General features: G+C 56.8%; 102 protein-coding genes, 3 tRNA genes and 2 riboswitches (1 of these 107 running past the window's edge). Of the genes, 46 read left to right on the top strand and 59 right to left on the bottom strand.

Annotation, left to right across the window (positions count from 1 at the left end; translation table 11 throughout):
• Positions 1-160 precede the first annotated feature (160 nt).
• On the bottom strand, positions 161-553 hold the full coding sequence (locus ACR0K5_RS17615) for an IS110 family transposase (RefSeq protein ID WP_480630950.1): 393 nt from the start codon (positions 551-553) through the stop codon (positions 161-163).
• Between the two features lie 214 nt (positions 554-767).
• Between ACR0K5_RS17615 and ACR0K5_RS17610 the strand changes: the two genes are divergently transcribed.
• Entirely contained in the window at positions 768-1,388 is a 621-nt protein-coding gene (locus ACR0K5_RS17610) for a sulfotransferase family protein (protein WP_480630949.1), read from the top strand.
• 446 nt (positions 1,389-1,834) lie between these two features.
• Here the strand turns inward: ACR0K5_RS17610 and ACR0K5_RS17605 are convergent.
• A tRNA-Lys gene (locus ACR0K5_RS17605) sits at positions 1,835-1,910 on the bottom strand.
• Between the two features lie 211 nt (positions 1,911-2,121).
• Here ACR0K5_RS17605 and dapF point away from each other — a divergent pair.
• Together dapF and mtaB are read left to right on the top strand one after the other, a co-directional pair.
• Entirely contained in the window at positions 2,122-2,964 is an 843-nt protein-coding gene (gene dapF, locus ACR0K5_RS17600; RefSeq protein WP_480630948.1) for a diaminopimelate epimerase, read from the top strand.
• Positions 2,961-4,217: a tRNA (N(6)-L-threonylcarbamoyladenosine(37)-C(2))-methylthiotransferase MtaB gene (gene mtaB, locus ACR0K5_RS17595; RefSeq protein WP_480630947.1), complete on the top strand. Its 1,257-nt coding sequence runs from the start codon at positions 2,961-2,963 to the stop codon at positions 4,215-4,217. Before dapF ends, mtaB begins: the two co-directional genes overlap by 4 nt.
• Before the next feature lie 135 nt (positions 4,218-4,352).
• Here mtaB and ACR0K5_RS17590 read toward each other — a convergent pair whose 3' ends face one another.
• Genes ACR0K5_RS17590 through petA form a run of 3 tightly spaced genes read right to left on the bottom strand, consistent with a single transcriptional unit; the run spans position 4,353 to position 7,093 of the window.
• Positions 4,353-5,144: a cytochrome c1 gene (locus ACR0K5_RS17590; protein ID WP_480630946.1), complete on the bottom strand. Its 792-nt coding sequence runs from the start codon at positions 5,142-5,144 to the stop codon at positions 4,353-4,355.
• A gap of 17 nt (positions 5,145-5,161) precedes the next feature.
• Complete coding sequence (gene petB, locus ACR0K5_RS17585) at positions 5,162-6,493, bottom strand: cytochrome b (protein ID WP_480630945.1); 1,332 nt, start codon at positions 6,491-6,493, stop codon at positions 5,162-5,164.
• Positions 6,494-6,508: 15 nt separating this feature from the next.
• Positions 6,509-7,093 (bottom strand): ubiquinol-cytochrome c reductase iron-sulfur subunit, encoded by a 585-nt coding sequence (petA, locus tag ACR0K5_RS17580; protein WP_480630944.1) that lies wholly within the window; start codon positions 7,091-7,093, stop codon positions 6,509-6,511.
• Positions 7,094-7,555: 462 nt separating this feature from the next.
• Between petA and ACR0K5_RS17575 the strand changes: the two genes are divergently transcribed.
• Entirely contained in the window at positions 7,556-8,002 is a 447-nt protein-coding gene (locus tag ACR0K5_RS17575; protein ID WP_480630943.1) for a c-type cytochrome, read from the top strand.
• A gap of 19 nt (positions 8,003-8,021) precedes the next feature.
• Here ACR0K5_RS17575 and ACR0K5_RS17570 read toward each other — a convergent pair whose 3' ends face one another.
• Positions 8,022-8,633 (bottom strand): FMN-binding negative transcriptional regulator, encoded by a 612-nt coding sequence (locus ACR0K5_RS17570; RefSeq protein WP_480630942.1) that lies wholly within the window; start codon positions 8,631-8,633, stop codon positions 8,022-8,024.
• A 54-nt stretch (positions 8,634-8,687) separates the two neighbouring features.
• Positions 8,688-8,838, top strand: a riboswitch (FMN riboswitch).
• A gap of 128 nt (positions 8,839-8,966) precedes the next feature.
• On the opposite strand from ACR0K5_RS17570, the gene ACR0K5_RS17565 reads away from it, so the two are divergent.
• From ACR0K5_RS17565 to cobO, 5 genes are all read left to right on the top strand, one after another.
• Entirely contained in the window at positions 8,967-9,407 is a 441-nt protein-coding gene (locus tag ACR0K5_RS17565; RefSeq protein WP_480630941.1) for a 6,7-dimethyl-8-ribityllumazine synthase, read from the top strand.
• Positions 9,408-9,501: 94 nt separating this feature from the next.
• On the top strand, positions 9,502-10,602 hold the full coding sequence (gene aroC / locus ACR0K5_RS17560; protein ID WP_480630940.1) for a chorismate synthase: 1,101 nt from the start codon (positions 9,502-9,504) through the stop codon (positions 10,600-10,602).
• Positions 10,586-11,248 (top strand): HD domain-containing protein, encoded by a 663-nt coding sequence (locus ACR0K5_RS17555; protein WP_480630939.1) that lies wholly within the window; start codon positions 10,586-10,588, stop codon positions 11,246-11,248. The genes aroC and ACR0K5_RS17555 overlap by 17 nt, the downstream gene beginning before the upstream one ends.
• Positions 11,249-11,293: 45 nt before the next feature.
• Positions 11,294-12,229 carry a DMT family transporter gene (locus ACR0K5_RS17550; protein ID WP_480630938.1) on the top strand — a complete coding sequence of 312 codons (936 nt, stop codon included), beginning with the start codon at positions 11,294-11,296 and terminating at the stop codon, positions 12,227-12,229.
• Between the two features lie 55 nt (positions 12,230-12,284).
• A complete protein-coding gene (gene cobO / locus ACR0K5_RS17545) occupies positions 12,285-12,884 on the top strand; it encodes a cob(I)yrinic acid a,c-diamide adenosyltransferase (protein ID WP_480630937.1) in 600 nt (199 codons plus the stop codon).
• Between the two features lie 36 nt (positions 12,885-12,920).
• Here the strand turns inward: cobO and ACR0K5_RS17540 are convergent, their stop codons facing one another.
• The 4 genes from ACR0K5_RS17540 to ACR0K5_RS17525 all read right to left on the bottom strand — a co-directional run bounded on the left by ACR0K5_RS17540 (position 12,921) and on the right by ACR0K5_RS17525 (position 15,855).
• A complete protein-coding gene (locus ACR0K5_RS17540; protein WP_480630936.1) occupies positions 12,921-13,139 on the bottom strand; it encodes a hypothetical protein in 219 nt (72 codons plus the stop codon).
• Between the two features lie 313 nt (positions 13,140-13,452).
• A complete protein-coding gene (locus tag ACR0K5_RS17535) occupies positions 13,453-13,818 on the bottom strand; it encodes an SPW repeat domain-containing protein (RefSeq protein WP_480630935.1) in 366 nt (121 codons plus the stop codon).
• Positions 13,819-13,929: 111 nt separating this feature from the next.
• Positions 13,930-14,880, bottom strand: a complete 951-nt coding sequence (locus tag ACR0K5_RS17530; protein ID WP_480630934.1) for an AraC family transcriptional regulator — start codon at positions 14,878-14,880, stop codon at positions 13,930-13,932.
• Positions 14,881-14,988: 108 nt separating this feature from the next.
• A complete protein-coding gene (locus tag ACR0K5_RS17525; RefSeq protein ID WP_480630933.1) occupies positions 14,989-15,855 on the bottom strand; it encodes a branched-chain amino acid aminotransferase in 867 nt (288 codons plus the stop codon).
• Between the two features lie 160 nt (positions 15,856-16,015).
• On the opposite strand from ACR0K5_RS17525, the gene ACR0K5_RS17520 reads away from it, so the two are divergent.
• From ACR0K5_RS17520 to dxs, 6 genes are all read left to right on the top strand, one after another.
• The gene (locus tag ACR0K5_RS17520; RefSeq protein ID WP_480630932.1) at positions 16,016-16,528 is read left to right on the top strand and encodes a MarR family winged helix-turn-helix transcriptional regulator; all 513 of its coding nucleotides are present in this window, start codon (positions 16,016-16,018) and stop codon (positions 16,526-16,528) included.
• Positions 16,525-17,226, top strand: coding sequence for a response regulator (locus tag ACR0K5_RS17515; protein WP_480630931.1), 702 nt, complete (start codon positions 16,525-16,527; stop codon positions 17,224-17,226). The genes ACR0K5_RS17520 and ACR0K5_RS17515 overlap by 4 nt, the downstream gene beginning before the upstream one ends.
• 69 nt (positions 17,227-17,295) lie before the next feature.
• Positions 17,296-18,222, top strand: a complete 927-nt coding sequence (locus ACR0K5_RS17510) for a histone deacetylase family protein (RefSeq protein ID WP_480630930.1) — start codon at positions 17,296-17,298, stop codon at positions 18,220-18,222.
• Entirely contained in the window at positions 18,219-18,461 is a 243-nt protein-coding gene (locus tag ACR0K5_RS17505; protein WP_480630929.1) for an exodeoxyribonuclease VII small subunit, read from the top strand. The genes ACR0K5_RS17510 and ACR0K5_RS17505 overlap by 4 nt, the downstream gene beginning before the upstream one ends.
• A complete protein-coding gene (locus ACR0K5_RS17500; RefSeq protein WP_480630928.1) occupies positions 18,462-19,328 on the top strand; it encodes a polyprenyl synthetase family protein in 867 nt (288 codons plus the stop codon).
• 16 nt (positions 19,329-19,344) lie between these two features.
• Complete coding sequence (gene dxs, locus ACR0K5_RS17495) at positions 19,345-21,273, top strand: 1-deoxy-D-xylulose-5-phosphate synthase (RefSeq protein ID WP_480630927.1); 1,929 nt, start codon at positions 19,345-19,347, stop codon at positions 21,271-21,273.
• Positions 21,274-21,326: 53 nt separating this feature from the next.
• Here the strand turns inward: dxs and ACR0K5_RS17490 are convergent, their stop codons facing one another.
• The 4 genes from ACR0K5_RS17490 to ACR0K5_RS17475 form a co-directional block, all read right to left on the bottom strand.
• Complete coding sequence (locus tag ACR0K5_RS17490) at positions 21,327-22,829, bottom strand: FkbM family methyltransferase (RefSeq protein ID WP_480630926.1); 1,503 nt, start codon at positions 22,827-22,829, stop codon at positions 21,327-21,329.
• 260 nt (positions 22,830-23,089) lie between these two features.
• On the bottom strand, positions 23,090-24,355 hold the full coding sequence (gene arsJ / locus ACR0K5_RS17485) for an organoarsenical effux MFS transporter ArsJ (protein ID WP_480630925.1): 1,266 nt from the start codon (positions 24,353-24,355) through the stop codon (positions 23,090-23,092).
• On the bottom strand, positions 24,352-25,350 hold the full coding sequence (locus tag ACR0K5_RS17480; protein WP_480630924.1) for an ArsJ-associated glyceraldehyde-3-phosphate dehydrogenase: 999 nt from the start codon (positions 25,348-25,350) through the stop codon (positions 24,352-24,354). Before ACR0K5_RS17480 ends, arsJ begins: the two co-directional genes overlap by 4 nt.
• Positions 25,347-26,174 (bottom strand): arsenate reductase/protein-tyrosine-phosphatase family protein, encoded by an 828-nt coding sequence (locus ACR0K5_RS17475; protein ID WP_480630923.1) that lies wholly within the window; start codon positions 26,172-26,174, stop codon positions 25,347-25,349. Before ACR0K5_RS17475 ends, ACR0K5_RS17480 begins: the two co-directional genes overlap by 4 nt.
• A gap of 239 nt (positions 26,175-26,413) precedes the next feature.
• Between ACR0K5_RS17475 and ACR0K5_RS17470 the strand changes: the two genes are divergently transcribed.
• Positions 26,414-26,489: transfer RNA gene (locus ACR0K5_RS17470), tRNA-Thr, on the top strand.
• Positions 26,490-26,544: 55 nt separating this feature from the next.
• Here the strand turns inward: ACR0K5_RS17470 and ACR0K5_RS17465 are convergent.
• On the bottom strand, positions 26,545-26,838 hold the full coding sequence (locus ACR0K5_RS17465) for a hypothetical protein (RefSeq protein ID WP_480630922.1): 294 nt from the start codon (positions 26,836-26,838) through the stop codon (positions 26,545-26,547).
• A gap of 811 nt (positions 26,839-27,649) precedes the next feature.
• Here ACR0K5_RS17465 and ACR0K5_RS17460 point away from each other — a divergent pair.
• On the top strand, positions 27,650-31,015 hold the full coding sequence (locus ACR0K5_RS17460; RefSeq protein ID WP_480630921.1) for an ATP-binding protein: 3,366 nt from the start codon (positions 27,650-27,652) through the stop codon (positions 31,013-31,015).
• A 503-nt stretch (positions 31,016-31,518) separates the two neighbouring features.
• Here the strand turns inward: ACR0K5_RS17460 and ACR0K5_RS17455 are convergent.
• Positions 31,519-31,595: transfer RNA gene (locus tag ACR0K5_RS17455), tRNA-Arg, on the bottom strand.
• A 115-nt stretch (positions 31,596-31,710) separates the two neighbouring features.
• Here ACR0K5_RS17455 and ACR0K5_RS17450 point away from each other — a divergent pair.
• Positions 31,711-32,736 carry a LacI family DNA-binding transcriptional regulator gene (locus tag ACR0K5_RS17450; RefSeq protein ID WP_480630920.1) on the top strand — a complete coding sequence of 342 codons (1,026 nt, stop codon included), beginning with the start codon at positions 31,711-31,713 and terminating at the stop codon, positions 32,734-32,736.
• Complete coding sequence (locus ACR0K5_RS17445; protein WP_480630919.1) at positions 32,733-33,953, top strand: winged helix-turn-helix domain-containing protein; 1,221 nt, start codon at positions 32,733-32,735, stop codon at positions 33,951-33,953. The genes ACR0K5_RS17450 and ACR0K5_RS17445 overlap by 4 nt, the downstream gene beginning before the upstream one ends.
• A gap of 3 nt (positions 33,954-33,956) precedes the next feature.
• Here the strand turns inward: ACR0K5_RS17445 and ACR0K5_RS17440 are convergent, their stop codons facing one another.
• Positions 33,957-34,655, bottom strand: coding sequence for a fumarylacetoacetate hydrolase family protein (locus ACR0K5_RS17440; protein ID WP_480630918.1), 699 nt, complete (start codon positions 34,653-34,655; stop codon positions 33,957-33,959).
• A gap of 1 nt (position 34,656) precedes the next feature.
• On the opposite strand from ACR0K5_RS17440, the gene ACR0K5_RS17435 reads away from it, so the two are divergent.
• Positions 34,657-34,893: a hypothetical protein gene (locus ACR0K5_RS17435; RefSeq protein ID WP_480630917.1), complete on the top strand. Its 237-nt coding sequence runs from the start codon at positions 34,657-34,659 to the stop codon at positions 34,891-34,893.
• A gap of 371 nt (positions 34,894-35,264) precedes the next feature.
• On the opposite strand, the gene hpaR is transcribed toward ACR0K5_RS17435, so the two are convergent.
• Positions 35,265-35,699, bottom strand: coding sequence for a homoprotocatechuate degradation operon regulator HpaR (gene hpaR, locus ACR0K5_RS17430; protein WP_480630916.1), 435 nt, complete (start codon positions 35,697-35,699; stop codon positions 35,265-35,267).
• Positions 35,700-35,932: 233 nt separating this feature from the next.
• Between hpaR and ACR0K5_RS17425 the strand changes: the two genes are divergently transcribed.
• Positions 35,933-36,703, top strand: a complete 771-nt coding sequence (locus tag ACR0K5_RS17425) for an HpcH/HpaI aldolase family protein (RefSeq protein ID WP_480630915.1) — start codon at positions 35,933-35,935, stop codon at positions 36,701-36,703.
• Positions 36,704-36,707: 4 nt separating this feature from the next.
• Here the strand turns inward: ACR0K5_RS17425 and ACR0K5_RS17420 are convergent, their stop codons facing one another.
• Positions 36,708-37,850 carry a DUF3095 domain-containing protein gene (locus tag ACR0K5_RS17420; protein WP_480630914.1) on the bottom strand — a complete coding sequence of 381 codons (1,143 nt, stop codon included), beginning with the start codon at positions 37,848-37,850 and terminating at the stop codon, positions 36,708-36,710.
• Positions 37,851-37,992: 142 nt separating this feature from the next.
• Between ACR0K5_RS17420 and ACR0K5_RS17415 the strand changes: the two genes are divergently transcribed.
• The 4 genes from ACR0K5_RS17415 to ACR0K5_RS17400 all read left to right on the top strand — a co-directional run bounded on the left by ACR0K5_RS17415 (position 37,993) and on the right by ACR0K5_RS17400 (position 42,438).
• Positions 37,993-39,165, top strand: coding sequence for an MFS transporter (locus tag ACR0K5_RS17415; protein WP_480630958.1), 1,173 nt, complete (start codon positions 37,993-37,995; stop codon positions 39,163-39,165).
• A gap of 19 nt (positions 39,166-39,184) precedes the next feature.
• On the top strand, positions 39,185-40,240 hold the full coding sequence (locus tag ACR0K5_RS17410) for a glycosyltransferase family 4 protein (RefSeq protein ID WP_480630913.1): 1,056 nt from the start codon (positions 39,185-39,187) through the stop codon (positions 40,238-40,240).
• A gap of 95 nt (positions 40,241-40,335) precedes the next feature.
• Entirely contained in the window at positions 40,336-41,358 is a 1,023-nt protein-coding gene (locus ACR0K5_RS17405; protein ID WP_480630912.1) for an aspartate-semialdehyde dehydrogenase, read from the top strand.
• 162 nt (positions 41,359-41,520) lie between these two features.
• Positions 41,521-42,438, top strand: coding sequence for an endonuclease/exonuclease/phosphatase family protein (locus ACR0K5_RS17400; RefSeq protein ID WP_480630911.1), 918 nt, complete (start codon positions 41,521-41,523; stop codon positions 42,436-42,438).
• A 24-nt stretch (positions 42,439-42,462) separates the two neighbouring features.
• Here the strand turns inward: ACR0K5_RS17400 and ACR0K5_RS17395 are convergent, their stop codons facing one another.
• The gene (locus ACR0K5_RS17395) at positions 42,463-42,999 is read right to left on the bottom strand and encodes an SRPBCC family protein (RefSeq protein ID WP_480630910.1); all 537 of its coding nucleotides are present in this window, start codon (positions 42,997-42,999) and stop codon (positions 42,463-42,465) included.
• Positions 43,000-43,101: 102 nt separating this feature from the next.
• Entirely contained in the window at positions 43,102-43,752 is a 651-nt protein-coding gene (locus ACR0K5_RS17390) for a carbonic anhydrase (protein ID WP_480630909.1), read from the bottom strand.
• A gap of 144 nt (positions 43,753-43,896) precedes the next feature.
• Here ACR0K5_RS17390 and ACR0K5_RS17385 point away from each other — a divergent pair, with 144 nt between their 5' ends.
• From ACR0K5_RS17385 to ACR0K5_RS17375, 3 genes are all read left to right on the top strand, one after another.
• A complete protein-coding gene (locus tag ACR0K5_RS17385) occupies positions 43,897-44,286 on the top strand; it encodes a hypothetical protein (RefSeq protein ID WP_480630908.1) in 390 nt (129 codons plus the stop codon).
• 63 nt (positions 44,287-44,349) lie between these two features.
• A complete protein-coding gene (locus ACR0K5_RS17380) occupies positions 44,350-45,732 on the top strand; it encodes a leucyl aminopeptidase family protein (RefSeq protein ID WP_480630907.1) in 1,383 nt (460 codons plus the stop codon).
• Positions 45,729-46,610 carry a C40 family peptidase gene (locus ACR0K5_RS17375; RefSeq protein ID WP_480630906.1) on the top strand — a complete coding sequence of 294 codons (882 nt, stop codon included), beginning with the start codon at positions 45,729-45,731 and terminating at the stop codon, positions 46,608-46,610. Before ACR0K5_RS17380 ends, ACR0K5_RS17375 begins: the two co-directional genes overlap by 4 nt.
• A 3-nt stretch (positions 46,611-46,613) precedes the next feature.
• On the opposite strand, the gene ACR0K5_RS17370 is transcribed toward ACR0K5_RS17375, so the two are convergent.
• The 10 genes from ACR0K5_RS17370 to ACR0K5_RS17325 form a co-directional block, all read right to left on the bottom strand.
• Positions 46,614-46,964: a DUF2794 domain-containing protein gene (locus ACR0K5_RS17370; protein ID WP_117871396.1), complete on the bottom strand. Its 351-nt coding sequence runs from the start codon at positions 46,962-46,964 to the stop codon at positions 46,614-46,616.
• Between the two features lie 73 nt (positions 46,965-47,037).
• Entirely contained in the window at positions 47,038-48,702 is a 1,665-nt protein-coding gene (locus ACR0K5_RS17365) for an ABC transporter permease (protein WP_480630957.1), read from the bottom strand.
• Positions 48,703-48,823: 121 nt separating this feature from the next.
• Positions 48,824-50,041: a phenylacetate--CoA ligase family protein gene (locus ACR0K5_RS17360; protein ID WP_480630956.1), complete on the bottom strand. Its 1,218-nt coding sequence runs from the start codon at positions 50,039-50,041 to the stop codon at positions 48,824-48,826.
• Between the two features lie 19 nt (positions 50,042-50,060).
• Complete coding sequence (locus tag ACR0K5_RS17355) at positions 50,061-50,894, bottom strand: ABC transporter ATP-binding protein (protein ID WP_480630905.1); 834 nt, start codon at positions 50,892-50,894, stop codon at positions 50,061-50,063.
• A 108-nt stretch (positions 50,895-51,002) separates the two neighbouring features.
• Positions 51,003-52,286 (bottom strand): ABC transporter substrate-binding protein, encoded by a 1,284-nt coding sequence (locus ACR0K5_RS17350; RefSeq protein ID WP_480630904.1) that lies wholly within the window; start codon positions 52,284-52,286, stop codon positions 51,003-51,005.
• A 74-nt stretch (positions 52,287-52,360) separates the two neighbouring features.
• The gene (locus tag ACR0K5_RS17345) at positions 52,361-53,437 is read right to left on the bottom strand and encodes a branched-chain amino acid ABC transporter permease (RefSeq protein WP_480630903.1); all 1,077 of its coding nucleotides are present in this window, start codon (positions 53,435-53,437) and stop codon (positions 52,361-52,363) included.
• A 3-nt stretch (positions 53,438-53,440) separates the two neighbouring features.
• The gene (locus tag ACR0K5_RS17340) at positions 53,441-53,698 is read right to left on the bottom strand and encodes a hypothetical protein (protein WP_480630902.1); all 258 of its coding nucleotides are present in this window, start codon (positions 53,696-53,698) and stop codon (positions 53,441-53,443) included.
• 3 nt (positions 53,699-53,701) lie between these two features.
• On the bottom strand, positions 53,702-54,688 hold the full coding sequence (locus ACR0K5_RS17335) for a branched-chain amino acid ABC transporter permease (RefSeq protein WP_480630901.1): 987 nt from the start codon (positions 54,686-54,688) through the stop codon (positions 53,702-53,704).
• Positions 54,689-54,717: 29 nt separating this feature from the next.
• Positions 54,718-55,536, bottom strand: a complete 819-nt coding sequence (locus tag ACR0K5_RS17330) for an ABC transporter ATP-binding protein (RefSeq protein ID WP_480630900.1) — start codon at positions 55,534-55,536, stop codon at positions 54,718-54,720.
• A 78-nt stretch (positions 55,537-55,614) separates the two neighbouring features.
• Positions 55,615-57,558, bottom strand: coding sequence for an AMP-binding protein (locus ACR0K5_RS17325; protein ID WP_480630955.1), 1,944 nt, complete (start codon positions 57,556-57,558; stop codon positions 55,615-55,617).
• 296 nt (positions 57,559-57,854) lie between these two features.
• Between ACR0K5_RS17325 and ACR0K5_RS17320 the strand changes: the two genes are divergently transcribed.
• Positions 57,855-58,220, top strand: a complete 366-nt coding sequence (locus tag ACR0K5_RS17320; RefSeq protein ID WP_480630899.1) for a cupin domain-containing protein — start codon at positions 57,855-57,857, stop codon at positions 58,218-58,220.
• A gap of 95 nt (positions 58,221-58,315) precedes the next feature.
• Here ACR0K5_RS17320 and mutT read toward each other — a convergent pair whose 3' ends face one another.
• From mutT to ACR0K5_RS17305, 3 genes are read right to left on the bottom strand one after another with little or no spacing between them, the layout of a single operon-like run.
• Positions 58,316-58,714 carry an 8-oxo-dGTP diphosphatase MutT gene (mutT, locus tag ACR0K5_RS17315; protein ID WP_170737274.1) on the bottom strand — a complete coding sequence of 133 codons (399 nt, stop codon included), beginning with the start codon at positions 58,712-58,714 and terminating at the stop codon, positions 58,316-58,318.
• The gene (gene argJ, locus ACR0K5_RS17310) at positions 58,711-59,937 is read right to left on the bottom strand and encodes a bifunctional glutamate N-acetyltransferase/amino-acid acetyltransferase ArgJ (RefSeq protein WP_480630898.1); all 1,227 of its coding nucleotides are present in this window, start codon (positions 59,935-59,937) and stop codon (positions 58,711-58,713) included. The genes mutT and argJ overlap by 4 nt, the downstream gene beginning before the upstream one ends.
• A 6-nt stretch (positions 59,938-59,943) precedes the next feature.
• Positions 59,944-60,792 carry a peptidylprolyl isomerase gene (locus tag ACR0K5_RS17305; protein WP_480630897.1) on the bottom strand — a complete coding sequence of 283 codons (849 nt, stop codon included), beginning with the start codon at positions 60,790-60,792 and terminating at the stop codon, positions 59,944-59,946.
• Positions 60,793-60,968: 176 nt separating this feature from the next.
• On the opposite strand from ACR0K5_RS17305, the gene secA reads away from it, so the two are divergent.
• From secA to ACR0K5_RS17290, 3 genes are all read left to right on the top strand, one after another.
• On the top strand, positions 60,969-63,686 hold the full coding sequence (secA, locus tag ACR0K5_RS17300; protein ID WP_480630896.1) for a preprotein translocase subunit SecA: 2,718 nt from the start codon (positions 60,969-60,971) through the stop codon (positions 63,684-63,686).
• A gap of 100 nt (positions 63,687-63,786) precedes the next feature.
• Positions 63,787-64,704, top strand: a complete 918-nt coding sequence (locus tag ACR0K5_RS17295; protein ID WP_480630895.1) for a hypothetical protein — start codon at positions 63,787-63,789, stop codon at positions 64,702-64,704.
• Between the two features lie 24 nt (positions 64,705-64,728).
• Positions 64,729-66,285 (top strand): phosphate ABC transporter substrate-binding/OmpA family protein, encoded by a 1,557-nt coding sequence (locus ACR0K5_RS17290; protein WP_480630894.1) that lies wholly within the window; start codon positions 64,729-64,731, stop codon positions 66,283-66,285.
• A gap of 3 nt (positions 66,286-66,288) precedes the next feature.
• Here the strand turns inward: ACR0K5_RS17290 and radC are convergent, their stop codons facing one another.
• The 13 genes from radC to dnaK all read right to left on the bottom strand — a co-directional run bounded on the left by radC (position 66,289) and on the right by dnaK (position 77,959).
• Positions 66,289-67,044 (bottom strand): RadC family protein, encoded by a 756-nt coding sequence (radC, locus tag ACR0K5_RS17285; protein WP_480630893.1) that lies wholly within the window; start codon positions 67,042-67,044, stop codon positions 66,289-66,291.
• Positions 67,045-67,079: 35 nt separating this feature from the next.
• Positions 67,080-67,814 carry an ABC transporter permease gene (locus ACR0K5_RS17280; RefSeq protein ID WP_480630892.1) on the bottom strand — a complete coding sequence of 245 codons (735 nt, stop codon included), beginning with the start codon at positions 67,812-67,814 and terminating at the stop codon, positions 67,080-67,082.
• Entirely contained in the window at positions 67,811-68,539 is a 729-nt protein-coding gene (locus tag ACR0K5_RS17275; RefSeq protein ID WP_480630891.1) for an ABC transporter ATP-binding protein, read from the bottom strand. Before ACR0K5_RS17275 ends, ACR0K5_RS17280 begins: the two co-directional genes overlap by 4 nt.
• A complete protein-coding gene (gene tenA / locus ACR0K5_RS17270; protein ID WP_480630890.1) occupies positions 68,536-69,210 on the bottom strand; it encodes a thiaminase II in 675 nt (224 codons plus the stop codon). Before tenA ends, ACR0K5_RS17275 begins: the two co-directional genes overlap by 4 nt.
• Positions 69,207-70,142 carry an ABC transporter substrate-binding protein gene (locus ACR0K5_RS17265; RefSeq protein ID WP_480630889.1) on the bottom strand — a complete coding sequence of 312 codons (936 nt, stop codon included), beginning with the start codon at positions 70,140-70,142 and terminating at the stop codon, positions 69,207-69,209. The genes tenA and ACR0K5_RS17265 overlap by 4 nt, the downstream gene beginning before the upstream one ends.
• 18 nt (positions 70,143-70,160) lie before the next feature.
• Complete coding sequence (locus ACR0K5_RS17260; RefSeq protein WP_480630888.1) at positions 70,161-71,126, bottom strand: ThiF family adenylyltransferase; 966 nt, start codon at positions 71,124-71,126, stop codon at positions 70,161-70,163.
• Entirely contained in the window at positions 71,123-71,719 is a 597-nt protein-coding gene (locus ACR0K5_RS17255; protein WP_480630887.1) for a thiamine phosphate synthase, read from the bottom strand. The genes ACR0K5_RS17260 and ACR0K5_RS17255 overlap by 4 nt, the downstream gene beginning before the upstream one ends.
• Positions 71,716-72,480 carry a thiazole synthase gene (locus ACR0K5_RS17250; RefSeq protein ID WP_480630886.1) on the bottom strand — a complete coding sequence of 255 codons (765 nt, stop codon included), beginning with the start codon at positions 72,478-72,480 and terminating at the stop codon, positions 71,716-71,718. The genes ACR0K5_RS17255 and ACR0K5_RS17250 overlap by 4 nt, the downstream gene beginning before the upstream one ends.
• Positions 72,481-72,482: 2 nt before the next feature.
• Complete coding sequence (gene thiS / locus ACR0K5_RS17245; RefSeq protein WP_480630885.1) at positions 72,483-72,677, bottom strand: sulfur carrier protein ThiS; 195 nt, start codon at positions 72,675-72,677, stop codon at positions 72,483-72,485.
• Positions 72,661-73,638, bottom strand: a complete 978-nt coding sequence (gene thiO, locus ACR0K5_RS17240) for a glycine oxidase ThiO (RefSeq protein WP_480630884.1) — start codon at positions 73,636-73,638, stop codon at positions 72,661-72,663. Before thiO ends, thiS begins: the two co-directional genes overlap by 17 nt.
• Positions 73,635-74,438 carry a bifunctional hydroxymethylpyrimidine kinase/phosphomethylpyrimidine kinase gene (gene thiD / locus ACR0K5_RS17235; RefSeq protein ID WP_480630883.1) on the bottom strand — a complete coding sequence of 268 codons (804 nt, stop codon included), beginning with the start codon at positions 74,436-74,438 and terminating at the stop codon, positions 73,635-73,637. Before thiD ends, thiO begins: the two co-directional genes overlap by 4 nt.
• 44 nt (positions 74,439-74,482) lie before the next feature.
• Positions 74,483-74,588, bottom strand: a riboswitch (TPP riboswitch).
• Positions 74,589-74,828: 240 nt separating this feature from the next.
• Entirely contained in the window at positions 74,829-75,977 is a 1,149-nt protein-coding gene (gene dnaJ / locus ACR0K5_RS17230; RefSeq protein ID WP_480630882.1) for a molecular chaperone DnaJ, read from the bottom strand.
• A gap of 74 nt (positions 75,978-76,051) precedes the next feature.
• Entirely contained in the window at positions 76,052-77,959 is a 1,908-nt protein-coding gene (dnaK, locus tag ACR0K5_RS17225) for a molecular chaperone DnaK (RefSeq protein ID WP_480630881.1), read from the bottom strand.
• Positions 77,960-78,171: 212 nt separating this feature from the next.
• On the opposite strand from dnaK, the gene ACR0K5_RS17220 reads away from it, so the two are divergent.
• Complete coding sequence (locus ACR0K5_RS17220; protein ID WP_480630880.1) at positions 78,172-78,774, top strand: alpha-ketoglutarate-dependent dioxygenase AlkB family protein; 603 nt, start codon at positions 78,172-78,174, stop codon at positions 78,772-78,774.
• On the opposite strand, the gene ACR0K5_RS17215 is transcribed toward ACR0K5_RS17220, so the two are convergent.
• The gene (locus tag ACR0K5_RS17215; protein ID WP_480630879.1) at positions 78,771-79,595 is read right to left on the bottom strand and encodes an ABC transporter permease; all 825 of its coding nucleotides are present in this window, start codon (positions 79,593-79,595) and stop codon (positions 78,771-78,773) included. The genes ACR0K5_RS17220 and ACR0K5_RS17215 overlap by 4 nt on opposite strands.
• Before the next feature lie 122 nt (positions 79,596-79,717).
• Between ACR0K5_RS17215 and cysQ the strand changes: the two genes are divergently transcribed.
• From cysQ to ACR0K5_RS17180, 7 genes are all read left to right on the top strand, one after another.
• The gene (cysQ, locus tag ACR0K5_RS17210) at positions 79,718-80,515 is read left to right on the top strand and encodes a 3'(2'),5'-bisphosphate nucleotidase CysQ (protein ID WP_480630878.1); all 798 of its coding nucleotides are present in this window, start codon (positions 79,718-79,720) and stop codon (positions 80,513-80,515) included.
• Positions 80,515-81,315: a 3-deoxy-manno-octulosonate cytidylyltransferase family protein gene (locus ACR0K5_RS17205; protein ID WP_480630877.1), complete on the top strand. Its 801-nt coding sequence runs from the start codon at positions 80,515-80,517 to the stop codon at positions 81,313-81,315. The genes cysQ and ACR0K5_RS17205 overlap by 1 nt, the downstream gene beginning before the upstream one ends.
• A 70-nt stretch (positions 81,316-81,385) precedes the next feature.
• A complete protein-coding gene (gene galE, locus ACR0K5_RS17200) occupies positions 81,386-82,369 on the top strand; it encodes a UDP-glucose 4-epimerase GalE (protein WP_480630876.1) in 984 nt (327 codons plus the stop codon).
• A gap of 7 nt (positions 82,370-82,376) precedes the next feature.
• Complete coding sequence (locus ACR0K5_RS17195) at positions 82,377-83,420, top strand: glycosyltransferase family 2 protein (RefSeq protein WP_480630875.1); 1,044 nt, start codon at positions 82,377-82,379, stop codon at positions 83,418-83,420.
• 185 nt (positions 83,421-83,605) lie between these two features.
• A complete protein-coding gene (locus ACR0K5_RS17190; protein WP_480630874.1) occupies positions 83,606-84,592 on the top strand; it encodes a glycosyltransferase family 2 protein in 987 nt (328 codons plus the stop codon).
• Positions 84,589-86,289, top strand: a complete 1,701-nt coding sequence (locus tag ACR0K5_RS17185) for a DUF5927 domain-containing protein (protein WP_480630873.1) — start codon at positions 84,589-84,591, stop codon at positions 86,287-86,289. The genes ACR0K5_RS17190 and ACR0K5_RS17185 overlap by 4 nt, the downstream gene beginning before the upstream one ends.
• Before the next feature lie 6 nt (positions 86,290-86,295).
• On the top strand, positions 86,296-87,747 hold the full coding sequence (locus ACR0K5_RS17180; protein ID WP_480630872.1) for a nodulation protein NodH: 1,452 nt from the start codon (positions 86,296-86,298) through the stop codon (positions 87,745-87,747).
• Here ACR0K5_RS17180 and ACR0K5_RS17175 read toward each other — a convergent pair.
• The 8 genes from ACR0K5_RS17175 to hslO form a co-directional block, all read right to left on the bottom strand.
• Positions 87,731-88,249, bottom strand: a complete 519-nt coding sequence (locus ACR0K5_RS17175; RefSeq protein WP_480630871.1) for a L,D-transpeptidase family protein — start codon at positions 88,247-88,249, stop codon at positions 87,731-87,733. The genes ACR0K5_RS17180 and ACR0K5_RS17175 overlap by 17 nt on opposite strands.
• Before the next feature lie 59 nt (positions 88,250-88,308).
• Positions 88,309-89,094, bottom strand: coding sequence for an ion transporter (locus tag ACR0K5_RS17170; RefSeq protein ID WP_480630870.1), 786 nt, complete (start codon positions 89,092-89,094; stop codon positions 88,309-88,311).
• A gap of 21 nt (positions 89,095-89,115) precedes the next feature.
• Positions 89,116-90,345, bottom strand: a complete 1,230-nt coding sequence (locus ACR0K5_RS17165) for a class I SAM-dependent RNA methyltransferase (protein WP_480630869.1) — start codon at positions 90,343-90,345, stop codon at positions 89,116-89,118.
• Between the two features lie 39 nt (positions 90,346-90,384).
• The gene (locus tag ACR0K5_RS17160) at positions 90,385-92,217 is read right to left on the bottom strand and encodes an ABC transporter ATP-binding protein (protein WP_480630868.1); all 1,833 of its coding nucleotides are present in this window, start codon (positions 92,215-92,217) and stop codon (positions 90,385-90,387) included.
• Positions 92,214-94,052, bottom strand: a complete 1,839-nt coding sequence (locus tag ACR0K5_RS17155) for an ABC transporter ATP-binding protein (RefSeq protein ID WP_480630867.1) — start codon at positions 94,050-94,052, stop codon at positions 92,214-92,216. The genes ACR0K5_RS17160 and ACR0K5_RS17155 overlap by 4 nt, the downstream gene beginning before the upstream one ends.
• 191 nt (positions 94,053-94,243) lie before the next feature.
• A complete protein-coding gene (locus ACR0K5_RS17150) occupies positions 94,244-95,398 on the bottom strand; it encodes a CCA tRNA nucleotidyltransferase (protein WP_480630866.1) in 1,155 nt (384 codons plus the stop codon).
• The gene (locus ACR0K5_RS17145) at positions 95,395-95,991 is read right to left on the bottom strand and encodes a CoA pyrophosphatase (RefSeq protein ID WP_480630865.1); all 597 of its coding nucleotides are present in this window, start codon (positions 95,989-95,991) and stop codon (positions 95,395-95,397) included. Before ACR0K5_RS17145 ends, ACR0K5_RS17150 begins: the two co-directional genes overlap by 4 nt.
• A complete protein-coding gene (gene hslO / locus ACR0K5_RS17140) occupies positions 95,984-96,970 on the bottom strand; it encodes an Hsp33 family molecular chaperone HslO (RefSeq protein WP_480630864.1) in 987 nt (328 codons plus the stop codon). The genes ACR0K5_RS17145 and hslO overlap by 8 nt, the downstream gene beginning before the upstream one ends.
• A 76-nt stretch (positions 96,971-97,046) precedes the next feature.
• On the opposite strand from hslO, the gene ACR0K5_RS17135 reads away from it, so the two are divergent.
• Complete coding sequence (locus ACR0K5_RS17135; RefSeq protein ID WP_480630863.1) at positions 97,047-97,493, top strand: NUDIX hydrolase; 447 nt, start codon at positions 97,047-97,049, stop codon at positions 97,491-97,493.
• Here the strand turns inward: ACR0K5_RS17135 and ACR0K5_RS17130 are convergent.
• Positions 97,490-98,764 carry a PP2C family protein-serine/threonine phosphatase gene (locus ACR0K5_RS17130; protein ID WP_480630862.1) on the bottom strand — a complete coding sequence of 425 codons (1,275 nt, stop codon included), beginning with the start codon at positions 98,762-98,764 and terminating at the stop codon, positions 97,490-97,492. The two genes, ACR0K5_RS17135 and ACR0K5_RS17130, sit on opposite strands and share 4 nt — an antisense overlap.
• A gap of 164 nt (positions 98,765-98,928) precedes the next feature.
• Here ACR0K5_RS17130 and ACR0K5_RS17125 point away from each other — a divergent pair, with 164 nt between their 5' ends.
• A complete protein-coding gene (locus tag ACR0K5_RS17125) occupies positions 98,929-99,258 on the top strand; it encodes an Hpt domain-containing protein (RefSeq protein WP_480630861.1) in 330 nt (109 codons plus the stop codon).
• On the opposite strand, the gene ilvA is transcribed toward ACR0K5_RS17125, so the two are convergent.
• A complete protein-coding gene (gene ilvA / locus ACR0K5_RS17120; protein WP_480630860.1) occupies positions 99,255-100,481 on the bottom strand; it encodes a threonine ammonia-lyase IlvA in 1,227 nt (408 codons plus the stop codon). The genes ACR0K5_RS17125 and ilvA overlap by 4 nt on opposite strands.
• 58 nt (positions 100,482-100,539) lie before the next feature.
• Entirely contained in the window at positions 100,540-101,259 is a 720-nt protein-coding gene (locus ACR0K5_RS17115) for a hypothetical protein (protein WP_480630859.1), read from the bottom strand.
• Between the two features lie 140 nt (positions 101,260-101,399).
• On the opposite strand from ACR0K5_RS17115, the gene ACR0K5_RS17110 reads away from it, so the two are divergent.
• The 4 genes from ACR0K5_RS17110 to msrA all read left to right on the top strand — a co-directional run.
• Complete coding sequence (locus tag ACR0K5_RS17110; RefSeq protein WP_480630858.1) at positions 101,400-102,626, top strand: argininosuccinate synthase; 1,227 nt, start codon at positions 101,400-101,402, stop codon at positions 102,624-102,626.
• 32 nt (positions 102,627-102,658) lie between these two features.
• Positions 102,659-103,063 carry a DUF1810 domain-containing protein gene (locus tag ACR0K5_RS17105; RefSeq protein ID WP_480630954.1) on the top strand — a complete coding sequence of 135 codons (405 nt, stop codon included), beginning with the start codon at positions 102,659-102,661 and terminating at the stop codon, positions 103,061-103,063.
• A 79-nt stretch (positions 103,064-103,142) separates the two neighbouring features.
• Positions 103,143-103,424 carry an SCP2 sterol-binding domain-containing protein gene (locus ACR0K5_RS17100; RefSeq protein ID WP_480630857.1) on the top strand — a complete coding sequence of 94 codons (282 nt, stop codon included), beginning with the start codon at positions 103,143-103,145 and terminating at the stop codon, positions 103,422-103,424.
• Between the two features lie 192 nt (positions 103,425-103,616).
• A protein-coding gene (msrA, locus tag ACR0K5_RS17095) for a peptide-methionine (S)-S-oxide reductase MsrA (RefSeq protein ID WP_480630856.1) crosses the window boundary here: on the top strand, positions 103,617-103,959 show its 5' portion. It continues 329 nt past the right edge of the window; the window shows 343 of its 672 coding nt (coding positions 1-343); the start codon lies at positions 103,617-103,619; its stop codon lies beyond the right edge, outside the window.

Raw genomic sequence — 103,959 nt, 5'->3', positions numbered from 1 at the left:
GCGGGAGCATGGCGTGGGCCAGAACCTCGTCCATCTCGATCATCGGCCGGACAACGCCATCGAAGCTACCATGCTTCACTGTCTTGGGTAGACGGATACCGAAGATCTTCAGCAATCCGCGCACCTCGTTGGCCAGATCAATGGTCTTGCTCAGCAACGCCTAGCGCGTGCTCAGAAGAGTCCGAACCCCATGCGCCTCCCGGCTCTTCATGTGAACAGGACTGAACCAGCCCGTCCGCAATATTTGGGCAATGCCGCGGGCATCGTTGCGATCCGTCTTGTTGCGCATCGCGGACAGCGCGGCACTCACCTGGCGCGCCTCCATGCAGACGACATCGAACCCTTCTGCTTTCAGACCGAAGAACAGATGCTGGCTCAAGGTTCCGGACTCGAACCCGATACGTGCGAGCAAAACGGGAAGCGTGTTCAGGTAACCCGCGATCTCCTCGACCTCGCAAGCCAAGTCTCGCTCATGCAGAACCGTGCCTTTGCCGTCGACCACACAAACCGCGCAGGACCGCAGCGACACATCCAAGCCAGCGTAATACTCCATTTGAAATCTCCCTTGTTCACAGTTTCCCTGTGATCCTAGCGGGAGCTCGACCTCAGTTCAGGGTCAGCCCAATTACGCATGCTTTGGGCCCGAAGCAGACATCACATAAAGCTGCCAATCTCCAAACTTGAACATATTGGTGACAGTAGACAAAATGTTGGGTTTATTGTTAGCTCATCGCATTCAGACAGAACTAAATTCTTAGGAGATTCATTTGCCACTTTCAGTTATTGGCGCAGGATTCGGTCGCACAGGCACCGAGTCGCTTAAGAAGGCCCTTGAAATTTTGGGGTTGGGACCTTGCTACCATATGTTCGAAGTGCTGCCCAATGCTGAGCGAGTAGCGGTTTGGCGCTCCGCCGCCGGAGGGGACACACCAGATTGGGATCAGGTCTTCGCCGAATATAATGCAACCGTTGACTGGCCCGGCGCCTATTTTTGGAGAGAATTGAGCGCGCACTTCCCGAAAGCGAAGATCATCCTCTCCGTACGCGATGCCGACGCATGGTACGAAAGCATGGATAATACGATATTACCGATATTGCGGAATAGCGAAGACGCCGACTCAATTGGGATTAAGTTAATCGCCGATGGCGTGTTCGGCGGTAATATCGCCGACCGAGATCATATGATTTCTGTTTACGAAAAGAATATTTTGGATGTTCAAGCAGAGTTCGGGAAAGACAGACTTCTGACTTATGAGCTTGGTAGCGGGTGGGAACCTCTATGCGGATTTCTGGATCGCCCAATCCCCGACCAACCCTATCCACACGGCAATTCAACCGACGAGTTTCAGGGAAATGTCGACGCTGTCACTGACTCTCCTTCGGGCTGAAACTCTTTGCCCTCCCAAACGCTCAGCTATTCCACTAGCCGCCAGTTGAAGTCCGGTATTGAATTTGGCGCGGAAGGCAACACAAGAGCGTAAATTGTGAACATAGAAGTACGGCGGCTTTGCCCGCATAGCCGCTGTCCAAGGCTCTAAAACCCTGCGTCTTTGATTTAAGGTCCGCTTCCTGTGCATTGCCGCCATCGCTGAGGCCTAGTGCTGCACTAGCGGCGAACGGCGGTTCTGGTGGCCGGACCTGCTCAAGTCCCGCTTGAGTTTGTCCGGGAGATTGCACACGCGCGTAAGTGAGCTGCCGCCGCGCTGTACCATTGTGATCCAATAGGCAAACTTCAATCTTTGTCCGAGTGTTTCCGTATTGCTTCCGGAAAGCCGCACGTCACCAAGCGCGTCCCGCGCGAATCCCTGCAAATACTTGTTTTTATTGAAAAAAGTGGTGAGCCGTGCAGGATTCGAACCTGCGACCCACTGATTAAAAGTCAGTTGCTCTACCAACTGAGCTAACGGCCCACTCTTTTGCTGGATCTGTTTGATCCGTGGCGCTCTTTACGGCAATTCCCCAACCAGGTTCAAGCCCCTATTTTGCGCCTCGTTTCGCCGTCACATCAAGTGTTTCCGGCGACCCGATAGGCGGCTTAATTAGGCAGGTGGCGCCAGAGGGTCAACCCCTTTTTTCAGGAATCTTCTCGACAGGGTGGATTCATGTTCTGTCCAACGTTATATGGCCGCCATGCAACAGAGACTCGACACCGGATTGCCCTTCCTCAAGATGCATGGGCTGGGCAATGACTTTGTCATTGTAGACGCACGCGCGCACGATGCCCCGATCACCCCGGCACTGGCCAAAGGAATCGGACATCGACAGCTTGGTGTGGGATTCGATCAGTTGGCTGTCATCGAAAACGGTGAAGCTGACGCGCATCTGGTGTTTTACAACTCCGATGGATCAACCTCAGCCGCCTGCGGCAACGCCACCCGCTGTATTGCGCGGTTGCTTATGGAGGAGACGGGGCGCTCTGCGCTGACACTCACCACTGAACGCGGAACGCTTTATGCGCGGGATGCAGGCGATGGGCTCACCTCGGTCAATATGGGTCATCCTCAGTTGGAGTGGCACGAAGTTCCGTTGGCAGAAGAGGTGGAAACGCTGGAATTGCCAATCGAAGGCATCCCAACAGCAACGGGAATGGGTAACCCGCATTGTACTTTCTTCGTTGAAGACGCCGAGGCGATACCGTTGGCAGAGTTCGGTGCACGCTACGAATATCACCCGCTTTACCCGGAACGGACAAATGTGCAGGTGGCCCAGATCATCGGCCCGGATCACATTCGTATGCGCGTATGGGAGCGTGGCGTCGGTATCACCCTGGCCTCCGGATCATCGTCCTGTGCAACTGCCGTGGCTGCCGCGCGACGCGGGTTAACCGGACGTAAGGTGCAGATCGATCTGGACGGTGGAACGCTCTGGGTTGACTGGCGTGACGATGGCGTCTGGATGACCGGTCCAACGTGCCACGTCTTCTCGGGCACGCTGACGGCTGAATTCCTGAGGTCGCTGGGATGAACCCGCCCAAATTCACTACACTGGGTTGCCGCCTGAACGCCTATGAAACCGAAGCAATGAAAGAGCTGTCGCAACAGGCAGGTCTGACAGACGCAGTGGTGGTGAACACGTGCGCGGTGACTGCCGAGGCGGTGCGCAAGGCCCGGCAGGAAATCCGCAAGCTGCGGCGCGAGAACCCGAATGCTCGCCTGATCGTCACCGGCTGTGCCGCTCAGACCGAACCCGATACCTTTGCCCGGATGGATGAGGTCGACGCGGTAATCGGCAACACTGAAAAGATGCAGCCAGAGACCTGGAATGGCATGGCCGCCGATTTTATTGGTGAGACTGAGGCTGTGCAGGTCGATGACATAATGTCCGTCACCGAAACGGCTGGGCATCTGATCGACGGTTTCGGAACCCGCTCGCGCGCCTACGTGCAGGTCCAGAACGGCTGCGACCACCGCTGCACGTTCTGTATCATTCCTTACGGCCGGGGCAACTCGCGCAGTGTGCCCGCAGGTGTTGTGGTGGATCAGATCAAGAGGCTGGTCGACAAAGGCTATAACGAAGTGGTCTTGACCGGGGTCGATCTGACTTCCTGGGGTGCAGATCTGCCCGCTCAGCCCAAGCTAGGCGATCTGGTGATGCGCATTCTCAAGCTGGTGCCAGATTTGCCACGCCTGCGGATCAGCTCGATCGACTCGATCGAGGTCGACGAGAGCCTGATGCAGGCCATCGCGACTGAGCGGCGCCTGATGCCGCACCTGCATCTGTCGCTGCAACACGGAGATGACCTGATCCTGAAGCGTATGAAACGCCGCCACCTGCGCGATGATGCCATCCGCTTTACCGAAGACGCGCGGAAACTGCGCCCCGATATGACCTTCGGTGCGGATATCATCGCGGGCTTCCCGACCGAGACCGAAGCACATTTCGAAAACTCGCTCAGGCTGGTCTCCGACTGCGACCTGACCTGGCTTCATGTTTTTCCTTACTCGAAACGAGATGGCACACCAGCCGCCCGCATACCGCAGCAAGTGAATGGAACGGTCATCAAGGACCGCGCCGCCCGCCTGCGGGCTGCCGGAGACGCTCAGGTCGCGACGCACCTGTCGAAGCAAGTTGGCAAGATACATCACATCCTGATGGAAAACCCCCATATGGGCCGAACCGAGCAATTCACCGAGGTTTCGTTCAACGCGCCTCAACTCGAAGGCCAGATCGTGAGCGCAGCGATCACTGGGCAAACCATGACCCAACTCACGGCCTGATCCGTTCTTCATCTGGCCAAGAGGATGAATTGGCCAAAGGCCAAGAAAGGGCCGGCCCCTTTTACCCGCCCTCAAAACAGGAAACCCCCGCAACCAGATGGTGCGGGGGTTTCAATTTCTGCATCCCGGAAAGGATCAATCTTCTTTACGAAGTTTGCCTTTATGCGGTGCCCAAAGGCGCTTGTTAACCAGGTAGAGCAGCACCGAAAGAACGGTCAGGAAAATCACGCCAACAAAGCCAGCGTTCTTGCGTTCCATCATCTTCGGCTCGGCCGCCCACATCAGGAAGGCTGAGACGTCCTCAGACATGTGTTCGACAGAGTTCGAATGTCCGTCAGCAAAGTCGACCTGTTCGTCCGACAGCGGCGGTGCCATCGAAATCCACCCCCCGGGGAAGGCTTTGTTTTCGTAGAGGACAGTGCCTGCCTCTTCTTTCTCTTCTCCGGTGTAACCATCCAGCAGAGAGGCGATGTATTCAGCACCGCCCATGCCCTTTACCAGCTGATTAATGCCCAGACCGTAAGGTCCGTGGAAGCCCGCGCGGGCCTTGGCCATCAGGCTCAGGTCCGGTGCGCCGACACCGTTATTGGCCGGGAAGTGGTCGGTCGGAATCGCCGGGCGGAAATCGTCCAGCTCAGGATCGAACACTTCGAAGTTGTCAGCCGCATAGGCAATGACTTCTTCTTCCGAATAGCCCAGCGCTGTCAGGTCACGCAAAGGTACATATTGCAGGCCATGGCAGGCTGCGCAGACCTCGGTATAAATCTGCAGGCCGCGCTGCAGCTGATGCTGATCCCATGTACCGAACGGGCCTTCGAACGAGAAGGCGAAGTCTTCGATATGCTGCTCGCCACCACCTGCTGCAATGGATGCAGCAGGGGTCAGTGCCAGAGCAAACGCGGCGCCGATTGCAAGTTTCTTGAACATGTTTCCGGTCCCTCTTCTTACTCGGCCGGCGTGGCGTCGGCGTCAGCCTTGCCATAATGCGCGTTGAAGTCTTCTTCGATAGTCTCGGGCTGTGCCAGAGGCTTCTCGATCACACCGAGGATCGGCAGGATCACGAAGAAATAGGCGAACCAGTAGGCGGACGCGATCAGCGAGAAGGTTGCATAGGGCTCTTCCGCGGGCATCGCACCCAGCCACATCAGGGCGAAGAAGTCGATGACCAGCAGGTAGAACCACCATTTGAACATCGGACGATACTTGCCCGAACGCACGCTCGACGTATCCAGCCAAGGCGCCAGTGCCATGGCCAGGATCGCACCGAACATCGCCAGAACACCAAAGAATTTGGCGTCGATGATGCCACCGGTGATGAAGCTGGCGAACTGAACGACCCAGACTTCACCAGTGAACGCGCGCAGGATCGCGTAGAACGGCAGGAAGTACCATTCGGGCACGATGTGCGCGGGCGTAACCAGCGGGTTGGCTTCGATGTAGTTGTCCGGGTGGCCCAGATAGTTCGGCATGTAGCCGACAATCGCCCAGAACACGACCAGGATCACGGCCAGCGCGAACAGGTCCTTGATCACGAAATAGGGCCAGAATGGCAGCGTGTCTTTCTTCGCCTCGTCCTTCGAACCACGACGCACTTCAACACCGGTCGGGTTGTTGTTCCCGGTGGTGTGGAAGGCCCAGATGTGCACGACAACCAGTGCCGCGATGATGAACGGCAGCAGATAGTGCAGCGAGAAGAAGCGGTTCAGCGTGGCGTTGTCCACCGCAGGTCCGCCCAGCAGCCAGGTCTGCAGCGCATCGCCCACAAACGGGATTGCGCCGAACAGCCCGGTGATCACGGTCGCGCCCCAGAAGGACATCTGACCCCAGGGCAGAACATAGCCCATGAAGGCGGTACCCATCATCATCAGATAGATCAGCATACCGATGATCCATGTGATTTCACGCGGAGCTTTGTACGAGCCGTAGAACAGACCACGGAACATGTGAATGTAAACCGCTACAAAGAACAGCGACGCGCCGTTCATGTGCAGATAGCGGATAAAGTGACCGCCGTTCACGTTCCGCATAATGTGCTCGATGCTGGCAAAGGCAAGGTCGACATGCGGCGTATAATGCATCACCAGAACGATACCGGTGACGATTTGCAGCGCCAGGCAGAACGCCAGAACGATGCCCCAGATCCACCACCAGTTCAGGTTCTTAGGCGTAGGGATCATGAGTGTGTCGTACAGCAGGCCGACAATCGGCAGACGGCTGTTCAGCCATTTCTCGCCGTTTGTCTTCGGCTCATAGTGATCGTGGGGAATTCCGGACATAAGTTTGGGTCTCCCTTAGCCGAGTTTGATGGTGCTGTTGTCTACCCATTCTGCGGGCGGGACAGGCAGGTTCTCAGGCGCGGGGCCCTTACGGATACGACCGGCAAGGTCATAATGCGAGCCATGGCAGGGGCAGAACCAGCCACCGAAATCACCGGCATCGCCCAGAGGCACACAGCCAAGGTGCGTACATACGCCCATCTGTACGATCCATGCACCCGGCGCTTCGCCTTCCGGAGACGGCATTACGCGGTTTGCGTCGGTCGCGGGTGCATCAGCGCTCAGGTTAAAGTTGCGCGCCAGCGGATCGGGCAGTGCCTCAACACCTTCGGCGTCCTGCTCCTGGGCTTCCTGAATCTCGGCACCGGTGCGGTGACGGACGAAAACGGGTTTGCCCAGCCATTTTACCGTCAGCTGCGTACCCGGCTCAACGCCGCTCACGTCCACACGGATCGAGGACAGCGCCTGAACGTCTGCCGATGGGTTCATTTGGTTGATCAGGGGCCATACAGCTGCACCCGTTGCAACGACACCTGCGCCGCCTGCGACGTAGTACAGGAAATCTCTGCGGGTGCCTTCGTGGTCTTCTGCGTGGGACACGAGGTTATCTCCGATTGTCTGGCGCCCGCGGACGGGCAAATAGCTCGCGCACCGCACGAATGCGGTGTCTTAACCGCGCTTACTATCGGGGAGAATAGTGTTCGTCCAGCGTTCATAAACGCGCAATACGCCGCATGTGCGCTTCCTGCACCTGCCAAAGGGCTTTTTTTGGTGAATCTCACCCGCAACTTTGCCGGTGACTTCGAATCAGATGTTGTTGATTCGAACTTCGGACCCAGCGTTGCGGGCACCGCCCAATCCACTTCAATTCACCGAAGCGGCCTGTCATTTGCGCATAGTTTCTCGACAATCGGCACCGCAGAGCAAGGATTGTCTTCGGTGAAATCATATTCGCCAAATAGATGATTTAAATTGCAAATTGAGCGCGAATACACCGTTGCACTTTTCGCGTGAATGCCGGACAGCGCAAAAAACGCGCGAACTCCTGCAAGGAGACCCCCAATGTCAAAAATCACCCTGGCCACTGCGATGTTCACATTGGCTCTGTCCACGCAAACACTTGCAGCAGGCGATCCTGCGAAAGGTGAGGCGATGTATAATCGCTGTTCTTCGTGTCATGCGATCATCAAGGATGGAGAAGTTCTGGTCAAAGGCGGAATCACCGGCCCGAATCTCTATGGAGTCGTTGGGCGCGTCGCCGGATCCGAAAACGACTATCGTTATGGAAGCGAGCGCCTGCCAGTCGGCATGTTCACGGATGACATGATCCGCGCGGGTGAAGAAGGCCTGGTCTGGACCGAAGACAACATCGCCGCATACTCCAAAGACCCGATCGGCTTCATCAAAGAATATCTGGATGACGAAACCGCCCGCCCGAACATGAGCGTCAAACTCAAGAAGGGCGCGGAAGATATCGCCGCCTATCTGGCAACTTTCAGTCCCGAGTAATCCTGTTCCCCGGTGCTGGCTACGCCTTGTGCATCAGGGCGGCCAGCTGTCGGGTTTCAATGCCTAAACCGTTGGGGACTTGATCAGCAGCCGCACGCCGAACGTCATCGGGTTTGTTCTGCCCCAGTTTCCAGGTGCCTTGAATATCTTCCACATGCATGCGGCACGGTAAGATCATCCGCATCATCTTGTTCAGGGCGCCCTCGGACATTTTATCGACGACCCACGGGGGTTTGGGCAACAATCGCTGCTCGTAGAAAACCGACTGGCGCTGGAGCAGATCCAACAATTCGCCCTGCGGACGCAACTCCAACTGTCCACTCAGATGTACAGCGACGTAATTCCAGGTCGGCACCTGATCTTCGACTCCGTACCAGTCTGGTGAGATATAACCGTCCGGCCCCTGCACCGCGATCTTTGCCTGTTGAGGTTCGCGCAGAGCCCGCACAATCGGGTTCGAACGCACCAGATGCAGCTCAACCGTTGATCCGTCTTCAGACAACAAAATCGGTACATGACTCAATAACGGTGCACCGTCCGCAGATACCGCCAAGACGCCGAACGCCCGATCACGGGCAAATTCAACGTGGCGCGCGCGATCCTCGGCACGAAAAGCGGGATTCGGGTGCATAGCGGTCCTCCTGTCAAATCTCTTGCAGAGGGAACCGGTTCTTGGCAAGGTCCGGCTCGTTCTCAGGGCGGGGTGGAATTCCCCACCGGCGGTATTCGGGCCATGATCCGTAAGCCCGCGAGCGGCCCCAAATCATCTGGGGTGACAAGCAGATCTGGTGAGAGGCCAGAGCCGACGGTTACAGTCCGGATGAAAGAGAACGTGCAGCGCGTCGATGATACGGCGCGTGTGCTCGTGATCGCCTTGGGTGACGTGTCATGCCGGGCTGGCAGCGAAAAGTGGGAACCGGTTTTCGCGACTGCCAGAAGGCCACCAAACTGAAAGGAGATCATGATGACACACACCCGCTATGCATTTGTCAAAGCAAACTGGCATTCCGATATCGTCGACCGCGCGCTCGACGGATTTCTTGAACTGATTCCCGCCGAACAGGTCGATGTCTTCGACGTACCCGGCGCGTTTGAAATGCCGTTGCTGGCCCGCGATCTCGCTCAGACCGGGCGTTATGCCGCCGTTGCCTGTGCCGCCTTTGTCGTGGATGGCGGCATATACCGACATGATTTCGTCGCGCAAGCGGTGGTTGATGGGCTGATGCGCGCCGGGCTTGATACAGGAGTTCCTGTCCTGTCGGTTTCGCTGACCCCGCACCAATATCAGGAAACTGATCATCATAACGCCATCTACCGCACGCATTTTGTCGAGAAAGGTCGCGAAGCGGCGCAGGCTGCCTTGAATATCGACGCCACGCGTACTCAACTGGCTTCGGCCGCGTAAGCTCATGGGATTGGGGCCGGCGCGCCCCAACCGCAAATCCGCTTGAGGCCAAGGGCTTCGCCCGCTAATCACATCGCGCAAAGGAGCTTGCCCCATGTCGATGAACAGTTTTGGCCATCTTTTCCGCGTCACCACCTGGGGCGAAAGCCATGGGCCCGCTTTGGGTGCTACCGTCGACGGCTGCCCGCCGGGCGTCACGATTGATGAGGCGATGATCCAGCACTGGCTGGACAAGCGCAAACCGGGGCAGAACAAGTTCACCACCCAGCGGCGTGAGCCCGATCAGGTGAAAATCCTTTCCGGCGTGTTCGAAGGGCAAACCACCGGCACGCCTGTGCAGTTGATGATCGAGAACACCGATCAGCGCTCGAAAGATTACGGCGATATCATGGACAAGTTCCGCCCGGGTCATGCCGATATCACCTACTGGCAGAAATACGGCATCCGGGATTATCGCGGCGGCGGGCGCAGTTCGGCACGCGAAACGGCGTCTCGCGTTGCGGCAGGCGGGCTGGCGCGCGAAGCAATCAAACAAATCGCGCCAAACGTACAGATCACTGGTTACATGACTCAGATCGGGCCACACAAAATTGATCGCGGCAATTTTGACTGGTCCCAGATTGAACAGAATCCGTTCTGGACGCCCGATGCATCTGCCGCCAAGGACTGGGCCGCCTATCTGGATGATCTGCGCAAGTCCGGCAACTCGGTCGGAGCAGTGGTCGAGGTCGTCGCGCGTGGTGTCCCCGCCGGGATCGGAGCACCAGTTTATGCCAAATTAGACACTGATCTGGCCGCAGCGATGATGTCTATCAACGCTGTTAAGGGCGTCGAGATTGGCGAAGGTATGTCCGCCGCCGAACTGACCGGCGAGGCCAACGCCGATGAAATCTTCATGGGGCAAAACGGTCCGCAATACAGCTCGAACCACGCCGGAGGTATTCTGGGCGGAATCTCAACCGGGCAGGACGTTGTCGTGCGGTTTGCAGTTAAGCCAACATCATCGATCCTCACCACACGCAAAACCATCACCAAATCAGGCGAAGAGACCGAGATCATCACCAAAGGCCGCCACGACCCCTGCGTCGGTATTCGCGCGGTCCCGGTAGGAGAGGCAATGATGGCCTGCGTTATCCTCGACCACCTGTTGCTGCATCGCGGCCAGATCGGAGAGAACCGTGGACGGATCGGCTGATCTGCGCACGCGCCTGCGTGCGGTTGTCGCGCATCGCATGGAAACTGATCCGGCGCATGATCTGGCCCATCTGGATCGCGTTTGGACCAATGCGCAGGCCATCGCGGATGACCAAACCGATATGCCCGTGCTGTTGGCCGCAAGTTATCTGCACGATCTTGTAAACTTGGCAAAGGACGATCCAGATCGGCATCTTGCGTCGCGCAGATCCGCAGCAGAATCAGAGCCTATTCTTGAGGAACTGGGATACAGTGCTGGCCAGATTCGCGCCATCCGGCATGCGATCGAAGCGCATAGCTTTTCAGCTGATATCCCCCCGGAAACAGCCGAGGCGCGCATCCTGCGCGATGCGGATCGACTTGACGCTTTGGGCGCCATCGGCATCGCCCGCAACTTTTCCGTTTCCGGTGCTTTGGGGCGCACCCTTTATGATCCGGCAGATCCTTTTGCCCAGAATCGACCTTTGGACGATCTTCATTTCTCGCTTGACCACTGGAAGGTGAAACTGCTGCGGCTGCCGGGTGACATGCTGACAAAGACCGGCAGACAGATTGCCGAACAACGCACCGCGCGCATGATCCGCTTTCTTGAAGAATTCGCCGAGGAGATCGGCAGTTCCTTGCCTCAAACATGGGTGAATGGTTAATCCCACCCGTTGATCTTTGGCTGACAAAGGCGCAGGTTCGCGCCGATGACAAAACCCTTAACATCGCATCGACCTCTGCTGGCGGTGACGCTGAAACTGGGCGCTCTGTTCCTGTTCACGTCGATGTCCGCGCTGGTCAAAGCTTTATCGGATGAGTTTCCCCCGGGGCAATTAGTGTTCTTCCGGTCTCTTTTTGCGATTCCGGTCATTATTTTATGGCTCATCGCACGTGGAGAGTTATCGAAGGGCTTTGTGGTCAAGAAACCTATGGGCCATTTCTGGCGCGGCGTTCTGGGGACCAGCGCCATGGGTCTTACCTTTACCGGCCTGAGCTTGCTGCCCCTGCCCGAGGTCACTGCAATTGGTTATGCTACCCCGATCTTCACCTTGATTCTGGCCGCCGCCATGCTGGGCGAGCGCATTCACCTCATCCGCATCGGCGCAGTGGTCCTAGGCTTGTTAGGCGTCTTGATTATGATATGGCCGCGCCTTGGAAGCACACAGATGGAGGTGGCCGCCACCATCGGCGCACTGTGCGTATTGGGCGCGACCATCGCCCGCGCTTTTGTTCAGATCCACATCCGGCAATTGGTTAAGGTCGATCACCCCGCCGCCATCGTCTTTTATTTCTCGATGACTGCGACGCTGCTGTCCGCCCTGACGGCGATCTGGGGATGGTCGATGCCGACGTGGAATCAGGCTCTAGTCATGATCATGATGGGCCTGATCGGCGGAGTTGCGCAGATTCTGGTCACTTCCTCTTATCGCTTTGGACAAGCTTCGATGCTGGCGCCTTATGACTACGCCACCATGCTTTTTGCGATTGTGATCGGCTATATCTGGTTCGACGAACTGCCGACGCTTGCGATCCTGATCGGCGCCGCGTTGGTTATCGCAGGCAATGTTGTTGTGATCTGGCGCGAACATCAGTTGGGGCTTGAGCGTGGCAAGGCCCGGTCGGTCACAGACCCCAAAGCGTGACTTTACCTTTTCCAATCTTCCCCTAGTTTGGGCCGGACAATCAAAGAGGTGCCCCATGAGCGACACGCAGGATCACAAGGAAAAGATGCAAAAGGTGCAGGCCAAGCACCGCAAGAAAGTGTCCGAGGCAGTCGACCCTGGCCGCGGTCTGGTTCTGATCAACACCGGCAAGGGCAAAGGTAAATCCTCAGCCGCCTTTGGTGTGGTCATCCGCGCGCTGGGTTGGGGCCAGAAGGTCGCTGTGGTGCAATTCATCAAGGGCAAGTGGAAAACCGGCGAACGCCGTTTCTTTGAGCAACGCGATCTGGTGACCTGGCACACGATGGGCGAAGGTTTCACCTGGGATACGCAGGACCGTGAACGTGACATCGCTGCGGCCAAGGCCGCCTTCGACAAAGCCCGCGCCCTGATGGCAAGTGGAGAATACGATCTGGTCGTGCTGGATGAAATCAATATTGCCTTGCGCTATGAATACCTGTCGGTCGAGCAAGTGATCGACGGCCTGAACGCGCGCTCAGACCAGACCAGCGTATTCCTGACCGGGCGTGACGCACCGCAAGCGCTGCGGGACTACGCCGATCTGGTCACCGAAATGACCGAGGAAAAACACCCCTTCCAAGCTGGTATCAAAGCGCAGCGTGGCGTGGATTTCTAAGTTCGAACGCGACGTGGCCCTAATGGGTCACGTCACCTACCACGCACGGTTCCGCATCGTTTCGAACACGTATCTCAGTGACTTTCTCTGGCTGGCCGCGCTGGCAGGTACGATATCCGCCGGGACTGTATGATCGTCCGGCTTTCGGCGCTTGTATTGCTCGACATACGCGCAGTATTCGTCCTCGCAACAGTTGCATCCGCACGCGGTCAGCGCGTCATGCCGTGCCATGATCTCGTCCAGCGAATCGTTCATCCCAGTTCTCACTTTACACTGAATCGGTCGTTTCCGAGGCGGCGGCAAGTTCTCACGTTGGTCGCTAAACCTGCAAACCGCCTCGAAACCATAGGCTTGATGATGCATCATCTGGCGTTGCGATTTATCTGACTATTTTTATCAGCTTTTTCAAGTAAAATACGCCCGAGAAAATGCAGAGCGTTTGGAATCTTTCGTTCTGCTTTCAGATCGCGCGATTGATAAGCTGATGCGAGCCGCCATTTAGTAAAGCAGGCGGCTCATTTTATCCTGTTACATCAATGTGATAACTCGAGGATTTCGAAAAAGGCGGTCAGGCGACGACTTCCTGTTCAGGCGCGCTGAGCGAGATGACCAGCACAACAGCCGCACCGTTCAGCCAGTAGAACACCGCGTCCAACCCTGAGAAACCCAGAACGCTGGGTGCAAGCAGGAACGTTATGCCGACAATTAAGTCTACGGCCAGATGGAATTTGTAAGGGAGAACCCGCCATATCCCCAAATGGTGATCGGTCAGAACCGTCAGAACAAACGCCGCGATACCGGTGATTACCGAAAGCCACAGAGCCAACGGGTTAGACTGGCCCAATCCCAGCACGAACGGCAACGTCATCAGGGCAATGGCAACCGGGTAGTCGAGGTAAGCATGAACAGAGCGGGTAACGAAACGCAGGGACATAAGATCTTCCTTTTCTCAAGCAGTGATAAAAGGAAGGTAGGAAGCTTCGGCCGAACGTTGCATTCCTGATCGTTTCGAAAACTATGCAGATCGTTCAGAATATCCGGCGCTTCAATGCATGGCGCGATATGCTGCAGGAGACAGACCCACCTGCTTTTTGAATACGCGCGAAAACGCGGCCTCAGAGGCGTATCCGACCTCTGCCGCAGCGTCAGCTACATTCCAACGTGCCTCGGTCAGGCCGTGACAGGCAATCTGCATGCGCCAGTCGGTTAGATATTGCATTGGAGTTGTGCCCATCTTTTCGGCAAAAAGCTGGGCAAAAGCCGTGCGTGACATGCCGGATTCACGCGCGAGGGTCGCGACGCTCCAATCTTGCGCCGGTGCCTGATGGAATGCGCTCAGGGCGCGAGAGATGCGCGTATCGGCAAATCCCGCCAACGCGGCATCATGCGGGCTTTGCCGTTCCAGATAAGCCCGGATTGCCTGGGCAAACAGAACTTCGGACAGTTTCAACGCGATCAGGTCGCCACCAATCCTTGCGCCTGAAACCTCAGAGCCAATCATGCGCAGGGTGGATTCCATCCACGATCCGGCTTCTTCGCCATAGTTCTCAATCAGGATATAGGGCGGCAAGCGGTCGATCAGCATATGTCCGGTGCCGTTTCGTCCGGCTGGCCCGGTGAAAGAGAAATGACCGCAGATCAGCTGCGTATCCCGCTCTTCGTCATTGCCGCCGTAAACCAGCACGCCATCGCCTGTGTAGCCTGCGAGTTCCAGGACCTGTTCCAGTGGCAGCGCATCCAGCGGCTTTACCTCGGCGCAGAGCAACGCGTGCGGCGCCCCGTGGGGTATGAGGATCAGATCACCCTGCCTTAGCCGAAGGGTTTCCCCTGTGGTAGAGACGTATACCTTGAGCTCTCCGCGCTGCACAAAGTGAAACCGCGCCACGTTTTCGAACCCTGGCACCTGAATGCCAAAAGGTGGTGTGAACGATGTGCGGAAGTAAAACGTGCCTCGCAAGGACAGGCGGGTGAGAATATCGCTGAGAAGGTCCAACATGCGCTGAAGATACGCAATCTATGCAAACCGTCCAGACCACCGAACGGTTTGCACAATAATTTGCACGTCCTGCAACAAAAAATCTCCGCCGAAGCGGCGGTTGAATGCTTAAGAGCGGACCAGTTTCTCGTAGTCTTCCGCTATTTCACGGGTCAGGTCACCAACCTCAAAGGTGTAATCGCCAATCTGTCCGACCGGAGTGACCTCGGCTGCGGTGCCTGTCAGCCAGCACTGTTCGAATTCAGCCATTTCCTCGGGCTTGATGCGGCGTTCCTGTACTGTGATGCCCTTGTCTTTCAGCATCTGGATCACTGTCTGGCGGGTGATGCCATTCAGGAAGCAGTCGGCCAACGGCGTATGAACCTCACCGTCTTTCACGAAAAAGACGTTCGCGCCGGTGGCCTCGGCCACATATCCGCGCCAGTCCATGAACAAAGCGTCTGAACACCCTTTGGCTTCGGCTTTGTGCTTGGAGATGGTGCAGATCATGTAAAGACCTGCTGCCTTGGCGTGAACCGGGATGGTTTCCGGGCTCGGGCGTTTCCATTCGGCAATGTCCAGCTTAGCGCCCTGCATCTTGGCGTCGCCGTAATAAGCCCCCCACGGCCAGACGGCGATGGCCATTCGTACCGGGTTCTTGGCCGACGCGACGCCCATATCCTCACCCGAGCCGCGCCAGACCAGAGCCCGCACATAGGCGTCCTGCAATCCGCTGGCCTTCAGGGCTTCCTCCTTGGCCGCTTCGATTTCGTCCACCGAATAAGGTATCGGCATATCCAGCGCGTCCGCCGAGGCGATCAGACGTTCGGAATGTTCGCGGCTTTTGAAGATCTTACCGTTGTATGCGCGCTCGCCTTCGAATACCGATGAAGCATAGTGCATTGCGTGGGTCAGAATGTGCACATTGGCCTCACGCCAGGGTACCAGCTTGCCATCCAACCAAATGGTGCCATCACGATCATCATACCCCGCCATGCGAAACCTCCTGAACCGGGTTGAATTTTCGATTGTTGCGTCATTTAAGTCCGATATGGACATATTATTGCGCAAAAACTGCGATTCGATACCGCTCCACCCTTGGAATGTCAATAACGCTGACATAAACTCACCCGTAGAGTAACGAATGAGGCATGATATGTCCGACATCCGCCCGGCCCCGCGTTATGGGGGCGAGAGCCTGTTGTTTTTGACCGATGAGCAATTGCGACAGGGGATCGAGGCGATGTTCTTCGCCTATCGCGGCTTTACCGCAGACCCTGACCGCATTCTCGCCGAATTGGCCTATGGTCGCGCCCATCACCGGGCGATCCACTTCATCAATCGCGCGCCGGGCACAACGGTCAACAATTTGTTGGCGATCCTCGGGGTAACAAAGCAGTCTCTAAACAGGGTTCTGCGAACCTTGATCGAGGATGGTCTGGTAGAAAGTCGCGTGGGCACTGTGGACAAACGCGAACGCCACCTATTTCTGACAGAAAAGGGGCAGGCGCTGGAAACCACTCTGTCAGATGCACAGCGGGCCAGAATGCGTGCAGCTTACAAGGATGTCGGTCCCGAAGCCGTGGCCGGATTTCGCAAAGTGCTTGAAGCAATGATGGATGCTGATATGCGTCATGCCTATACGAAACTTCGGGATACGACCTCATGAGCGATATGGATGCCCATCTGCTGATTGTTGACGATGACGAGCGCATTCGCGATCTGCTCAAGAAATTCCTGATGCGAAACGGGTTTCTTGTCACAGCGGCTCGGGATGCCGCCCATGCGCGGCGGGTACTGTCTGGGCTGGATTTCGACATGATCGTTATGGACGTCATGATGCCGGGCGAAGATGGCGTCAGTCTGACCAAGGCGTTACGCGAAACGCATACGACACCGATCCTGCTGCTAACCGCAAAGGGTGAGACCGAGCATCGGATCGCGGGTCTTGAAGCCGGGGCGGATGATTATCTGGCGAAGCCATTCGAGCCGAAAGAACTGTTGTTGCGGATCAACGCGATCCTGCGCCGAATGCCGGAAACCCCGGCCGAGGAAACGGCGACTAAGATCCTGAACCTTGGCCCCATCCGGTACGACATTGAACGCGGTGAGATGTGGCAGGGCGAAGACCCGGTTCGTCTGACCGCAACTGAAAGCCAGTTGATGAAGATATTCTCGGCCCAACCGGGAGAGCCGATCAGCCGCGCCAAGCTGGTCGAGGATCTGGGACGCGACAAGGGTCAGGCGCAGGAGCGCGCCGTGGACGTGCAGATCACACGCCTGCGGCGCAAGATCGAACAAGACCCGAAACAACCCAGATATCTGCAAACCGTCCGCGGTGCCGGATATATGCTGGCACCGGATTAAACTTGCCGCTGCGCGGCGGTTTTGAGCCTTCGACGAAGGTATTTGTAGCCAGATGAACAGGGGACCCCGATGACAACTGCCCTTTTGACCCATGCCGATTGTCTGGGCCACGTGACACCTGAGGGCCACCCTGAACGGGTGGCGCGACTGCAGCATATTCTTCACGCGTTGGAGGGGGTGAACCTGAAACGCGTGGCTGCGCCGCTGGCGGCAGATGACGATCTGCTGCGGGTGCATCCGGAAGGTTACATTCGCGACATTCGGTCAACGCGCCCGTCGGACGGGTTTGCGCAGATTGATGGCGACACGTTCATGTCTCCGGGGTCAGTCGATGCAGCCTATCGTGCTGCGGGCGCGGCGGTGCGGGCGGTTGATCTTGTGTTGAGCGGCGAGGCCTCGAATGCGTTCTGTGCCATTCGCCCGCCGGGGCACCATGCCGAAACTGAAACTGCGATGGGCTTTTGCCTGTTCGGTAATGCAGCGCTGGCGGTGAAACATGCGCTGGACCACCACGGTTTGAATCGCGTGGCTGTGGTTGATTTCGACGTCCATCATGGCAATGGCACCCAAGACCTGTTGTGGGATGAAGAACGTGCTTTGGTGATCACCAGCCAACAGATGCCCTTGTGGCCCGGATCGGGTCGCCCGGATGAAACAGGTGTTCATGACACGGTTCTGAACATCCCATTGGCACCAGGCAGCGGCGGGGCCGAGATGCGGGTCGCCTATGAAACAATAGCCTTTCCACGTTTGCGGGCCTTCAGGCCCGAGTTGATTATCATTTCCGCCGGGTTCGATGCCCATCAGGACGATCCATTAGCCAATTTGAACTGGTCCACAGGTGATTTCGCCTGGATCACGGCCGAGCTGTGCAAGATCGCTGATGAAACATGTGAGGGCCGTATCGTCTCGACTCTGGAAGGCGGGTATGATCTGAACGCATTGGCCGAGGCCACACGCGCACATGTGGAAGAACTGATGAAGGCAGCCCGATGACTGATACTCCTGTAGACCAGATGACATTCGAACAGGCGATGAAAGAACTTGAGGCCGTGGTTGGCCAACTGGAACGTGGCGACGTGGCGCTGGATCAGTCAATTGCGCTCTACGAACGCGGCGCGGCGCTGAAAAAGCGGTGCGAAGATGAGTTGAAGCGCGCAGAAGAAAAAGTCGCTGCGATCACTCTGGACGCCAACGGTCAGCCGACCGGTACGACGCCCGTCGAAGGTATGTAAATGTTCCCCGAAAGACTTGCGCAGGATGCTGTCCGCATTCAAAACCAGTTTGATCTGGTTCTGGGCGCGTTTGAAGACGTGGATGTGACCCGGGCAATGGCATATGCCACCCGAGGCGGCAAACGATTGCGTGGGTTTCTGGCTTTGGAAAGTGCCCGACTTCATGATGTTGAAGAAAGCCGTGCAATCTGGCCCGCGACGGCTATTGAGGCACTGCACGCTTATTCATTGGTGCATGACGACCTGCCCTGCATGGATGACGATGACTTGCGTCGCGGGCGCCCCACCGTTCACGTGAAGTGGGATGATGGCACGGCGGTTCTGGCCGGAGATGCCCTCCACACGCTTGCTTTCGAGCTGTGTATACACCCGGAAGTCGGAGGAGGAGATGTTCGTGCAGACCTTGCCCTGACGTTGGCCAGAGCCAGTGGCGCACAAGGCATGGTACTGGGACAGGCACTGGACATTGCCGCAGAAACAGCCGCAAAACCGCTGTCGCTTGACGAAATCACACGTCTTCAGGCGGGCAAGACTGGTGCTCTGATCGAGTGGTCTGTATGCGTCGGAGCCGTTATGGCTCAATCCGACCCGGACCCGTTGCGCCAATATGCCCGGACGCTGGGCCTTGCTTTTCAGATCGCCGATGACATCCTTGATGTCGAGGGTGATGCGGAAAAGGCGGGCAAGCGTTTGCAAAAAGATGCCGAGGCAGGGAAAGCCACGTTCGTTTCTCTGCTGGGTCTGTCGGCTGCCAAAGCCCGTGCGGGTGAGCTGGTGGATCAGGCCTGCACCGCATTGGACGGGTATGGACCGAAGGCTGAAACCTTGAAGGACGCCGCTCGCTTCGTTATTGCCCGGGACAGCTAAGCCAGGAACGCGCCAAATGTCTGACCGCCCCAATACGCCCCTACTGGACCTTGTAAGCCGCCCGGCGGATCTCAAGCAGTTTTCGGACGCGCAACTGCATCAGGTCGCACAGGAATTGCGGGCCGAAACGATCTCGGCGGTTTCCGTTACCGGCGGGCATCTGGGGGCCGGTTTGGGAGTCGTTGAACTGACCACGGCGTTGCACGCTGTGTTTGATACACCCCGAGACAAGATCATCTGGGATGTGGGTCATCAGTGCTATCCGCATAAAGTCCTGACCGAGCGACGTGACCGCATACGTACGTTGCGCATGAAGGATGGCCTCAGTGGTTTCACCAAGCGCAGCGAGAGCCCCTACGATCCATTTGGCGCTGCGCATTCCAGCACCTCGATCAGCGCCGCGCTTGGTTTTGCTGTCGCGCGGGATCTGGGCGGTGTAACGCCCGAAGGTTTGGGGGACGCAATTGCAGTGATCGGTGATGGCTCAATGTCTGCGGGCATGGCTTTTGAGGCGATGAACAATGCAGGCCATCTGAAAAAGCGCCTGATTGTCATTCTGAACGACAACGAAATGAGCATCGCCCCTCCGGTTGGAGCCTTGTCCAGCTATCTGTCGCGTATCTATACCGAAGAACCGTTTCAAGATCTGAAAGCTGCTGCCAAAGGGGCTGTCTCGCTGTTGCCAGAGCCATTCCGTGAAGGGGCCAAGCGCGCCAAGGAAATGCTGAAAGGCATGGCAGTGGGCGGCACACTTTTTGAAGAGCTCGGGTTTTCCTATCTCGGTCCGATAGATGGCCATGATATGGATCAGCTGCTGCCGGTTCTGCGCACCGTCAAGTCACGGGCAACCGGGCCGATCCTGATCCACGTATTGACGAAAAAAGGCAAAGGGTATGCCCCCGCCGAGCAAGCGCGCGACAAGGGTCATGCCACAGCGAAGTTTGATGTGGTAACGGGAAAGCAAAAGAAAGCGCCCTCAAATGCGCCCTCTTATACCTCGGTCTTTGGCAAGGCGTTGGTGGATCAGGCCGCGCGTGACGACAAGATTGTCGCGGTGACTGCGGCAATGCCTGACGGTACAGGTCTGAACCTGTTTGCTGAACGCTACCCCTCGCGTTGCTTTGATGTGGCGATTGCTGAACAGCACGGCGTGACTTTTTCGGCTGCGCTTGCAGCAGGAGGAATGAAGCCGTTCTGCGCGATGTACTCGACCTTCCTGCAACGCGGCTATGATCAGGTGGTCCATGACGTGGCGATCCAGCGTCTGCCCGTACGTTTTGCCATCGACCGCGCAGGTTTGGTAGGGGCCGACGGCGCCACCCATGCAGGGTCGTTCGACATTGCCTATTTGGCCAATCTTCCCGGCATGGTCGTCATGGCCGCGGCAGATGAGGCCGAACTGATGCACATGGTGGCGACCGCAGCCGCACATGACGAAGGCCCCATCGCCTTCCGCTATCCGCGCGGTGAAGGCATCGGAGTGGATTTACCCGAACGTGGCGAAGTTCTTGAGATCGGCAAAGGCCGCTTTATCCAGAAAGGCGTGCGGGTGGCTCTGCTTTCTTTTGGTACCCGTCTGGCCGAGGTCCAGCAGGCGGCGGAATCTCTTACAGCCAAGGGTATAACTCCGACTATCGCCGATGCCCGCTTTGCCAAGCCTCTTGACCGCGACCTGATCCTGGATCTGGCGTCTAACCACGAAGCGGTGATCACTATCGAAGAAGGTGCTGTTGGCGGGTTTGGCAGCCATGTGGCGCAACTTCTGGCGGATGAGGGTGTATTTGATCAGGGGCTGAAGTATCGTTCGATGGTTTTGCCCGATATCTTCATTGATCAAGCCAGCCCTGCGGACATGTATGCTGTGGCCGGTATGAATGCTGAGCATATCCAGGCAAAAGTTCTGGACGTTCTGGGCGTCGCTTCGATCGGAGAAAAACGCGCTTAGCGCCAAAATCGATGAGATAGCGGGCGCCGGTCACGCCAAATGCCGTCGCGCGTTTAGATGACCACAGGGTGAGCAAAAGTTCGTGCGAAGGTATCGAACTCGACGCCATCAAATGAAACAGGGTTATCGGCACCCCGCAACAGCTGGTTGGAAACTCCACCAGGCAATGCCTCGTCAAATGTTGAAGCGCTATAACCTTTTAAGTTGCTTGCGAGTGTTGCAAACAGCGCTTCGTCATTGGCGAAAGGTTGATGTGGTGATCGTTTCATCGCAGCCGAATATGTCCGACGGAAATCGAAACTTTCCTGCACAAGCCTGCGGCTTGCGCGCAGTATTCCAAAACGGCACGACATTTTGTGCTCGAAGGAATGGAATAGTTCATGCTGCATCGAAGCTCGCCTTCTTGGTCCGGCAGTCACCAAGACCGACGTTAGCAAGTCCTGATCACAGGCGCCCAGCTCCGCAAAAAAATCTTTGAGGTTCGGCCAGGTTGGCAGCAGATCGCTATCGGATATCAGAAAGTAGTCGCTGTCCGGTGCAGCCTGCATGGCGCGATAAAGCGCGTAGTCGCCGAACCGCCAGCCTACCTTCCGTGTTTCAAGAAGCCCGTTCTCGCGAATCCAGTTACCGTCGAAGGGCAAAACGTCTATTCCGTTTAAAGCGGGCGGTTGGGACTTGGTGGCGTCATATACCACACATGCGGGCCCGGGCGACGCGTCTCTCCACATCGAAAAAAGTCGGGCTTCGTTTTCTGTCCAGACATGGGTGCGAAAGACAAACATTGTCTTCTTTTCTTTACCCGACATGGCCGGCCCGGATGAGGGTGTTGCGAGAGCAGACCCATTGATGGTCTCTGAACCATGCAAGATCCGTTCCTTGGGTCGTGCCAACAGGTTCAGGTTAACACCGTAGCGCCTTATGGAGTGCAAAATGCCGTACCCGTGCGATTGAAGGAAGCACAGAACATCCTGGTAAGTGTCCTCGCCCGTTTCGATCAAGATGTCGGGACGGCTGTTTGCAAAAGTTTTGGTCAACCCACCAAGAACGTTTAACTCCATACCTTTTACATCGATTTTCAAAAAATCGACTTTATCCGGCAACATGTCATCGCCGGGGCGAACGTGAATACCCGTGCCGCCCTTTTGAGGAATAATTTGGGCCGCTCCTAAATTGTTGGCGGGATAGTCGATAGCGTTGTCAGCATTGTCTTCGTCGGACAATCCGAACTCTGCCCAAGACATATCAGCCACGGTGTCGAGTTCATTCAACGCAATGTTTTTTCTAAGAATTTCCCGAGCTGCCGGATTTGGTTCGAACAAGATCATTCTGGAAGGATTCAGCAGTTTCCCGACGAAAACGGAATGGTTCCCGACGTTGGAGCCGATGTCACAAAAGACTCCTCCGGGCGGAAAGTACTGTTCGATGAGAACCAGTTCCTCCATTTCATACAGCTTTCCGGCTTGGTGCCTGCGCTGGATATGATCACGGGGGTTTGAGATGTGGAATTTCAGCACTGTATCCCGGTACTTCACTTCAGCAATCTGATCACCGCTCATTCAGTGCTTCCTTTCACTCAATCGCTTGCACGAAAGCCGCAAACTGCCATTCAAAAACACCAACAACAAGCTATCGGACGAAAGAAACCACTGCTGGTGCTTCCAAAACCATACCTGACGGATTTTTAATGCCGCATCGCTCGAAAAGTCGATTGGCGATCTGGTGCCTGCAAGCAGGTTTCTCGTCTTCGAAAGAGCTGGTAACGCCCAGCAAATTGGCCGCAACCATGATCAGATTGTGAGATAACGTTCAATGCCGCTCAGGACAGCGCCTCGGAGGTTCGATCTGTGAGCCTACCGGAGATCAGGGCGGCAAGGGCAACCATCACAGTCGCTGTGCCGAGAACCATGGGTAATCCCCCAACCTGATAGGTCAGGCCGGACAAAATGGTGCCAATCAGCCGACCTGTCGCATTTGCCATGTAATAAAAGCCGACATCCATCGTCACGCGCTCAGACTGGGTGAAGGCCAGGATCAGATAAGAATGCAGCGATGAATTGACCGCAAAGATCGCACCGAAAACTAATAGCCCGGCTACAAGTGTTATGGTCAGCCAGATCTCGGGACCGTTTGACAGCGAAACTGCCAGTGTTAGAGCCGTAGGGATACAAAAAAGGATGGCCGCCCAGTTGCGTGCGGCGCGGATAAGATCACCTTCTGTTCGGTCCGAAGCGCGCAATATCTTCGGCGCGCTGGCTTGCACGGCGCCATAGAGGATGACCCACACTGCCATAAACGTCCCGATCATGAAGAACGCGGCCCGATTGCCCTCTTCGGTACCGTCTGAAAGAACTGCATAAAAATAGATTGGGATGCCGACCACAAACCACACATCCCGCGCGCCAAACAGGAAGACACGTGCCGCGGACAACCAGTTCACATTCGCTGATTTCGAGAATACTTCTGAGAAGGTGGTACCTTTGCGCCCCTTCGGCAGGCCCGGTGGCATGAACAGGATGACTGCGAACAGGATCAATGCCAGCACAGCTGCCATGACAAGGATTGCCGACATGAAACCCAGCGTTGCCAACATGGCGGCCCCTAACAGGAATCCCAGTCCTTTGACTGCGTTTTTCGATCCCGTCAGGACCGCAACCCAGCGAAACAAACCGCCGCCTTCGGTCGGAGCCAACAGCTTGACCGACGACTTAGAAGACATCTTGGCCAGATCCTTGGCCACCCCGCTGGCCCCTTGCACCATCATCACGAACGTGACCGAAGCCCCAACGGTCCAGTTCGGATCAAGCTGCGTCATGGCAAGCAACGCAACTACCTGTAACGCCAGCCCTGCATACAGGGTCGAGGTCAATCCAAACCGCACCGCAATCCAGCCAGCGGCCAGATTGGTGACAACCCCTGCGATCTCATAAAGTACAAACAGGTATGCCAGTTGAACCGGCGAAAAGCCCATGGTGTGAAAGTGCAGCAACACCAACATCCTGAGCGCCCCGTCGGCCAGCATGAAGGCCCAATAGGCAGCAGTGACCGCAATATAGGCCGACAGTCCTTCGGGCCGTTGGGTCACAGCGATGCCCCTACCATCAGCGCGACATCCACCAGACGATGGGCATAGCCCATCTCGTTATCGTACCACGCATAGACTTTCACCTGCGTGCCGTTCACCACCATGGTCGAGGGCGCATCGACAATCGAGGAGCGTTCGTCATTGGTGTAATCGGTAGAAACCAAGGGGCGGGTTTCATAGCCCAGAACACCCTTCAGTTCACTTCTGGCGGCTGCTTCGAAAAAAGTATTGACCTCTTCAACCGTGGTTTCGCGTTCAACCTCGAACACGCAATCGGTCAGCGAGGCGTTTAGCAGTGGCACCCGAACCGCGTGGCCGTTCAAACGACCTTTGAGTTCCGGATAGATCAGTGTGATGGCCGTGGCCGAGCCGGTGGTGGTCGGGATCAGGGAGTTCAGGGCCGAGCGCGCACGCCGCAAGTCCTTTGCAGGCCGATCGACAATGGTTTGTGTGTTGGTGACATCGTGGATCGTGGTCATCGACCCGTGGCGAATACCCAGGTTCTCGTGAATTACTTTGACCACCGGCGCTAGGCAGTTTGTCGTGCAGGACGCTGCAGTCACGATCTTATGCGTCGTGGGGTCGTAGGTGCCATCGTTCACACCCACAACGATATTGGCCGTCGGCCCGTCTTTGACCGGAGCAGAGACTACAACTTTTTTCACTCCAGCATCAAAATACGGTGCCAGTTTGGCCTCTGTCTTAAACACGCCGGTACAGTCAATCACCACATCGACGCCGTCCAGCGGCAGAGAGGTCAGGTCGTTGGTGCCAATAAAAGGCAAGCGGGTTCCGTTTACAGTTATACTGTCGGCATCATGGCTGAACTCTGCGTTCCAGCGCCCATGCACCGTGTCAAACTCCAGTAGATGCGCGTGCATCTCGGGATCACCGACAGCATCGTTGATCCAGGCGATTTTTGCGCTTCTCTCCAGCAAAGGCTTCAGGGCCAGCTTTCCCATTCGGCCAAGGCCGTTCAGTGCATAGGTCGTCATTTTGTGTCCTCGAGTGGCGTCCGCCCGATGTCATCAATGGCGGATTGCAGTGCGATCCGGTCTAGGCTTTCGACCGGCAAAGATGTGAAGGCCTGAATCCGCCGCTTCAGCGCCCCATAGGCGTTTTGAAAGGCCAGGCTTTTCTCGGCATCCGTGCCTTCTGCTTTGACCGGATCAACCATGCCCCAGTGACCGCTGATCGGCTGACCCTCCCAGGCCGGGCATTCTTCGTTTGCGGCCTGGTTGCAGACGGTGAAGACAAAATCCAGATCAGGAGCGTCCGGTCCCGAGAACTCGGATAGGTTTTTCGACCGCAGGACCGAGGTATCGTGCCCCTTGTCACTTAGAACCTGCAAGGCAAACGGGTTGAGCGCTGAGCTTGGTCGTATCCCGGCGGAATACACATTGAACCGATCACCGCCGATCTCACGCAGCAGGGATTCCGCAAAGATCGAGCGGGCGGAATTGCCGACACAAATGAACAGCACATTGAACTTTCTGTCCGCCGAGGTGTCTTTGGCCAATGGCATACAAAGATCCGGGCGCCCCCGACAGCAGTCCACAATCAGGAAATCGAGCATTTCCTGCACGTTGTTCATCTCTACCGAATAGAGCAGAGACGTCCCGGATCGTTCCTGTTTTACCAGCCCCGAACGTTGCAGAGCATTCAGGTAGTTCGACATGGTGCTGGACTTGATACCGAGCTCTGTCGCCAACTCGCCCGCAGGAACCCTGTCAGGAAACCGTCGCATTAACATGCGAAACACGGTGATACGTTGCGTGTGCCCCAGGATGGCCAGTTGATCTGTTATCTGTTCTATCATATTTCATGAATTAATAAAATAATAGACCTGTGTCAATTTGACTCCAACGTCGTTACAAAAAATTCACAGATCAAAGTTCCAACTCGACAAGATGGTCGCAGGTTGACGTCTCACAAGTTGACGCTTGTCGTGGCGTGTAGCGATGCAAAAAACGAATACAACCGGGCTTGCGGGCTCCAGATCGACAGTTTAAACGAGCATTCGCGTCCGGTCATAGTCAGTTCCTTATGACCTACGGTGCCGCTGTAGCTCAGCTGGTAGAGCACGTCATTCGTAATGATGGGGTCGGGGGTTCGAGTCCCTTCAGCGGCACCAGTTCTTTTCAAATTTCAAATGCTTTATACAGGTGCCAGGCCTTCTGGGCCTGTGCCTAGATGCCCGCACCAACAATCCTTTCGGCACTCTTGAAAATCGGATCAAAGGCAGCGAAGTATTCAGCTGAAAGCGAAGGTACGACCTCGTTAGCAAAGCGGACTTTATCGCCGACAAATCGGGTAAAACGCTCTGGACGCGACTGATCGACTTCGAAGTGCGTCTCAAGGCCTGGGACGCCATGCAGAAGGAGCTCGATAGTTAAAAGGGAGCGACCAGCATAGTGGTCACCGGTATCGGGATTGATCACTTGTTGCCCGATAAGGGGATTCTGCGGCACAGGAAGCAACAACGCATATCCTCAGATTGTCCTTGATACGCACACCAAGATCGACAAGGAGCGACAGCTTGCAGCTCTGGACCTAGGCTACTACGGGGCGGATATTTGGGAGTTCGTAATTCTGATTTTTGGCGAAGCGGGTTGGTTAAGCAATCAGGATCCTGACGAGTTTTTCGCTATCGTTAGTGTCCTCGAGCGCCGCGTTACACAGTTGCTATCCCCCAGCGATGCAGCACCGATAATTCAGGCATTGGAAGACGTCAAAAACGGATGTGCATCAGAAAAGAATAGTAGGAGCGATTGGGAGTTTGCCGAGCAAGCGGCAAAGCGTGCATCTAACAGGATACAGCACGCGTCTTCTCATCTGAACTTGGCTGACTCGAATATGCTTGAGATAGCCCGAAGACTTGGGGTGATTTATCACCACGTTGACGATCTTCCCTCACTGACCGAGGGTAATAATTTGAAATCAAGGAATATTTCAATACTTCCTGATGATAGTGAACGGGCTGTTCAAGCCGCATTTCGGCGAGCCAGTAAGTTAAAGTCTGGATACCACTGGGCGTCGCACATTTATATCCTTTTAGACGTCGAGACACGCTTTCTAAGGTAACTTTTCACCTTATTCTTATGTTCCCATCTCGGAAAGTCACTATTAAACATAATGGACCTTATCAGTGCGCTTTCGCCGGAAGCGGGAGCTCCCACAGCTTAGTTTATGACCAAAACCGCCCCATTGCGGAGACCGACTTTAGCGTATCCAGTCTGCACTGAAACATGGATATTGCGTCCATAGGGCTGAAAAAATCTACGATCTATAGCCTTGACGATTGCATCCACGGCTGCGATCCAAGGCTGGAAAAAAACAACATCTTGTTGGAATAAAAGAACTTTTGGTGCTCCAGTGGCGCAACCCACTAGCGGTACCCAGCGGATAGAACAGCAGTTTAACCATATGAAACAGATCCTTTCATCAAGCTTTGAAGATGCCCTTGCAGATCTGCATGAAGCCTACGGGGCCATTGAGGTCGCCTCCAACAGGACTTCGGCAAACATCCTCGAACGCTTTTCTCAAAAAGGCGGTTTGGTGAGATCAGTAGCGCTGCTGGGCGACAGCGGTGTAGGCAAGACCTGGTTGGTACGGCATTTTTACGAGCAGATCGCAGCGCAACAGCGCTTCTGGCCGCTTTCGCTCGGATCCGTACAGCCAGATAACATTATTCCGGCGCTGCCAACACGGTTCGAGCATAAGCCTGACTTCCTTTGGTGGGGGCTTCGATTCTCAGGCAATGACGTGCGCAATCCGTCCACTTCTTCGCTGGGGCTGGAAGGGCTCGACGCTATGGTCCAAGCGCTTCGTGAAGGTTTCGAGGACTATCGGTTGACCGCGGCCAAGAAAACCGCGCGCTTACTCGTCAAGGAGGCGATTGCAATGTCTCCGACAACCCCAATCCTCAACTTGATGCAGGAAGTGAAGGGGATCATCGGAGATACATTGGATGATCGCCGCATTGCGCGTTCCGAGAATCCCCTGCAAAAACGGGGTGCACAGGCCCGGCTTGAGCGGTATGCTGAAACGCTTTCCTCGCTGGAAACGATTTGTTCCCCTGCCAATGCAGGCCTGCCCTTTGTTCTGGTTCTCGACGATCTCCACAATGCGGCTACAGACCTCTACGCAGCGGAATTCGTCTCGGTTCTGATCAGTCATGCCCGCCAGATGAACTGGCACTTGCTAATTGTTGCAACCATGTGGCCCGACTTTTGGCATGGCCGCGCAAACTCGGGCACTCATTCCTTCCTGGAGAAAGCCCTCTCCGGTTCGAGCGACGGCTTAAGAGAATGCAAATTGGAGCCTGCGGAAAACGATGAGATAGAGCAAACCCTCATACGCTTCCTACCCAAAATGTCGAAAGGTCAAACACGAGCCATAGCCGAACATGTCGGTGGCAACCGTCTCGCGCTCTTTGAGATTTTGCGCGAACTGACTACGTCCAAGACTATTTTCCAGAGCCGAGATGTCCAGGAGAGCCTCGACGATCTGCAGCTGAAGGAACTTCTGCAGCAAGATCGTGAACGTCGAATGCACTTTTCGCAACGACTAATGCACGCGCCCAACAACGTCCTAGCGGCGGCCTATGCCGCAAGCTGTCTGGGGCCGGAAGTGGACATCGAACTGATGCGTCAGGGGGTAGAGATGGCCACCTGTGTAGCGCTGGATCCCAGCCTGCCCGAAACGCTCGAACATATGGGGCTTGTTAAATTGACGGCTCAGGGCATGAACTTTAACAGCCGCGATGCGCTGGCTGCAGCGCAAAGGCTTGAGTTCCGATTGCCGCAAGCCGCAGAAATCCGAAGCCGGATCCAGGAAGTTGTGGCACGAGAATATGCCGACGCACTTGCCGCGCAAAAAACTAACCCCACCGACTCGGGGCTGCGCACGCGCGCAAGGTCCGCAAGCGCACAGTGCTACAGAACGCTTGGCAACGCCGGCGAGGCCGCGTTGCGTTTCGCTGGCTTGCGGGCCGGCTTTTACCATTTGCGCGGCCTATTGGAGGATTTTAGGTTCCAGGAGGCCGCTAAATGCGCCGAGAGCCTCGCCACGGCGCCGGCTCTCGCCTTCGACACTGGCCAGTGGTTGACATTGGCCGGGCAGATGCGTGTCGCGGCGCGCCCGGAATTGCGCTTCGTATGCCTGGAACATGCCCAAGCTCGGATAGAGTCCGCGAATGACGAGGCCAGGGTGATCCTGGCGAAGGTCGACGGAGGCAGCACACTGACGGAAAGGGCCGCAGCCGCCCAGTCGGCACTGTCGCTGCTCGATGATCTGCCGGATGTCGAACGCGAGGCGGTGGAGGTCAAGGCCACGCGCGCATTTGCCTGGCTCAAAGGCCTCGGCGGTTCCGGCGAGGATCTCAAGGCGCGAGTTTCCGAACTGGACAGCCTCTGCCGCGAGACCGAAGCAGCCTTTCGTAAAACCGGTGACCGGCTAGGAGTGATTAGTAGTATCGAGCGGCGCATGCTTGCGTTGTTACCATTGATCAGCGGGCAGAAAGGAGTTGATGAAAAGTGGTTGCGAGACACCCTGAACACCGCCATTTCCGCGTTCAGAGACGAGTATGGAGAGGATCAGCTATCGAACTCGGCGGTTCTGGCAATGGTCGCATATGACCTGTGTCGCGCTGAGGATGCCCCCACATCCGAACATGCCCTGCCTCACCTGCGCTCAGCAACACAGCGCATCGGCGCACATTATCAGAAACATCTAACTGCGGGGCTACTTCCGTCTTATCTCGTCGCCGTGACCGAGCATCTCGAAACAGTGCAACCCATTCTCAACAGTTTTCTGCTCACCCGGGACGATGACGATCTGTTCGCTCATCTTGAAATCGACGAGTTGCAGAAAGAAGCTGGCAATCTGCGCATGCAGAAGAGTCGCCTTGAGTTCCTGATCGCGCAGGAAAACGGAGACATTTCCGAAATGCTTGCAGCCATGCAGAAGCAGTTCATCCATGCTGTTGATGACGCGTCTGAGTTAGGGCGTGTGCTGGACGAAGAACAGGCTGAACTGGACGACGTTCTACTAACTCTCAGTCGGCGATCCTTTGAGCTTTCCTTTAGCCTCGTCGAACAGGGGCCGGGAGACGAGGGTGTCCTGGCGCAATTCGTCCAGTTTGCCACCGTTTTCGCTGATGCTCTGGCAAGCCGACAGTCGGCATTGCTGCGGAGCAAGGGCCTTTCCGAAAGCCGCCATGTCGAGCTCGTTGAAGAGATCGTTTCAGTCTTCACGCGAGCCATGAACACCGTTCGGCACTGGCCATGGCCACTGGACGGCGCAAAAAAATCCAAGGCCCTTCTGACTTTGATGATCGAACGGGTTACGCATTTTTCGACCGTCCAGACCTTTCATCATGAGGGCGACGCAGAAGACGTAAGACTGGTGCTGCGCAATCGTCGACGCGCAGACGTGAATGCATTCCTGGGCGAACTTGCATCGGCGTCTCTGAGTCCGGAACTAAAGATGGAGTTGAAGCGAAAAATGGACTGGGCTGCAGATTTGAAAGGCGCGCAACTGATGGCAAAACAATTGGGTAGGCCATGGCTTGATGACGAAAGCGGTCTTTGGGGGTTTCAGTACGACGGGAAGACTCTCCCTCTGGAAGTAATGCCACAAAATACATATGGCAGCTGATGGGCTCGAAGGTTTGATATTCGGTTGGTCAGAGTCGCTAACGAAGCCCTCCAACTCCGTCGGAACGGGATTGGCCGTAGGCGGAGTGTCCAGACACCCGTCGATGGGGTGGGGTCATTAGTAGGGTGCTATTTGTGAATTAGTAGGGGATTAGTAGGGAATGTTCGTCAAACCTTCGCCAATGCCGTCCAACACCATCCAAAACTCGGGTCGGAATTAGTCAAACAATCGTAGGACGTTATCCAACTCGAGGCGATTTGAACAGGTCACGTCAAACCCATGGACGTCAAAATTCGTAATGATGGGGTCGGGGGTTCGAGTCCCTTCAGCGGCACCACTCTCACAATAACTCAGAGACGCGGTGCCATTCGAGTTGCGATGTCGGCGTGAGGCAGAGGCTGCTTATCTGAACCAGTTCTTCGACATGTGTCACCTAATGTGTCACCTATCGGGGTACAGGAAGCTTCTATGGCGTGGAAAGCACATACTATTTTAGATTAGTCTGGCGACCCCGGCAGGATTCGAACCTGCAACCTGCCCCTTAGGAGGGGGCTGCTCTATCCAGTTGAGCCACGGGGCCACGCTTGGCCTTCTGTAACCGGGATTTTCCGGGTTGTCATCGCCTTTGCACAATTGTTGTACACACCGACCCGTTCACGCTACCATCGGACAAAACAACAACGCAGGTGCCTCCCGTGAACAGTGAAACCAAACGCCCGCTTACCCTCCGTGATGTGTCCGAGGCTTCCGGGGTCTCCGAGATGACGGTAAGCCGGGTTCTGCGTAACCGGGGGGATGTGTCCGACGCCACTCGCACCCGCGTTCTCGCCGCCGCCAAAGAGCTGGGGTATGTCCCCAACAAGATCGCGGGCGCGCTGGCGTCCAGCCGGGTCAATCTGGTCGCGGTGATCATCCCGTCGCTTTCGAACATGGTCTTCCCCGAGGTGATGACCGGCATAAATCAGGTATTGGAAGATACCGAGTTGCAGCCCGTGGTGGGCGTGACGGATTATCTGCCCGAGAAAGAGGAAAAGGTGTTGTACGAGATGCTCTCGTGGCGGCCCTCGGGCGTGATCATTGCAGGGCTCGAACACACTGACGCTGCCCGTGCCATGCTGGATTCGGCGGGTATTCCAGTGGTCGAGATCATGGATACCGACGGCAAACCGGTGGACGCGATGGTGGGAATCTCGCACCGACGCGCCGGGCGCGAGATGGCCCAGGCGATCCTGAAGGCCGGGTATCAGCATATCGGTTTCATGGGCACCAAGATGCCTTTGGATCACCGCGCCCGGAAGCGTTTCGAAGGTTTCACCGAAGTGCTGGGCAAACACGGGATCGAGATCGAAGATCGCGAATTCTATTCCGGCGGTTCAGCCCTGGCCAAAGGGCGCGAGATGACACAAGCGATGCTGGAACGCTCGCCCGAGCTGGATTTCCTGTACTATTCCAACGACATGATCGGTGCTGGTGGTCTGCTATACCTGCTGGAACAGGGCGTGGATATTCCGGGTCAGATCGGGCTGGCGGGGTTCAACAACGTCGAGCTTTTGCAAGGCTTGCCGCGCCAACTGGCGACGATGGATGCCTGTCGTCTGGATATTGGCCGTCAGGCCGCGCAGATCATCGCTGAACGCCTGAAGGATCCGGACTCTGAGATCGAAACACGGGTCACTCTGACCCCCAAGATCAGCTATGGCGACACCCTGAAGCGGCGATGAGCGTATCCCTGAAACGGCTCGATAACCGGACGGCCCGGGCCATTTTCATGGATCGACATGTTATGGCGGAACAGCCTTCGGGCGCGGCCAAGGGCGGTGAGCTCCTGGACCTGATTCAGCGGTTGGGATTCGTACAACTCGACAGCATCAACACGGTCGCCCGCGCTCATGACATGATCCTGTATTCCCGACGGCCTGCGTATCGCAGCGCCAACCTGAAAAGGCTCTATGAAAGGGAAAATGCGCTGTTTGAACATTGGACACATGATGCGGCCGTGATCCCGATGTCCTTCTATCAGCACTGGCACCTACGCTTTCAGCGCGATGCGGACTTGCTGAAGGCGCGATGGAAGAACTGGCGGCGGGATGGGTTCGAACAGCAATTTGAAACGGTCTTGCAACACATCCGCGACCACGGGCCAGTGTCCTCGTCAGACGTGGGCAAGGATGAAAAGAAAGGCTCGGGCGGTTGGTGGGACTGGCATCCCTCGAAAACCGCTCTGGAGTTTCTGTGGCGTTCGGGGGCATTGACCGTTGTGGGCCGCGATGGGTTCAAGAAACGCTATGACCTGACCGAGCGCGTGATTGAAACTCGCTTGTGTCCCGGCAATATGCCGTGTGATGCAAAAACCACCGTGGATTGGCTGTGTAACGCGGCGATGGATCGGTTGGGCTTTGCAACGTCCGGAGAGCTGGCTGCGTTTTGGGATACGGTCAGCGCTGCGGAGGCCAAAGAATGGTGCGCCGCGGCCCTAGGATCCGGCGACATTGAAGAGATCGAGATCACCTGTACCGATGGGCGTTTGCGCAAAGCTTTTGCCCGCCCGAACTTGATGGATCACCTAACCGACTTGCCACAACCGTCCGGGCGAATCCGTGTACTCAGCCCGTTTGATCCGATGCTCCGCGACCGTAACCGGGCCGAACGGCTGTTTGGCTTTCATTACCGTATCGAAGTCTTTGTGCCCGAAGCCAGGCGCACATATGGGTATTACGTCTTCCCTCTGCTCGAAGGTGATCGATTGATTGGCCGGGTCGATATGAAGGCGCATCGCGATCGCGACATTCTACATGTCAAAGCACTGTGGCCGGAACGTGGGGTACGCTGGTCTGACGCGCGCACGCGTCGCTTGAACGCCGAGTTGGACAGGGTGCGACGACTGGCAGGTGTCGCGCATGTCGAATTTGCGAAAGACTGGCTGAAAGACCCAAAATAGGGTCTAATCTGCGTCAGTCAGAGTAAGTTGGACTGACTTCAATCCATCAATCTCGCCGGACAGACTATCCCCAGCCACGACCGGGCCAACGCCGGCCGGCGTGCCGGTCAAAATCAGATCCCCGGGGCGCAGATGGTAAAAACCGGACAGATGACTGATGACTTCATCGATCTTCCAGATCAGCTCTTCCAGCGTCGCGTCCTGGCGCAGTTCACCGTTCACGCTTAGCCGGATGTGTTTGTCATCGTCCGGAGACCAGTCAGCGGCAGGGGTAAGCGGTGCAAAAACTGCTCCGTTTTCGACATCTTTACCCAGATCCCAGGGCCGCTGCTTGTTTCGCTCGCGGATTTGCAGGTCGCGGCGGGTCATATCTAGCGCACAGCCATAGGCATAAACGGCATCCCATGCCTGCGCACTAGAGGCGCGGAAAACCGGCTTTCCAATCGCCAGCGCCAGCTCCATTTCGTGATGGTAATTCTCAGTCCCTGCCGGGTACGGAACCGTCGCACCGGACAGGATCACGTTTGGCGCGGATTTGGTGAAATAGAACGGCGCTTCGCGATCCACTTCATTCCCCATCTCTGCTGCATGGGCAGCGTAATTTCGACCGACGCAGAAAACGCGTCCAACAGGATAACCAGCCGTCTCACCAACGACAGGGATGATTATGGGGTCGGGAAGAGAAAACAGCCTGTTTGACATAATGGTTCCTGAATTTTTCATCGCAGCCATCTTACGCCTGCCAGAACCGCCAGCAAGTCGGGAATGCACGCTGGATTTCGCCAATATCCAACAGTTGTTTCAGCGCGAACCTGCTCAATTCTTACCTGAATGCCATCTGCCGTTTGAATACAATTTCACATCCGTCTTTATTGAAGCATCAGAATTCAACCAGATCGGAATAACTCTTGGCTCAGGCGCAAGTCGGGCTAAGTCCTGAAGTAGATTGGCTGGTCGCATTCATCTTATGGGGTGCGAAGGCAGCAAAACAACGCGCTTGGCAAAACAATCGACCAAGATGACGCGAAGACACCACTTGCGGGCCAACTTTTCGTTCGGCAATTGCCTAATACTGTTTCGGAGAGCATAGGTGCATGGCCTTTCCCCCAAGGGCCAAAAGACCCTAAACAGAGCCACACTTCTGGCTCACCATATACTCCGATGCGCAGGCTGGACCGTCAGGATTGACGTGACGTAACCGGCCTCAGGCCAGGCCTAACAACAAACCCGAGTCTGGCCACCCCGTCGGAGAGAACCCCTAAAATCTCCGGCGGGGTCCATGTGGAAACTCCCCGTGGATCGCGACCAACGTCAGGTTTCGAGGTCTTTCAGTTCATTCAGAAGATCCAGCAACAGCTCGTGCTTCTCGGGCCCCAGTTGAGAACGAATTCGTTCTGCCTGTGCCATACTGACGGACAGATTGGCGCGAATGATCTGAACGCCGTGTTCGCTGATCTCGACAATCTGGCGACGCCGGTCCGCCGGATGACAGCGGCGGGAGATCAGACCGCGATGTTCCAGTTTCTGCAATATGCGCGTCAGGCTTGGCAACAACAGGCAGGCGCGTTCGGCAATATGCGTCGGTTCCTGCGGACCTTCTTCATTCAACACGCGCAACACGCGCCACTGTTGTTCCGTGACGCCAGCGTCGGCCAGCATTGCTCGTATGGGTCCCATAACCTTTTCCCGCGCTCGCAAAAGCGCAATGGGCAAAGATCGCGACGTCAGTGGGAGGTCGTCGGTCATGATAAAATTATCGCCGAAATCCGTAATTTACGCAAGGGAACCCTCGAATCTGCATTCGAAACAACAAGCTTGCCGAAACGCAGAAAAATGTAAGTGAAATACCAACCCCGCCATCAAGCCCATGATGAGAAGCAGCATTCAGACTGGACAATTTGACGCCACGGAAGAAGATGAGGAAACGGCCTGCTTCGCGATCATCGCGCGCCGAGGGTTTTGCAACATGAGGATACAATATGGCTGCCCCAAAGAACGCGTTCAAACAGGCTCTAATTAAGGGGCAGATGCAGATCGGTTGCTGGATGAGCTTTGCTGAACCCGCCGCGGCCGAGATGATGGGTACTGCAGGATTCGATTGGCTGGTGATCGATGGAGAGCATGCGCCGAACGACATCCGGTCGATCCGGGACCAACTTCTTGCTCTTGCAGCAAGCGACTCTCATGCGGTTGTGAGGGTCCCCGTGGGTGAAACCTGGTTGATCAAGATGGTTCTGGATGCAGGTGCGCAGACCGTTTTGGTTCCGATCGTGGAAAGCGCGGAACAGGCACGAGAACTGGTTCGGGCCTGCCGCTATCCGCCTGACGGCGTCCGCGGTGTGGGTGCGATGGCATCGCGGGCAACGATGTACGGATCGTTTGGAGACTATATTCAAACCGCAGATCAGGAGATCTGCCTGTTGCTGCAGGTTGAAACCCGCGCCGGACTGGCGGCTCTGGACGAAATTTTACTGGTAGAAGGCGTGGATGGCGTGTTCATCGGTCCAGCCGATCTGTCGACAGATATGGGGTATCAGGGCAACAGTGCCGCACCCGAAGTCCGAGCAATTATCGGCGATGCATTGGCCCGAATAAAAGCCGCAGGCAAAGCGCCCGGCATTCTGGCCACAAATGACGAAGCCCGGCAGGCGTTTCTGGATATGGGTGCACAGTTTCTGGCGGTAGGTATTGATGTGATGCTGCTAACACAAGCAGCACGTGATCTCGCCGCACAATGGAAAGCCGGTTAACTGTTCAACTGCCCATGGCCGCTGCGGCCTGCGCGTATCCGCCCGAGGCTCCGTCTACAAAATGCACATGATCGTCCCGTGTGGCCGACGGGACAAAGCACGTCATCATGGCCTCGTCCTGCACATGCAAACCGAACCGAATTTTACCGCGGCCACGCGCCTCTTCCAGCATGTGTTCGATCTGTCGCAAAGTGGCCGGGTCACAATCCAGCGTCATCTTTAGACCGTCATCGAATTTGCGGAAGTCGGCATTGCTGCTGACCATTTTCTTGTAGTGGTCGGGCTCAAACTGCCCCAGCTGTTTGCCGGTTTTGAAAAGTATCGCGATCAGCAGGTTCTGAACCAACAAAATGAGCTTGTGCAAAAGCAAATTCCGACCGTTGCGCGAGACATGCGCGTCAATGTCGAGGCCAGGGGGCGGCCACCTCATGGGCGGACCATTTGCAGGCACCGGATGGCCTGCGCGCTCCAGTCCTTCTGACGCGGACAGAACAGATTGTGCAAGGTCGGCAAAATCACGTTCAGTTGCCGATGCGGTGGGTTCAATGACCAGAGAAACGATCTGGCCATGCCGTGCCGGGCTGTTGGACCATCTGCACGACAAACCTGTCAGGTCCGGCTGCGCACCCGTCTCGGCAGGCGTAACCATATGATGACCTGCTTTCATCTCTGCCTCGGCCCAGGCCAACCCGCCGCCCGAGAACATGGCGTAGTCTACACCGGAAGACGGCGCAAATCTGGCAACACGCAGGTCCCTGCCCGCTTTTCGAACCTCGGCCACCGACACCAGTGCTGCCCGCAAAGGCATGGAAAACTCTTCTTCCGCCCAGCGCCGCAAGGCTGCCAGACTATCCCGTGCTGTTTCAACATCGCTGGGAGGGATGGCAAACGCTGCTCCATCGCCACCAAAAACGTAAGGAAACAGCTTGCCGTCCATCGCGTTTATCATTGCCGATATCACAGCGGCTCCGACGGTGTTGACGGTTTTATACCTGCCCCGCGCGATTTCGCCGGTTGAATCGACTATATCGGCAACGCCTAAAAACCAATCATCCGGCACGTTTGAAAACTGCGCTGGGTCCGCCAGTAAAGTAAATTCCCGCAACAGGGGCAGGTTTTCGTAAAACGCAGAATGGAGGTCTTTCATTTTCCCCCTCTAAATCAATCTTCTGGCACAGATAGCCGGACAGCTGCCCAAGTCCTCATTTTGAAACATAGTACACATGCTTGTGCGTTGCATCATGGCGTGCCAAGCATTCCCTTCGTATGAGCGGAAAAAGGGGCAGGAAATGCAGGCAGGTTTGGTGGTTTTATGCCTGGGCTATGTGCTTAGCCAGTTTTTCCGTGCATTTCTGGCCGTTCTCAGCCTGGATCTTGAACGCGATATCGGCGCAACACCCGAAGATCTGGCCTTTGCCTCAGGCCTTTGGTTTCTGGTGTTTGCGGCAATGCAAATCCCGGTGGGCTGGGCGCTGGACAGGGTCGGCCCGCGGCTGACCGCAGCCGCGCTGCTTCTGGCGGGCGGCGCAGGTGGAGCTGCGATTTTTGCCGTCGCGACGGCGCCATTGCATGTCAGCATCGCCATGGGCCTGATCGGCGTCGGGTGCTCTCCGGTCCTGATGGCATCGTATTACATCTTTGCCCGCGAATACCCTCCGGCGCGGTTCGCTACATTAGCGGCCGTGATGCTGGGGGTCGGCTCGGTGGGCAATCTGGTGGCCTCCTACCCGACCGCGCTTGCGGTGGAGTGGATGGGATGGCGGGCAACGATGATGGGGCTGGCCGCAATATCTGCTGCAATTGCCTTGGGAATTTGGCTGAGCGTGCGTGACCCCGCCAAAGTCGAGACGGAACACAAAGGATCGCTTCTGGACCTTCTCAAAGAGCCTGCACTTTGGCTGATCATGCCCTTGATGCTGGTGGCATATGCACCCTCTGCCGCCCTGCGCGGGCTTTGGGCGGGTCCCTATTTGAACGATGTCTTCGGGCTCAGCACCACTCAGATCGGCACTGCAACATTGATCATGGGGTCTGCGATGATTGCAGGGACCTTTGTCTACGGGCCGCTGGATCGCATCTTTGGCACGCGAAAGTGGGTTGTCTTCACAGGCAACGCGCTGGGTGCAGTGGCACTGACCATGCTTTGCCTGTGGATTGACAATGCCATATGGCTGTCCGTTTTGCTGTTGGCCGTCATTGGTTTCACCGGGGCCAGCTTTCCGGTCATCATGGCCCATGGCCGGGCCTTCGTGCCTTCGCATTTGGTGGGCCGTGGCGTGACGCTGTTAAACCTTTTCGGGATCGGGGGTGTAGGAATCGCCCAGTTTGTTACCGGGCGCATTCACGCCGCCACCATTCAGGCAGGGACATCCGCACCTTACATAGCGATTTTCGGGTTTTTTACCGTAACACTTGCCATTGGTTGCGTGATCTATCTATTCAGCCGGGATAGTGTGGATTGAAGCGATTACGGAGTAAGCTGTGCAGGATATTGAGGTTATAGCGCCAAACCTGAAACACAGCCTGTCCGGCGTCACCACAACCGTCATCCGCCTGTTGCCGATCCAAAAGCGCATGATCAGGATCGTCGCCACTGGCCCTGGCCTGCCAGATGACCTGCCCCACATCCGGCTGATCAAGGTTCCGTTCCTATCCAACCGCCAACGCCGGGTCTGGCACGCGCGCCGCAACACCGAAATGCTGATGGGCCTGTTTCTGAAACACGTGCTGCGGCGCAATTTGAAACTGCTGTTCACTTCGGCCGCACAGCGAGATCATTCCGGGTTCACCAAATGGCTGATCTCGAAAATGGATGCGCTGATCGCCACGACACCCCAAGCGGCGTCCTTTCTCGAACATCCCTCGACTGTCGTCATGCATGGAGTGAACACGGAACTGTTTCATCCGGCTCTGGACAAACCCGCCCTGCGTCAAAAACTGGGCCTGCCCAATGGCACTTTGATCGGGTGTTTCGGGCGTATTCGGCCGCAAAAGGGCGTCGATCTGCTGGTGGATGCAGCGATCAAAGTTCTGCCAACCTATCCGGACGCCAGCATTGTTTTTACCGGACGCGCCACAAAAGAGTTTGAAACGTTCCAACAGGAGCAGGAGGCCAAACTTAAAGCCGCCGGTTTGTCCAAGCGTGTGCATTTCCTTGGCGAACGTCCATGGGAAGAAATCGTGGAAACTTATCGCGCGCTGGATCTGTTTGTAGCCCCGGCTCGTCACGAAGGGTTCGGCCTGACACCACTTGAGGCGATGGCCTCAGGCGTCCCAGCAATCGCCTGCCATGGCGTCGGAGCCTTCAGCGCCCAAATCAAGGACAGGGAAACCGGCCGTTTGATCGAAAAAGACAACGCAACGGCGCTGGCCGAAGCGCTGGAACAGATGCTGAGCGACCCGGACAAGCTGGCCCAATCTGGTCAGGTCGCCAGACAGCACGTTGAACAGAATTTTCGAATCGAAGGTGAGGCCGAGGCCATCGTGCGCGTCTATCGGTCTTTGCTGGACACAGGCGAAACAGCGCATTCCGGCTAGAATCGACGTCAATTCGATCAATTCGCTTGTGATAGCCCTTTTTTCTTCGCCGCAACGCAGCTATGAACGCGCGTCCTTAACTTTGGAGACATGAAATGGGCTATCGCGTCGTTGTCGCCGGCGCCACGGGTAACGTGGGCCGCGAAATGCTGAACATCCTGGCGGAACGCCAGTTCCCGGTCGATGAACTTGCCGCGCTGGCAAGCCGTCGTTCACTGGGTACAGAAGTAAGCTTTGGCGACAAGACACTGACGACCCAGGACATCGACACCTTCGACTTCACCGGCTGGGACATGGCACTGTTTGCCATCGGCTCGGACGCCACCAAGACCTACGCCCCCAAGGCGGCGGCGGCTGGCTGTGTGGTGATCGATAACTCGTCGCTCTATCGCTACGACCCGGACATTCCGCTGATCGTGCCGGAATGTAACCCCGAGGCGATCCACGATTACAAAAACAAGAACATCATTGCCAACCCCAACTGCTCGACAGCGCAAATGGTTGTCGCACTGAAGCCGCTGCATGACCGCGCCAAAATCAAACGCGTCGTCGTGTCGACCTATCAGTCGGTTTCGGGTGCAGGTAAAGAAGGCATGGACGAGCTTTGGGATCAGACCAAGGCCATCTACAACCCCACCACCGAGGTTGAGCCGAAGAAGTTCCAGAAACAGATCGCCTTCAACGTCATTCCGCAGATCGACGTCTTCATGGAAGACGGCTCGACCAAGGAAGAGTGGAAGATGGTTGTCGAGACCAAGAAGATCGTCGATCCGACAATCAAGGTCACAGCAACCTGCGTCCGCGTTCCCGTTTTCGTTGGCCATTCCGAGGCCGTGAACATCGAGTTCGAAGAATTCCTGGACGAAGACGAGGCCCGCGACATCCTGCGTGAAGCACCGGGCATCATGGTGATCGACAAGCGCGAAGCCGGTGGTTACGTCTCGCCCATCGAATGCGCGGGCGACTTCGCCACATTCATCAGCCGTATCCGTCAGGATTCGACCGTGGAAAATGGTCTGAACCTGTGGTGCGTCAGCGACAACCTGCGCAAGGGTGCCGCGCTGAACGCGGTACAGATCGCCGAATTGCTGGGCCGTGAGGTTCTGAAGAAAGGCTGATCGGAACAACCGATTGTGCCATGTCGGTTGACGTGGCACATTTCAATCTCTTCCTGTTGATAAAGACAGGCTGGCTTGTCACCATATTTCGCGCTTTGACAGCGAAACATGTGGCCATGCAAACCACGTGCATTGTCCTGATCAGAGCGGCAGAGGCAGAGCATGCGACATTGGACCAAAGGCAGGATTGTACGAAATCTGGTAATCGGATGCGCTGGTATCCTGATGGGACTGGTCCTAATTGGTTTTACCGGAAAGCTATTTGCCGTGGGGGACTCGATTGCTCTTCTGCGCCCGCAGGCCGGGGTTTTGCTTTTGCCCTGCGCCACGGTTTTACTGTGCCTACGTGCCAGATATCTTGCATTGACCACGCTGGCCTTTGCCGCGGTCGCCATCGGATCAATCGCAGTGAGCGTTGCTGCGCCGTCAGGTGACTGCGACGGCTCCTGCCTGACGCTCTATCAAAAAAACCTGATGAGTGCAGCCTGGCCACGCTATTCCCTAGCCGATGATATCATCGGGTCCAATGCCGAGATCGTGACTTTGCAGGAAGTCTCCAGTCACAATCGCAAATACATGAGCAACCTGTTCGAGCACTATCCGTCAAAAGCAATCTGTGAATTTCGACCAGAACAAAACGTCGCCATACTGACGAATCTGCCAATTGTCGAAGACTCCGAGTTCTGTCTGGAGGGCTATGGGCTTGTCGGCGTGCAGGTCGAAACACCCGGCGGCAGTTTGGTTTGGGTTGTATCACTTCATCTGAAATGGCCGTTTCCCTACGACCAGTACAATCAAAGCCAGGTGATTGCCGACCGGATCAGGAAACTCGAAGGTCCGGTGCTGATTGCCGGCGATTTCAACATGGTGCCTTGGGGCGAAAGCGTCCAGCGGATCGCGGCGGCGGCAGACAATCAGAGTTTTGGAACCGCCCTGAACACTCACAACCTTGGCAGTTGGAAGGTCCCTTTGCCGATAGACAACCTGTTGTTTCCGAAAGGAACAACCGGAACGGTTGAGCTGCGCCCCTTTATGGGATCGGATCATCTTGGAAAGCTGGCCCGATTTCGGTTTGAGTGATCCGAGCGCAAGAAAACAATCCGCCTAACCGTGGCTTTCAACCAACGCCTTGAGATTGGTCAATCCGCGCTCATAATCCTCGCCAACCCATTTATCCATCATCAGCCCCATCCAGCGAGAGATGGGGTTGAGACCCAGATCCGAGTCAAACCCCCAGGTCACTTTGGTCCCGTCCCCGTCGGGCTCAAGGGCAAATGACGCTGAGGCGGCGCCCATCGGGCCGAAATCCAGTGCCGTTCTGACCAGTTGGTTTTCCACACTCTCGACGATTTCCTGTGACCCGGTGCCGACCTGTGGGTGATCCGAAGTCCAGTTCAGAGTGTTCCCAATCCCTGCCTTGGGGCCGGAATAAACCAGTTTGGTATCGGGATCACGATGCAGCCAGGGAGACCACTGTTCAGTCTCCTGCATCGAATTCACGTAAGGAAAGACAGCGCTCGCCGGTGCGTCGACCGTAATACTGCGCGAAACTTCGGCCTTTCCGGGCAGCAGATAGGAAGTGGCGACCAAAATCAGAATACAAACGGCCAATCCTGCGAAGATGCGTTTAATGACTTTCATGGTAAGCTCCAATCCTCAAATGTAATGAGGAAAGCATACGAGAATACGGCCCTGAATCAGAGCCGTAATCTTTGTCGTTTCCGAAATATAAGTGTGTCCTAGTTAGACCGGGACAAACTTCTTTTGATGAGGGTCAAAGCTTTCCAATCCACCTGCGCCGATATCGGTCCACAAGCCGTGCAAGCTCAGCGCTCCCTGTTCAACGGCTGACGAGACAAACGGGAAGGTCATCAGGTTTTCCAGAGAAGCAACAACCGACTGACGTTCGAACTGTCGGGCTTGTTCGACGCTGTCCTCGATATCCGCCACCAGATCGTATTTCGGCTTCAGAATATCCATCCAGCGTCCAACAAAACTCTCCTTGGCATCCAATTGGGGTGCCTGTCCCTTGCACATATCGATACAGCCCTGAACGCCGCCGCATTGCGAATGCCCCAGAACGATCAGATGCGCGACCTTGAGTGCTGTTACGGCGTATTCAATGGCGGCGCTGGTGCCGTGGTGGTCTCCGTCCGGCGCATAGGGCGGCACAAGGTTGGCGATATTTCGGTGAATGAAGAAATCGCCCTGATCAGCACCGAACATGGACGTCACGTGAACCCGACTGTCACAGCAGGATATCACCATGGCGCGAGGCCGTTGTCCTTCATCGGCAAGACGGCGGTACCAGACCTGGTTTTCCGAATATGTTGTGGCTTTCCAGCCGTGATACCGTTTCACCAGATAGGTCGGCAAAGGTTTTGCAAAGTCCATTACAACGTCCCCGTTCTTGTCGCTGACGGATGCTCTAAACCGAATTCAAAGAAAATTCGAGCCATTATCCATTTTCCCCGCAAGGTTTTGCAAAGGAATTTGCTGCCAGGATCAAGACAGCGCCGTGGGGGCGTTTGAACTAAGGTGAATGTGGTGGAAAAGATAATCACGCTTGAACACAAGGAACCTGTCCGTCTGGACCCGGATCAACTGAGCGGACTGTACCGACAACTTGGCGACAAAAGCGCGCTGGACGTTCTTTGCCGCACGGTAGAAGAACTGGCCGTGCGCTTGTCAAACTGCGAACGATACTGGCGTCAGCGCGACTGGGCGGACCTGCGCAAATGCGCCAGATCTCTGGTCGCAATTTCCGAGCAGATCGGGATGACGGCCCTGGCCCGGGTGGCAGGCGACGTGGCCCGGACCGTCGATGCCGGTGACGCAGTTGCGACAGGTGCAACGCTGGGGCGTTTGATCCGGGTCGGAGAACGGTCGCTGACAGCCGTCTGGGACCAGCAGGACCTTTCCGTCTGACAGGGGTTGCGGGCAGATCATGCGCGGCTAATCTGTGCGCAGATACCATCAGCCGAGATACCCATGACCCTGTCTTTCGCCCCATCCTCTGACCGTTCCTTACCGCTTCATGTGGTTGCGCAACCGGATCTGGATGGATGGTTGAAGGATCAGCCGGATGCTGTGCAGTCCTGGGTAACAGCGAACCGGTTCGCTGGTGCGCTGGGGCAGACGCTGCTGGTACCGGCTGAGAGTGGCGCAGTAGACTTTGTGCTGGCCGGTTATGGAACAGTAGACAAGCGCGCGCGAAAACGGTTCCCTCTGGCCGCGGCAGCCATGGCCTTGCCGGAAGGAACCTATCACATCGCGTCAGGCGTTCCCGCTGACCGGATTGAGATGGAGTGTTTTGGCTGGCTGATGACCGGCTACGCCTTTGATCGATACGCGTCTCAATCCAGTGGATCAGCGGCGCTGATTGCTCCAGATGGTATCGACGCCAACCGTATCGAAGCCATGGCCAATGCAGAGGTTCTGACCCGCGATCTGGTGAATACGCCTGCTTCCGACATGGGACCTGACCAATTGCAGCAAGCGGCCGAGACTCTGGCCGGTGAATTCAGCGCCTCGTGCGATGTGATCACCGGCGATGCGCTGCTGGATCAGAACTTCCCTATGATCCACGCGGTGGGACGGGCCGCGGAGCAGTCCCCGCGGCTGATTGAACTGAACTGGGGAAGCAGCGGTCCCAAACTGACGCTGGTCGGCAAAGGTGTATGTTTTGACACGGGCGGGCTGAACCTGAAACCGGGCGCATCCATGGGTCTGATGAAGAAAGACATGGGTGGTGCGGCCAATGTGCTGGGGCTGGCCCGGATGATCATGGCACTGGAGCTTCCGCTGCAACTGCGAGTTTTGATCCCGGCGGTCGAAAATGCGGTGGCCGGGAATGCGTTCCGTCCCGGAGACATTCTGACCTCCCGCAAAGGGCTGACGGTCGAGATCAACAATACGGATGCAGAAGGGCGTCTGGTGTTGGCGGATGCACTGGCATTTGCAGCTGAAGGAAAGCCCGATCTGGTGATCTCGATGGCGACGCTCACCGGTGCCGCCCGTGTGGCCGTGGGCCCTGATCTGGCACCGTTCTACACAGATGATGAACACTGCGCATCTGCCGTGTTCCACGCCGCAGAAGCTTCGGCTGATCCGGTTTGGCGCATGCCGTTCCACACGCCTTATGAAGCAATGATTGAACCCGGCATTGCGGATCTGGACAACGCGCCATCGGGTGGATTTGCAGGATCGATCACCGCCGCTTTGTTTCTGCGCCGGTTCGTGGGCGTGCGTCGGTATATCCATTTCGACATTTACTCTTGGCAGACTGGTAAGGAGCCCGGTCGTACAAAAGGCGGTCTGGGTCAGGGACCACGCGCCATTTTGACGGCATTGCCGGGGATATTGGAGCTATGACGGATCGCAGGTTGCTCCCCTTCAACGGACGGGTAGCGCATTCATCGTTGAAAGGTCAGGTAGAAGCTGACGGTTTCACGGATGGTGAAACATATCGCATCCAATCGGTTGTGCGGGACGTTCTGGACAAACCCAATGGTAGCCGGCGGTGCCAAATGGTGTGTGGAGAAGTATTCATCATCTTGGAACGGACGCAGAACCACCTGTTCGGGTTTCGCGAAAAAGATGGCTATGTTGGCTGGGTGCGACAGGAAATAGCGGTTCGGCCGCTTCAGCCAACGCATCGAGTTTCCGTGCCAAGGGCAGTTTCGTTGAAACACCCCGATGTGACGAAAAACGCGAATGAGCGGATTCTGCCTTTTGGCGCTGGTGTTGAATACTGGCCGCGCCACGATTCTGAACGCGAAAAAGCCATTCGTTCGACCGGTTGGGTTTGCGTGAAAGAAGAAGGCCACATCCCAACACCGCGGTACATTCGCGAAACACAGCTGGTCGAAAAAGACTGGCTGGGTTCTGATCCTGCAGCCATGGCGGAAAAGTTTCTTACCACCCCTTACATCTATGGTGGCGATACCGGGCTTGGAATTGACTGCTCGGGTCTGATTCAAATCGCTTTTCATTCCTGCGGATTGCCCTGCCCTCGCGATAGCGACATGCAAGCAGAGTTCTTCAAGCCAATCTCAAAACCCGAGCTTCGCCGTGGTGATCTGGTGTTTTGGAAAGGTCACGTAGGCATGATGCTGGATCAGGACACGCTTCTGCATTCGAACGCATATCACATGGCCGTTGCCAAAGAGCCTTTGGAAGACGCTATCTCTCGCATCGGCCGCAAAGAGTTCGGGGCTGTAACAGGATATGGACGACATCCTGCGCCTTAGACTCTAGTCCGGGTTCACGGCCCGGATCAGCTTGCGTTCCAACACCCGCAAAACCGCGCGCAGATCATGACCGCGTTTCAGGATGCGGCCATCCATACCTATGACAGAATACATCCCCTGTCTGGATCTCAGACGCGGATGCTTTTCGACGCGGTAGATCGGGTGTTCCGCGGTGCGCCGGAAAATCGAGAACACCGCCATATCGCGCAGGTTGGAAATACCATAATCGCGCCATTCTCCGGCGGCGACCATCCGACCATAAACGGATAGGATTTGAGACATCTCATGCCGGTCGAAAGCTACGGGCATCTGCGCTGCGCTTGCCGAGAACCGGCTGGGAGGCTGCATATTCATACCTCCAGCCTTGCCGGAAATCGTTTTTGAATCAAGCCTGATGCGCTGTTGTCTGACAATTACAACACAAGTGTTACCGCCGGCCAACCTGACGGCAGATCAGGATTACGGGCAGCAGACCCACCGCCAGTATGACCAGCGAAGGCACAGCTGCGCCCTCCAATCTCTCATCCGAGGCCAGTCGATAAGCCTGCACCGCCAATGTGTCGAAATTGAACGGACGCATGATCAGCGTCGCGGGAAGTTCCTTCATCACGTCGACGAACACAATTAGCAGGGCCGTCAACAGAGACGGGGTCAGGATGGGAAGGTGAACACGCCGCAGCGTTCCCAACGGCGTCTGACCCAGTGAGCGGGCCGCGGCATCCATATTGGCGTGTACCGTGCTTTGACCACCCTCATACGCGCTGAGTGCAGCAGCTAGAAACCGTACCATATAGGCCGCGACCAGCAACCAGATCGAACCTGTAACCAGCAGCCCCGTAGACACATCGAAGGTCTGCCGCATCCAGGCGTCCAGCGCGTTGTCAAAGCTGGCGAAGGGCACAATCAAACCGACCGCGATGACGCCACCGGGCACAGCATATCCCAGCCGTGCCATATAGGCAGTCGCAGACGAGGCGCGCCCCGGTCTGAGGCGTTGAAAGAACCCGACACAGATCGCCGCAAAGACAGTGACAACCGCTGCCGTACCAGCAAGGATCAGCGAGTTCTGAATGAAGCCTATATAGCGGCCCGACAGCAGGTTCTGTTCGGATTCCAAACCCATCTCGACCAGGATGATGACTGGCAGCAGAAAGCCAAAAAGAACGGGTATCGCACAGAGCAGGAATGCCCCAAAGGCACGCAGACCCGTCAGATGGGCCGCCGGTTGCGCCACATGCTGTTTCCCGGCCTGATAGTATTTTGCTTTGCCGCGCTGGGTACGCTCGGCCACCGCCATGATCAGGGCAAAGACCAGCAGGCATAGCGCAAGTTGCGCCGCCGCCGCTCGGTCGGCCATAGAGAACCAGCTTGTGTAGATCCCGGTGGCAAAGGTCTGCACACCAAAATACGATACGGTTCCGAAATCAGCGATGGTCTCCATGACAGCAAGCAGAACGCCGCCTGCAATTGCAGGCCGCGCCATCGGGAGTGAAACGCGCCGAAACGCCAGCCATGGATTGTTGCCCAGCGCCCGTGCCGCCAAAAACGCCGTCGAACTTTGCTGCAGGAAAGCAGCCCGCGCCAGCAGGTAGACATATGGATAAAGCACAAGAATCAGCATAACCGCCGCGCCCTCGGTCGAGCGGATTTCGGGGAACCAGTAGTCGCGCGGGCCCCAGCCCGTTACATCACGTAGCGTGCTTTGAACGATGCCTGGGTGGTCCAGAATAAAGGTATAGGCATAGGCCAGAACATAGGCCGGAAAGGCCAGTGGAAGGACCAGTGCGATCTCAAGAACCCGCACGCCGGGAAAACGCGTCATCGTCACCAGCCAGGCAGCCCCGGTACCGATACTAAACGTACCCGCCGCGACCAAAACCACAAGAATCAGGGTCGTCGCAATATAGCTGGGCAGCACCGTCTCCATCAGATGCGAGATCGTATCCGTTCCACCAGTCACGGCCGCCAGAACCACGGCAATCATGGGCAATAAGCACGCCGCAGCCACAACATAGGCGATCCCCGCCAGCAGTCGGGTACCGCGTACACCGCGATTGCGCGATCCGTTTTGTGAAAACTCGATTTCGGCCATCATCCCGGCTTGTGATTGGCAAAGGCGAAGGGTTCGCCTTTAATCGACCAAAAAGCTCGGAAACACCAGTGCATCGGTCAACAAATCTGCGGCACAAACTGCCGCAGACCTGAAAATACCGTTACTCGTAAACGCGCTGATCCTCGATCACCACACCGTCTTTGGGCAGCGATCCAGGCGCCACAACCTCGATCGCGCCTTTAAGCTTCAGCACCTCGGCCACCGACTTGGCATATGCCATGTCATCACCGCATGGGCTTTCGATACGGACTGTCATCGTGTCCATCTCGCCCTGACGGGCAGCAATAACGCGGGCTTTGACAATTTCTTCATGTTTGTCGACCAAGGCGGCAACCTGTTCCGGGCGTACAAACATACCCTTGATCTTGGTGGTCTGATCGGCGCGACCCATCCAGCCTTTGATCCGGGTGTTGGTCCGACCACAGGGCGAGACACCCGGCATGACTGCCGAAAGATCTCCGGTTGCAAAGCGGATCAGCGGGTAATCGGGGTTGAGAGAAGTCACAACCACCTCGCCCACTTCGCCCGGGCCTACCGGAGTACCGGTTCCGGGGGTCACAATCTCGACGATCACATGTTCGTCGATGATCATCCCCTCCATCGCGGCGCTTTCATAGGCGATGTTACCCAGATCCGCCGTCGCATAACATTGCAGACACGAAATGCCACGATCCGCGTATTCCTGACGCAGAGACGGGAACAGCGCACCACCACCAACAGCGGCCTTCGAGAAATTCAGCGAAACACCCATCTCGTCGGCCTTGTCCAGAATGACCTTCAGGTAATCCGGCGTGCCTGCATAGGCGGTACAGCCAACGTCGCGCGCCGCAGTCACCTGCAATTCGGTCTGCCCGGTTCCCGCTGGCAATACGGCAGCACCAACAGCGCGGGCGCCGTTTTCAAAGATCATACCTGCCGGTGTCAGGTGGTAGCCAAAACAGTTCTGAACAATATCACCAGCGCTAACGCCAGCAGCATTCAGGAACCGACCCATACGCCACCAGTCGTGATCGGTGCCGCCCGGCTCATAGATCGGTCCGGGGGACTGGAACACGTGATGGAAGTGGCGCGCAGGCTTCACGGTAAACCCGCCAAAAGGAGGGCGTTCAGACTGTGCACGAGTCAGATCCGACTTGCGCAGCACGGGCAGCATCGGCAGATCATCTGTCGAAACCACCTTATTAGTGTCTGTTTCAGACAGGTGTGCAGCAAATCCGGGGGCAGATTTCGCCCGCGTGACCTGTTCTAAAAGGGCCGCTGCCTGATCGGAAGCGCGTTCGTCTACCGAGCGTGTTTCGAGTGCGTCGAAATAGGTCATCGCCATATCCTCCATCCGCTCACAGCCACCTCTTGCGGCGACGATAGGACCGCACATCGCGAAAGCTTTTGCGGCCTTCGTCAGACATACCAAGGTAGAACTCCTTTACATCCGGGTTCTCGCGCAGTTCGGCGGCCGGGCCATCCATCACCACGCGCCCGGATTCCAGAATGTATCCGTAATGCGCAAACCGCAGGGCAACGTTTGTGTTCTGCTCGGCCAACAGGAAGGACACGCCCTCTTTCTCGTTGAGGTCCTTCACAATGCCGAAAATCTCTTCGACCAACTGCGGCGCGAGCCCCATCGAGGGTTCGTCCAGCAGAATCGTCTCAGGCCGCGACATCAAAGCCCGCCCCATGGCGACCATCTGCTGTTCTCCGCCCGAGGTGTAGCCTGCCTGCGAGCGGCGACGCTCTTTCAAGCGGGGAAAATAATTGTAGACCAGTTCAAGGTCCTGTTGGATGGCGGCATTGCCATCCTTGCGGGTATAGGCGCCGGTCAGCAGGTTTTCCTCGACCGTCAGGTGTTCAAAACAGTGACGGCCTTCCATCACCTGAATCACACCTTTTTCTACCAGCACGGCAGGGTCGCTTTCATGTACGCTCTCGCCACGATACTTGATCGAGCCTTTCGTGACCTCGCCACGTTCCGAATGCAGCAGGTTCGAAACTGCCTTGAGCGTGGTCGTCTTACCCGCACCATTGCCCCCCAGCAGAGCCGTAATACCGCCCTTGGGCACAGTCAGGCTGACGCCTTTCAGCACGAGGATCACATGGTTGTAGATCACCTCGATATTGTTGACCTCAAGCAGGGTTTCCGCCTGCACGTCAGTTGTTTGTGCCGCATCAAGCATCAGCGCGTGTCCTCATGCCTGTCCCCTTCGGGACTGTTCGTGAGGAGCGGCGATCAACCCGCCGCTCCGGGGTTTGGTGTCCCGGTTTAAACCGGGGCAAGCCTGCCGTTATTCGCAGCGCTGTTCGATGTTGTTCTCGGCCGCGTAGGCTGCCGAATCTTCGGCAATCAGTGCGCCAATCACTTCTGCATCGGTTGGCATGAAGTCCTGGATCTTGTTCCAGTTCCCGGTCGAGGCATCCCACTGAACAACACCCACCAGACCCGGGCCGCCGTGGTTTTCACAGCTGACGCTGAACTCGGGGCCAAAGCCTGCCATGCCCAACGCATCCATTTTGGCATTGGTCATTTCCAGGGCTTCCATGCCGTCCCGCATCATCGCCGGGGTGATATCGGTTACGCCATGCATCTCTTGCGCGGTTTTGATGGCTTCCGACGCCAGCATCGCCGCATAGAGACCGCGGTTGTACTGCACCGCACCCAGCTGATCGCCGGCACCTGCAGCTTTGCCCGAGTCCACGACGTATTTCTTCAGGTCGTCATAAACCGGATAGTCATCGCCCAGGCCGGTAAAGGTCAAAGCCTTGTAACCAGTGGCCTTGTCGCCTGCCGGTTCAACGTCAAACTCAGCACCCGACCACCAGACGCCGATGAAGTTTTCCATCGGGAAACGGATGTTGGCGGCTTCCTGTACCGCAACCTGGTTCATCACGCCCCAGCCCCACATGACCACATAGTCCGGCTTTTCACGACGGATCTGCAGCCATTGCGATTTCTGCTCCTGCCCCGGATGGTCCACCGGCAGCAGGGTCAGCTCGTACCCGTGCTTTTCCGCCAGCGTTTCCAGCGTGCGGATCGGCTCCTTGCCATAGGCCGAGTTGTGATAGACCAGTGCGATTTTCTTGCCGCTCAGGTCACCACCGTTTTCGTTCAGCAGATAGTTGATCGCGCCCGAGGCCCCGTTCCAGTAGTTGGCCGGATAGTTGAACACGTTGCTGAACACTTTGCCGTTGGCAGCCGAGGTTCGGCCGTAGCCCATCGTGTGCAGCGGAATACCATCTGCGGTCACTTTGGGGATCAGCTGATAAGTGATACCGGTCGACAGGGGTTGATAGACCAGCGCGCCTTCGCCTTTGGTCGATTCATAGCATTCCACACCCTTTTCGGTGTTATATCCGGTTTCACATTCGACCACCCGGACCGGTTCTCCACCGATGCCGCCATCCCGCTCGTTGAGCAGAGTGAAATAGTCGTTGTAACCGTCCGAAAACGGGATACCGCCTGCTGCATATGGCCCTGTGCGATAGCTGAGATCAGGGATCACAAGATCCGCCATCGCCGGCCCTGCGGCCATAAGGGCGCTCAGCGCCACGGTTGCCAGTTTCTTGTTCATCGGGTGTTTCCTCCCTTGATTGATCCGATGGTGTGTTCGGGTTTTCGCACCCGTCTTTTTGATTGGGCCTGCCCTTAGTGTGGGAACGGCCAGAGTCTCAGTTTCTCTTTCGCAACTCGCCACAGCTGTGCCAGACCATGCGGCTCCAGTATCAGGAACATGATGATCAGTGCGCCCACGATCACCAACTGCAGATGCGCTACGATATCCGTTGGCCAGCCGAGCACATCGACACCGACCACTTTCAGAACCACCGGCAGCAGCACAAGGAAAGCAGCACCTGCAAATGAGCCGAAAATCGAGCCTAACCCTCCGATAATTACCATGAACAGCACAAGGAACGATTTCTGGATGCCGAACACTTCTCCGACCTCAACCGCGCCCAGATAAACCGCAAAGAACAGCGCTCCGGCCACGCCCACAAAGAACGAGCTGACGGCAAAGGCGGTCAGTTTGGCTTTCAAAGGGTTCACCCCGATGATTTCAGCCGCGATATCCATGTCACGGATCGCCATCCATGTGCGCCCTGTCGTGCCACGCGTCAGGTTACGCGCAATGATGGCGCAGAAGGTCAGGAAAATCAGGCAGAACAGGTATGTGGCCCAGGCCGATGCATTTGGGCCGGTGATGATGATTCCGAACACATCCCGTTCCGGCGCGTTGATCTGCCCTGACGCCGAGTAATTGTAGAACCACGGGACCCGGTTGAAGAGCCAGACCAGGAAGAACTGTGCTGCCAGCGTCGCCACCGCCAGGTAAAACCCCTTGATCCGCAAGGATGGCAATCCGAACAGTACACCGACGATGGCTGTGATCCCGCCAGCCAACAACACGTGAATGAACATGCTGACATCCGGGAACGCGGTCATCAGCTTGTAGCAGGCATACGCCCCCACAGCCATGAAGCCCCCGGTGCCAAGGCTGACCTGCCCGCAATAACCCACGAGAATGTTCAGCCCGATAGCCGCAATCGCATAGATCAGGAAAGGCAACAGCAGCGCGTTCGCCCAGTAATCGTTGATGATGAACGGAATGATCCCGAACGCCACCGCCAGAACGGCATAGTACCGGTACCGATCGAACTTGATCGGGAAAGTCTGGCTGTCATCCACGTAAGAGACTTTGAAATCTCCGGCCTCACGATAGAACATATCTTACTTTCCCCATTCTTCCTGCGCCCGGTTCCGGGACGCGGCATCCAGTTGATTGGACCCTTTGGCATATCCGCTCGCCTCAGAGGCGCGCACCAGTTTCAGGTAGGCCAGAATACCCATGACCAACCCGGCAAAGGCCAGGATCGCTGCGATGGTCAGTTGGCCAGCCGTCAGATTTTCGGACGTAAGGGCGATATACCCAAAGGCCCAGAACCCTGCCCACGCAATCACGTTGATGATGGCGATCAGCTTGGTCATGCGCTATACCCTCTCGATGATCTTCTCGCCGAACAGGCCCTGCGGTCGGAACACAAGGAAGATCAGCGCCAGCACGTAGGCGAACCAGTTCTCGGTCGCGCCGCCGACCATCGGGCCGATTGCGAACTCGAACAGTTTCTCGCCCACGCCGATAATCAGACCGCCGACAATGGCACCGGGGATAGACGTGAACCCGCCCAGCATCAGCACCGGCAGCGCCTTGAGCGCGATCAGCGACAGTGAGAACTGGACGCCCGACTTGGTGCCCCACATGATACCGGCGACCAGGGCGACGAAGCCTGCAACCGACCAGACCATAACCCAGATGAAGTTCAGCGAGATGCCAACGGACAGCGCCGCCTGATGGTCATCTGCCACCGCACGCATCGCGCGGCCTTGCTTGGTGTACTGGCTGAATGCCACCAGAGCAGCAACCAACAGCGCCGCAATGATCGTCGCCACGATGTCCAGATTGTCGATGAAGAAGCCGTAATCGAAGATGTTGAACGTCGTCTCGTCAATCCACAGGTTGATACCCTGCGGCAGACCCACATCCAGCGTCTTGATCTCGGAACCCCACATCAGGTCGGCCACACCTTCAAGGAAGTACGCCAGACCAATGGTCGCCATGAACAGAATGATCGGTTCCTGGCCCACCAAATGCCGCATGACAAAGCGCTGCACGGCCCAGGCCAGCAACACCATCACACCCATTGTCAGAATGATCGCCAGCAATGCCGGAACGTTCCAGCCGAAATAGTGGACGTGCGTCCCGAAGGTGGCATTGATCAGATGCGCAAAGGGCACCTGCCCGTTCATGATACCCACCAGCGTCATGGCCGCGAACAGGGCCATAACCCCTTGCGCGTAATTGAAAATCCCCGACGCCTTGTAGATCAGTACAAAACCCAGCGCGACCAGCGCATAGAGCACCCCGGCCATCAGACCGTTGAGGATGACCTCCATCGCAAATACGAGTTGTTCAGGCATGCCAGCCCCTCCCCAATTCTGCCCAGACCTTAGTCATGGCTGACACCCAGATAGGCGTCGATGACTTCCTGATTGTTGCGCACCTCGTCGGGGGTGCCGTCACCGATCTTCTTGCCGTAATCCATCACGACCACCCGGTCGCTCAGATCCATCACTACGCCCATATCGTGTTCGATCAGGGCGATAGTGGTTCCGAACTCGTCATTCACGTCGAGGATAAAGCGACTCATGTCCTCTTTCTCTTCGACGTTCATGCCTGCCATTGGTTCATCCAACAGCAACAGTTTGGGCTCTGCCGCCAACGCCCGCGCCAGTTCGACGCGTTTCTTCAGGCCATATGGCAGGCGCGATACCGGTGTCTTGCGGATATGCTGAATCTCCAGGAAGTCGATGATCTTCTCGACCGCCTCGCGGTTCTCGACCTCTTCCGCTTCGGCCTTCCCTTTCCACAGTGCCTGCTGAAGGATGTTGGTCTTCATGTAACCCAATCGCCCGGTCATGACGTTGTCCAGAACGCTCATGCCTTCGAACAGGGCGATATTCTGGAACGTCCGGGCGATGCCCTGCTGCGCCACCTCAAAGGGCCGCATCGGCGGGCGCTTGGACCCGTGGAACCAGACCTCACCCTCCTGCGGGACATAGAAGCCCGAAATCACGTTCAGCATCGAAGATTTTCCGGCACCGTTCGGCCCAATGATGGCGCGAATCTCGCCCTCACGGATATCAAACGAGATATCCTTGATCGCCACCACACCGCCAAAACGCAGGGTGATGTTCTTCATCTCCATCACCACGCCGCCGATCTTGCGACCGTCATCGGTGACATATCCTTCGGAACTATCCAGCATCGATCACTCCCTGACTTACGCAATAACGGGACGGCGGGCGGGGCGATGACCGCAGGTCGAGCGGCGCTCGCACGCCCCTCATTCTGCGGCAACCTTGTGTTGGGCGACGGGAACAACCGGGGCATCGACGATCTCCAGCGTCGCTGAGATCGAACCTTTACGGCCGTCCTCATAAGTCACTTCAGTTGTAGTCGAAATTGTCTCGGACCCGTCATAAAGTGCCATGATGATGTCGCCGAACTTGTCTTCGACAAAACCGCGCCGCACCTTCCGTGTCCGGGTCATCTCGCCATCATCGGCATCCAGTTCCTTGTGCAGCACCACAAAGCGATGCACCTGACAGCCCGACAGCATCTCGTCAGCGGCAACCGACTTGTTCACCTCTTCCACGTGGTTTCGAATCGTCTCTAACACACGCGGATGTCCCGCCAGTTCCTGATAGGAGGCATAAGCGACGTTGTTGCGTTCTGCCCAGTTCCCCACAGCCGTCAGATCGATATTGATGAAGGCCACACAACGATCCTTGCCATTGCCGAACAGGACAACCTCTAGGATATCAGGATAGAACTTCAGTTTGTTTTCGACATATTTCGGCGCGAACATCGATCCGTCGGCCATCTTACCCACATCCTTGGCGCGGTCGATGATCCTAAGATGACCCGAGCCTTCTTCGATGAAACCGGCATCACCTGTCGCGACCCAGCCTTCGGAGTCCTTGGTGGATGCGGTGGAATCAGGGTTGTTGAAATACTCTACAAATACACCGGGTGAGCGATAGTGAATCTCACCCTTGTCGTCGATCTTCAGTTCAACATCTGGTGCAGGAACACCAACGGTATCGGCACGAACCTCACCATCCGGCTGTACCGTAATGAAGACCGTCGCTTCTGTCTGGCCATAAAGCTGTTTCAGGTTGATACCCAAAGAGCGATAGAAATCAAAGATTTCCGGCCCAATCGCCTCGCCCGCCGTATAGCCCACCCGGAAGCGCCCATATCCCAGCGTGTCTTTGAGCGGCCCGTAAACCAGAAGGTTGCCCAGCGCGTATTTCAACTTGTCACCAAGGCCCACTGGCTTACCGTCCAGCAACTGGCCACCGACTTTTTTGGCATGTGCCATGAAATGGTGGAACATGCGCTGCTTAAGCTTGCCGGCATCTTCCATCCGGATCATTACGTTGGTCAGCTGGGTCTCGAACACGCGCGGCGGAGCAAAGAAATAGGTTGGTCCAATCTCGCGCAGGTCGGTCATCATCGTGTCTGCGCTTTCGGGGCAGTTCACGCAGAAACCACACCAATAGGCTTGACCGATGGAGAAGATGAAATCCCCTACCCAGGCCATCGGCAGGTATGACAGGATGTCTTCATTGCGGGTGAGGTGATCAAACTCGGCTGAGTTCTTGGCGCTTTCGATGACATTTCGGTTCGACAGCACCACGCCCTTGGGCTTGCCCGTGGTGCCCGAGGTGTAAAGCATCACGCAGGTATCGTCATAGGTGATCGCAGCAATGCGCTTGTCCAGTTCCGCATCGAACCGCGCATGGCCGGCGCTGCCCTCGGCCTTGATGTCTTCAAGGGCGTTCATCTGACTGTGGTCGTATTTTCGCATCCCCCGCTTATCGGTGTAGAGGATATGTTGGACCTGATGCAGGTTCTCCTGAATCTCGATGACCTTGTCGACCTGCTCCTGATCACCGCAAACGACATATTTCGCGCCGCAGTGCTCCAGCACATAGGCCATCTCTTCCGCGACCGCATCCTGGTAGAGCGGGACGGGAATCGCACCTGCCATCTGGGCTGCGACCATTGACCAGTAATGCGCCGGACGGTTGCGGCCGATCACGGCGATGTGGTCACCCTTTTCAACGCCAAGTTCCAGAAATCCCAGCGCAATGGCGCGGATTTCCTTGGCTGCTTCAGCCCAGGTCCAGCATTGCCAGATCCCGAATTCCTTTTCCCGATAGGCCGGGGCATCCCCGAACTGGGTCACATTGCGGTTTAACAGCGCCGGAAGAGACTGCATCCCTTCAGCGCCCGACTGCGTCTGAGCCAATCTTTCTCTCCTCCCCATCCGGCCCCTCCTCCGAGCCGGAAACGACAGATCCGGGTCAGACCCGAACGCCGATGCCCCGATAAGGGACACAGGAAAGATCAGCGTCAAGTTTTGCCTGATGTTTTCTCAATTCTTACGAATTGTAACGATGAAAAATCGTCATCTTTCGAGCTTTACGAAAACGAACCTCTTATTCACTGGAGTGACAAAACAATTCCTCGCGTATCATTCTGCTGAAGATCATTCGGTTCTGGAGGATATTCTAAATGAAGTTTTACAAACTCTTTTCCGATCTCGAAGGCGCAAGCCACTGGGAAGACGTGAGCGTTTTTCTGACGGAACGCAGTTTTGCACCGCCTGCCAAGGATATTGAGGTCTCTGAGCCAGAGCCCGTTAAACGGACTATGTTCCTGAGGTTGAAAGCTGGTTGGAATGAACCAATCCATCCAACACCTGTAACGCAAAAGCTCATCTGTTTGAAAGGAACTGTAAGGGTCACCGCAAGCGATGGGGAGAATCGGGAAATTGGTCCGGGTGACGTGTGGCATATGGAGGACAAACATGGAAAAGGTCACCATACACGAGTTATTAGCCAAGACGATTTCGAAGCCGTAATGATACAATACGAGTGATCTAAAGGCTTGTGCCGGAGCACTTCTACCATTGGCTAATGACAGCATCGCTCAAGGTAGTTTGTCCAGAATACCCTCATTTAGACGCCCGCTGCTCATAGCCAATCCCGCAAAATCGGGATCAACGGCACATCTGCGGCTGGCATCGGATAATTCCGCAGATCGTTCGCACGGACCCATTTCAGCGCCTGCCCTTCTTTCGACTGCGGGATGCCCTCCCACTTGCGGCAGGCAAACAGCGGCATCAGCAGGTGAAAATCGTCATAGCTGTGGCTGGCGAAGGTCAAAGGCGCAAGGCACGAGGCCCAGGTGTCGATGCCCAGCTCCTCGTGCAATTCGCGGATCAGCGCGGCCTCAGGCGTTTCGCCGGGTTCGATCTTGCCGCCGGGGAATTCCCAGAGGCCTGCCATAGATTTACCCTTGGGGCGTTGGGCCAGCAGGACGCGGCCCTCGATGTCGATCAAGGCAACAGCAGACACTAACACAGTCTTCACGAGCGATAATCCGCATTGATCTCGATATAGCCGTGGGTCAGGTCACAGGTCCAAACGGTGGATTTCCCCTCACCCAGCCCCAGATCGACTGCGATCACGAGGTCCTGACCTTTCATATAGGCGGCGGCGTCTTCCTCGCGGTAGTTGGGGCTGACCCAGCCTTTCTCGGCCACAAGGATGTCTCCGAAAGAGATGCTCAGCAGATCGCGATCTGCGGCTGCACCCGATTTTCCGATGGCCATGACCACGCGACCCCAGTTCGGGTCTTCACCGGCAATAGCGGTTTTGACCAGGGGTGAGTTGGCAATCGCAAGGCCGTGTACCTTGGCATCGGCGTCCGAAGCAGCTCCGGTCACGCGGATTTCCACGAATTTCGTGGCGCCCTCACCATCGCGCACCACCTGTTGTGCGAGGTCCAGCATCACCGATTCCAACGCTTCGGAAAACGCTGCGTTGCCAGTAGCATCCACACCTGACGCCCCAGTCGCGCACAGCAATAGGCTGTCCGAGGTCGAGGTGTCGCTGTCAACAGTGATGCAGTTGAAGGTGCGGTCGGTCTGCGCCCCCAGCATCGCCTGCAGCGCGGATTGGTCGACCTGCGCGTCGGTGAAGACATAGACCAGCATCGTCGCCATATCCGGTGCGATCATGCCAGAGCCCTTCGCAATCCCTGCAATAGAGACTGTTTTTCCGCCGATCTCGACCTGTGTACTCGCCCCTTTAGGGAACGTATCCGTCGTCATGATCGCGCGTGCGGCATCTTCGACAGCATGGCGGCTGAGGCCTGATTTCAGCGCCTCAAGTTGAGCCACGATGCGATCATGCGGCAGCGGTTCGCCGATGACACCGGTGGACGAGGTGAAGACCCGCTCAACCGGTACGCCGGTTGATTTCGAAACGGCCTGCGTCACTTCAGCGACCGAAGTTTGACCGTAGTGGCCGGTAAAGGCATTGGCGTTACCCGAGTTCACCAGGATCGCTGCCGGACCTTCGCTGAATCCACCGATTTTCTCCTGACAATCCAGCACCGGTGCGGCACGGGTGGCGGAACGGGTGAAGACCCCGGCCACTGATGTGCCCGGATCCAGAACGGCAAGCATGACGTCGGTACGGCCCTGATAGCGCACACCCGCCTCGACGGTGGCAAAGCGCACACCGTCAATCGCGGGCAGGTCAGGGAAAGACGCAGGCGCCAGCGGCGAAACCTTGGTGATCGTGGCCACGTGTCTTTACTCCTGAATCAGGTCCAGTTGACGCATGATCTCGGGGCCTGCGCCGTCCAGCGCGGGGCGTTCGATCTGTGCCTGCTGTGTCAGCTCATCGATCCGCGCCTGAATGGCATCCTGTTGAATCGATTGGGCCAGCTCATCTCGCACGGCGTCCAGCTCGGGGGCCTCGGTTTTGCGCTTGTCGTTCAGTTTGACCAGATGCCAACCAAACTGAGTTTGCACAGGATCCGACACCTGCCCTTTTTCCAGAGCGATCACTGCGCCTTCGAATTCAGGTACCATCTGGCCTTTTCCGAACCATCCCAATGCACCACCATTGGGGCCGGACGGACCGGTCGAATTCTCACGTGCGAGTTCGGCAAAGTCGGCTCCGTCATCAAGCTGAACCTTGAGCGCATTGGCTTCTTCTTCTGTCTCAACCAGAATATGGCTGGCATCGAATTCGTCGTCGCCCGCGAATTCATCGTACTGCGCGTCATAGGCGACCTGAATGGCCTCGTCAGTCACAACATCTTTGGTAAGTGCTGCGACTGTCTGAACCGCTTTAAGCGACCGTTTTTCATTGTCGAGTGTCAGCGCGTTCTGCTTGTTCAGACCTTCCTGTTGCTGCCCCAGCAATTGCTGCTGGATCAACTGTTCCAGCACGAAATCGAACAGAACGTCATCTTCGGCCTGCTGGTATTGCGCCGGCAGAGAGGCGACGGTAGCGATCACGTGACCTAGTGTGATCTCATCCCCGTTTACCCGCGCAACCACGGTTGACGCATCGGGCTGGGTTTCGGCGGCCAGCGGCAGTGCCATCATGGCAGTCAGAGCCAGCGATGGCAGAAAAGTGAGGCCTTTGGGCATTGAATCATCCTATTTCCTTGCCGCGACAGGGCGCAGCGTTGACACTCTGGAACCTGCCGCTTACATCGCTTTGAAGCCTTGGACAGGGCCGCCTTTCACCCCCCGTATCTATGGGTTGCGCGCAAGGTGGGCAAGCCTGTCGCAACCACGATAAGAACAGATCCGCTGGAGTGAACATGCTGGGACTCGGAACGCTCGCCAAAAAGGTGTTCGGAACACCGAACGACCGCAAGATCAAGGCGACCCGCCCCCTGATCGAAAAGATCAACGCATTGGAGCCAGAGTTTGAAAAGCTGTCGGATCAGGGCCTGATCGACAAGACCGAAGACCTGCGCAAACGCGCGTTGGATGGCGAAAGCCTGGATGACCTGCTCCCCGAGGCCTTTGCCAACGTGCGCGAAGGTGCGAAACGCGCACTTGGTCTGCGGGCCTTTGACGTGCAGTTGATGGGCGGGGCCTTCCTGCATCAGGGCAACATTTCGGAAATGAAGACCGGTGAGGGCAAGACGCTGGTCGCCACCTTCCCCGCTTATCTGAATGCGCTGACCGGCAAAGGCGTGCACATTGTCACGGTGAACGAATACCTGGCCAAACGTGACTCGGAATGGATGGGCAAGGTTTTTGCTGCCGTGGGGATGACCACCGGCGTGATCTGGTCAGGCCAGCCCGACGCCGAAAAACTGGCCGCTTATTCCTGCGACATCACTTATGCCACCAACAATGAGCTGGGTTTCGATTATCTGCGCGACAACATGAAGGCAGATTTGGAGCAGGTTTACCAGAAGCACCATAATTTCGCGATTGTGGACGAGGTCGACTCGATCCTGATCGACGAGGCGCGGACGCCACTGATCATCTCGGGGCCTGCACAGGACCGGTCGGACCTGTACACCGCAATCGATGCGCTGATCCCATCGCTGAGCGAAGACCACTACACTCTGGACGAAAAGTCGCGCAATGTGACCTTCACCGATGAAGGTAACGAGTTTCTTGAGGCGCAACTGCTTCAGGCGGGCCTGATTCCCGAAGGCCATTCCCTGTATGATCCGGAAAGCACCACTGTCGTGCACCACGTGAATCAGGGTTTGCGTGCGCACAAGCTGTTCCAGCGCGACAAAGATTACATTGTGCGCGACGGGAATGTCGTTCTGATCGACGAATTCACCGGCCGCATGATGCCGGGCCGCCGCCTGTCCGAAGGTCTGCACCAGGCGATTGAAGCCAAAGAAAACGTTCAGATCCAACCCGAGAACGTCACGCTGGCCAGCGTGACATTCCAGAACTACTTCCGCCTTTACGGCAAACTCGGTGGCATGACCGGCACCGCACTGACCGAAGCCGAAGAGTTTGCTGAGATTTACGGTCTGGGTGTGGTCGAAGTGCCGACCAACAAGCCGATTGCCCGTGTCGATGAGGACGATCAGGTTTATCGCACCGCGATGGAAAAGTACGGTGCGATGATCGGTGAAACCAAAAAAGCGCAGGATAAGGGCCAGCCGGTGCTGCTGGGCACCACGTCGATCGAGAAATCCGAACTGCTGAGCCAGATGCTGACCAAGGAAGGCATCGAGCACAACGTTCTGAACGCCCGCCAGCATGAACAAGAGGCGCAGATCGTCGCTGATGCCGGTCGTCTGGGCGCGGTGACCATCGCCACCAACATGGCCGGTCGCGGTACCGACATTCAGCTGGGCGGCAATGTCGAGATGAAGGTCCTGAAGGCATTGGCTGAAAACCCCGAGGCTGACCCGTCAGAGCTGCGTGCATCCGAAGAAGCGCATCATGCGGACGAAAAAGAAAAAGTACTGGCTGCTGGTGGCTTGTACGTGATGGCGTCGGAACGTCACGAAAGCCGCCGCATCGACAACCAGCTGCGGGGCCGTTCAGGCCGTCAGGGCGACCCGGGCCGTACAGTGTTTTACCTGAGCCTCGAAGACGACCTGATGCGCATCTTTGGTTCGGAACGACTGGACAAGGTTCTGACCACGCTGGGCATGAAAGAAGGCGAGGCGATCGTGCACCCGTGGGTGAACAAGTCACTGGAACGCGCGCAGTCCAAGGTCGAAGGTCGCAACTTTGACATGCGCAAAAACGTTTTGAAATTTGACGACGTGATGAACGATCAGCGTAAGGTGATCTTCAGCCAGCGCCGCGAAATCATGTCGGCCAATGACCTGTCCGAGATCGTCTCGGATATGCGCGAACAGGTGATCGACGACCTGATCGATGAATATATGCCACCGAAATCCTACGCAGATCAGTGGGATACTGACGGTCTGCACGAGGCGATCAAGGACAAGCTGACCATTGATGCGCCAGTACAGGACTGGGCCGCCGAAGAAGGCGTGGATGACGAGCAGGTGCGCGAGCGTCTGGTCAAAGCCGCTGATGAAATGATGGCGCAGAAGGCCGTCGCCTTTGGTCCGGAAAACATGCGCAATATCGAAAAGCAGGTTCTGCTGCAGACCATTGACAGCAAATGGCGCGAGCATCTGCTGACGCTGGAACATCTGCGCTCGGTCGTGGGTTTCCGCGGTTACGCCCAGCGCGACCCGCTGAACGAATACAAGAATGAAAGCTTCCAACTGTTCGAGTCGATGCTGGACAGCCTGCGGGAAACCGTTTCTCAGCAATTGTCGCGCGTGCGTCCGCTGACCGAGGAAGAGCAAAAGGAAATGCTTGCCCAGATGGCCGCACAACAGGCACAGGCGCAACAAGCTGTAGACAAGGCTGCCGATCAGGCCGAAGCAAAAGCCGAAGCTGCGGCATCTGGTGATGCGCTTCCGGGATTCGACGAAAACGATCCGTCAACCTGGGGCAATCCGTCCCGCAACGATCCTTGTCCGTGCGGGTCGGGCAAGAAGTTCAAGCACTGCCATGGACGCCTGACCTAACGTCACCCCGCCAAATCCACAATGTGTTCGTCTCGCGGCCACAAATTGGCCGCGATTCGTGGCGAGAGTGCGATTTGCTCCTTCAACTGGGGAGGGTGTTTTGTTTGTAGTTCGAAACTACGTGACCATGTGCGGAACGGTCGCTTGTGCGTTGGGCATAGGCTATCTGATGCAAAACGGATCAACTGCGCAGCCTGCCAGCGCGCAGGAGGGTGTCGTTGTTGCGTCTGCATCTGAACAGTCCTCGGTTCTGTCGGGACTGGATGGTATCGTACCGACTTCGGCTACGGCCTCTGACACGGTTCCGGTAAATACCGCGCCCGTGTCCCGTTCTATTCCGGCGACCCCCAGACCTTCTGATTGCAGTATCAGCGCGCGTGCTGTTGCAATTCCCGGCGCGATGGCGCGTCTGTCACTCAAAGCGCCGTGCCACAAGAACGAGCGGGTTGAAGTTCATCATAGCGGACTGACGGTAAGCCAGAAAACCAACGACTCTGGTGCTCTGGACATGACAATCCCGGCACTTTCGGAATATGCGATTTTCCTGATTTCATTTGAAAATGAAACTGGCACGGTCGCCACCACTCACGTTACCGATATTGCCGAGTATGATCGCGTCGCCCTGCAATGGCGGGGTGATACCGAACTGCAGATTCACGCGTTGGAGTTTGGTGCAAGCTATGGCAGCAGCGGCCACGTGTGGGATGATACCTCGGCAAATGGCGCAGGAGAGGTCCTGCGACTGGGTCAGGCGGGTCTGGGTGACGCTCAGAATATCGAGGTGTATTCCTTTCCTGCAGGCGCGTCGGATCAGTCCGGCATCATCGACCTGACGGTCGAAGCTGAAGTGACCGAGGCCAATTGCGGGCGCACGCTGAACGTGCAGGCACTGGAACTTCTTTCGGACCGCCGCCTGCGGTCGCGCGACATGTCCCTAACCCTTCCGGATTGTTCACAAGCCGGTGAGTTTCTGGTGTTGAATAATCTGCTCTCAGACCTGACAATTGCGGCAAAGTAATCCGCAGGCAGGCTCGACTCTCTTATGACATTTTTTCGTGCGGCTATGACCGCGCTGTTTTCAGTTGCAGTTGCGACCGGCGTTGTGGCGCAGGATATCACTCTGACCTCGCATGACGGCCAGGTTGAAGTAACGGGCAACCTGCTGGGATATGACGGCGAATTCTACCGCGTTGATACGCAGTTTGGTGAGTTGACCGTGGATGGCTCGGGCGTCACCTGTGACGGGCCCGCCTGCCCCAGTCTGACGGATTTCGTAGCCGAGTTGCGGTTTTCCGGGTCATCTGTGATGGCCGAAACGGTCTTACCCGCCCTGATCATCGGCTTTGCCCGGCAGGAAGGCCTAACCGCGACACCTGCTCGCGTGGATTCGAACTCCTTTGTTTATGAGCTGCATCAGACTGATCGCCAGGCCCCGTTGGCACGGTTCTTCTTTGACGTTGGTACGACGGATCAAGGTTTTTCCGATCTGATCGAGGATCAGACGGATATCGTGATGGCTTTACGCGAGGTGCGCGAAGCTGAACAGGAGGCAGCCGAAGCCACCGGGCTGGGTGATCTGAAACGGACGCGACGATCCAGGGTTATTGCATTGGACGCCATAGTTCCGGTGGTGGCCATGGATAGCGTGATACATCAAATCTCGCTCGCCGATTTGGCGCGCGTTTTGTCCGGTGAAATCGACAACTGGGTTGACTTGGGCGGACCAGATGCGCCGATAGCATTGCATACGCCGGATGCCGGGTCCGGACTTGCGCAGGCAGTCGAGGATCAGATCCTGAAAACCGCTGGTGTGGGTATGGCTGAAAACGCGATCCACCACGCCCGCGCGAGCGATCTGATCGAGGCTGTCGCCAAAGATCCGTTTTCCATCGGAATCGCCAGTAAGGCGTCGGCTGATAACACTCGAGCCTTACCGTTGACCGGTGGGTGCGGGCATCCACTGGCCGCGACCCGTCAATCGATCAAGACCGAAGACTATCCGCTGAACCTGCCAATGTTTCTCTATCTGCCTGAACGCCGCCTACCACGGATCGCACGGCAGTTTCTGGCTTACAGCCTGAGCTCTGAGGCCCAGATGACAATTCGTGACGCAGGTTACGTGGATCAATCGCCCGAAATCTTGCCGGTTGGCGTACAAGGCGACCGACTTGCTAATGCCGTTACCACCGGCGGGTCCGAGGTTGGGTTAGAGGAGCTTCAGCGCATGATCGAAACTCTGCGCCCCTTGTCGCGCCTGTCCCTTTCGGTTCGGTTCGAGCCCGGATCATCCCGCCCCGACGCTCGATCGCGTTCCAACATTCAACAGCTGGCGCACATGCTAGAAGCCGGAACGCTGAAGGCGCGTACACTGGTGTTTGCCGGCTTCAGTGACGGTGACGGCGGGGCTGCCACCAATGCCCGTATCGCCCTACGGCGCGCGCAAACCGTGCGGAACGCGGTATTGGCCGCAGCCGAAACGTCGATTCCTGACAGCATCGAAGTCTCCACCGAAGGGTTCGGCGAAGCAATGCCCATGGCCTGCGATGACAGCGAATGGGGCCGCAAGGTCAACCGACGGGTCGAAATCTGGGTGCGGTAGTCGTCACAGATACCCTTCGGACCGAAAGCTCAACTCGGTCGATTTTCCTATGATCAGGTGATCGTGCAGGGTCAGCCCCAGCGCCGAACAGGCATCCTGAACGCGATTGGTCATGTCGATATCCGACTGCGAAGGCGTCGGATCACCCGACGGATGGTTGTGCACCAGAATAAGGGCCGAGGCATTCAGTTCCAGCGCCCGTTTTGCCACCTCACGCGGGTAAACCGGTACGTGATCGACTGTGCCCTTGGCCTGTTCCTCATCCGCGATCAGCACGTTCTTGCGATCCAGATAGAACACGCGAAACTGCTCAATCTCGCGATGCGCCATTGTGGTGTGACAGTAATCCAGCAGCGCATCCCAGCCCGAGATCACATGCCGCTGCATTACCCGCGCGCGGGCCATCCGGTGGGCGCAGGCCTCGAGGATTTTGAGGTCTGTGATCACGGTATCACCCACACCCTTGATCTGCCGCAGCCGTTCCTCTGGCGCTGTCAACACGCGGTTGAAGTCACCAAAGGCATCCATAAGTGCCCGCGCCAACGGTTTCACATCCTGGCGGGGGATAGAGCGAAACAGCACCAATTCCAGCAGCTCATAATCCGGCATCGCCGCCGACCCGCCCGCCATGAACCGTTCGCGCAGCCGCTTACGATGGTCTTTGATATAGGAGGGTAATCGACCAGAAGGCAGCGGCTGCGCGGGCGCTTCGTCCGTATCAAACAGCATCGGGGCTTCGGCAAAGGCATCCTGTGTCATGAACCCACACTGACGCAGATTCGGTTTCTGATTGGTTAACGCGCCTCACCAGCCATGCGCGCAGTAGCACGGCGGACGGCCATATGGAGTACGATCGAGAAAACGCCCAGCGTCAGCATTGCCGCAAACATCAGATCGGTCTTGGCCCGCCCATTGGCCAGCAGCATCAGATAGCCCAGTCCCTGCGAAGAGCCGACCCATTCGCCAATCACCGCCCCGATCGGAGCATAGACGGCCGCCAACCGCATCCCCGAGGCCAGCGACGGCAAAGCAGCCGGAATTCGGATATGCCACAGCACGGCCCGCTTGCTGGCCTGCATGGTGCGGGCCAAATCGAGGTATCCGGGCGGTGTCCGCATCAGCCCATCAAAAAAGGACGAGGTGATCGGGAAATAGATAATCAGAACTGCCATGGCGACCTTGGACCAGAGCCCATATCCCAGCCACAATGTCAGCAGCGGGGCAAGCGCAAAGACCGGCAGTGCCTGCGTGAACACGAGCATAGGCTGTACCAACACGCGTGCGGCACGGGAGTTGGCCAGTTGTAACGCGGTAACAACACCCAACAGCGTCCCGCATGCAAGACCTATCACCACTTCAATGGCAGTGATCCATGTATGCTCGGCAATCAACCAACGGTTTTGCCACCATGTCTCCGCCACCAATGCAGGCCCCGGCAGAATAAATTTGGGCAAACCGGTCAAAGTCACGATCCCTTGCCAGATCGCCAAAGCGAACAGGGTGGCGGACAAAGCCGAGAGGTATTTCATGCCGCGCCCTCTCGCAGAAGCCGCAACAAGGCACCTTGGGTTTCCAGTGTCTCCAAATCATCCACGCTGCGCGGGGCCAAGGCACGCGGCGGATCGCACGGTGTCAATCCGTGTTCCGTCATGACGACAATGGATTGCCCTAAACGCGCAGCCTCCGCCGGGTCATGGGTCACAAGAAGGACAGTGCGGCCTTGCAAAGCTTCGGCGGCCAGTTCCTGCATATCAGCGCGGGTGCGGGCATCCAGCGCCGAAAAGGGTTCATCCAGCAATACGATAGGGCGATCTTCCATCAGCGTCCGTGCCAATGCGACGCGCTGACGTTGCCCACCGGATAACTCAGTTGGCTTTTTGTTCATATGATCCTGCAACCGCATACGTTTGATCAAACGATCGCGTCGATCCAGATCGACAGTTTCGCCGCGCAAACGTGCGCCCAGCGAGACGTTCTGCGCAACACTCGCCCAAGGCAGCAACAGATCATCCTGAGCCATGTAGGCAACGCGTTCCGTCACTGGCAACCTATCGCTGGCAGAAATCTGGCCAGCGAAGACGGCCCCGGTCTCAAGCCCGGCAATCAGTCGCAGAACCGTCGTCTTCCCCACGCCCGATCCACCCAGAAGACAGGTCCACTGCCCAGCTCCGAGGGTCAGGGTCAACGGCGCAAAAAGGCTCGCGTCGTCGATTGTGGCCGAACCGCTGATGGTCAGATCGGGCGCGGGGGTCATGGCGTCAGGCCCATTTGCCAGAAGTTGACTTCCAACTCAGTCGCCGTCCGGAAGGTTTGACACAGACGATGCCAGCGGGGAGATGCTTCAAAATCCGCCCCAATACGCCGTGTTAGAGCCGAATCCAACAACTCGCCGACCGCTTTACAGGCCCCTTGGTAGTCGTCACCAGCATAGGTGTTGATCCAGTCGCGATAAGTTTCGGAGGTCGCTTCTTCAGCTAATCTGACACCAATCTCGCCATAACCCATGACACAGGGGGTCAACGCCGCCAGCAGGTCAAGCAGATCACCGCTATACCCGGCCTCCAGCACAAAGCGGGTGTACGCAAGGTTCTCGGCCCGTTCGGGTGTGGCGAATAGCTTGTCCTGTGGGATACCGGCGGCTTCGCAGACGCCGATATGCAGCTTCATCTCTTCACTGATCAGCCCATTCACCGTGCGGGAGGCAGCCAGCATCTCCTCATGCGTTTCCGATTTCACCACCGCTAACGCCCAAGCGCGGCTGAAGTGGATCAGGAACACATAGTCCTGCCGTAGATAGTGCAGAAACGCCTCGCGCGGCAGGGTCCCATCCTTCATGCCTTCGACAAAAGCGTGGCGGGTATAGTCCCGCCACGGCCCCTGCGCCGTGTCACGCATCAGCGTGAATGCTTTGCCATAGTCGCTCATTGCGCTGTCACGTCGATGGTGACATCACTGACCGGATTGACACTGTCGATCATGCCGCTGTCGAACAGGAACTGCTCGAACCGTGCATAACGGCCCGCGTCAAAACCCGCGGGGCGCAGGGCAAAGCGGGTCAAAGTGTCGGTCCATGCGCGGGCGTTCAGCTCATCCTGCAGTTCAGGCGAAGTGCCCGAGAAGATTTCCCAGCTTTTTTTCGGGTTGTTGACGATATACTGGGTCGCTTTTTCGGTTGCGGCCAGGAAACGGGCAATCTTGTCGGCATCCGCAGTATCGGGGTTTGCGACGTAGATCAGCTCGTCATAAGACGGCACGCCTTCTTCCTCGATATAAAAACACTTACCCGGATGGCCTTCGATGTCCATCTGGTTCAGCTCAAAGTTGCGATAGGCCCCGATAACCGCGTCCACCTGCCCTGACATGACTGACGGGCCAAGCGAAAAGTTAACGTTGATCAGTTCGACATCGCTCAGCGAAACGTCATATTTTCCGAGAACAGCGCCAAGAACCGCTTCTTCAACACCGGCGACCGAAAACCCGATCTTTTTTCCTTTGAGGTCTGCGGGTGTCTTGATCGGGCCGTCTTTCATGACCAGCAGACAATTCAGCGGGGTGGCGACCAGCGTGCCAACGCGCTTCAGCGGCAGGCCCTCATGGATCTGCAGGTGCAGTTGCGGCTGGTAGGACACCGCCAGATCGGCCTGACCAGCAGCTACCAGACGCGGTGGAGCAGATGGGTCTGCGGGCGGTACGATCTCGACCTCAAGCCCCTGCTCGGCGAAATATCCGTTTTCCTGTGCCACGATGATTGGCCCATGGTCGGGGTTGATGAACCAATCCAGCAGGACGGTCATCTTGTCCTCGGCCCAGGCTGGCGCGGCGGCCAGTAGAGCGATGGCTGTCATTAGCTTTTTCATGTCTCGCGTTTCCTTTTCTTAGGAGGTTGAGGCCGCAACAAGGACAATCTCGCCCGGCCAATCTGGTTGAATCTGTTCGGCCGCGCGCCATGCACGCAGCCCTGTGGCGCAGCAAAGTGCCAGCCTTTTTCCTGTATTAGGCTCTATTTCGCGCAGTTTATCCGGTGATATGCGTATCGCGTTCGGGTGGGCTGGATCAGGTGCTTCTTCTTGGCTGCGCAGCTCGATAACCTGATCCGAATCTTTCAGTTGGCTTGCGGCCAAAAAGCGGAAACAGCTGTTCGGCTCAGGCGCGTCATCAAAGCGAAACCCGGTGCTGCGCAGGGTTCGTGCGTCATATTGCACCAACTGCCCAAGGGGCGAGGGATCAAGTCCAAGGATCAGGTTGAGCGCCATCTGCGCCTGCATGGCCCCGATTGCACCAACCACGGGGCCCAGAACACCCGCAGTGGCACAGCTGGCACCACTATCCGGTGCATCGGGAAATACAGCGCGCAGGGATGGAGCCCCACCGCAAAACCCACCCACATAGCCCAAAAGCCCCAGTACCGAGGCGCTGATCAGAGGTTTGCCCTGCGCCAGACAAGTATCCGACAAGATGTAGCTGGCCGCGTAGCTGTCAGCACAATCCAGAATGATATCGGCTTGCGACACCAGTCTTGGCGCATTTTCGTTGGTTAGAGCCTGATTCAAGCTGGTGACTTCGATCTCACTGTTCAGCGCGCCACAGCGGACGGCCGACGCTTCGGCCTTGGAATGCCCGCAATCGGCCTCGGAAAACAGTGTTTGACGATGCAGGTTCGACAGATCGACGGTATCACTGTCCATTACTGTTATCTGTCCCACCCCGGCCCCCGCCAAAAATGGCAGAACCGGTGCAGCCAGACCGCCCGCGCCCACGACCAGAATACGTGCCGCAGACAGGCGCGCCTGCCCTTGTGTCCCGACTTCGGGAAGAAGCATCTGGCGGACATATCGGCTCATCGCGTGACCTCAATCCACTCGCGTACTCGGGCTTCAGGGTCGGCGTTCAGAGTAATATCCGTTACAACCGAGACGATATCAGCCCCGGCCTCCAGCACGCCCGCTGCACGCTCGACGCTCATGCCGCCAATGCCCACCAGTGGTATGTCGCCAATCCGCGCTTTCCAATCGGTCACGCGAGGCAAACCCTGCTCATGCCATTTCATCTTTTTCAGGATGGTCGGATAGACCGGTCCCAGCGCCACGTAATCGGGATCCAGGGCCAGGACACGCTCAAGTTCATCATCATCATGAGTGGAAACACCCAATTTTAGACCCGCTTTTCGGATGGCTTTCAGATCAGCATCGTCCAGATCCTCTTGCCCCAGATGAATCCAATCACAGCCCAGATCAATGGCGTGTTGCCAGAAATCATTGATCACAAGGGCCGCCCCATGATCGCGGCACAAATCGCGCGAGACGGCAATCTGGTCGCGCACTACATCATCCGGCTGGTCCTTGACGCGCAGCTGCACCAATTTGATCCCCAGAGGCAGCATCCGCCGCAGCCAGGCTGAATGATCAAAGATCGGGTAAAAACGATCCAGCGTCATGACAGAAATGCCTTTCCTACAACAGGGGTAGAGGGTTCGGCCATATCGCGCGCCTCAATCGGGTCCGCCTGATGGGCCAACTGCCCGGCCAGCGTCGCCCGCGCCATTGCCTTGGCCATTAGAATGGGGTCTCCGGCGCGGGCGACAGCGGTGTTCAGCAGCACGGCGTCATAGCCCAACTCCATTGCATGGGCGGCATGGCTGGGCAGTCCAATGCCGGCATCCACTACCAGCGGTATGTTGGGGAACTCGGCTCGCATTGCACGCAGGGCGTACTCGTTGTTCAGACCGCGCCCGGACCCGATAGGCGCCCCCCAAGGCATCAAAACCTCGCACCCCGCTTCCAGCAGGCGTTCGCCGACGATCAGATCGTCAGTGGTGTAAGGGAACACCTGAAACCCGTCCTCGGTCAGGATGCGGGCAGCCTCGACCAGTTGGAACACGTCGGGTTGCAGGCTGTCCGTGTGACCAATGAGTTCCAGCTTGATCCATGGGGTCTCAAACACCTCTCGCGCCATATGGGCGGTGGTTACGGCCTCTTTCACCGTATGACAGCCTGCAGTGTTGGGCAGAATCAGAACACCCAACTCTCGGATCATATTCCAGAAAGTTTGGCCCGCACCGGATTCCCGCCGCAGGGATACAGTGGCAACCCCCGCACCGCTTTCGCGGAACGCCTGTTCCAGAATGGCAGGGCTGGGGTATTGCGCAGTGCCCAGCATCAACGGGTTTGACAATTCGGTGCCGTAAAACGTCTTCATCCTCAGCCCCCCTGCATTGGAGCGACAACCTCGACCCGGTCGCCTTCGGCCAGTTTGTGAGCGATGCGCAGGCTCGAGGGCACGAAATCCTCGTTGACGGCGGTGGCCACGCGACCCGAAAAGCCGCATTCTCCCAACAGCTCTGAAAGGGTTTCGGCGCGCACGTCGCGCGTCTCACCGTTAAGCACGATCTTCATCGACCATCTCCGAATGTGTATTGTCCAGCGCCAGATCCGCCACGCCCCGCGCCAATGCAGGTGCCAGCAGATAGCCATGACGATAGAGTCCGTTGGCAAAGATTGTCCGACCCAAGCGCCGGATACGCGGCAGGTTATCCGGGAAAGCAGGGCGCAGATCGACACCGATTTCCAGAACCTCAGCCTCACCAAAAGCCGGGTTCACGGCATAGGCCGCGCTGAGCAGCTCCAGCATCGAACGGGCAGTGATGCGGCTGCTATCCTCAGATTCAATCATGGTCGCACCCAACATATAGACACCGTCACCACGCGGAACGATGTAAAGCGGCATCCGAGGGTGCAGCAAACGCACCGGTCGCGTCAGTTCGACATCAGGGCAGCGAATGACCAGCATCTCACCCTTCACGCCGCGCAGGTCATGAAGGTATTCACGCGCGTGAAGACCGCGGCAGTCTATGGCATTGTCCAACTGGGCGGGTGCCAGTTTTCGATGGAATTCCACACCCTGACCTTGCAAATGACGATACAGATCGCGCAGCGCCTGACGCGGATCCAAATGAGCTTCGCGTTCGAAATACAAGCCTTTGCCAAACCCAGCCAGATCAGGCTCTAACTCAGCGAGTTTTGTACGATCAACCTCGGCAAACCCCTCAGTTCGACGTGCGAACCGACGCAAATCCGGCAGATCGCGGGCGCTTGCAACAACAAGTGTCCCTCGTCGGTGCACCTCGGTGTATTGAGCCCACCAATCGATCGCATCCTGACCCAATCGCAAAACCGGCTCTTCCGCGTTCTCATATTCACACCATGGGGCCAGCATTCCGCCAGCCCACCAAGAACACCCGTGCGGGCCCGGTGTGCCACCCGGATCAAAAACCTGAACCCCGGCACCCCGCGAAACGAGCTCACTGGCGACCGCCAGGCCCGCAACTCCGGCACCTATGACCGACCACACTGTCATGAGGGCCAAATCCGATGGAAATGATGCACGGGACCATGGCCGGAACCGATATTCAACTCATCCGCCCGCGCGATGGCGCCTTGCAGATAGTCATGCGCCTGCGCGACTGCGTGTCGTAGTGTCAGGCCCTTGGCCAAACCGGCGGTGATCGACGACGACAAGGTGCACCCTGTCCCATGCGTGTTTTTGGTGTCCTGACGCGGGGCTTGAAACTCAGCCACGGTACCCGAAGGATCGATCAGTAAATCGTGGCAGATTTCACCAGATCCGTGGCCACCTTTTATCAAAACAGCGCCCGCGCCCAGCGCGCACAAAGCCTGGCCTTGTTCAGCCATCTCTTCCCGCGATTCTGCGGCTTGCGCTTTCAGCAGGCATGCCGCCTCGGGCAGGTTCGGTGTCAGTACCGTCGCCCTTGGCAACAACACATCCCGCAGCGTCTGGATCGCCTCCTGCGCCAGCAGAGCGTCGCCGGATTTTGCGATCATGACAGGGTCAAGAACCACAGGACCTTCGAACCCCGCCAATCCCCGGGCGACAGTGTGGATGATCTTCGGTGTCGCCAGCATGCCGATTTTGACAGCTTTTACGTCCAGATCACTCAGAACCGCATCAATTTGGGCGGCAATGATGTCCAGCGGAATCCCATGCACTGCTGTAACGGCCGTTGTGTTTTGCGCCGTAACGGCGGTGATAACGCTTGCGCCAAAAACACCCAGAGCCGACATGGCCTTGAGGTCAGCCTGAATCCCCGCACCACCACCGCTATCAGATCCTGCTATGGTAAGTGCAATTGTCACCATATCGTTGCTCCATCTTCTTTGGGCAACGAGGTAAGGAAAACGTCTGTGTTCTTAAGACCGTTCCCTACGCCGGAATTGCCCGGATCAGGTTCGATGGGTTAACGCGGTTGCGCCTCTCAGCCCTTTCACAGGGCACCCCAACGGTTGGAGCGGACAATCTCAGGGTCGACAGTCGGAATCAAGACTCAATTTACCAGATGTATTGCCACTTCGGGCCATCCGATAAGGCCAAAATACACATCTTGGAAAGCCTTCCTGGCCTCAGTATTACGCATCGACAAGCTATTGGCCGGATGAAGATCGGGTTCCCCTCCAACATCTGGCCACAAAAGTCTTCGGGGAGTCGCCCGGTACGGATGACGGGGGCAGAGCCCCCGACAGCGTGCGTTTCTAGCTTTTCATTCCGTCCCAGAAGGACTTAACGGACGAAAAGAAGCTCTTTGATTCCGGGTGGTTATCCTCACCCAGATCATCGAACTCTCGCAGCAGTTCTTTCTGGCGGCTGGTCAGGTTGACGGGGGTTTCCACCGCCAATTCGATAAACATGTCGCCGATACCACCACCACGTAGCGCAGGCATGCCTTTGCCACGCAGGCGCATTTGCCGGCCCGACTGGCTTCCGGCTGGAATCTGAACGCGGCCGCGCCCGCCGTCAATGGTTGGAACCTCGATCGACCCGCCCAGCGCCGCCTTGGCCATGCTGACCGGCACACGGCAGTAAAGGTTCACGCTGTCGCGTTCGAACAGTCTGTGTTCGGATACTTCCACGAAAATATAGAGGTCTCCCGGAGGGCCACCTCGCATTCCGGCCTCACCCTCGCCCGCCAGACGAATTCGCGTTCCGGTTTCAACACCAGCAGGGATGTTCACCGACAAAGCACGGTCTTTTTCGACGCGGCCAGCACCCTGGCAAGACTTGCAAGGGTTCTTGACAATCTGACCCAGCCCCGAACAGGTCGGGCAAGTCCGTTCGACGGTAAAGAAGCCCTGTTGTGCCCGCACTTTCCCCATGCCCGAACAGGTGGGGCAGGATGTGGGTTCAACGCCACCTTCAGCCCCGGTGCCGTCACAAGACGAACAAGCCACAGCAGTTGGCACGTTTATGGTTTTCTGCAGGCCCGAGAACGCCTCTTCCAGCGTCACACGCAGGTTATAGCGCAGGTCCGAACCGCGCGCGGCGCGACGTCCACCGCCACCCCGCTGACCACCCATGAAATCACCGAACAGGTCGTCAAACACATCCGAGAATGCGCTGGAGAAGTCGCCTTGTCCGCCAAAGCCGCCGCCAGGACGACCGCCGCCTCCCATGCCGTTTTCAAATGCGGCATGGCCAAAGCGATCGTAAGCGGCCTTGCGTTCTGCATCTTTCAAAACGTCATAGGCTTCGTTCGCTTCCTTGAACTGCGCCTCGGCATCCGGGTTGTCCTTGTTGCGGTCGGGATGCAATTCCTTGGCTTTCTTGCGAAAGCCTTTCTTGATCTCGTCCGCCGATGCGCCTTTGGACACGCCGAGCACATCGTAGTAGTCGCGTTTTGACATCAGTTTTTCCTTCTGCCTCAACGTAATCGGGCCGGCCCGGCAACCGGACCGGCCCGCATTGGCCCGGTTAGCCGTTAGTTACGCTTGTCGTCGTCCAGATCTTCGAACTCGGCATCGACAATGTCATCGTCACCCGGTGCGGCATCGGCTGCCGCCGGCTCATCGTCACCTTCTTCGGCTTGCGCCTTGTAGATGGCTTCGCCCAGCTTCATGGCGGCTTCGGTGACGTTCTGGATGCCCGACTTGATCTTGTCGGCATTTTCAGTTTCCAGTTCGTCCTTCAGCGCGGCGATTGCCAGTTCAATAGCTTCGATGGTGGTCGGGTCGACCTTGTCGGCATGCTCTTCCATCGACTTCTCAGTCGAATGGATGAGGCTTTCTGCCTGGTTCTTGGCGTCGACCAGCTCGCGGCGTTCCTTGTCGGCTTCCGCGTTCTCTTCGGCGTCCTTGACCATCTTGTCGATGTCCTCGTCGGACAGACCGCCCGATGCCTGGATGGTGATCTTCTGCTCTTTGCCGGTGCCTTTGTCCTTGGCCGAAACCGAGACAATGCCGTTGGCGTCGATATCGAAGGTCACCTCGATCTGAGGCATGCCGCGCGGTGCCGGCGGGATGTCTTCGAGGTTGAACTGACCCAGGATCTTGTTGTCCGCAGCCATTTCACGCTCACCCTGGAACACGCGGATGGTTACGGCGTTCTGGTTGTCCTCGGCGGTCGAGAAGACCTGAGATTTCTTGGTCGGGATCGTGGTGTTGCGGTCGATCAGACGAGTGAACACGCCACCCAGCGTCTCGATCCCCAGCGACAGCGGGGTCACGTCCAGCAGAACAACGTCTTTGACGTCGCCTTGCAGAACACCGGCCTGAATGGCGGCGCCCATTGCAACGACTTCGTCCGGGTTCACACCTTTGTGCGGCTCTTTACCGAAGAATTTGGTGACCTCTTCGATCACTTTCGGCATCCGGGTCATACCACCGACCAGAACAACCTCATCCACATCAGCAGCGGAAAGACCAGCGTCTTTCAGAGCAGCCTGACAAGGCTTCATCGACTTCTTGATCAGGTCGCCAACCAGCGATTCCAGCTTGGCACGGGTCAGCTTCATGACCATGTGCAGGGGTTGACCGTTGGCACCCATCGAGATGAACGGCTGGTTGATTTCGGTCTGCGAGGTCGAGGACAGCTCGATCTTGGCTTTTTCAGCGGCTTCCTTCAGGCGCTGCAGTGCCATCTTGTCGCTGGACAGATCGACACCGTGTTCCTTTTTGAACTCGTCCGCCAGGTAGTTGACGATGCGCATGTCAAAATCTTCACCACCCAGGAAGGTGTCACCGTTGGTCGATTTGACCTCGAACAGGCCATCGTCGATTTCCAGAATTGTCACGTCGAAAGTACCGCCACCAAGGTCATAGACCGCGATGGTTTGGGTTTCTTCCTTGTCCAGACCATAGGCCAGCGCAGCAGCCGTCGGTTCGTTGATGATCCGCAGCACTTCCAGACCGGCGATTTTACCGGCGTCTTTGGTGGCCTGACGCTGAGCATCGTTGAAATATGCCGGAACGGTGATCACGGCCTGCGTGACTTCCTCACCCAGATAGCTCTCGGCGGTTTCTTTCATCTTGCCCAGAGTGAAGGCCGAGATTTGGCTTGGGGAGTACTTTTCTCCGCGGGCTTCGACCCATGCGTCACCATTGCCACCATTAACGATGGCGTAGGGCACCATTTTCTTGTCTTTTTCGACTTCTGCATCATCCACACGACGACCGATCAGGCGCTTGACACCAAAGATCGTGTTGTCGGGGTTGGTGACCGCCTGACGTTTTGCAGGCTGACCGACCAGTCGCTCATCTTCGGTGAAGGCAACGATCGAGGGCGTGGTCCGCGCCCCTTCGGCGTTTTCGATGACCTTCGGCTGCGAGCCATCCATGATGGCCACACACGAGTTGGTGGTTCCGAGGTCAATCCCGATTACTTTTCCCATTTTTGCAATCCCTTTCTCTTCAAGGCGATGTCCCGAGGGCCGGACCCGTTACGGCATCCCGTCCCCGATCTGATGTGCGCGACAGCACTACCATCGCGCGTCCCGGCGTATATAAGGGCGAGACCAGAGGCCTGCAAGCACCGTAAAACGCAGGTTTTCGGGAATCTGAGGTCTTTTTTGGCAAGGAATTGGAAAGGATTGGGGTTTCCGGAATGACGCGAGTGATTTTGCGAGGGTTCGAAATCAGAAAAGGCTATCTTGATCCTGCCGCCCAGGCACAGGTGATCGCAGCCCTGCGACCGATTCTGAAAGCCGCACCCTTGTTTCGACCCGTCACGCCTTCGGGCAAAGAGATGTCGGTGCGGATGACCTCGGCCGGGGATCTGGGTTGGGTGACCGACAAGGCAGGCTACCGCTATCAGGGCGAGCACCCGAAAGGCGGGGTCTGGCCTGAAATCCCACCCGTCATACTTGATATCTGGCGGGATCTGATCAGTACCGAGCGCACGCCGGATTGCTGTTTGATCAACTACTATGCAGAAGGCGCCAAGATGGGCCTGCATCAGGACAAAGACGAGGCAGATTTTTCCTGGCCGGTTCTGTCAGTTTCCCTGGGCGATGACGCCCTGTTCCGGATCGGCAACACCACACGCGGCGGCAAGACAGAATCGATCTGGCTTGGCTCGGGCGATGTGGTGATCATGGGCGGCCCGGCACGGCTGGCCTATCACGGGGTCGACCGGATCAGATACGGATCATCCCGGTTGTTGCCAAAAGGCGGGCGGATCAACCTGACGCTGCGGGTCGCACGTTAGCGGCGCGCGTTCCAGCTTTGCGAAACGTGCTGGCGGGTGAAAAACTCACCCATCAGGCCGATCATCAACAGGGCGATCCCGACCCATAGTGCGTATTCCCAACTTGTGTTTCGCGGAAAATAGTTTCGGAATATGAAGCCGCGACACTGATCGATAATATGAAACAGCGGGTTCCAGGCGAACATCATCAGCAACCCGCCGCCCAGTGTGTTTGCAACGAACATTTTTCCTGAAAACACCATGTTCAGACGACGATAGATGTTGGTGAGCATTCCAACAGTTGTTGGAAACCACGGCTTCAGTGCCATGAACACCAAACCTACAGCACATCCGGTAAACCAGGCCAGCATTAGCATTGCAAAAGCACCGCCAGGATCCTGAACCTCAATCGGGGCGACCGCGACGCTATAGATAAACAGGATCACAAACATGGCCAGCAACTGCTTGTAAAGAACACCGAGCGCCGCAGATAGGATCGTGACCATCACATTCATTGGTGAATGCAGCATCATCGGATTGTTCGCGGACCCGACTCCTGAAATCGCACCTATTGACTGGATATGCAGCATGAACGGGAAAACGCCGGACAGAACATACAGCAGAAACTCACCCCTGATCTTGGGGATACCGCCCCGACCCATCAATGACATGAGCAGGTAGAATGTAGTTCCCATCACGACGAGTTGCAGGACATTGATAAGGATGGCGACCACCGCATTCGGATGTTGCGAGCGCACCTTTCGCACGGTGGCATGGAACACCAGCTCAGCCGTCGTGAATGCGCCGCCCAGCAGCGTTTGATTGCGCTTGAAATAGAACATTCGAAGGGTCTTTTCTGCTTCGCCGCCTCTAAACTGGCATGAATATCTTGCCGTTCCGTAACCGCCGCATCATAAGTCGATCGCGAATTTGGATCAACAAACCACAGGAACGGAGCATTTTTGTGACCTACGACACGCTTATTCCCGTCATCCGACGACTGGCTCTGGAGGCAGGCGACAAGATTATGGAAATCTACGAGGCGGATGATTTCGATGTCAAAGTCAAATCCGACTCCAGCCCTGTGACCGAGGCAGACGAAGCCGCCGATGCACTGATTTCGGCAGGGTTGCGTGAAGCATTCCCCGATATCCTTCTGGTCACCGAAGAACAGGCCGCGTCACATTCGGAAAAAGGCGATACTTTCCTGATTGTTGACCCGCTGGATGGTACCAAGGAATTTATCAACCGCCGCGGTGACTTCACCGTCAACATCGCGCTGGTCGAGAGCGGAGTGCCCACCCGGGGTGTGGTCTATGCCCCGGCAAGAGGCCGCATGTTCTTCACGCAGGCAGACGGTCGCGCTGTCGAGGAAACAGGTGCATTCGACAAGAATGCGACTGGACCGTTGGCAGATATATCAGTCTCTGATCCGGACAATTCCCAGCTTATGGTCGTGGCTTCAAAATCCCACAGGGATCAAGCCACCGAAGATTACATCAACAAGTACCAGGTGAAGGACAGCAAAAGCGCAGGGTCTTCGCTCAAATTCTGTCTGGTCGCCACAGGTGAGGCAGATATCTATCCGCGCGTGGGGCGCACAATGGAATGGGATACGGCGGCTGGCCACGCAGTCTTGGCCGGAGCCGGCGGTCAGGTTGTGCGGTTTGACGATCATTCGCCCCTCCTTTATGGCAAAGAAGGCTATGCCAACCCGTTTTTTATCGCTTACGCCCCGGGTGTTGAGCTGAAGGAGGCTTGATGTCAGTTCTGATCGCCATTCCCGCCCGCTATGCCTCGACCCGCTATCCCGGCAAGCCTTTGGTGCCTCTGACCGGCGCAAAAGGGGACGCCATGACATTGATAGAACGGTCTTGGCGTGCGGCCAAGTCTGTCTCGGGCGTCGATCGGGTTGTCGTCGCAACGGATGATGATCGTATCCGCGAGGTGTCCGAGGGCTTTGGGGCCGAAGTCGTTATGACTTCTGAAAATTGTCAGAACGGTACCGAACGCTGCGCAGAAGCGCATAAAGTTCTGGGCGGTGGCTATGAGATCGTGGTCAACCTGCAGGGTGATGCGCCTCTGACGCCGCATTGGTTTGTCGAAGACCTGATCTCGGGACTGCGCGCAGCCCCGGAAGCTGGCATTGCCACCCCGGTATTACGTTGCGACGGCAATGCATTAAACAGCCTGCTGAACGACCGCAGGCATGACCGTGTGGGCGGTACGACGGCAGTGTTCGGGCGCGATCACAGTGCGATGTATTTCTCAAAAGAGGTCGTGCCCTTTACGTCTGAGACATACTCGGGCGACGATCCGACCCCTGTGTTTCACCATGTTGGCGTCTACGCCTATCGACCCGATCCCCTGGCGGCGTATCCCGGTTGGCCGACCGGGCCGCTGGAGCAGTTGGAAGGCCTGGAACAGCTCAGGTTCATGGAAAACGGGCGCAAGGTTCTGTGCGTCGAGGTGGAAGCCAAGGGCCGTCAGTTCTGGGAACTGAACAACCCGCAGGACGTGCCCAAGATCGAAGAGATGATGGCAGCCATGGGGCTGGAGTAACCTCTTTTCCCCATGACTTCACCGGCCCAAGCGGCATAGCTGGTTCTTAACCCATTCCAATGGAAGCAACATGAAGACAATTCTCGTTACCGGCGGTGCCGGATATATTGGTTCACACGCCTGCAAGGCGCTTGCGCAGGCAGGCTATCTTCCTGTGACCTACGACAATCTGGTCACTGGTTGGCAGGACGCGGTAAAATACGGACCTTTTGAACAGGGCGACCTGTTGGACCGGGAACGTCTGGATGAGGTGTTTGCAAAACACAAGCCCGCTGCGGTGATGCATTTTGCGGCGCTCAGCCAGGTTGGCGATGCTATGCGTCAGCCCGGGCTATACTGGTCGAACAATGTCACAGGTTCACTGACGCTGATTGAAGCTGCGGTTGCGGCCGGGTGTCTGGATTTTGTGTTCTCGTCCACATGTGCCACATATGGCGAGCACGACAATGTGGTTCTCGATGAGTCCACGGCACAGTATCCCTTGAACGCCTACGGCGCATCGAAACGCGCAATCGAGGATATCCTTAAAGATTTCGAGGCGGCTCACGGACTGCGCCATGTCATCTTCCGCTATTTCAACGTTGCAGGTGCTGATCCCGAAGGCGAAGTGGGTGAGTTTCACCGGCCCGAAACCCATCTGATCCCGCTGATGCTGGACGCAATTGATGGAAAGCGGGAAGGATTGACTGTCTTTGGCACGGATTATGACACGCCTGACGGCACATGTATCCGCGACTATGTACATGTTTGTGATCTGGTAGATGCGCATATTCTGGGGCTGGGCTGGCTGGAAGAGGGCAAAGAAAGCCGTGTCTTCAATCTGGGCACCGGGTCCGGGTTCTCAGTGCTTGAGGTGATTGAGCAATCCAAATCCGTCACAAACCGTCCTGTACCGTATTCAGTGGGGCAGCGTCGGGCCGGAGATTGCACAAAGCTGGTATCCGGCTCTGTTCGGGCTGAAAATGAACTGGGATGGAAGCCAAAAAGATCAACGTTAGAGACGATGATCGCCGATGCCTGGCGCTGGCACCAGAACGGCCACTACGAGAAATGAGGCCCCGGTGACGTCCAGCGCAGCTTTGACACTTCCCCAGATCGGATGGGCACAGAAGTACAGGTTACGCTGGAAACGTCGGCGGCTGCTTTGGAGATCGCTGCGCAGCCGACATCAGTTGACCTGCGTGAAGGATCAGACAGCCAGGATCCAGAGCGGCGACGTGTTGGCCTTTACCACCTTACGCAACGAAATCATCCGCCTGCCCTGGTTCTTTCGTCACTATCGCGGTTTGGGTGTTAATCACTTTCTGATCGTCGACAATGGCAGCGACGATGGATCGTCAGAATATCTGCAGGATCAACCGGATGTCTCTGTGTGGAAAACCCATTCCAGCTATCGTGGATCGCGGTTTGGTCTGGATTGGCTGACCTGGTTGCAGATGCGGTATGGCCACCGCCACTGGTGCCTGATGGTCGATGCGGATGAACTGTTGGTTTATACCCATTGCGATACCCGATCCCTGCATGACCTGACAGAATGGCTGGACCGGCGCGGAAAGGTCGGGTTCGGGGCGCTGATGCTGGACCTGTATCCCAAGGGCCCTTTGGGCGATGAGGCTTACGACCCTCAAACCGACCCAACCAATCCACTGGGCTGGTTCGACGCAGGGCCGTTTCGCGTGCAACGTCAAAGCCCTATGGGTAATCTATGGGTACAGGGTGGCGCAAGAGAACGGGTGTTTTTCAAGCAAACACGGCAGAGATCACCAACGCTGAACAAGATACCGCTGATGCGCTGGTCGCGACGCTATGCTTATGTGAACTCATGTCATTCCGCCCTGCCGCGCCATCTGAACGAAGCCTATGACGGGCCGGGCGGCACGACCCCGTCGGGCGTGTTGCTGCACACCAAGTTCCTGCCCGACGTTATTGAAAAATCCAAAACCGAAAAACAGCGCCGCCAGCATTTTCATGATCCGGACCAATTCGGGCCATACTACGATGGAATAATTAACCAACCGGACATGTGGACCTCACAATCGGTGCGCTACACCGGCTGGAGCCAGTTGCAACAGATGGATCTGATGACCAGCGGGGGCTGGGACTGAACATGAAAACAACGACATCAACGGCACGTTTACTATTTACGGGTTTTAAAGTCGTTGCCTCAGAAGATGCAAAGGTGGCATAAACCGATAATGCCTTGTCGCGCCAACGGTCGCGACGGGGTCGGGGAAAGCTCGCGTCATAACAAAGGTTGGGCAGTCGCGTGAGCCTGTTTGAGTCTTACAAAATGAGATTGCGGCGCAAGCGCCGTATTCTGCGTTGCCTCAAACGACGCCGCGAGCTCAAGCCGGTCAGCAATAATACAAAGGCAATCCGCAGCGACGATATCCTGTTGATGAGCGTTGTGCGGAACGAGAAAATCCGCCTGCCCTTCTTTCTTGAGTACTACCGGAAACTCGGCATCAACCACTTTCTGTTTGTCGACAATAACAGCGATGACGGCAGTTTCGAGTTTTTGCAGGAACAGGCCGACGTTTCGGTCTGGCGGACTACAACCAGTTACAAACGCGCAAGCTATGGCCTGGACTGGTCGAATTACTTGCTGCGCAAATATGCGCATGGACACTGGGTCCTGAGCGTCGATCCGGATGAATTCTTCATATACCCGTTCTGCGACACCCGCCCCATCCGCGCCTTGACGGACTGGCTGGATGGCAGTGCCGTGCGCAGCTTTGGCACCATGCTGATCGACATGTACCCTGAGGGGCCAGTGGACGCTGAACCTTATGCCGAAGGTCAGGACCCGTTCAAAATTGCGCGCTGGTTCGATCCCGGCAACTACATGATCACCAAGAATCCCGAGTTCAAGAACCTATGGATACAGGGTGGCCCACGGGCGCGCGTGTTCTTTCGGGACAACCCGTCCAAAGCGCCGGCGCTGAACAAAATTCCGCTGGTGAAATGGGACCGGCGCTATGTCTATGTCAGCTCGACCCATTCGCTTTTGCCGCGTGGGCTCAATCAGGTTTATGACGAATGGGGTGGCGAGAAAGCCAGCGGATCCCTGCTGCACGCCAAGTTGATCAATATTCTTGGCGACAAAGCCCGCGAAGAACTGAAGCGTGGCCAGCATTATCGCGGATCGGGCGAATACAAGGCCTATGCCACTCAGCTTGAGGACAAGCCCGTTTTCTGGTGCGAGTGGTCCGAGGCATATATCAACTGGCGGCAGCTTGAGATCCTGGGCCTCATGTCGAAAGGGAACTGGGCATGAGTGGTCTGGGTGTTGTCATGCTGGTTCATACGTCGCTGGACCGCGCCGAGCAGGTCGCGCGCCACTGGACAGCAGCAGGGTGCCCGGTGGTCATCCATGTAGACCGCAAGGTATCAGACGATGTGTACACCCGATTTGTGGCGTCGTGTTCGAATGATCCAAGGATTGTGTTTTCGGATCGGCATCGGTGCGATTGGGGCGGTTGGGGTATTGTTGCCGCCTCACAATGCGCATCCGAGCTGATGCTGGAGCAGTTCCCAGAGGTCCGGCATGTGTTTCTTGCATCGGGGGCTTGCTTGCCCTTGCGACCGGTTCAGGAACTGATCGATTACTTGTCAGATCGTCCCCGCGTCGATTTCATCGAAAGCGCGACGACGTCCGATGTCAGTTGGACCATCGGTGGGTTGGATCATGAACGGTTCACCCTGCGATTTCCGTTCTCATGGCGCAAACAGCGCAAATTGTTCGACGCATATGTAAAACTTCAGCGCGCCGTTGGATTTCGCAGGCAAATCCCCGACGGCCTGGTTCCGCATATGGGTAGCCAGTGGTGGTGCCTGACCCGCCAAACGTTATCCGCAATCCTTCAGGACCCAAGACGCAAGCTATATGACAAGTACTTCCGTCACGTCTGGATTCCGGATGAAAGCTATTTCCAGACACTGGCGCGTTTGTATTCCACGCATATTGAAAGCCGGTCTCTGACCCTGTCCAAATTCGACTATCAAGGCCGTCCGCACATCTTCTATGACGATCATCTGCAATTGCTGCGCCGATCAGATTGTTTTGTCGCCCGCAAAATCTGGCCCCGCGCGGAACGGTTGTACCAGGCATTCCTGACGGACCAGACCGGAGCAATGAAACCGGCGGAACCTAATCCGGGCAAGATCGATCGCGTATTCTCGAAAGCGGTGGAACGGCGAACTCGCGGGCGCGACGGACTGTACATGCAAAGCCGGTTTCCCCGGCATGGCAGTGAAAACGGCCTGACATCATCGCAATATTCCGTGTTCCAGGGCTTTTCCGAACTGTTCGAGGATTTCGAGCCATGGCTGGCCGCGACCACAGGAACCAGAGTCCACGGGCATCTTTTCGGGCCAGAACGCGCCGAATTTGCGCAGGGGGAAACCATAACGAATGGCGCACTCAGCGATAGTGCGGCGCTGCGGGATTATAACCCAACGGCCTTTCTGTCGAATCTGATCTGGAACACACGGGGCGAGCGTCAGTGTTTTCAGTTCAGCCCCAGGGACACGCAGGAAATCAACTGGTTTCTGGCGCGGGACAAGAACGCTCAGATTTCCGTCATCACCGGCGCGTGGGCAATTCCACTCTTCCGGTCGAACATGAACTTCGCGGAAATCCGGTGTGAGGCGGCACGTCTGCAACAAATTGAAACCAAACAGCTTGAGGTACTGACATCGGTCTGGACCAAGGCGCGGATGCGCAGCTGGACGCTGGCCGATTTTGTTGAATCTCCGATGGATGCATTGCAAACCGTCCTCGAAGAGATTGGCATGCAGCAGGCCAGACACCTGACCGAAGTGCCGACCATGGTCGATCTGTCCGGATTCGGGAAGTTCCTGCAAAACCTCAAGAATCAGGGAATGCACCCTTACCTGATGGGCGATTTCCCGGCAGACGACACATTCGGCCGCCAGACTAAACCCTACCGAAAACCTTATCTGGTGCAGTGATTGCCCATGTCAGTAAATTTTGATTACTTCGTTATTCTGGCTGCCATGCGCACAGGATCGAACCTGCTTGAGGCCAATCTGAATGCGCTGGACGGGATTACCTGCCACGGAGAGGCATTCAACCCGCATTTTACTGGCAGCCTGAAATCTGACCACCTGCTGGGTCTGTCACTGGAAGACCGGGATGCGGATCCCATGCGATTGCTCAAAGCCATCCGATCAGCGCCGGGCGACATCAATGGCTTTCGATATTTCGAAGACCATGACCCACGTATTCTGAAGCCTATGCTGAACGATCCGCGTTGCGCCAAGATCATTCTGACCCGCAATCCACTGGACAGCTATCTGTCACTGAAAATCGCCCGGGCGACACAGCAGTGGCTGCTGAAGAATGTGAAACGCCGCGTCGACGCGCAGGTTACCTTCGAGGCCGAAGAGTTTTCAGATTATCTGACACAGATGCAACGCCATCGGTTTATGCTGCAAAGGCATCTGCAAAAAACCGGCCAAACAGGGTTCTTTATTAACTATGACGACCTGACTGAGCTGGAGGTCATGAACGGGCTGGCCGCGTGGCTGGGGGTAAAGGCACGACTGACCCGCCTGGACGATACACTAAAGCCGCAAAACCCGGCGCCGGCCGTGTCGAAAGTCACCAACCCCGATGAAATGAATCAAGCCCTTTCCGATCAGGATCGGTTCGGGCTGTTTCAGTCGAGTAGTTTTGAACCTCAGCGCGGCGCGGCCGTACCGCTATATGTAGCAGCACCACGGTCTTCATTAATGTATTTGCCCATTCGCTGCGGATTAGAGCCTGTAGTCACGCAATGGCTGGCTGATCTGGACGGATGCCCGGTGGCCAAGCTGATCACGGATCGGAATCGCAAACAGGTCCGTTCCTGGAAGCAGAACCATCCCGGTCATCGGCAATTCACGGTTCTGCGTCACCCGCTGGCCCGGGCACATACGGCGTTTTGTCAGCATATTCTGAGCACCGGGCCGGGCAGCTACAAGATGGTGCGGAACTACCTGCGCAACCGGCTCAAACTGCCGATCCCAGGGCAAGTGCGGGAAAACAACTATTCCCTTGAGCAGCACCGTGAAGCATTTTGGGGGTTTCTGGACTTTTTACGCCTCAACCTCAACGGTCAGACACCGATCCGAGTGGACGGTACGTGGTGCAGCCAATTCAGGACATTGGAAGGAATCGCGTCCTTTACCATGCCGGACCTGATCTTGAGGGAAGAGGACTTGACGACGGCTCTGCCGGATTTGGCGCGCAATATGGGGCATTCAAACCCGCCACAACCTGGTCACTGCGCTCCGGATGAACCGTATTTTCTCGACCAGATCTACGATGCACAACTGGAAGCGCTGGCAGTTGAAACCTACCAGCGCGACTATGAAGCGTTCGGATTCTGTGCCTGGTCGCCGATACAGCCTAAGGGCGCAGAGTGATCAATGTACCCCGGCCGACCATCGAATAGATCTCTTCGATTTCGTCATTCTTGACCGCGATGCATCCTGCTGTCCAATCCGGCGTCTTTTTGGCGCGTCTCAGCTCTGATCTCAGATTCGGTTGCCCGTGGATAAAGATATCTCCACCGGGATCAACACCCGCAGCCTTGGCTTTGGCAACGTCCTGCGAGTTGGGATAGGATATGCCTAAGGACAGATGATACCGGCTTCTGGGGTTGTGACGATCGATCAGATATGAGCCCTCGGGCGTTCGGCCGTCCCCGCGCTGGTTCTTAGTTCCACTGGGTGCAAACCCCAAATCAACATCATATTCCTTGAGGATCTTTTCGTTATGCAACAGGTAAAGTTTGCGCGCGCCCTTGTTGACCACCAAAGAGGTCACTTCAGGTCCGTTATATGTCAGAAATCTTGGGCTGGCTGAGGCACAAGCCGATAGACTCAGCGTTGCCATCGCCCCCAATCCGAATGCTCGACGATCCATGTTTCACTGCCTGCTCTGCTTTTTTGCAATCATTATGTCAAAAAAAATAAAAACTGAAATCACTTTTTGATGTTCGACTGCTCGACCAGCCGACGTTCAATGCTCTCCAGTCGTTCCAGAACCTCGTCGCGATAGGCGTCGGTTTTAACCTCGTCCTCGGCGTGGTGGGCATCCTGCATCGAATTCACGATAAGGCCCACCAACAGGTTCACCACTGCAAAAGTGGTGACCATGATGAAGGGGACAAAAAAGACCCAGGCGTAAGGATAAACCTCCATCACCGGTCGCACGATCCCCATCGACCAGCTTTCCAATGTCATGATCTGGAACAGCGTGTAGGCGGACAGGCCCAGATCGCCGAACCAGCTCGGAAAGCTTGCCGAAAACAACTTGGTCGAGATCACGGCCCCGATATAGAACAGGATGGCCATCAGCAGAAACACACTGGCCATTCCGGGAAGGGCCGAGATGAACCCTTCGACCACGCGGCGCAGGCGTGGAGCGACGGAAATCACGCGCAACACCCGCAGAATACGCAGGGCGCGCAGCACGGATAGGCTTCCGGCGCTGGGAACCAGGGCGATGCCGACGATCAGGAAATCGAATATGTTCCAGCCATTTGTAAAGAACCTGCGCCCCGAGGCGATCAGCTTCATGGCAATTTCGGCAACGAAAATTGCAAGGCACAGTTTGTCCAATGCTACAATCACCGGCCCTGCTATTTCCATCAGGGTCGGCGATGTTTCCATCCCCAGAAGGATGGCATTGAAGATGATGACAGCCGTAATGAACCGGCCGAAAACGGGCGCTTCTATAATGTTCAGCAAACGCTGTTTAGACCTCATGAGTCGCATTCCCCTGTCTGATCAAGATGCGGCGTTCAGGACAAACCGCGCAGCGAGTTCCGTATGTGACGACCATCGAAATTGGTCAACGACCTGTACCCATTCAAGGGTGTAGCCCGCGTTAACCAGCGTTTTTGCATCGCGAGCAAAGGTGACAGGGTTGCAAGAGACATAGGCAATCACCGGTTGTTGAGCCTGCGCAATCTCTTCTATCTGCGCTTCGGCACCGGCGCGGGGCGGGTCCAGCACGACTGCGCCGAAGGGCTTCAGTTCATCCGACATCAGCGGGCGGCGGAACAGGTCGCGGGCCTCGGTGGTCACACGTTTCAGACCCTGAGCCCTGCGCCAGCCCTGATCCAATGCCTGGGCCATAGCCGCCTCGCCTTCAACTGCGTGAACTTCGGCACCTTCCGCCAAGGGCAGAGAGAATGTTCCGCTGCCTGCAAACAGGTCAACAATACGTTTCGCACCTTTTGTGGCTTCGATAACCGCCTGTAACAGAGCCTGTTCTCCGTCCTGTGTTGCCTGCAGGAAGGCTCCGGGAGGCGGTGTGACATTAGCTGTTCCAAACCGCTGAACCGGTGCGTGGCGCATGGCGATGACCTCACCATCCCAGCTGAGCCGGGCCAGACCATGCTTCTCGGTCGCTTGCGCCAACGCAAGTTCCAAAGGGCCGTCCAAAGGTTTGCCACCTTTGACGGCCACATCTAAACCGCCGTCCGACAGTGTGAGCGCGACAGCCAAAACGCCTTTGCGGCTTCCGCCCAGAACAGCTAGCGCCTCGGCAACTGGAATGGCAGCGATCAAAGACGGGTCGAGCAACAGGCACTCGGGTATTTCCGTGATCGCCTCTGATGCACGACCGTGAAACCCAGCCAATGTGCCCTTCTTCGTGCGTCTTACGGCAATCGTAGCGCGCCGACGCGACTGTTCGGGCGAAGTGTGTATTGGACGCAGAGGCGCATCGAGGCCTTGCGCCGTCAGTGCGTTGCGCACAATTTCCAGCTTCCAACTGGCCACAAATGCATCAGATGCGTGCTGTAACTGGCAGCCACCGCACGCTTTGTAGTGACGACACGGAGCTTTGATCCGGTCTTCGGACGGAGTCTCTACCCGGATATCGGTCAGAAGCTGGCCAACAAGAGTGCCACTGATGACCTCGCCGGGCAGGGTGCGCGGGGCGTAGACAGGGCCGTCAGCAATGCCATCGCCCTGATGTCCAAGCCGTGTGATTGTGAATTGCTGCTTCATGAGGGGCCTGATAGCCGGGCTTTAACAGCAACAAAAGCCTTATTCCGCAGCTTCCGCCTGAATGAAGCCACCCGATTGACGGCGCCAGAACCGCGCGTACAGCCCGCCCTGCTCCAACAGCGCCGCGTGCGTGCCGGTTTCCACGATCCGCCCCTGGTCCAGAACAATTATCCGGTCCATCTCGCTGAGTGTGGACAGCCGATGCGCAATGGCCAGCACGGTTTTGCCTTCCATGACCCGATGCAGCGCTGTTTGAATCGACGCTTCAACTTCGGAATCCAGTGCAGATGTCGCCTCATCAAGAACCAGGATCGGCGCGTCCTTCAGAATGGCGCGCGCCAGTGCAATCCGTTGCCTCTGCCCGCCACTGAGCTTTACACCGCGCTCACCCAGATGAGCATCATAGCCTTTGCGACCGTTCGCATCCTCGAGGCTCAGGATAAATTCATGCGCTTCGGCCTTTTTTGCGGCAGCGATCATTTCGTCCTCTGATGCGTCCGGCCTGCCATACAGGATATTCTCAAGCGCGGAACGGTTGAACATTGCGGTCTCCTGCGTGACCATACCGATCTGGCGGCGCAGGCTGTCTTGCGTCACCTGCGACACGTCCTGACCATCAATGAATATAAAGCCACTTTCTTTGTCATAAAGCCTGAGCAGCAACGACACGAGTGTGGATTTTCCGGCCCCCGATGCACCTACGATGCCCAGTTTTTCACACGGTTTGACGGTCAGGGTCAAATCCGTGACCCCACCGATATCCCGGCCATAAGCAAAACCGACACCTTCGAATGAGATCGACCCTTCGGACACCTTGAGATCTTTCGCGCCGCCCACATCCTCGACCCGGTCTCGCTTGGCCAGCGTCTTCATCCCGTTTTCGATCTCACCCACATTGGCATATAGCCCCATCAGCGTGAAACTCACCCAACCGGTCATCTGAGCAATGCGGATCGAGACAGCCCCAGCGGCAACAATGTCCCCGGTGGTCGCCATGCCGACCTGCCACAGCCACAAGGTCGCGCCCAACAACAAAACGGGCAGGACACCGGCCAGTGTCATCAGGATGAACCGGAAACTGGCGGACAATTTACCAAAATCCAGCGATCTTTCGCGCAACTCGACCATCGACTTGCGCGCGGCCTGATCTTCGAACGCGGAATGCGCAAACAGTTTGACCGTCTTGATGTTGGTAATCGTATCGACCACTTGCCCCGACACCATCGCCCTCGCACCAGCTCGCGCGCCAGACCGCACGCGGATGCGAGGCAGAAACCAACGTACAAGCAGGAAATAGACCGCCAACCAGGCGGCAAAGGGTAACATCACCAACGGATGAATAGACCCTAACAAAAGCAAAGATCCCAACAATGACGCCAAGGCAAATACAATTGCGCTGATCGTTTCTGACACGACTGACGCCATGGCGTTCGATGTCTGCATCTGTTTCTGAGCAATCCGGCCGGCAAAATCGTCATCGAAATAAGTCACCGACTGGCCCAGCGTCCAACGGTTCAGCTTGGCCAGCACCAGAGGTGTGATGTTGGGCATCACGATGTAGTTGTTCGACAGAGACGACAGGCCAAACAAGATCGGACGCAGCAGCATGAAGAAAGTGACCGCGCCAAAGATCATCCACATGTTTTCAGCGGTCAGAAAGTTCTCGGGCCCGCTTGAGGTCGCCACGTCAATGACACGGCCAAGAATCCAGGCCGTGACCGCCTCCATCGCGCCAGCGATCGCCGAAAAGAATGCCGCAACAAAAAGCATGGGCCAGGCCCCGGACAGGTTCCAGCGAATGAACGCCCCCAAAGTCTGTGGTGGGGGCGTTTCGATGTTCTTGAAGGGGTAGATGAGGTCAGCAACCCTCATTCAGCAGCCTCCGGGTTCACGAAGCCGCCAGATTGCCGCGCCCAGAACTGCGCGTAAAGCCCGCCCTGCGCCAACAGGTCGGAATGCGCACCTTCTTCGACAATGCGGCCCGCATCCATAACCAGAATCCGGTCCATCTGCGCGATGGTGCTGAGCCTGTGAGCGATGGCTATCACGGTTTTACCTTGCATCATGCCGTAGAGAGTTTCCTGAATTGAGGCTTCAACCTCGGAATCTAGTGCAGATGTCGCCTCGTCCAACAACAGGATCGGCGCGTCCTTCAGGATCACCCGCGCCAGCGTCACCCGCTGTCGCTGACCACCGGACAGCTTCACTCCACGTTCACCCACATGAGCGTCGTACCCAGTTCGACCCTGCGGATCTTGCAGGTCAAGGATGAACTCGTGCGCTTCGGCCTGCTTGGCGGCGGCGATCATCTGCGCCTCGGACGCATCCGGGCGCCCATAGAGGATGTTGTCGCGCACGGACCTGTGAAGCAGCGCGCTGTCTTGTTGGACCATGCCGATATGGCTGCGCAGACTGTCCTGTGTGACCTGCGCAATGTTCTGGTTGTCGATCAGAATTGCACCGCGCTCGACGTCATAAAACCGCAAAAGCAGCTTTACTAGGGTCGATTTACCCGCACCGGAACGTCCGATCAAACCGATCTTTTCACCGGGCCGGATGGTCAGATTGATATGATCCAAACCGCCCGCATCGCGACCGTAGTGATGTGAGAGATCGCGAATCTGAATCTCGCCCTTGCTGAGCTGCAGGGGTTTCGCCGCCGGCGAGTCGAGCAGATCGATGGGTTGAGCGATGGTCTCCATCCCCTCGGCCACGATACCAAGCTGGCGGAAAAAGCTGGTCAGGGCCCACATGATCCATCCCGTCATCGCATTCAGGCGCAGGGTCAGCGCCGTGGCCGCCGCGACAACACCGACCGAAGCGCTGCCTTGCATCCACAAGGCAATCGCCCAGCCTACAACACCCACGATCAGCATGCCGTTCAAAGTGACCAGGACCGCATCCATTATGGTGAAAATCCGCATCTCGATCTGGAAAGTCCTGCGGGTTTCTTCGATCGCCTCACGGGCATAGTCCAGCTCTTGCGGGCCATGGGCGAACATTTTGACCGAATGGATGTTCGTATAGCTGTCCACGACCCGACCCGTGACGGTCGAGCGCGCGTCCGAGGCTGCCTTGGACGCCGGACCGACACGCTGAACCGTCCAACGCACCAGCACCGCATAGAACGCGAACCAGATCAGCAGCGGGATCAACAAACGCGGATCCGCTGCGTACAGCAGGATCGCCGCGCCGATCAGATACGCCAGCGAGAAGGAAATCGCGTCAAAAACCTGAAAGACCACCTCACCCGCTGCAGGAGGGGTTTGCATGATCCGGTTTGCAATCCGTCCGGCAAAGTCGTTTTCGAACCAGCCAACTGATTGACGCAAAACGTGTTTGTGCGCACGCCAACGGATAAGCGTGCCGAAATTGGGCAGGATCGAATTGTTCAGAAGCAGCACATCGATCAGATGCAGAAGCGGACGCAGCAGGAGCACGAAGGCTGCCATCAATAACAGTTCCGTCCCGTGGTTCTGCCAGACTTCCGCCGGGGTACCACCCAGCAGGTCAACAACGCGACCCATGTAGTAGATCAGCCCGATTTCAACGCCCGCGACGATGATGGAAATCAGCGCGGCCCAGACAAATACCCGAAAGAAGGGCCGCGAATAGTCCAACATGAAAGGCCACAGCCGTGTCGGAGGGATGTCCGTTTCACGATACGCGGCAAAAGGGTCAACAAGGTTTTCGAAATAGCGAAACATGGAGAGTGCTCCGATTGAGCAAGTGATTAGACATGCGAAGAAAGATGGCGCCCGAACACCACCCTTTACGGGGCAAGTGTCCCGGCTTTAGCCGAACCAGATCCCGTAATACATTCGCATTCCTCCATCCATGTGACAGGCGCACCTAAGCACAAAGGATCAAAGTTGTCATCCCCTTTTGAGACTTCGTGCTAACGCGCCAGCAACTCTTCGCGCGACAGCGCAAAACCGGAGGCGATCCAAAGCTTTTCAAGCTCGGCCAGCTTCTTGCCCAGCGCCGGGCCGGTGAATGTGGGGATCAGATCCCTGGCTTGTATCGGGAAACGAGCCGCTGCCCCTGCGTGTAGATCACGCCTTAGGTGTTCGGACCAGGGTTGCTCCAGAAAAGCGCAGCGCAAGAGGGTTTCATGCAATCCACCTTCGTCGCCATAGCGGTATCCCAGTTCGGCCACGCTGGTTGCGGCCTGCGCCTCCTCGCGCATACGGGTCAGGCGTTGCAACTGCGAACGGCTCAACCGCAATGTCGCGGCATCGTCGGGCGTGGCCATGGCTGCCAAACGGCGCACCGGATCGGGATCGGCACCCGCCGCTTGTTCCAGCGCGATCAAAGGCGCCAAAGACCGGTCGTCCGCACCCGGTAACAACCGGGTCAAAACGCCCGTGCTGCGCATCGTAGCAACGGCGGGGGCCGGATCAGGCGATGCCAACAGCTTCAGCAGCTCTGCCCCAACCCTTTCACGCGACAACGATTCCAGCCCCTCAAGATTGGCACCGATGGCGGCCAACGCATCGGGGTCAAAACCGGCATCCGGGTCACCGTACCAGGAGTGAAAGCGAAAATAGCGAAGCGAGCGAAGGTAATCTTCACGAATTCGATTTTCAGCTGTTCCGATAAACCGCACCAACCGGGCCTCAAGGTCAGGAAGGCCCCCAAGCGGGTCTAACACAGCGCCATCGGGCTTTGCATAGATCGCGTTCATGGTGAAATCACGCCGTGCCGCGTCTTCTTCAACATGATCGGAAAACGCCACCACGGCGCGACGGCCGTCAGTTTCCACGTCACGGCGGAATGTGGTAATCTCGTGTGGGATACCTGCGCCGACCACAGTGATCGTACCGTGCTCAATGCCGGTTGGAATGGCCTTGAGCCCCGCGGCCCGGGCCACTTCGACAACCTGTTCGGGCCGCGCATCGGTGGCAATGTCGATATCCGAAACTGGCGCGCCAAGCAGCGCATTGCGCACACAACCGCCTACAAAAAGCGCCTGGGCCCCAGATGAGGTCAGGGCCGAACAAACCTTTTGGGTCACAGGTTCACGGACCCAGGGCTCGACAATTTTCATCATTCATTCACCCGTGCTGCAAGCCCGCGCAATATACGGGCCGTCGCGCCCCAGATGTAATAAGGGCCGAACGGAACTGCGTAATACCTGCGTTTCTGACCGCGCCAGCGGCGCGATTCAACCAGATAATTCTCGGGATTCAAAAGATGGGCAAGAGGGGTCGAAAAAACCTCATCGACTTCCCCGGGTTCAGGCACCGGATCGAACGTGTCGCGCAAAATTGCAACCACCGGTGTGACGGTGAAAGAAGTCACGGTTTCATGCGAGGGCAGAAACCCCAGAATCTCTGGCATTTCCGGCGGCAAGCCAATTTCTTCCTGCGCTTCCCTGAGAGCCGTTGCCGTAACGTCGACATCGGTTTCATCCTGTTTGCCGCCGGGAAAGGCGATCTGCCCCGGATGGTGCTTCAGCGCCGAAGACCGTTTGGTCAGGATCACCTGTGGCGTGTCATCGGCCAGTGAAATAGCAACCAGAACACCCGCCGCGCGCAACCGTCGTCCGGGCGGCAGAACGGTACCCGGGTTCAGATCAAAATCGCTGGACCCGTGACCGGGGCGGCACAAGGCCGCCCGGATCTGTTCAACCGGGTCATACACCCTTGGAGTCTTCGGCGTCGAACCCGACAGTTGCGGGGTCCAGTACGTAATGAGCCCCGCAGAACTGACAATCCGCCGTGACCCGACCTTCGGGTGTTGTCATCTTTTCGATATCCTTGGCCGAGTAGATCGACAGGCTCTGCCGCACGCGATCTTCGGAACAGGTACAGCCGAACTGCACAGACTGCGCATCATAAACGCGCGGCTGTTCCTCGTGAAACAGGCGGACCAAAAGGTCGGTCGGTGCAACCGAGGGGCCGATCAACTCAAGATCCTCGACCGTATCCAGCAGGATGTTGACCCGACCCCAGTTCTCTCCTTCTTCGCCGTCAACCAGATCACTGGCCGTCAGAATTTCACCGTTGCCCTCGCCCGATGCGGCAAAGGGCGAGGCTTTGGGCATGTGCTGCAACATGATGCCACCGGCGCGCCAATGCTCGCCCACGCCCGGTTCGGTCGATTTGCCAAAGCTCAACGAGAATCGGGTCGGCAGCTGTTCCGACTGCGCAAAATACGCCTCGGCACAGACACTCAGCGACCCACCGGCCAAGGGAGTGATCCCTTGATACGGTTGGGTGCCTTCGCCCTGATCGATCATGATGGCAAAATACCCTTCGCCCACCTGATCAAACGGAGCGGCGTCGGTCAGCCGGTCGCGGTCAAAGCTGGCATAGGCGCGAATCTGGGCGGACTGGCCCTCTTCCTGCGGCGCGTAATAATCGGTCGCGATCATGCGGACTGCACCTTTTGACTGCACCTGCAGGGACAGCTTCCAACGCAAAGCAACCGTCTGGCCGATCAATGCGGTCAGCAAGGCCATCTCGGCCACCAGCGCTTCGACCTGTTCCGGATAGTCGTGCTGTTTCAGGATTCCGTCCAGAACGCCATCCAGACGGGCCACGCGACCGCGCATGTCGGATGCATCAAGTTGAAAGGGCAGGACGGTGTCGTCCCACGCGATTTTTGTTCCAAGAGACATGGGGTTTCCTTACACGCCACGGGTTGGCATACCGGCACCATATAGGTCGTACAGATTGGGTTTTAAGGGGCCATACATGATCAGGCGGTTCGGTGAAACCCCCGAGGCGGGGCGGAAATACACGCAAAGACCGGGAGTATACGTATTGCTGCCGCGCGGACGCTCTCTTTTGGTGACCTGGTATGACGACGGTATTAACCCCGAACTGCAATTGCCCGGTGGTGGTATTGACCCCGGGGAATCGCCGATCACCGCTCTGCACCGTGAAGTATTTGAGGAAACCGGCTGGTTGATAACCGCGCCCCGTCGGGTGGGGGCGTTTCGACGGTTCACCTATATGCCTGAATACGATCAGTGGGCTGAAAAGGTCTGCATGATCTATCGTGCCCGACCCGTGCGTCGTATGGGCCCGCCGACCGAAGCATTTCACGAAGCACTGTGGATCGAAACTGCCGCTGCCGTCGAACAACTGGGCAATGATGGTGACCGCCATTTTGCCGGAATGCACCTAAACTCGCTCTAAGGTCCGTTATACTCAAAGAAAACGGCGGAAACGTCATCCCCAATACCGTCTTCGGGCGAAATCTCTCGCGTCAAACGCCAGAACATGTCGTCCAGGAACTCCGACCCACCCTTTGCCGAAATGCATTGTTGTGTCATCTGCAGCAAACCGTCTTCTTCCAGCAAGCCACCATCAGCGAGCTGACATTCGGTAAACCCATCTGAATACAACAACAACTTGTCTCCAGGTCGCATACGTGTCTCGATTTGCTGAAACCTCGCATCTTCGATCAATCCGATAGGCAATCCGCCGTCACCCAGAAATTCAGTGCTACCATCCTGACGCAGCAGAAGGGGATGTGGATGCCCGGCCTGCACCATTTTCAGATGCCCGTTGCGAAGATCCACGATGGCATAAACCATCGTAAAGTACTCTTCGATCCCTTCGTCAGCCATTAATCGGGAATTGAGCAGTCTCGCGACATCTTCCGGGGGCAGCAGCGCATAGAATTTGTTGAACCTTGGCTCCATAGCGACGTTTTGGTCAAAATGTTTGCTGGACAGGTAACCCCCCAACCGAGCCGTCATCATCGCTGAAGTGATGCCATGTCCGGACACATCTATACTGTAAAAGCCCAACCGATTGACCCCGGGTGAGAACATGCCAACAAGGTCTCCACCAATGTGACCACAAGGCTTCAGCAACAGGCTGACCCGGGAGTTGCCAAATCCCCGTGTCAGCTCTGGAACCAGTGATTCCTGAATCTTGCGGGCTTGCATGAGGTCTTTGTCGATCGCATCATGCGCCAACCTGAGCTCTTCCAACGCGGATTCAATCAGGCGGTTTTTTTGCGATAACTCACGTTGCATGTCCAGAATACGGGCGCCGGCTGAAATACGCGCGCGCAGCTCATCTGCCTCAAGAGGTTTGATCAGAAAATCGTCTGCGCCAGCATCCAGACCGCGCGCAACTTCCTGCTTTTCGCTTTTGGAGGTCAGGAGGATGAAGTAACTGTACTGATCTGTGTCCAAGGCGCGAAAAGCATAGCAAAATTCAAGACCGCTCATCCCCGGCATGACCCAATCGCTGAGAACAAGATCGGGCGGGTCGTCCCTGCAATGCGCCAGGGCAGCATCACCTGTATCGGCCTCGACCACCTCAAAACCCCATTTCCTGAGTGAGGCGACCAGAATACGCCGCTGCAGACGGCTGTCATCCACCACCAGCACCTTGCGGATCGCGCCGAAGTCCAGATCTGATCTGGCGTCCTCAAGACTCGCCCCTGGCACCATTTACCCTCTGCTCTGATGAGTTCGTTCACACACGGCAACCCTAACGCCAACGGATTTAACATCCGGTGAAGACCAAAGATCGCAATCGAACTTTGCCGTTAACCCGGTTTTTACAGGCGGCGCCTAATCCTGAAGCACGCGCGTTCAACGGCAAGTGAGGTAGCATGATCCACTGGGACAGAGTCAGGCAATTGCGGGACGAAGTTGGCCCGGATGAGTTTGATGAGGTGGTCGACATCTTCCTGGAAGAAGTGCAGGACGTCATCGCCCGCCTGCGTCAGGATACGACCCGTTCCGAGTTCGAGCAGAATCTGCATTTTCTGAAAGGCAGCGCGCTTAGTCTCGGGTTCGACCAGTTTTCGAAACTCTGTCAGGATGGCGAACGGCAGGCTGCCGCTGGTCGGAGCGAAGATGTCGATCTGCCCGCAATCCTCGCTGTATTTGAGAGCTCGAAGCAGAAATTCGAAGCTGAGTTGCCTAATAACCTGAGTTAGATGACAAACTGCGCCAATGTCTCGTCTTCGGTGATATCGGTGTAGGTGAACCCCGCCTCGTCCAGATGCGCAAACAGGCGCATGAAATTTTCGGGCTTGCGGGTTTCGATCCCGATCAGGACCGAGCCGAAATTGCGGGCCGATTTCTTCATGTACTCAAAGCGGGCAATGTCATCCTCGGGACCCAGAATACCCAGAAACTCTTTCAACGCGCCGGGGCGTTGCGGCAGGCGCAGGATGAAATACTTCTTCACCCCGGAATAGCGCTGTGCGCGTTCCTTGACCTCTGGCAGGCGTTCGAAATCGAAATTGCCGCCAGACGTCACACAGACCACAGTCTTGCCACGCACAAAACTCTGGATATCGCCCACCGCTTCGATCGCCAGCGCGCCAGCGGGTTCGAGAACAATGCCTTCGACATTCAGCATCTCGATCATGGTGGTGCAGATGCGATCTTCGGACAGAACCAGTACATCCGACAGGTGGCGTGACTTCAGCAATTCAAATGGTTGCTCACCGATCCGTCCAACCGCTGCGCCGTCGACAAAGGTATCCACATGATCCAGCGAGACTGGATGCCCCGCAGCCAAGGCAGCGCGCAGACAGGCACCACCTGCGGGCTCGACAAACAGACAATGGCTGCGATCCCCGAACCATGTGGCCACGCCAGAGGACATGCCACCGCCGCCAACCGGCAGAACGATATGATCCGGCACACCGCCCAATTGCTCTTCGATCTCGACCGCCAGTGAGGCCTGACCTTCAATCACATCCGTATCGTCGAATGGCGACAGGAAATATCCGCCCTGTTGCGTGCACCAGGCTTGAGCGGCCGCAAGAGTATCATCGAAATAGTCGCCGGTCAGATGGATCTCGATATTGTCGCCGCCGAAAATGCGGGTCTTTTGAATTTTCTGCTGCGGGGTCGTTACCGGCATGAAGATCACACCCTTCACGTCCAGATGCTTGCACATGAAAGCCACGCCCTGCGCGTGATTGCCCGCGCTGGCGCAGACAAACAAATCCTGCCCCTGCTGCTTGCGCATGGCATTGAACGCGCCGCGGATTTTGTAGGACCGCACCGGGCTGAGATCTTCGCGTTTAAGCAGGATATCGGCCCCAAAGCGGTCGGACAGATGGGCATTCCGCTGCAACGGTGTTGCCGGAAACACGGTGCGCATCGCCTGTTCGGCGGCACGGGCGCGGGTCATGAAGTCACTCATGACCCGTTCAGTGCCGCATCAATGCGAGAAGGGCAAGGAATACATATGTGTACGCAGTTTAGGCGAGTTCGCGGTTTTCGACACAAACGCCGTACAGTGTCGTCAAAATGCTCAGGCCGATCATGGCAATCATCCACTGGACAACGGCATTGAGGGCAAAACCCAGCGTGGCTGAGAATACTCCGAAGAACCCCGCAACAAATCCAATGACAAAACCAAACGCCGCCAGAAGCAGGAACGTAAAAAGGATCGCTCCGGCAACCGAGTCCGTTGCACGCCATGAATCGCCAAGTGACATCGGATTGTTTACCGCGCTGGCAGGCAGGACCATGCTGAGACGTTGCACGACCCAGAGGATGAAAATCACGCTTACGGCAATGATTGCCAGACCCACGGTCCCACTGAAGACATAGCCGATAGCCCCTGCGCCACCCGCCATCACAATGAAAATCAGCCCCAACAGAAGGCCCCAACCGAAATAGGCCAATATGCGCGATCCGTTGAATGCGGGTGCTGCGCCATCCGGGTACTCTTCCAACAGGCAATAGCGATGCCATGACACTGCGGCCCACAGGGCTGCTATATAATGCAGAACCGTCAGAAGAATGACCCCACCGAAACTTCCATTCTGACCGGTGACAAAGCCTTCTCCTGCCACAAAAAACAGGACCAGTCCAAGCACAGACACCGCAATGATAGGCGACGACACCCGCAGTGCTGTACCCAGATCATTGAAGACCATGCCAAACGCATGTTTGAAAATACGCCAACCCAACATCCAAAACTGTCCCTTCAACCAATCCTTGTTCTCTTTCCCCCTGTTTCACCCCAATTCCTTACCTGCGTCAATCGTCACAACTTGCCCCCACGTCGAAAACCCGTTAGGGGCCAATCGTCTTACGAATAAGGGGAAGTCAGATGTCCGCGCCCAAGAAAGTTGTTCTGGCCTATTCCGGTGGCCTTGATACCTCGATCATTCTGAAATGGCTGCAGACCGAGTATGGTTGTGAAGTTGTAACCTTCACCGCCGATCTGGGTCAGGGCGAGGAACTGGAGCCCGCACGCCAAAAAGCTGAATTGCTGGGGATCAAGCCCGAGAACATCTATATCGAGGACATCCGTGAAGAATTCGTCCGCGATTTCGTCTTCCCGATGTTCCGCGCCAATGCGCAGTATGAGGGGCTGTATCTGCTGGGCACTTCGATTGCACGGCCGCTGATCTCGAAACGTCTGGTCGAAATTGCCGAAGCAACCGGTGCCGACGCTGTTGCCCACGGCGCGACCGGCAAGGGCAACGACCAGGTTCGGTTCGAACTGGCTGCCTACGCTCTGAACCCAGAGATCAAAGTGATTGCACCCTGGCGCGAATGGGATCTGACCAGCCGCACCAAGCTGCTGGAATTTGCCGAGCAGAACCAGATCCCGATTGCCAAGGACAAACGTGGTGAAGCGCCCTTCTCGGTCGATGCCAACCTGCTGCACACCTCGTCCGAGGGCAAGGTTCTGGAAGACCCTGCGGATATGGCTCCGGACTACGTCTACCAGCGCACGGTCCACCCCGAGGACGCACCGAACGTGCCGGAATTCATCGAGATCGGCTTTGAAAAAGGCGACGCGGTCAGCATCAATGGCGAGGCGATGAGCCCGGCCACCATCCTGACCAAGCTGAACGAATATGGTGGCAAGCACGGCATTGGCCGTCTGGATCTGGTCGAAGGCCGGTTCGTCGGTATGAAATCGCGCGGCATCTATGAAACGCCGGGCGGCACCATCCTGCTGGAAGCGCATCGTGGGATTGAATCCATCACAATGGACCGTGGTGCGATGCACCTGAAAGACCAGTTGATGCCGCAATATGCGGAACTGATCTATAACGGCTTCTGGTACAGCCCCGAGCGGGAAATGCTGCAGGCCGCCATCGACAAGAGCCAGGAACACGTCACCGGCACCGTCCGCGTGAAACTGTACAAAGGTCTGGCCTCGACCGTGGGCCGCTGGTCGGATCACTCGCTGTATTCCGAGGCGCATGTGACCTTCGAGGAAGACGCAGGTGCTTATGATCAGACCGACGCGGCAGGCTTTATCCAGCTGAACGCGCTGCGTCTGAAACTGCTGGCCGCGCGCGATAAGCGTTTGTCCAAGTGATCGACGAAGACGAAAACGACGACGAACTCGATATGTTCATTGAGGCGCAGGACACGGTTTGGGCCGATGTCCTGCGTGAATTGAAACAGGGGCAGAAAACCAGCCACTGGATGTGGTTTGTGTTTCCGCAACTGGCCGAGTTGGGTCAGTCTCATATGGCGCAGCTATACGGGATCGAAGATCTGGACGAGGCAACCCGCTACCTGAACCACACCGAACTGCGCCGCCGCCTGACTGAGGCGGCCTCGCTTATGCTGTTGCACCAAGGGCGTGACGTCAGTGACATTCTGGGCGGGATTGATGCAAGAAAGCTGCGTTCTTCGATGACGCTGTTTTCCTCCGTGGCGAATGCTCCGGCAGAGTTTCAGGCGGTACTTGACGCCTTTTATGGTGGTGAACCCTGCGATCTGACTGTTCAGAGCCTCGGCGCTTCGTGATCCGAAGTTCCAGTTGGGTCAGCCTTGCCTGAACGATACCTCACGCTTTACGCATTCGGAAACTGCGAAAGGAACCCGGATGCTTCAGGACATCGCCGATGGAATTCAAAAGGGCCTGAACGGCAAAACCTTTGACGGCTCATTGAAATTCGATTGTGGTGAGGACGGTGTGATTGTTCTGGCCGACAATCAGGCGTCGACGCTGGATCAGGAAACGGATTGTACGATTCGCATCTCGCAGGAAAACCTGACCAAGCTGCTGACCGGAAAGCTGAACCCGATGACAGGTGTCGCCTTGGGCAAGCTCAAGATCTCGGGCAATATGGGTGTCGCGATGAAACTGGGGCAGTTGTTGGGCTAAGCTAAAGGCGGGTTTGCCGAAGAATAAAGCACCGCCGGGACTATGGAGCCCAACTGCCAAGACGGCTCGGCACGAGATTTTCATCTGGCATCTACCATCGATAAACTCGTCTCACCTGCGCGTGACAACAGATGTCAGGCAATTGAATGTCGATCGAACTCGGGTCACCTTGGTCCCAAAAGGAGACCCGACATGACACGGACTGCTTATCTTGATGCCTTCAAACCAGCCATTCTGTTCGCGCTGATCACTTTGGTTGCGATGCTGCGCGCCCTGCCTGCCCCCGCAGCAGGAGCAGAAACACTGACCGTTGCCGGAGGATGTTTCTGGTGTGTTGAATCCGACTTTGAATCGGTATCGGGCGTTATCGGGGCCGTATCGGGCTATACCGGCGGCAAGTCAGCGAACCCCACTTATGATCAGGTCTCAAAAGGTGGCACCGGTCATTATGAAGCGGTTCAGATCACTTTCGATCCCGCCCGGGTGTCACGTGAAACGCTTCTGAACATGTTCTTCCGGTCGGTTGATCCTACAG

This window comes from Ruegeria sp. AB9 (assembly GCF_056542585.1).
The sequence above is the reverse complement of the archived record's forward strand: the minus strand, read 5'-3'. Positions and strand labels throughout refer to the sequence as shown.

Bases quoted from the DNA above. Each gene is read 5' to 3' on its own strand.
- thiS (WP_480630885.1), bottom strand. From the start codon at position 72,677: ATGAAGATCGTGCTTAACGGTGAGACGCGCGACGTGCGCGCCGAAACC.
- ACR0K5_RS17615 (WP_480630950.1), bottom strand. From the start codon at position 553: ATGGAGTATTACGCTGGCTTGGATGTGTCGCTGCGGTCCTGCGCGGTT.
- ACR0K5_RS17190 (WP_480630874.1), top strand. From the start codon at position 83,606: ATGAGATTGCGGCGCAAGCGCCGTATTCTGCGTTGCCTCAAACGACGC.
- ACR0K5_RS17420 (WP_480630914.1), bottom strand. From the start codon at position 37,850: ATGAAAGACCTCCATTCTGCGTTTTACGAAAACCTGCCCCTGTTGCGG.
- ACR0K5_RS17165 (WP_480630869.1), bottom strand. From the start codon at position 90,345: ATGAAGCAGCAATTCACAATCACACGGCTTGGACATCAGGGCGATGGC.
- ACR0K5_RS17105 (WP_480630954.1), top strand. From the start codon at position 102,659: ATGTTCATTGAGGCGCAGGACACGGTTTGGGCCGATGTCCTGCGTGAA.
- ACR0K5_RS17480 (WP_480630924.1), bottom strand. From the start codon at position 25,350: ATGACGACCTATGCACTGAACGGCCTTGGCCGAATGGGAAAGCTGGCC.
- ACR0K5_RS17125 (WP_480630861.1), top strand. From the start codon at position 98,929: ATGATCCACTGGGACAGAGTCAGGCAATTGCGGGACGAAGTTGGCCCG.
- ACR0K5_RS17130 (WP_480630862.1), bottom strand. From the start codon at position 98,764: ATGGTGCCAGGGGCGAGTCTTGAGGACGCCAGATCAGATCTGGACTTC.
- ACR0K5_RS17260 (WP_480630888.1), bottom strand. From the start codon at position 71,126: ATGAGCCGATATGTCCGCCAGATGCTTCTTCCCGAAGTCGGGACACAA.
- dxs (WP_480630927.1), top strand. From the start codon at position 19,345: ATGTCTGACCGCCCCAATACGCCCCTACTGGACCTTGTAAGCCGCCCG.
- ACR0K5_RS17475 (WP_480630923.1), bottom strand. From the start codon at position 26,174: ATGATAGAACAGATAACAGATCAACTGGCCATCCTGGGGCACACGCAA.
- dapF (WP_480630948.1), top strand. From the start codon at position 2,122: ATGGCCGCCATGCAACAGAGACTCGACACCGGATTGCCCTTCCTCAAG.
- ACR0K5_RS17155 (WP_480630867.1), bottom strand. From the start codon at position 94,052: ATGTTTCGCTATTTCGAAAACCTTGTTGACCCTTTTGCCGCGTATCGT.
- ACR0K5_RS17490 (WP_480630926.1), bottom strand. From the start codon at position 22,829: ATGAGCGGTGATCAGATTGCTGAAGTGAAGTACCGGGATACAGTGCTG.
- ACR0K5_RS17100 (WP_480630857.1), top strand. From the start codon at position 103,143: ATGCTTCAGGACATCGCCGATGGAATTCAAAAGGGCCTGAACGGCAAA.
- ACR0K5_RS17435 (WP_480630917.1), top strand. From the start codon at position 34,657: ATGGTTCCTGAATTTTTCATCGCAGCCATCTTACGCCTGCCAGAACCG.
- ACR0K5_RS17510 (WP_480630930.1), top strand. From the start codon at position 17,296: ATGACAACTGCCCTTTTGACCCATGCCGATTGTCTGGGCCACGTGACA.
- ACR0K5_RS17405 (WP_480630912.1), top strand. From the start codon at position 40,336: ATGGGCTATCGCGTCGTTGTCGCCGGCGCCACGGGTAACGTGGGCCGC.
- ACR0K5_RS17205 (WP_480630877.1), top strand. From the start codon at position 80,515: ATGTCAGTTCTGATCGCCATTCCCGCCCGCTATGCCTCGACCCGCTAT.
- ACR0K5_RS17135 (WP_480630863.1), top strand. From the start codon at position 97,047: ATGATCAGGCGGTTCGGTGAAACCCCCGAGGCGGGGCGGAAATACACG.
- ACR0K5_RS17305 (WP_480630897.1), bottom strand. From the start codon at position 60,792: ATGCCCAAAGGCCTCACTTTTCTGCCATCGCTGGCTCTGACTGCCATG.
- ACR0K5_RS17520 (WP_480630932.1), top strand. From the start codon at position 16,016: ATGTCCGACATCCGCCCGGCCCCGCGTTATGGGGGCGAGAGCCTGTTG.
- hslO (WP_480630864.1), bottom strand. From the start codon at position 96,970: ATGTCTCTTGGAACAAAAATCGCGTGGGACGACACCGTCCTGCCCTTT.
- ACR0K5_RS17175 (WP_480630871.1), bottom strand. From the start codon at position 88,249: ATGGATCGTCGAGCATTCGGATTGGGGGCGATGGCAACGCTGAGTCTA.
- cobO (WP_480630937.1), top strand. From the start codon at position 12,285: ATGAGCGACACGCAGGATCACAAGGAAAAGATGCAAAAGGTGCAGGCC.
- ACR0K5_RS17370 (WP_117871396.1), bottom strand. From the start codon at position 46,964: ATGAATATGCAGCCTCCCAGCCGGTTCTCGGCAAGCGCAGCGCAGATG.
- ACR0K5_RS17540 (WP_480630936.1), bottom strand. From the start codon at position 13,139: ATGAACGATTCGCTGGACGAGATCATGGCACGGCATGACGCGCTGACC.
- ACR0K5_RS17180 (WP_480630872.1), top strand. From the start codon at position 86,296: ATGTCAGTAAATTTTGATTACTTCGTTATTCTGGCTGCCATGCGCACA.
- ACR0K5_RS17445 (WP_480630919.1), top strand. From the start codon at position 32,733: ATGAGCGTATCCCTGAAACGGCTCGATAACCGGACGGCCCGGGCCATT.
- galE (WP_480630876.1), top strand. From the start codon at position 81,386: ATGAAGACAATTCTCGTTACCGGCGGTGCCGGATATATTGGTTCACAC.
- ACR0K5_RS17150 (WP_480630866.1), bottom strand. From the start codon at position 95,398: ATGATGAAAATTGTCGAGCCCTGGGTCCGTGAACCTGTGACCCAAAAG.
- ACR0K5_RS17395 (WP_480630910.1), bottom strand. From the start codon at position 42,999: ATGAAAGTCATTAAACGCATCTTCGCAGGATTGGCCGTTTGTATTCTG.
- ACR0K5_RS17160 (WP_480630868.1), bottom strand. From the start codon at position 92,217: ATGAGGGTTGCTGACCTCATCTACCCCTTCAAGAACATCGAAACGCCC.
- ilvA (WP_480630860.1), bottom strand. From the start codon at position 100,481: ATGAGTGACTTCATGACCCGCGCCCGTGCCGCCGAACAGGCGATGCGC.
- ACR0K5_RS17265 (WP_480630889.1), bottom strand. From the start codon at position 70,142: ATGAAAAAGCTAATGACAGCCATCGCTCTACTGGCCGCCGCGCCAGCC.
- ACR0K5_RS17550 (WP_480630938.1), top strand. From the start codon at position 11,294: ATGACAAAACCCTTAACATCGCATCGACCTCTGCTGGCGGTGACGCTG.
- ACR0K5_RS17275 (WP_480630891.1), bottom strand. From the start codon at position 68,539: ATGACCCCCGCGCCCGATCTGACCATCAGCGGTTCGGCCACAATCGAC.
- ACR0K5_RS17375 (WP_480630906.1), top strand. From the start codon at position 45,729: ATGACGGATCGCAGGTTGCTCCCCTTCAACGGACGGGTAGCGCATTCA.
- ACR0K5_RS17355 (WP_480630905.1), bottom strand. From the start codon at position 50,894: ATGCTTGATGCGGCACAAACAACTGACGTGCAGGCGGAAACCCTGCTT.
- ACR0K5_RS17590 (WP_480630946.1), bottom strand. From the start codon at position 5,144: ATGTTCAAGAAACTTGCAATCGGCGCCGCGTTTGCTCTGGCACTGACC.
- ACR0K5_RS17565 (WP_480630941.1), top strand. From the start codon at position 8,967: ATGACACACACCCGCTATGCATTTGTCAAAGCAAACTGGCATTCCGAT.
- ACR0K5_RS17575 (WP_480630943.1), top strand. From the start codon at position 7,556: ATGTCAAAAATCACCCTGGCCACTGCGATGTTCACATTGGCTCTGTCC.
- dnaJ (WP_480630882.1), bottom strand. From the start codon at position 75,977: ATGTCAAAACGCGACTACTACGATGTGCTCGGCGTGTCCAAAGGCGCA.
- tenA (WP_480630890.1), bottom strand. From the start codon at position 69,210: ATGAGCGACTATGGCAAAGCATTCACGCTGATGCGTGACACGGCGCAG.
- ACR0K5_RS17215 (WP_480630879.1), bottom strand. From the start codon at position 79,595: ATGTTCTATTTCAAGCGCAATCAAACGCTGCTGGGCGGCGCATTCACG.
- ACR0K5_RS17110 (WP_480630858.1), top strand. From the start codon at position 101,400: ATGTCCGCGCCCAAGAAAGTTGTTCTGGCCTATTCCGGTGGCCTTGAT.
- ACR0K5_RS17535 (WP_480630935.1), bottom strand. From the start codon at position 13,818: ATGTCCCTGCGTTTCGTTACCCGCTCTGTTCATGCTTACCTCGACTAC.
- ACR0K5_RS17280 (WP_480630892.1), bottom strand. From the start codon at position 67,814: ATGAAATACCTCTCGGCTTTGTCCGCCACCCTGTTCGCTTTGGCGATC.
- ACR0K5_RS17170 (WP_480630870.1), bottom strand. From the start codon at position 89,094: ATGAGGTCTAAACAGCGTTTGCTGAACATTATAGAAGCGCCCGTTTTC.
- ACR0K5_RS17350 (WP_480630904.1), bottom strand. From the start codon at position 52,286: ATGAACAAGAAACTGGCAACCGTGGCGCTGAGCGCCCTTATGGCCGCA.
- secA (WP_480630896.1), top strand. From the start codon at position 60,969: ATGCTGGGACTCGGAACGCTCGCCAAAAAGGTGTTCGGAACACCGAAC.
- ACR0K5_RS17330 (WP_480630900.1), bottom strand. From the start codon at position 55,536: ATGCTGGATAGTTCCGAAGGATATGTCACCGATGACGGTCGCAAGATC.
- ACR0K5_RS17185 (WP_480630873.1), top strand. From the start codon at position 84,589: ATGAGTGGTCTGGGTGTTGTCATGCTGGTTCATACGTCGCTGGACCGC.
- aroC (WP_480630940.1), top strand. From the start codon at position 9,502: ATGTCGATGAACAGTTTTGGCCATCTTTTCCGCGTCACCACCTGGGGC.
- ACR0K5_RS17505 (WP_480630929.1), top strand. From the start codon at position 18,219: ATGACTGATACTCCTGTAGACCAGATGACATTCGAACAGGCGATGAAA.
- ACR0K5_RS17425 (WP_480630915.1), top strand. From the start codon at position 35,933: ATGGCTGCCCCAAAGAACGCGTTCAAACAGGCTCTAATTAAGGGGCAG.
- mtaB (WP_480630947.1), top strand. From the start codon at position 2,961: ATGAACCCGCCCAAATTCACTACACTGGGTTGCCGCCTGAACGCCTAT.
- ACR0K5_RS17360 (WP_480630956.1), bottom strand. From the start codon at position 50,041: ATGACCTATTTCGACGCACTCGAAACACGCTCGGTAGACGAACGCGCT.
- ACR0K5_RS17325 (WP_480630955.1), bottom strand. From the start codon at position 57,558: ATGCAGTCTCTTCCGGCGCTGTTAAACCGCAATGTGACCCAGTTCGGG.
- ACR0K5_RS17115 (WP_480630859.1), bottom strand. From the start codon at position 101,259: ATGTTGGGTTGGCGTATTTTCAAACATGCGTTTGGCATGGTCTTCAAT.
- ACR0K5_RS17250 (WP_480630886.1), bottom strand. From the start codon at position 72,480: ATGAAGACGTTTTACGGCACCGAATTGTCAAACCCGTTGATGCTGGGC.
- thiO (WP_480630884.1), bottom strand. From the start codon at position 73,638: ATGACAGTGTGGTCGGTCATAGGTGCCGGAGTTGCGGGCCTGGCGGTC.
- petB (WP_480630945.1), bottom strand. From the start codon at position 6,493: ATGTCCGGAATTCCCCACGATCACTATGAGCCGAAGACAAACGGCGAG.
- ACR0K5_RS17320 (WP_480630899.1), top strand. From the start codon at position 57,855: ATGAAGTTTTACAAACTCTTTTCCGATCTCGAAGGCGCAAGCCACTGG.
- ACR0K5_RS17530 (WP_480630934.1), bottom strand. From the start codon at position 14,880: ATGTTGGACCTTCTCAGCGATATTCTCACCCGCCTGTCCTTGCGAGGC.
- ACR0K5_RS17525 (WP_480630933.1), bottom strand. From the start codon at position 15,855: ATGGCGGGGTATGATGATCGTGATGGCACCATTTGGTTGGATGGCAAG.
- ACR0K5_RS17340 (WP_480630902.1), bottom strand. From the start codon at position 53,698: ATGACCAAGCTGATCGCCATCATCAACGTGATTGCGTGGGCAGGGTTC.
- ACR0K5_RS17345 (WP_480630903.1), bottom strand. From the start codon at position 53,437: ATGTTCTATCGTGAGGCCGGAGATTTCAAAGTCTCTTACGTGGATGAC.
- ACR0K5_RS17515 (WP_480630931.1), top strand. From the start codon at position 16,525: ATGAGCGATATGGATGCCCATCTGCTGATTGTTGACGATGACGAGCGC.
- ACR0K5_RS17415 (WP_480630958.1), top strand. From the start codon at position 37,993: ATGCAGGCAGGTTTGGTGGTTTTATGCCTGGGCTATGTGCTTAGCCAG.
- ACR0K5_RS17290 (WP_480630894.1), top strand. From the start codon at position 64,729: ATGACATTTTTTCGTGCGGCTATGACCGCGCTGTTTTCAGTTGCAGTT.
- ACR0K5_RS17570 (WP_480630942.1), bottom strand. From the start codon at position 8,633: ATGCACCCGAATCCCGCTTTTCGTGCCGAGGATCGCGCGCGCCACGTT.
- ACR0K5_RS17255 (WP_480630887.1), bottom strand. From the start codon at position 71,719: ATGACGCTGGATCGTTTTTACCCGATCTTTGATCATTCAGCCTGGCTG.
- dnaK (WP_480630881.1), bottom strand. From the start codon at position 77,959: ATGGGAAAAGTAATCGGGATTGACCTCGGAACCACCAACTCGTGTGTG.
- ACR0K5_RS17380 (WP_480630907.1), top strand. From the start codon at position 44,350: ATGACCCTGTCTTTCGCCCCATCCTCTGACCGTTCCTTACCGCTTCAT.
- ACR0K5_RS17365 (WP_480630957.1), bottom strand. From the start codon at position 48,702: ATGGCCGAAATCGAGTTTTCACAAAACGGATCGCGCAATCGCGGTGTA.
- thiD (WP_480630883.1), bottom strand. From the start codon at position 74,438: ATGGTGACAATTGCACTTACCATAGCAGGATCTGATAGCGGTGGTGGT.
- radC (WP_480630893.1), bottom strand. From the start codon at position 67,044: ATGACACAGGATGCCTTTGCCGAAGCCCCGATGCTGTTTGATACGGAC.
- ACR0K5_RS17390 (WP_480630909.1), bottom strand. From the start codon at position 43,752: ATGGACTTTGCAAAACCTTTGCCGACCTATCTGGTGAAACGGTATCAC.
- ACR0K5_RS17220 (WP_480630880.1), top strand. From the start codon at position 78,172: ATGACGCGAGTGATTTTGCGAGGGTTCGAAATCAGAAAAGGCTATCTT.
- ACR0K5_RS17500 (WP_480630928.1), top strand. From the start codon at position 18,462: ATGTTCCCCGAAAGACTTGCGCAGGATGCTGTCCGCATTCAAAACCAG.
- hpaR (WP_480630916.1), bottom strand. From the start codon at position 35,699: ATGACCGACGACCTCCCACTGACGTCGCGATCTTTGCCCATTGCGCTT.
- ACR0K5_RS17400 (WP_480630911.1), top strand. From the start codon at position 41,521: ATGCGACATTGGACCAAAGGCAGGATTGTACGAAATCTGGTAATCGGA.
- ACR0K5_RS17335 (WP_480630901.1), bottom strand. From the start codon at position 54,688: ATGCCTGAACAACTCGTATTTGCGATGGAGGTCATCCTCAACGGTCTG.
- ACR0K5_RS17440 (WP_480630918.1), bottom strand. From the start codon at position 34,655: ATGTCAAACAGGCTGTTTTCTCTTCCCGACCCCATAATCATCCCTGTC.